Below are 115,343 nucleotides of genomic sequence, written 5' to 3' on the forward strand. Positions count from 1 at the left end.
GGCCCAGCCAGCGCTGCAGACGTACCATCCGGTTGATGCGGTCCATGCGGGCATCAGAGAGGTTCTGTACTCCATGATCGAGGGACGAGGTCCAGATACAGGCCGCTGAGAAACCGGAAAGGTCCGTTTCGGCAACGGGTTTGCCGGAGGTGGCTATAATATTAATTTCCTCAGTCGTCAGCGCGCGGTTAAATACGACTATATCGTCATAGATAAAATTAGAAATATTATCTTCAGCATACATACCGCGCTTTAGATCACCACAGGTATTAAATGCCCAAGTAAAACCGTCTGCTGTCGTAATATCACCAAGACTGAAAGCATCAAGGGTGACAGTTGGAACAGAGACAGAATTGCCATTTTCTATAGTATACCAATAAGCCTGACGAGCTCCAGCATCCCAAGAAAGTGCAACATAGTACCAGCTTTTTATTGGTAAATGTTTATACCACCAATTTCCCGTATTTTTTCCATTACTATCGTCTATGGTATAAGCTAATACTTCTTGCATGCCACTGTCATTACCATGCGTGCATAAATAAAACCCAGAGGAATGAGATGTATTGTTCGCATCACCAGCGTTACTAAAAATTGCTATGCGGTTTTTAGTGTAGGTGTTCCTATAAAACCAAAACCCGAGAGTAAAAGATTTATCTCCTTTCATCGCCTGAGCAATTCTTCCTTCTGGCTGGAAATAGAAATAGCTGTCGCTAGAACCGGTTGTCTGAATCCCCTGACCAAACTTACCATTAACATAGGTGGTATTTGAGAATATCAGCTCTGATGGTTCAGGCACAGCCAGCTTAACAGCAGGCGCTTTACCAGCATTAATAAAAGCCGCGCCGTATTGGCAACTACTCTCACTTTCATCAATAGGATAGTAATATGCATACGGTATACTCAATCCTGAATTTATATCTGACAAAGGAGATCCAGCATTAAATACCATACTAAAATCATCTTTACTCAGCACGCCAGAGAAAATGCCAATATCATCATATTTACAATTAACAAGTGTGGCTGGCGCTGGATGACTTTTATAATAGCTTGCATCGCCCGAGTCATTCAAAACCCATGTAAAATCTTTCGCTGTTATCATATCACCCGTCAGAGAAGAGGCATCGACTGTAATAGTGCTTACGGTATCGCTTCCGAGCTTCTGATAATATACACCTGCACTCTTGTTAACGCTGTCCCATGTGAGGCAGATTAAATACCACACATTAAAAGAGACTTCAGCAGTGGCCCCATCGCTATTTTTTTTGTCATTATCGACTCCAGCCCTGGTAGCATCAGTAATACCAAGCAAAAAATCACCGCTGTTTACACAAAAGCGTATCCCCGGGACATCACTATTCATAAGACAATTACAGATGATGGGCATCTGATTATCAGTAGGTTTAGTTGAAACATTAACCCACATAGTGATGGAAAATGATTGATCTCCTTTCATCGCGGCGGCTGGCCCAGCATCAGACAGAAAGCGGCCATAGCTGTCTTGCCGATTATAGAGAGACAATGAGGAACCAAAGCGGCCGGAAGCAAACTCCGCCCCGATAACCTCCAGGCCATTGCCACTCAGGCTGGATACTTCTGATGAAATAACAACGCTGCTTCCCCCCGCATTCCCCGCCACCAGCTCCTCTACCTGCGGCACGGTGAGCCCTAGCTGGTGTGTGAAGGTATCGAGATCTGCAAACGGGATATAGTCCGCCGTTTCCACGCCGAGGTTCGTTTTATAAAATGCCGTCAGGTCAGAGCCAGTGCTGTTATCTGCTTCGGTCACCAGCGTCTGCTGCTCCGGGGCCAGCCTGCTGGCCAGTTCGGCGCTGCTTGCGCTGCGTGCGCCTTGCCATGAATCATTCAGGAACCACGGCCAGTCGGTAGCGGTCTCGCTGATAATCTCCTCCAGCGGCACGCTGGCATTTTGTAGAGCCAGCTCCACCTGGTCGTGCGGGAAGTGGTACGGCAGCAGCGTCGGGTAGCGAGTCTCTGCCAACGTTTCATCCACGCTTTGATTGGCAGGGAGAACGGTGGCGATGCTCTCCTCAAGAATTTCGTTCACCAGCTGCAGCGCTGGGATCTGCTGATTGATAGCATCGTTGTCTATCGTCAGGGTGGCCAGGTCCGGTCGGCGCTCGGTGAGCGTAAGCACCTGATCCGCTGTGCTGCTGGCGCTGATTTCCTGCTCATAGGTCAATGCCTGCTTATAGAGCCAGGTCAGGTAGCTCACCGGGGAATCGACCGCCTCAGGCGCGCCGGACTGACAGTAGGCCTGCCAGTTTTCGGCAAACTGGTTCCGCCAGGTCGGGCCATCCTGCACCAGGCCCTGAATATTATTTGGAGAAGTGCTGTTTACCACCTGCTGACCGCTGAGCGTCTGCGGCAAACCTTGGCGAACCTGCCGGGTAAGCTGGTTTTCACGAAACAGGCGGCGGATATGCTGGGCCTGCCCCACGGCAAGGTCCCATGCCCTGCCACCGCGCAGCCCCAGCCACGAAATGTTGTCGGCGATAAACTGTTTGCGGGACATGCGGGCAACGTCAAAGACAGAGCGGTAGTTATTTTTAGCAAAGCTGCCGGGAGAGACCTTTAAAGCGGTCTCTACCTGCACAAGCGCAGGGCTAACAGAGAGAGTCATAATATAGCTCCAGTGAGTTTACTATATAGATGAGGAGGAGATGATTTTCTTGATAAGAATCACCTCATACTAATACACCGTGTTTTTTAGATATCCATCGCCTTAAACTAACGAGTTACGATCAGTTTTAACAAAATATAAAAATATGCAACTCGCGATAAGAATCGTCAAAAAAAATTCAATATAAACAATAGGGTAAGCAACAATCATTTTTTATACATTGAAATCTAAAAATAGGTTTACCGGGAAAGGAGACTAACTGGAAGGGTTAAAAATAATGAGCGCTATATAAATTAAAGATTACATGCATCCGACTCTAAAATGCACATCGTCGTATTTATTTTCATGCACTATACTCTTATTGATTTAATTATCTGAATATATAACTTTTGTTTGATAAAGAAATTTAACGTTTAGAATGAGAAGATTTTTTTAAGAAAAGGCAGGGATGCAGGATTAAACTCCGCCCAGATAGGCTTTACGAACATCGGGATCAGCCAGCAGCTGCGCGCCGCTACCGCTGAGACGGATCTCACCGTTGACCATTACATAAGCGCGGTCGGAGAGCTTCAGAGCATGATTGGCATTCTGCTCCACCAGAAACAGCGTCATTCCCCCTTGAGTCAGCTCGCGTAGGATATGGAAAATCTGCTTCACCACCAGCGGGGCGAGTCCGAGGCTGGGTTCATCCAGCAGCAGCAGTCGGGGGCGGCTCATTAGCGCCCGGGCGATGGCGAGCATCTGCTGCTCACCGCCGGAGAGAGTCATTGCTCGCTGGCTGCGCCGCTCTTTCAGTAGCGGAAAGATGTCATACATCCGGGCCTTATCCTCTTTCAGGTAGCGATCGCCGATGGGGATGGTACCCATCAGTAAGTTCTCCTCCACCGTCATGTCTGGAAAAATGCGCCGCCCTTCCGGAGCCTGAGCAATACCGTTGCTGGCAATAAAGTGGGTGGATTTACGGCTGATATCCTCTCCGCGATAGCGTATCTCTCCGCTGACGATGCGCGGCTGGCCAAAGACCGACATCAGCAGGGTCGACTTGCCCGCCCCGTTCGCACCAATCAACGAGACGGTCTCGCCCTCGTTTACCGTCAGTGACACGTTCTTCAGGGCCTGGATTGGGCCATAAAAAACGTCGACCCGGCGAAACTCAAGCAGCGGCTGGCTCATCGATCTATCGCCTCCTCGTCGGTACCGAGATAGGCAGCAATGACGTTAGCGTTGGCCTGGATTGCCTTTGGCGTGCCGCGCGCAATAACGTTGCCGTGATCGAGGACAATGACCCAGTCGGCAATCGCCATGACCATGCCCATGTCATGCTCGATCAGCAGCACCGTTACCCCATGCTGCTCGCGCAAGGTACGAACGATCCGGCTCAGGTCATGTGTCTCAACGGGGTTGAGTCCGGCAGCGGGTTCATCAAGGCAGATCATCTCCGGCCCGGTGCACATGGCGCGGGCGATCTCCAGCCGTCGCTGCTGTCCGTAGGAGAGCGTTCCGGCCAGTCGGTTGGCACACTCCACCATCTCAACCACCTCCAGCCAGTAGAAGGCCCGGTCCAGGGCCTGGCTCTCCGCCCGACGGTAGTCCGGCGTATTAAAGATCCCGGCGATAAGGTTGCGGTTGGCCTGCATGTGCTGAGCCACCAGCAGGTTCTCCACCACCGACATCTCGCGAAACAGGCGGATGTTCTGAAAGGTGCGCGCCAGCCCGGCGCGGTTAACCAGATGGGTACCGCCAAACATCTTGTACCACAGCCGGGAGCTTAAACGCCGTGGATGGAGGAAATCATCCACTCGCAGCGTCTGGCCCAGTACCTGTACGATGTCAGTGGTACGCGTTCTCGTCTCCAACAGGATCGAGCCGCCAGAGGCCTGGTAAAAGCCGGTCAGACAGTTGAACACCGTGGTTTTCCCCGCGCCGTTGGGGCCGATAAGCGCGGTGATCGACCCGCGCTCCACCTCCAGGCTGACATCGTTGAGGGCTTTGATACCGCCGAAGTGCATCATCAGATTTTCCACGCGTAGGATGGCGTCGCTCATGGCGCAACGCCCTTACGTACGACAAACCCGGCCCGGCTGGTGCGGACCAGGCCGCGCGGCCGCCAGATCATCATCAGCACCATCAGCATGCCAAATAGCAACACCCGGTACTCGGCAAAGTCCCGCAGCAGCTCCGGGGCGACGGTAAGAATAAACGCGGCCAGCACCACCCCCAGCGTCGATCCCATCCCACCCAGTACGACGATGGCGAGAATGAGCGCTGATTCAAAAAAGGTAAACGAGGTGGGATTCACAAATCCTTGATAGGTAGCGAAGAAGACGCCTGCAATCCCAGCGGTAGAGGCACCGAGCATAAACGCCGACAGCTTGACCAGGACATGATTTAAGCCGAGCGAGCGGCAGGCTACCTCATCCTCTCGCAGCGCCTCCCAGGCTCGGCCAATAGGCATAGTGGTGAGCCGGTGCTTGATAAACAGCACGAATACCACCACCAGAACCAGAACCGCGTAGATAAAGATAAACTTAAGGTTAGGGTTATAAGTAATGCCAAAAAATTCATGAAAGGGAACGCCGCCGTCTCTTGCCCGACGGCCAAACTCCAGGCCTAAAAAGGTCGGCGCAGGCACCGAGATGCCGTTTGGCCCACCGGTAAAGCTCAGCCAGTTATTGAGTACAAGACGGATAATCTCTCCGAAGCCGAGGGTGACAATCGCCAGATAGTCGCCGTGCATCCGCAGCACCGGGAAGCCCAGCAGCGCCCCGGCCAGTGCGGCAATAATCGCGCCCAGGGGAAGCATTACCCAGAAGCCCAGGCCGAGGTACTGATACCCCAGCGCCAGTCCGTAGGCACCAATGGCGTAAAACGCAACGTAGCCGAGGTCCAACAGGCCAGCCAGCCCCACCACGATGTTGAGTCCCAACCCGAGCAGGACGTAGATTAGCCCGAGGATCGCTACGGTCAGAAGGTATTTACTGGCGACGAAGGGAAAGAGCATCGCCAGCACCAGCAGCAGGGGACCAATCCAGCGCAGATGGGAGGTATGATCCGGCGAGCGGACAAACACCCCATCGTTGGCGCTCTCAAAGCGGCGGGTGAATTGTCGCCCGCGCGCCGTTTGCAGCGCCAGGCTCAGCAGAAAGCGACCGGCCATAACGATAGCGACCAGCAGCGCAACACGTCCCGGGGCCAGGTTAAAGCTGTAGCCCCTAAGCACCACCCCGATGATAGGCCCGAACACCACCAGCGCGCACAGCCCCGCAAGGAGGGTATCCCGTAGGCACTGCTTAAGAGCCAGCCGGGGCTTTAGTGTCTCATCCGTCATGCTCGCGCTCCTCATACCTTCGCCACCACCGGGCGGCCCAGCAGCCCCTGCGGACGGAAAATCAGGATGGCGACCAGCAGCGCAAAGGAGAAGACGTCCTTATAGTCAGAGTTGACCAGCCCGGCAAACTGCGCTTCGGCTACCCCCAGCAGCAGACCTCCCAGCATCGCGCCGGGCAGCGAACCGATGCCACCCAACACGGCGGCGGTAAAGGCCTTAATACCGATGATAAAACCGATATAGAAATCAAAGGTGCCATAGTTCATGGTCACCAGCACCCCGGCCAGTCCCGCCATCGCCGCGCCCATCACAAACACCAGCGAGATAACCCGATCGGTATTGATGCCGAGGATCGAGGCCATCCGCCGATCCTGCTGCGTGGCGCGGCAGATGCGTCCCAGCCGGGTAAACTGAATTATCCATGTCAGTAGCAGCATCCCTGCGAACGCCGCCAGCAGAATAAAAATTTTGGTCCAGGTGATCTGGACGATACCGTCGCCAACATCCACGCGCAGCACGCCGCTCAGCAGGGTTGGGATCCCCTGCTGGTTCGGCCCCTGGGCGATCTGGACATAGTTTTGCAGGATCAGCGACATGCCAATCGCCGAGATCAGCGGGGCGAGGCGCGTGGAGTTGCGCAGAGGCCGGTAGGCGATGCGCTCAATCGTCCAGCCGTACACGCCGGTGACCACCACGGTAAAAATCAGCGTGCCAAAGATCAGCAGCGGGAAGGAGTGCAGACCAAACCACGAGAGCAGCCCGAGACCGATGGCGCAGAGATAGGCCGAGATCATGTAAACCTCGCCGTGAGCAAAGTTAATCATCCCGATGATGCCGTACACCATCGTGTAGCCGATGGCGATCAGGCCATACACCGCTCCCAGCGTCAGGCCGTTGATAAGCTGCTGCAAGAAGAATGCATCCATAGTGAACGCCCTCGCCCCGGTAAGTGGGATTACAGCTGGTGATATTTGCCTTTGTCATCCCACTGATAGACGACGTAGTCTGAGACCTTGAGATCGCCCTTCCCATCCCAGGCTTTCGGTCCCATCACCGTGTCCACGCTGTTTGACTTCAGCCAGGCACTGGCTTTCTCATTGTCTTTGCCGACGGCGTTATAGGCGGCAGCGAGGGCCTGAATTGAGGCATAGGCGTAGAGGGTATAGCCTTCCGGCTCAAAGCCGCCGGCGCGGAATTTCTCAATTACCGCCTTCCCGGCCGGGATAGTGCGCGGATCCTTGCCAAAGGTCATCAGCACACCGTTGGTGAACTGCGGCCCGCCTGCTGCCGTCACCAACTCCTCGGTCACCACGCAGTCGCCGGAGAAGAATTTGGCCTCTACCCCCTGCTCGCGCATCTGGCGTACCAGCGGCCCGGCCTCGGGATGGCAGCCGCCGAAGTAGACCACGTCAGGCTTCAGCGCCCCGATTTTAGTGACCAGCGCGTTGAAATCTTTTTCGCCCCGGGACAGCCCCTCATAGAGCACCTCTTTAGTACCGCGCTTCTCCAGCGCCGCGCGCATCGCATCCGCCAGCCCCTGGCCGTAGGTATCTTTATCGTGGATCACGGCAACCTTTTTCGCCTTCAGCACGTCGAGAATATAGTTTGCCGCCACCACGCCCTGTTGGTCGTCGCGGCCGCACATGCGAAACATACTCTGCATGCCCCGCTCGGTAATTTGCGGATTAGTGGAGCCAGGTGTGATGGTCAGCACGCCCGCTTCGTCATAGACCTCGGACGAGGGCATGGTTGAGGAGGAGCAGAAGTGGCCCACTACGGCGGAGACCTTCTCTTCGTCTACCAGCCGGTTGGCCACCGCCACCGCTTGCTTGGGTTCACAGGCGTCGTCACCCTGCACCAGCACGATCTTCTCGCCCTTGATGCCGCCAGCAGCGTTGATATCCGCCGCCGCCTGGGTTGCCCCTTTCCAGTATTGCGCCCCATAGGTCGCGTTGGGTCCGGTGAACGGCCCGGCCACGCCGATGGTGATATCCGCCTGCGCATAAAACGCAGCACCTAAACAGCTCAGCAGAGCAAGCGGTAACGTAAGCGTTTTGATAGACATGTGTTAATCCTCAGCACGGTTCAGAACCCGACGCCAGCGGCGGCGTGGAAGAGGTCGCCATCACATGGCTGGCTGGGCTACGCGGTTTCCGGACCGTCCAGAATCTTAAACATAGCTGTGGGAAAGTGAGACTGCGCACCCCGCTTGTACAAATTTGCAGCGGAGATCACTGAGTGAAGAGATTTTGCCGCTGCGCGGAAAAAAATGAGCGCCCCGGCAGGGTTAGCCATGCCGGGGCGGGTTTAGCGGGTGTTGTTTAGCCGGTTATGACGTTTTGGCCCGGCTGGCGATAATGCTGTCCGCCACGTTACGCGGCGCTTCCGCGTAGTGGTGAAACTCCATGCTATAGGTGGCGCGCCCCTGGGACATCGAGCGCAGCGTGGTGGAGTAGCCAAACATCTCCGCCAGCGGCACGTCGGCACGGATGATCTGGCTCCCCAGCCGCTCGTCCATCCCCTGCACCATGCCGCGACGGGAGGAGAGATCCCCCATCACGTTGCCGGCATACTCTTCCGGTGTCTCTACCTCAACGTGCATGACTGGCTCGAGGATCGCCGGATCGGCGCGTCTGGCTCCCTCTTTAAAACCAAAAATCGCCGCCATGCGGAAAGCCAGCTCCGAGGAGTCGACATCGTGATAGGAGCCGAAGGTCAGCGTTGCCTTGATATCGACCACCGGATAGCCCGCCAGCACGCCGTTATTGATCGCCTCCCGCAGGCCTTTCTCCACCGACGGGATAAACTCCCGGGGTACCACCCCACCCTTGGTAGCATCCTCGAAGATAAAGCCTTTGCCCCCCTCAAGCGGCTCCAGGGTCAGCACCACGTGACCGTACTGCCCTTTACCGCCGGACTGGCGAACAAATTTGCCTTCAATATCCTTCACCGTTTTGCGTATCGTCTCCCGGTAGGTTACCTGCGGACGACCAATGTTGGCCTCCACGCCGAACTCCCGCCGCATGCGGTCGACGATGATCTCCAGATGCAGCTCGCCCATGCCGGAGATGATGGTCTGGCCCGACTCTTCATCGGTATGCAGATGGAACGAGGGATCCTCCGCCGCCAGCCTCTGCAACGCGATACCCATCTTCTCCTGATCCGCCTTGGTCTTCGGTTCAATCGCCAGGGAGATCACCGGATCGGGAAACTCCATGCGTTCAAGGGTGATCACCGCATCCGGAGCACACAGAGTGTCGCCAGTAGTGACATCTTTCAACCCGACGCAGGCGGCGATATCCCCCGCCCGCAGTTCGTCTACCTCGTGGCGATCGTTGGCGTGCATCAGCACGATACGCCCAATGCGCTCCTTCTTGCCTTTCACCGGGTTCCAGACCGCGTCGCCTTTTTTCAACACGCCGGAGTAGACACGGATAAAGGTGAGCTGGCCCACATAGGGGTCAGTCATCAGCTTAAAGGCCAGGGCGGAGAACGGCTCGCGATCGTCCGGATGGCGTTCGGCGGTCGCCCCCTTCTCATCCACGCCCTTAATAGCCGGAATATCAAGCGGGGATGGCATCAGCTCGACCACCGCGTCGAGCACGCGCTGTACCCCTTTATTTTTAAAGGCGCTACCGCAGAGCACGGGCTGGATCTCACCGGCCACGGTGCGGGCGCGCAGGCCGCTGATGATCTCCGCCTCCTCCAGATCGCCGTTTTCCAGATACTTATCCATTAGCTCTTCGCTGGCTTCCGCCGCCGCCGAGACCATCTTTTCACGCCACTCTTTCGCCGTCGCCAGCAACTCGTCCGGCACCGGCGCGTAATTGAAGGCCATCCCCTGGGTGGTGTCGTCCCAGATGATTTCACGCATCTTGATCAGATCCACCACGCCGGTGAAGTGCTCTTCCGCCCCAATAGGGATCACAATCGGCACCGGGTGCGCCTTCAGGCGGTCGATCATCATCTGCACCACGCGGAAGAAGTCCGCGCCGGGGCGGTCCATCTTGTTAACGAAAGCCAGCCGGGGAACGTGGTACTTGTTGGCCTGCCGCCAGACGGTCTCCGACTGGGGCTGTACGCCGCCTACGGAGTCATAGACCATTACCGCGCCGTCCAGCACGCGCATCGAGCGCTCCACCTCGATGGTGAAGTCAACGTGGCCGGGGGTGTCGATGATATTGATACGGTGCGGCTCATAGCCCCGGTCCATGCCGGGCCAGAAGCAGCTTACGGCGGCTGAGGTAATGGTAATTCCGCGCTCCTGCTCCTGCGCCATCCAGTCTGTCGTCGCTGCGCCATCGTGAACCTCACCCAGCTTATGGCTCATGCCGGTGTAAAACAGGATCCGTTCAGTGGTGGTGGTTTTGCCGGCATCAATGTGGGCAGAGATACCAATGTTGCGATAGCGCTTGAGGGGGATGGGTCGGGGCATGATGCGTCCTTAGTCAGTTTGACAGTTAGCGGCCAGAGCGGCCATTTGGGTTTAACGTCATCATCATAGTCCAACTGTACGAGTATATTCGAACTATTTTAGCTATAGTTGTGGATGATAATCTCGCTGCTGCTGCCGCATGGTACTCGCCGCTGGGTTTAGGTATAGTATGAGTTAGCCAGCTAGCTGGTCACTATTTGTGCTTATTGACACAGGAACACTATGATTGCCAGCCATCCCGAACGGGCAAAAATCCGCCTTGAAAATGTACTTTTTGCGCTGGGAAATCCGCTGCGCCTGGAGATAGTCAGAACCCTGGCGGATGAAGGAGAGCAGGCCTGCGGGTCGTTGCGAAAGGATGTGGCAAAATCGACCATGACCCACCATTGGCGCGTGCTGCGCGACAGCGGCGTGATCTGGCAGCGTCCGCAGGGCCGCGAAAACCTTATCTCGCTGCGCCGGGACGACCTCGATGCCCGTTTTCCTGGGCTAATGGATATCCTGCTCAACGCCATTCATGCCGAGCAGTAGTTTGACGCGACCTGATGGGGGGTCGCAAAGGGTGAGAGGCCGGCTCTCACCCGGGGGGATTACTCGTCTTTTGCTTCAACGACGGCGTGCTTCAGCTCGCCCATCGTTTTCAGCTTTTTAGAGATTTCACGACGCTCTTTTGAGATCTCGGCGTTTTTGATGATGTAGTCATCTACGCGGTCCTCGTAGTCGCTTTTCATGCTGGCGATGATGCCCTGGATCGCTTCAACGCTCATTCCCGGCTTGATGTAGTCGCTCAGGTTGTCCAGCAGCAGAACGCGTTTCTGGTTATCACGGATCTTTTTCTCAACGTCCTGAATTTCACGCTGTAATTTGTTCTTACGGCGGAACAGACGTACGAACTCCAGAACGTCCTGGAATGAAGGCTTAGTAGTTTCCATTTTTACACCCCTGCTAGTATCAGATTCGGATTCGTTAAAGCAACCGCTGTAGGGTAAACATTACTTTTAGCCGTTGCTGATGACAATGGTTTTATCCTTTCAAATATCATAACCCTAAATCAGGCTGAATCGAAACAACCTGCCAGCAATCAACAGACGGATGCGGCTTATTTGCGCAGCGCCCGACAGATAAGATGCGAGAGCAGCTCTAACTGGCGCGCCAGCTCCATGCTTAACCAAACGTAACCGTGCATCGGCGTTTCTGCCAGGGTCTCATCTTTACGCTGCTGGATCAGCTGGCGCAGCTCCGCCACAATTTCGTTAAGCCGCTCGCTGTTCGCGAGGATAGGCTGCGGATTGCCCTCGTAGAGCGCATGGGCGATGGTCAGCAGCGTCTGCTGGGTCATGGTCTGCGTCTCACGGATAGTGCGGGCGTTAAGCATCACGAAGTGGCTGGCCCGTGACGCCCAGTGAGCGTTGATCTGTAGCTCAAGCATGCACACCATATTGCGGCTCACGGTCTGAATGGCTTCGAAGATCGCTTTCTGAATGTGCGTCTCCTTGCTGGCAGGAACAATCAGGCCGCGCATCTTCACCACGTCGTTGAGGATCTTTTGCAGATGCTTCTCCAGCCTCGGTCGCTCCACCAGGTTAGGCGAAAAGCCCGCCTGGTAGACCCGGTTAAAGCTGGTGACGTAGCTCGCCATCTGGATACGCCAGTGCAGAAAAGCCCGCTGCGGCCAGATGCCGGTAAAGAGCATCGCCAGCAGCGAGCCTAAGATCACATCGCCACCGCGCCACAGTGCGGTGTGCATATCCCCCGCCGGAGCACCTACCACCACTGCAAGCGTAATACCAATCAGCAGCGCCTGGTAAGGCTTCTTGCCCAGCGCCAGCCAGCCGCAGAGGAACATGGCGACGGCGCACCAGAGCAGCATCAGCGGCAGGGAGATCAGCTCCAGCTTCAGGGCGATCAGCCCCAGCGCCGAGCCGAGGATCGTCCCACCAATGCGCTCGTAAGCGCGCGGTACCACATTCCCCCAGAAAGAGATCGGCCCCATCACCACCACCAGGGTGATCAGCGGCCAGGTCCCCTCCGGGATGTTTAGCAGGCGCACCAGCAGAAAGGTAAGGATAAACGCCAGCGCTATCCTGGCCCCGTGCACGAGGCGATAGTGACGGTACAGGCGTATTTCAAAGGGGCTAAGTGATTTGTCGGTGCGCACCACGCTCTCCGGCTAAAACGACAAAGGCGCAATTGTAGCGAATTTTCGCGCCGGGGCCTCAGCATTGTTGCTGAAAGCCCCGAGAAACTGCTTAAACATCAACCAAACCCGTTAAACAGGCCGACAGGATCAACAGTAAGCGGGTGCTTACAGCGACTTAGGCTCAACGGGAATGTGCATCTCAACGTCCCAGTAGCCGCTGCTGCTGTCCGCATTCAGATAGCGCTCAAAGCAGGGACGGGCGGCTATCTGGTAGTAGGCATCCGGGAGCAGGCTGTCGAAAAAGAGATCCCACGTCTTCTCAAACTCTTCGTTATAGACCCTGGCCCGGGCGACGGCATACTGGCCGCCGGGCAGCTCGCTCAGGATCACCCCTTCGCTGTTTTCCGGTATCGTAAAGCCTGCAGGCACCGAAATTACCGTGTCGGCGCGTAGCTTCTCCGGCGGAACCTCGTCGGGGTTATCGTAGTAGACGGCGATCCACTCCTGCGGCTGGAGATTCTTACTTTGCACCCACATGCTGAGCTGTTCAAACCCTTGCTTAACGGTCTTTTCCCACGGCCCCACCAGATGAAACCCGGCGATGGTGCGCTTATCAAGCTGTCTGATACTGTAGTCCATGCTGCCTCCGCGATTGATTGCTGTATGGAAATACACTCTCTCTTTTTAAGGGCTTACTGTCACCCCTTGACTGCTTAGTATGCGAGCAGACTCGCAGAGTTGCCAGCCTGCCCACTTCTCTTACAGCGCGTGGTGCAGGTAGTCACTCATTCGGGAAAATACGCCGCCTTTTTCCACCGCTTCCAGAGTCACCAGCGGTGAGCGGGCAATCAGCTTGTCTTTATCGTACAGCTCCACTTCGCCAACCTGCTGATTCGCGGGCAGCGGCGCTTCCAGCTCTTTACTGGTCAGCACGTACTTAGCTTTGATATGGTCCAGATCTGCTTTAGGCAGCGCCAGCCAGAAGTCACGATCCGTGCCCAGCGACACCTTCTCTTTATCGCCGTACCAGATGCGCTCGTTACCCACCTGCTTACCCTTATGCAGGATCTGCACGGTATCGAAGTTATCATCACCCCAGTGCAGCAGCTTACGCGCCTGCTCCTCACGCCCTTTGGGGCTTTCCCCACCCATGATGACGGCAATCAGCCGCCGCTGGCCGTTAACGCTGGAGGCGATAAGGTTAAAGCCCGCTCCGGAGGTGTGGCCAGTTTTCAGGCCATCAACGTTGAGCGACTTATCCCACAGCAGGCCGTTACGGTTCTGCTGAGTGATACCGTTCCAGGTAAGGCTCTTCTCGCTGTACATATGGTAGAACTCAGGTTCACCGTGGATGATGGCCCGAGAGAGCACGGCCAGATCGTAGGCCGAGCTGTGCTGGCCCGGCGCATCCAGACCGTGGACGGTCTCAAAGTGGGTATCGCGCAGGTTGAGCTTCTGCGCATAGCTGTTCATCATCTTCACAAACTGCGGCTGGCCCCCCGCGACATAGTCCGCCAGCGCCACGCAGGCGTCGTTGCCGGAGTCAACGATGAGACCCCGGCTCAAATCACGCACCGAGATGCGATCCCCAGGCTTGATAAACATCAGCGAGGAGCCATCAAATACCGGATTTCCCTTCGCCCAGGCGTCTTTACCAACGGTAACAATATCGTCCGGCGTAATGCGTTTGCTATCAATAGCGCGGTCAACCACGTAGCCGGTCATTAGCTTGGTCAGGCTGGCCGGGTTACGCTGCTGATGTTCATTGCCTGCGGTCAATATCTGCCCCGTGGTGTAGTCCATTAATACCCAGGCTCCGGCCTGGATCTGCGGAGGCTGTACCGCGAAAGAGAGATCGGCAGCCAGCGCAGAATTCACGCAAACAGCAAGGAGGGAAGCGGCAATAAACAAACGGCGTTTCAAGAGGATATCCTTAAGGTCGTACAAAAGAGCTGACCTTTTTACGGAAAATCCTGTGTCGAATCCTGGAACAATTGCAAACAAATGTGACAACAGAAGGATGCGAAGCGGAAGCAGGCGCGCAGTTCTGGTAAAAACAGCGCTTTTATTTCTGCTTAGCGGGCGGCATGGTTTACCATAAAGAGGTCACATAACAACAGGACGATTTCAGGTGTCAGATTCCGCTGCGCAGCCAACCTTTTTATTCCACGATTACGAAACCTTCGGTACCAGCCCGTCGCTGGACCGGCCGGCGCAGTTTGCCGCCATCCGCACCGACGAGGAATTTACGCCCATCGGCGAGCCAGAGGTGTTCTACTGCCAGCCTGCCGATGACTATCTGCCGCAGCCGGGAGCCGTGATGATCACCGGTATTACGCCGCAGATCGCCCGGGAGAAAGGTGACAACGAAGCCGCTTTCGCAAAGCGTATCCATGACATCTTTACCGTGCCGGAAACCTGCGTAGTGGGCTATAACAACGTCCGCTTCGATGATGAAGTCACCCGTAACGTTTTCTACCGCAACTTCTACGATCCCTACGCATGGAGCTGGCAGCATGGTAACTCCCGCTGGGATCTGCTGGATGTGATGCGCGCCTGCTACGCCCTGCGCCCGGAGGGCATCAACTGGCCAGAGAACGATGACGGCCTGCCGAGTTTCCGTCTGGAGCACCTGACCAAAGCCAACGGCATCGAGCACAGCAACGCCCACGACGCGATGGCAGACGTCTACGCCACCATTGCTATGGCGCAGCTGGTAAAAGCTCGCCAGCCGAAACTGTTTAACTATCTCTATACCTACCGCAGCAAGCAGAAGCTAACCTCGCTCATCGATGTGCCACAGATGAAGCCGCTGGTACACGTCTCTGGCATGTTCGGTGCCGATCGCGGCAATACCAGCTGGGTAGCGCCCCTTGCCTGGCACCCTGAGAACCGTAACGCGGTGATTATGGTCGATTTGGCTGGGGATATGTCCCCGCTGCTGGCGCTGGATGCCGATGCGCTACGCGAGCGTCTCTACACGGCGAAGGCGGATCTGGGCGATGCCTCCGCCGTACCGGTAAAGCTGGTGCATCTCAACAAGTGCCCGGTGCTAGCGCAGGCGAATACGCTACGCCCGGAGGATGCCGATCGGCTGGGCATCAACCGCCAGGCCTGCCTGGCAAACCTGCAGATTCTGCGCGATAACCCACAGGTCCGTGAGAAGGTGCTGGCTATCTTCGCCGAGGCCGAGCCGTTTGTGCCGTCTGATAACGTTGACGCCCAGCTCTATAACGGCTTCTTCAGCGATGCCGATCGCGCGGCGATGAAAATCGTGCTGGCGACCGATCCGCAAAACCTGCCGGCGCTGGATATCACCTTCGCCGACAAGCGCATTGAGCAGCTGCTGTTTAACTACCGGGCGCGTAACTTCCCCGGCACGCTGGATGAGAACGAGCAGCAGCGCTGGCTCCAGCATCGCCGTAACGTCTTTACGCCGGAGTTCTTGCAGGCCTGGGCGGAGGAGCTGGAGGCGCTTTACCAGCAGCACGCTGGCGATAGCGAAAAGCTGGCCCTGATTAAAGCCCTGTATCAGTACGCGCAAGAGATAGTGTAAATAAAAAAAGCCAGCTTCTCAGCTGGCTTTTCTGTTTACGGCTTAACGCTATTACGCCACGTCTTCGTACTGTGGAACCGGGTTACGGAAGCTTTTGGTCACGCAGGCCAGGTAGACCAGACCAATACCGCCCCAGATCAGGCCCAGAATCATTGAGCTCTCTTCCAGGTTCAGCCACAGCGCGCCCACGGTCAGAGCACCGCACAGCGGCAGGATCAGGAACTGGAAGTGATCCTTCAGGGTCTTGTTACGCTTCTCACGGATCCAGAACTGCGAGATCACCGACAGGTTAACAAAGGTAAAGGCTACCAGCGCACCGAAGTTAATCAGCGCCGTCGCGGTCACCAGGTCAAAGTTAATCGCCAGCAGAGCAATTGCGCCAACCAGCAGCACGTTCCACGCCGGAGTGCGCCATTTCGGGTGCACATAGCCAAAGAAGCGGCTCGGGAATACGCCGTCACGGCCCATCACGTACATCAGGCGAGAGACGCCCGCGTGCGCCGCCATACCGGAGGCCAGTACGGTGATGGTCGAGAAGATCAGCACGCCAAACTGGAAGGTTTTACCCGCCACGTAGAGCATAATTTCCGGCTGAGACGCATCAGGATCTTTGAAGCGGCTGATGTCCGGGAAATAGAGCTGCAGGAAGTAGGAGGCAAAGATAAATACCAGCCCACCAATCAGCGCCGTCAGGAAGATCGCTTTCGGGATCACGCGCTCGGCGTCCTTGGTCTCTTCAGACAGCGAAGAGATGCCGTCGAAGCCGAGGAACGAGAAGCACAGAATGGTCGCCCCGGTGATCATCGGTACCACGTGTGCACCTTCAGACCAGAACGGACGGGTGCTGGTCAGCGTACCCGCGCCTTCACCGTGCGCCACACCGTAGATAATCAGACCGACGATAGCCGCCACAATACCCATCTGCAAAATAACGATCAGGGTGTTGAAGTTGGCAACGGATTTAATGCTGCGCAGGTTCGAGATGGTCATAAAGGCCACCAGCGCCACCACAAAAATCCACGACGGCACGCTGGGCACCAGCGCTTCGAAGTAGATTTTAGCCAGCAGAATGTTGATCATCGGCATGAACAGGTAGTCCAGCAGCGACGACCAGCCCACCATAAAGCCAACGGCCGGGCTAATGGATTTCTGGGCATAGGTATAGGCTGAGCCAGCGGACGGGAAACGACGCACCAGTTTACCGTAGCTCAGCGCAGTAAAGAGAATAGCCACCAGCGCAAACGCATACGCGGTCGCGACATGACCATCGGTCAGACCAGAGACAATGCCGAACGTATCGAACAGCGTCATCGGCTGCATATAGGCAAGACCCATCATAACAACCGGAATCAACGTAAGCGATTTACGCAGTTCCACGCGAGAGGTTTTTGGAGTAACGTTATGCGACATGGTCAGCCCCCATTACGGCGAATGCCGTCGCAATAGCAAAAAATTGCCCCATTTTGTTTCTTTCCTCAGCGACAACGACTGTCGGTTTTTAAATGTGTATCTATCCGGTACGAAGCCCGGCCTCTTGGATTTAAATGACGTTTTGATGCAAAAAAATAACCGACGCGTTTAACGTCGGTTAGTGTCATTTTTTGCAGGCGACATATTTTGCCCCAAACTGAGGCGCGATGACAAGATGGCATACCACCATCAGGCAACTCTTTTTTAACGAATGCCTGATTCACGGCCACTCACCGGATTATAAACGCCAGCGATCGCACTATTTGCTAAAATTTCCGTGCACCACCAGCCGCTTGCCAACCCTGCCGTCTGTTCATTCCAGCCTATCCACACCGGTTCGGCAGACATTTGCGCGACCACTCGCTTCTCTATCAGCGCACCGCTATTTAAAAATAGCTGTGCCAGATAGCGTGGCAGATAGCCACAGCCCAGGCCACCAATGAGCAAATCCAGTTTAGCCTTAAAATCAAAAACGGTGATCGCCTCCTGATCCTCCAGCAGCAGCTGGGAGCGCGAGCAGCCTGGCCTGGACTCACCTACAACGATAGCGCGGTGACGTTTGATCTCCCGTCGGGGCAGCGGCTCCACCGCCTGAGCGAGCGGATGGTGCGGGGCAACGGCAAAGACCTGTTCCAGGCTACCCAGCCTGGCAAAGCCAAATCCACTCAGTGATGGGGGGTCATGCAACGCCCCAACGATAATATCAGCCCGCCCCTGAATTAGCGCCTCCCACGATCCCGACAGCACGCCATTGATAAACGCCAGCCGGGTTACGCTGTGCTGCTGGTAAAACGCGTCGATAAGCGGTAGCAGCAGTGAGAAGGGAAAGGTGTCATCCACACCAATAGTCAGATGGTTCTCCCAGCCCTCATTGAGCTTAATAGCCTGCTTCTCCAGCTCGCGCACCGTATGTAATACCTCCCTCCCCTTATCCAGCAGCATCTGGCCGGTGCGGGTAAACCTGGCCCGATGGCCGCTGCGGTCGAGGAGCTGGATATTAAGATCGCTCTCGAGCTTATGCACGGTGTAGCTGAGCGCGGAGGGGGTTTTATAGAGCTTCGCCGAGGCCGCAGCAAAGCTGCCCTCTTTCTCGAGGGCATCAAGGATAACGAGAACATCCAGCAATGGTTTCATGTTCGCCCCAAAGGGTATGCGACCAGTCCCCAGGCTGCTGCCCCTACTCCATCGGCATGATCAGCGGATCGGGATACTGATATTCGAACCCTAGTTCATTAGTGATGCGGCTCCCGTCAACGCGCTTGCCTTTGCTGCCGGCACCGCTATCGGTAAACTGCGGCGGCTCCAGCCCCAGCTGGCGTGCCATCACCGGATAAAATTCGGATCGCGCAGGGTGCCCCGGCGCGCAGAGATTGTAGGTGTGCCCCCCCTTCGGGGCCTGTAATAACAGCGTAATCGCGGCGATAACGTCTTCCAGATGCACCAGGTTGACGCCGTGGCTGCCATCGGGCGCGGTTTTCCCGGCAAAGAAGCGGCCCGGATGACGGCCCGGCCCTACCAGCCCGGCAAGGCGCAGAATATCTACCGAGGTGCCCGGCAGGTTATGCAGCCACTCCTCCAGCTCCTTTAAGGTCCGCCCGCTCTGAGTGACCGGCTGAAGCGGCGTGCTCTCTTTTACGGTGCCCTCCGCATTGCCGTATACCGAGGTCGAGCTGGTAAAGATAATCCGCGGAATAGGTCTGGCTAGCGCGCTGTCGACAATCTCCTGCACCGCCTGCAGATAGAAGGTGTCCCCGCTACCGCTACGCCGGGCGGGCAGCGTGACTACTAGCGCATCCACGTTCATCAAGGCCTCCAGATCGTCAGCGTCACACATCAGCTCCGGTTCGAGCTTCAATGGGTAGCTCTCAATGCCGCACATGCGCGCCGCCTCGACGCCGTCCTGGGTGGTTTTGCTGCCGGTCACCTGCCAACCCTTTGACTGCAACGAGAGAGCCAGCGGCATCCCCAGCCAGCCTAAACCGACAATCGCGACTTTTTTCATCCTTAATTCTCCCGTCTTTCATACGTTAGGATTAAGGCTACGCCAGGCAAGCGAAACTGACAATTATGGAAGCAAGATGAAATGATTTAATGATGAAAAAAAGCCCTTGCTTTCAGCGGGCAAAGTGGTTTAGGTTAATTGACAAGACATGAATAAGCATTCATCGAGAATTTTATGACACGCGTTCAATTTAAACACCACCATCATCACCATCATCCTGACTAGTCTTTCAGGCGATGTGTGCTGGAAGACGTTTGGATCTTCCAGTGGTGCATGAACGCATGAAAAAGCCCCCGGAAGATCCACTTCCGGGGGCTTTTTTTTGAACCTAATTCAGGCAGGATAAGAGGATAAGCAGAATGTTAGATAACTCCCGTTTACGCATAGCTATGCAGAAATCTGGCCGTTTAAGCGATGATTCACGCGAACTGCTGGCCCGCTGCGGCATTAAAATCAATCTGCACACGCAGCGCCTGATTGCGCTGGCAGAGAATATGCCCATCGATATTCTGCGCGTGCGTGACGACGACATTCCAGGGCTGGTCATGGACGGCGTGGTGGATCTTGGCATTATCGGCGAGAACGTGCTGGAAGAGGAGCTGCTGACCCGCCGCGCCCAGGGCGAAGATCCGCGCTACTTTACCCTGCGCCGTCTCGATTTCGGCGGCTGCCGCCTGTCGTTGGCCACTGCCGTTGACGAGCCGTGGGATGGCCCGGCGGCGCTGGACGGTAAACGCATCGCCACCTCCTATCCGCACCTGCTGAAGCGCTACCTCGATCAGAAAGGGGTCTCGTTTAAATCCTGCCTGCTGAACGGCTCTGTCGAGGTCGCCCCGCGTGCCGGTCTGGCCGACGCCATCTGTGATCTGGTCTCTACCGGAGCGACCCTTGAAGCCAACGGCCTGCGTGAGGTAGAGGTCATCTACCGCTCTAAAGCCTGCCTGATCCAGCGCGATGGCGAGATGCCTGCGGCCAAGCAGCAGCTGATCGACAAGCTTCTGACGCGTATCCAGGGCGTCATTCAGGCCCGTGAATCGAAATACATCATGATGCATGCCCCGACCGAGCGTCTGGAAGAGGTTATTGCTCTGCTGCCGGGCGCCGAGCGTCCGACCATCCTGCCGCTGGCGGGGGATCAGCAGCGCGTGGCGATGCACATGGTAAGCAGCGAGACGCTCTTCTGGGAGACCATGGAGAAGCTGAAGGCGCTGGGGGCCAGCTCCATTCTGGTGCTGCCGATTGAGAAGATGATGGAGTAATGACCATGAGCTTCAATACCGTTATCGACTGGAACGGCTGTACCCCGGAGCAACAGCGCGATCTGCTGATGCGCCCGGCTATCTCCGCTTCGGAAAGCATCACCCGCACGGTGGTGGAGATCCTCGACAACGTTAAGGCACGCGGCGATGATGCGCTGCGTGACTACAGCGCCAAATTTGATAAAACCGAAGTCGGCGCGATCAAAGTGACTGCCCAGGAGATCGCCGACGCCAGCGCGCGTTTGGGAGACGATATTAAGCAGGCAATGGCCGTGGCGGTGAAGAATATCGATACCTTCCACCAGGCGCAAAAGCTGCAAACCGTGGATGTGGAAACCCTGCCCGGCGTGCGTTGCCAGCAGGTGACGCGCCCGATTGCCTCCGTGGGACTCTATATTCCCGGCGGCTCCGCGCCGCTCTTTTCGACGGTGCTGATGCTGGCTACCCCGGCGCGCATCGCGGGTTGCCAGCGGGTGGTGCTCTGCTCGCCGCCGCCGATTGCCGATGAGATCCTCTATGCTGCCAGCCTCTGCGGCGTGCAGGAGGTCTTCAAGGTTGGCGGGGCGCAGGCTATCGCCGCCCTGGCCTTTGGCACCGACTCGATCCCGGCGGTGGATAAGATCTTTGGCCCGGGCAACGCCTTCGTGACCGAAGCCAAGCGCCAGGTGAGCCAGCGGCTGGATGGGGCGGCAATCGACATGCCTGCCGGTCCTTCCGAGGTGCTGGTGATTGCTGACAGCGGTGCAACGCCGGATTTCGTTGCCTCGGACCTGCTCTCCCAGGCCGAACACGGCCCGGACTCGCAGGTGATCCTGCTGACGCCGGACACGCAGATGGCTGAAGCGGTCGCCGAGGCCGTCGAACGCCAGCTGGCCGAGCTGCCTCGTGCCGAGACCGCACGCCAGGCGCTGGCCGCCAGTCGACTGATCGTGGCGCAGGATCTGGCCCAGTGCATTGCTATCTCTAACGCCTACGGCCCGGAGCACCTGATTATTCAGACCCGCGACGCCCGTTCCCTGGTAGACGACATCACCAGCGCAGGGTCGGTGTTCCTTGGCGACTGGTCGCCGGAGTCGGCGGGTGATTACGCGTCGGGTACTAACCACGTGCTGCCGACCTACGGCTATACTGCCACCAGCTCAAGCCTCGGGCTGGCGGATTTCCAGAAGCGCATGACGGTGCAGGAGCTGTCCCGGGAGGGATTCTCTGCGCTGGCGGCGACCATTGAGACCCTGGCGGCGGCCGAGCGCCTGCACGCCCACAAGAATGCAGTTACCCTGCGCGTTAACGCCCTCAAGGAGCAAGCATGAGCATTGAAAACCTGGCGCGCGAGAACGTGCGAAACCTGACGCCGTACCAGTCCGCTCGTCGCCTGGGGGGCAAAGGCGACGTCTGGCTGAACGCCAACGAGTTCCCTACCCCGGTGGCCTTTGAGCTGACCCAGTCGTCGCTCAACCGCTACCCGGAGTGCCAGCCGAAAGCGGTGATTGAAGGCTATGCCCGCTATGCCGACGTTCAGCCAGAGCAGGTATTGGTCAGCCGTGGTGCAGACGAAGGCATCGAGCTGCTGATCCGCGCCTTCTGCGAGCCGGGCAAGGACGCTATTCTCTACTGTCCGCCGACCTACGGCATGTACAGCGTCAGCGCCGAGACCTTCGGCGTCGAGGCGCGCACCGTTCCGGCGCTGGAAGGCTGGCAGCTCAACCTGGAGGGGATTGCTGACGCCCTTGATGGGGTGAAGCTTCTCTATGTATGCAGCCCGAACAACCCAACCGGACAGATTATCGATCCGCAGGATATGCGCGCCCTACTGGAGATGACCCGCGGTAAAGCGCTGGTGATCGCCGACGAGGCCTATATTGAGTTCTGTCCGCAGGCAACGCTCAGCGGCTGGCTGGCGGAGTATCCGCACCTGGTGATCCTGCGCACCCTGTCGAAAGCCTTTGCGCTGGCTGGCCTGCGCTGTGGCTTTACCCTCGCAAGCAAGGAGATTATCGCCCTGCTGCTGAAGGTGATTGCCCCCTACCCGCTCTCAACGCCGGTTGCCGAGATCGCCGCCCAGGCACTCTCCCCAGCGGGCATTGAGGCCATGCGCGGACGCGTGGCGCAGATCCTTAATGAACGTCACTACCTGGTCGAGCAGCTGCGCACCATTCCCTGCGTGGAAACAGTATTTGATTCAGAAACTAACTATATTCTGGCGCGCATCACCGCCTCCAGCGCGGTATTTAAATCCCTTTGGGACCAGGGCATTATTCTACGCGATCAGAACAAACAACCCTCTTTAAGCGGCTGCCTGCGGATCACCATCGGCACCCGGGAAGAGAGCCAGCGCGTCATTGACGCCCTACGTGCGGAGCAAGTATGAGCCAGAAGTATCTTTTTATTGACCGTGACGGCACCCTGATTAGCGAGCCGCCGAGCGACTTCCAGGTCGATAGCTTTGAAAAGCTGGCTTTTGAGCCAGACGCCATCCCGGTGCTGCTGAAGCTGCAGGCCGCTGGCTTTAAGCTGGTGATGATCACCAACCAGGACGGGCTGGGTACGGCAAGCTTCCCACAGGAGCACTTTACCGGCCCGCACAACCTGATGATGCAGATCTTCACCTCCCAGGGCGTAGTTTTTGATGAAGTGCTGATCTGTCCGCACCTGCCCGCCGACGAGTGCGACTGCCGCAAGCCAAAGGTGAAGCTGGTTGAGGGTTACCTCGCTGATGAGGCGCTGGATAAGGCCAACAGCTACGTGATTGGCGACCGGATGACGGACGTGACCCTTGCTGAAAACATGGGCATCACCGGCCTGCGCTACGATCGGGAGACCCTTAACTGGCGCGCCATTGGCGATCAGCTGACCAAACGCGACCGCTATGCCCACGTCGAGCGCAAGACTAAAGAGACGCAGATTGACGTCAAGGTGTGGCTGGATCGTGAAGGTGGCAGCAAGATTAACACCGGGGTTGGCTTCTTTGACCATATGCTCGACCAGATCGCCACCCACGGCGGCTTCCGCATGGAGATTCAGGTTAAGGGCGATCTCTATATTGACGATCACCACACCGTGGAAGATACCGGCCTTGCGCTCGGCGAGGCGCTCAAGCTAGCCCTCGGCGACAAGCGCGGCATCAACCGCTTTGGTTTTGTTCTGCCAATGGACGAGTGCCTGGCTCGCTGCGCGCTGGATATCTCCGGGCGTCCGCACCTGGAGTATAAAGCCGAGTTTACCTACCAGCGCGTAGGTGATCTCACTACCGAGATGGTTGAGCACTTCTTCCGCTCGCTCTCCTACACCATGGCCGTGACTCTGCACCTGAAAACCAAGGGCAAGAACGATCACCACCGCGTGGAGAGCCTGTTTAAAGCCTTTGGCCGTACGCTGCGCCAGGCGATCCGGGTGGAAGGTGATACTCTTCCCTCCTCGAAAGGAGTTCTGTAATGAACGTGGTGATCCTTGATACCGGCTGCGCCAACCTGCACTCGGTGACATCCGCCATTGCCCGCCACGGCTACGCGCCGGTGGTAAGCCGTGATCCGGACGTGGTCCTGCGCGCGGATAAACTCTTTTTACCGGGCGTGGGTACGGCGCAGGCCGCCATGGATCAGATCCATCAGCGCGAGCTGGTCAATCTGATCCGGGCCTGCACCCAGCCGGTGCTCGGGATCTGCCTAGGCATGCAACTGCTGGGCAGCCGCAGCGAAGAGACCCATGGCGTGGAGCTGCTGGGGATTATTGATGAGCCGGTGGTTAAGATGGAGGACGTCGGGTTACCGCTGCCCCATATGGGCTGGAACCGCGTCTACCCGAAAGCGGGCGATCGCCTGTTTCGCGGCATTGAGGACGGGGCGTACTTCTACTTCGTGCACAGCTATGCCATGCCGGTGAATGCCCAGACCATCGCCCAGTGTCACTACGGCGCGCCCTTTACCGCCGCCGTGCAGAAAGATAATTTCTACGGCGTCCAGTTTCACCCGGAGCGCTCGGGCGCGGCGGGCGCGCAGCTGCTGAAAAATTTCCTGGAGATGTAATGATTATTCCGGCTTTAGATTTAATTGATGGCACGGTAGTTCGCCTCCATCAGGGAGACTATGCCCAACAGCGCGACTATGGCAACGATCCGCTTACCCGCCTGCAGGGCTATGCTGCGGAAGGCGCAGAAGTGCTGCACCTGGTCGATCTCACCGGGGCGAAAAATCCGGCTAAGCGGCAGATCCCACTGATTAAAACGTTGGTTGCCGGGGTGAACGTGCCGGTGCAGGTCGGCGGCGGGATCCGTACGGAAGAGGACGTTGCTGCTCTGCTGGCAGCCGGTGTCGCTCGCGTGGTAGTCGGCTCGACAGCGGTAAAATCTCCCGAGATGGTTAAGGGCTGGTTTACACGCTTTGGCGCAGAGGCGCTGGTGCTGGCGCTCGACGTACGCATTGACGCCGAGGGCGTTAAGCAGGTCGCGGTCAGCGGCTGGCAGGAGAACTCTGGCGTCTCGCTGGAGGAGCTCATTGAAACTTATCAGCCTGTTGGCCTGAAGCACGTCCTGTGCACGGATATCTCCCGCGACGGTACCCTCGCCGGGTCCAACGTCTCGCTATATGAAGAGGTGTGCGCACGTTATCCGCAGATCGCTTTCCAGTCCTCGGGCGGCATCGGTGGGCTACAGGACATCGCCGCCCTGCGCGGTACCGGCGTCCGCGGCGTGATCGTTGGACGCGCGCTTCTGGAAGGCAAATTTAACGTAACGGAGGCGATCCAATGCTGGCAAAACGGATAATCCCCTGCCTGGACGTGCGTAACGGCCAGGTAGTAAAAGGCGTGCAGTTCCGCAACCATGAGATCATTGGCGAAATCGTCCCGCTGGCAAAGCGCTACGCTGAAGAAGGTGCTGACGAGCTGGTGTTTTACGATATCACCGCTTCCAGCGACGGGCGCGTCGTAGATAAGAGCTGGGTCTCGCGGGTAGCGGAAGCGATCGATATCCCCTTCTGCGTGGCGGGCGGGATTAAATCCGTTGACGATGCGGCACAGATCCTCTCCTTCGGCGCGGACAAGATCTCCATCAACTCCCCCGCGCTAGCCGATCCTGAGCTGATCACCCGCCTTGCCGACCGCTTTGGCGTGCAGTGTATTGTGATTGGCATCGACACCTGGTTTGATGAAGCCACCGGCAAGTATCACGTTAATCAGTATACCGGCGACGAAACCCGTACCCGCGTCACCACCTGGGAGACACTGGACTGGGTGCAGGAGGTACAGAAACGCGGTGCAGGCGAAATCGTACTTAACATGATGAACCAGGACGGGGTGCGCAACGGTTATGACCTGACGCAGCTGAAAAAGGTGCGCGAAGTATGTCATGTTCCGCTGATCGCCTCCGGCGGTGCAGGAACCATGGAGCACTTCCTGGAAGCCTTCCGGGATGTTGACGTAGACGGCGCGCTGGCCGCTTCCGTCTTCCACAAGCAAATTATTAATATTGGTGAACTGAAAGCGTACCTGGCACTGCAGGGCGTGGAGATAAGGATATGTTAACAGAGCAACAACGCAGCCTGCTGGACTGGACCAAAACCGATGGGCTGCTGCCCGCCGTGATTCAGCACGCGGTGTCCGGGGAAGTATTAATGCTGGGCTATATGGATCAGCAGGCGCTGGCGAAGACCGAAGAGAGCGGGCTGGTCACCTTCTACTCCCGCACTAAACAGCGCCTGTGGACCAAGGGTGAAACCTCCGGCAACGTGCTTAACGTGGTCAGTATCACCCCGGACTGCGATAACGACACGCTGCTGGTGCTGGTCAACCCTGTCGGCCCGACCTGTCATACCGGCACCACCAGCTGCTTTGGTGAAGAGAAGAACCATCAGTGGCTGTTCCTCTATCAGCTGGAGCAGCTGCTGGCGGCGCGTAAAAGCGCCGATCCCGCCAGCTCTTACACGGCGAAGCTCTATGCCAGCGGCACCAAGCGTATTGCGCAGAAAGTAGGTGAAGAAGGTGTAGAAACCGCACTGGCAGCGACCGTTCACGATCGCGAGGAGCTGACGAACGAAGCCTCGGATCTGATCTACCACCTGCTGGTGCTGTTGCAGGATCAGGACCTGGATATGACGGCGATTATTGAGAACCTGAGAGCGCGGCACAAGTAGTGCCTCAGAGATAAAAAAACCGGGCAAGCCCGGTTTTTTATTATGCTTATTTACGCTCTTCGCTGGTAGTTACGCAGCGCGTTACGGGTAAGGACGAAGCCTGAGCCGAGGAGTAGCCCCAGGAGTACGGCCAGAACCACCGTTAATCCACGTTTCGGGCTGTCGCGCCAGACCGGCAGGGTTGGCTTCATCACGTAGCGGTAGCTGTGCATATTAGTCGGATCGGGTTTCAGGCGGGCAATATCCAGCAGGCTCTTACGCATCTGATAATAGTTATCAGCAAAAACAAGCGGGCGTGACGACTCATTTTTTATCATTGACTCAAGAGCTTCCCCGCCAAGCAGGAATAACGTATCCTGAGTCACTTCCTGCGTCTGCTGCACTTGAGGCGTTTTAATCTCTGCTTCCTGAGCCACCTTTAACGCTGCTGAGATCTGTTTTAGACGCAGATCTTTCTGCTCCTGGGCCACCTTTTCCTGAGTCGCCAGAAGTGCACCTAGCTCGGTTGTTCTTGACTTAATATTAACAGAAAGGTCAAGGTTTAGCTCGTCAGCAATCTGTTCATCAATCTGTTGAATATATTGCGCCAGCGTTTTCTGAGCATTTTCAGCAGATTCGCCCTGATAGGTCACCTTTAACGGCAACGGCTGGCCTTTTATTGCCGTATCAATAGTAAGCTTTTCAGGTTCCTGTTGGTTTTCTAAAGTTTCAGAAAGAGCAGAAAAAGCAGCATTAAAGCGATTAATGACGCGATGCTGGATTTCATCAATATCAGCAGGAGTGCCGCCGTTTAAGACGCTAGCAGCATTGGTATATCCTGTAATTTGACCTGCATCAGGCATTGTCAACACAGCAGTAGATGTCCACTTTTGTGGGGCAACAAAAACATAAATTAAAGCAGCGATCACAGTAATAGCAACAAAAATCGCAACTGTTACCTTCTCACGCCATAGCTGCAATAAAAGATCAATAAAATCAATCTGTTCTGAGTTATTGCTTCCCTTAAACCTTTGATTATCGTCGTTGTGCGTCATAGCAACCTTTATGATCCAAGCGCAAATAATTGATACATCAGCTGTAGTGTACCGTTAGCGTAATTTTTTTCTATAGGATTCAGTGTAATTCAACTTCACTATGTTGCATTAATGTCACTACATTTTTCAAAGCTCAAAAAATGAGCTCATGTCAACCACTTACACACTTTTAAACAAAAAGCCTGATTAAGAAATCAGGCTTAGACGCGTAAAACGGGTTGAAGCTTAAAATGCTAATCGTTACCAAACAGATCGCGGGTATAGACTTTTTCCGCAACGTCGCGTAACTCCTCTGCCATCCGGTTAGAAATAATGACGTCAGCTTCCTGTTTAAAGGCGGCTAAATCAGCTACGACACGTGAATTAAAGAAACGTTCCTCTTTCATCACCGGTTCATAAATAATGACTTCTACGCCTTTCGCTTTGATACGCTTCATAATGCCCTGGATTGAAGAGGCGCGGAAGTTATCAGAACCACTTTTCATTATCAGACGATAGACGCCCACAACCTTTGGCTGCCGCGCCAGAATAGCATCGGCAATAAAATCTTTCCGGGTGCGGTTAGCATCAACAATCGCTGAAACAATATTGTTAGGTACCGATTTATAGTTAGCCACCAGCTGCTTGGTATCTTTTGGCAAACAGTAACCGCCGTAGCCAAAGGAAGGGTTGTTATAATGATTACCAATACGCGGATCCAGGCATACCCCTTCAATAATCTGTCGGGTATTTAAGCCGAGGCTTTCCGCATAGCTGTCCAGTTCGTTGAAGTAAGCAACACGCATCGCCAGATAGGTGTTAGCAAATAGCTTAATAGCTTCGGCTTCGGTAGAGTCGGTAAAGAGAACCGGGATATCAGTTTTGATCGCCCCTTCCACCAGCAGTGCGGCAAAACGCTCCGCACGATGCGAACGTTCGCCGATGACGATCCGCGACGGATGGAGGTTATCATACAACGCCCGCCCCTCACGCAGAAACTCCGGGGAGAAGATGACGTTATCAATGCCCAGCGACTCTTTGATTTTTTGTGTGAAACCAACGGGAACCGTTGATTTGATTACCATAACCGCCTTTGGGTTTATTTCATTAACATCTTTAATAACGGCTTCAACGCTGGTGGTACAAAAGTAGTTGGTTTTTGGATCGTAATCCGTTGGCGTAGCGATGATGACATAATCTGCATCGCGATAGGCATCGTATTTATCAGTAGTGGCTCTGAAATTGAGTGGCTTAGTTTTAAGATATTCCTCAATTTCCCTGTCGGCAATGGGCGACTTCTCCTGGTTCAGCAGATCCACTTTTTCCTGCACAATGTCCAGCGCAACAACTTCATGATTCTGGGCAATTAAAATACCATTGGAGAGGCCTACATAACCCGTACCGGAGATTGTAATTTTCATACGTTTGACTTTTTCTCGTTAAAGAACGTAGTGCCTGAAAGCAGCACGGCCAATGAGTGGAGCGGCTTTAACGATAACGACAGTATGATTAAGGTGTCAATACGACTGAGGGATATTCAGATAAGCTTTATAATTTGTTGCAGATAAATACCCTTTTTAACAAATTACAATCAGATAAAATAAAAAAAGCCCGGTTAAACCGGGCTTAATAATTTATTAATAATCAGATTATTCCAGCCACTCGGTATGGAATACACCCTCTTTATCGGTGCGTTTGTAGGTATGCGCACCAAAGTAGTCACGCTGGGCCTGGATCAGGTTAGCGGGCAGCACGGCAGAGCGGTAGCTGTCGTAGTAGGCTACAGCTGCGCCGAAGGTCGGTACCGGAATACCATTCTGTACGGCATAGGCAACCACGTCACGCAGAGCCTGCTGATAATCGTCGGCGATCTGCTTGAAGTAAGGTGCCAGCAGCAGGTTGGCGATAGCCGGTGTCTCTGCATAGGCATCGGTAATTTTCTGCAGGAACTGGGCGCGGATAATGCAGCCAGCACGGAAAATTTTCGCGATCTCGCCGTAGTTCAGATCCCAATTGTATTCTACAGATGCAGCACGCAGCTGAGAGAAACCTTGTGCATAGGAGACAATTTTGCCCAGATAGAGCGCACGACGAACTTTCTCAACGAACTCAGCTTTATCACCGGCAGGCTGAGCCTGCGGACCGCTCAGCACTTTAGAGGCAGCAACGCGCTGCTCTTTCAGGGAAGAGATATAACGCGCAAACACGGACTCGGTGATCAGCGACAGCGGCTCGCCAAGATCCAGGGAGCTCTGGCTGGTCCACTTACCGGTGCCTTTGTTTGCTGCTTCATCAAGGATCACATCAACCAGGTATTTACCCTCTTCATCTTTCTTAGTGAAGATATCTTTTGTGATGTCGATCAGATAGCTGCTCAGCTCGCCTTCATTCCACTCGGTAAAAGTCTGAGCCAGCTCTTCATTAGAGAGGTTCAAGCCGCCTTTCAGCAACGAGTAGGCTTCAGCGATCAGCTGCATGTCACCGTATTCAATACCGTTATGTACCATCTTAACATAGTGACCGGCACCGTCAGCGCCGATGTAAGTCACGCACGGTTCGCCGTCTTCCGCTACTGCAGCAATTTTGGTCAGGATCGGAGCAACCAGCTCGTATGCTTCTTTCTGACCGCCAGGCATGATGGATGGACCTTTCAGAGCCCCCTCTTCACCGCCGGAAACACCGGTTCCGATAAAATTAAAGCCTTCAGCAGAAAGTTCGCGGTTACGGCGAATGGTGTCGTGGAAGAAGGTGTTACCACCATCAATGATAATGTCGCCTTTATCCAGATAAGGTTTAAGGGAGTTGATGGCAGCATCCGTGCCTGCGCCCGCTTGCACCATTAGCAGGATACGACGAGGCGTTTCAAGAGATTCAACGAACTCCTGCACGGTGTAATAAGGCACCAGCTTTTTGCCAGGATTTTCGGCAACCACTTCTTCGGTCTTCTCACGAGAGCGGTTGAACACGGAAACGGTGTAGCCACGGCTTTCAATATTAAGAGCCAGATTACGGCCCATTACGGCCATACCTACAACGCCGATCTGCTGTTTAGACATTACATACTCCTGTCAGTTACGATAACTACTGGCTAAATATTCGGCTGTTAATAAATATCTATAAATATATTAGATATTGCTAACATTTTACAATGACAATATTAACCTCTATAAATTTTACTTACAGCTTTGTTGCGCGCTTCGAGCGTATAATGCTTTTGGACATAGCTCCTGGCATTTTCAGCATGTTGCAACAAGACATCAGGATTTTGGCAATACTTTTTAATCAGTAAGGATAATTTCTCATGATCTGCGACTTCAAATAGAAATCCGTTATACCCATCTTTAACAAGGTCATTATTCCCAGGTATATTTGTTACCAGACATGGCAGGCCACAACTCATAGCCTCTAATATCGCTAGCGGCATACCTTCCCAAAGCGAAGGCAGAACAAATAAATTATGCTGAGGTAGAATCTCTGCAATATTATCTTTCCATCCCAAAAAGATAATTTTGCCAGAATAGTTTGCGGCTAACGTATTCAACTCTTCCATAAGTTCACCATCGCCTACATAAGTAACGGTGATGTTTATATTCTCATCAAGGAGTTTTTTTACGGCTAAAAAAAGCGTCTTAGGATCTTTCTGCGGCCACAGTCTACCAACCATAATGATATTGATCTGCTCAGCAGCTCGGATGCTCAAGGCTGGAACAAATTTATCGGTATCGACTCCATTTGGTATAATATGAACTCGTTTTGGTGTATACCCTAATTTCTCTATTGCAATGGCCCTATCTTTTTCGTTTAGAACGATAAGTTCATCTGTGAAGTACTTTGCAAGCCACTCCATAAAGAAATATAGATAATATGACTTTTTCGACGTTGCCGCAGGGAAAGCATAACCGTGTACGGTATGAATAACTTTCGGAACGCCAGCAAATTTCGCTGCAATACGCCCAAGCACTCCGGTTTTAGATGAATGGGTATGGACCACATCAAAATTCTTTGCCCGAATTAACTTAAATAAGTTAATGAGTGATTTTAAATCCTTTGAAGCTGATAGCTCTCTACAAAATTGAGGAATGCTATAACAAGGAATGCCTTTTGCTGATAAAACTTCAGTCAAAGGCCCCTCATTAGAACAGACTAAAGAATAATCAAATTCATTTTCCAGGTGCGTTATTTCATTAAGGCTGACCCGTTGCACACCACTCAATAATGGAAGCAATTGCACATGCAATATTTTGATTTTCTGCTGCATAAGTAATAAAACACTCAATAAATATTTGTGAATAACTAGCTTAGATCTGCATAATAAATAGCGCGCTGCACAATACTATAATTTCTGCCAGCTTGAAATAGTGCTTAGGGTAAAGCGAAGCATAAGGAAATTACCGCTTTGAAGCATACTCTCCATACTGATTCTTTAAGCCATCACGTAACCCAGCCAGAATCATTTTGCATATATGCTTTTTATTCTTATTAGTGCAAATAGAGATGATTGCCCGTAAAACATTCAAGAACATTTCGCGGATTTTGTAACCCGCCGGAACATAAGGCAGTCGAATCATAAAAAAACTATTTCTTACAAGATAGTAACGACGCAATGCGCTATGTACAGAGATCGTCCTACCTAGAATTTTTAGTCTTGCATCGCCAATGGTATGTGCCATTTTCGCCTTGTTTGTCATGGCAACTGCAAATCCCATGCTTTTAGCCCGTAACGACCATTCGACGTCGATGTAATCAACAAATAACTGCTCCTCCATTCCACCCACTTTTTTGAAAACATCGCTTGAAAAGAAGGAGCCAGAGGCGATGACAAAGGTAACTTCAGAGAACTCTTGTACGGGTACCCGGCTAATAAATGGCCCGTTATAAGAAGTACCTGGATAGATTTCACCGCTATTAGGGTCGTAGAATGAAGCTCCCAATATACCGACATTATTTTGTTGGTATACTGATAACAAATTACTAATAAACTTAGGTTCTAGAATACTATCCTGATCCAGCAGCAATAGATAATCAGCACCTTTAGTTTCAATTGCATGATTAATGCCAACGTTTTGCGCATAAGCCAGACCAAAGTTTTTTTCTAACTTAATCAGATCAAAACTAAATTCTTTATGTAACCCTTCTATTTCTACAATATTCAAAGAACCATTGTCTACAATAATACAACAATCGACTTGTCCAACCAGAGACTGGAGTTGATTCCTCAAGCATGCTATATCAGGATTGTAGGTTACCGTTACAGAACTAATCACTGGAGCCTCATTAATACATGTCTGGATTACTTAATTTGCGATTGAGTAACCACATCGCGAATGGCTTCCAGGTAACCGAAACCATACTTTTCGTCGGGCTCTAAATATGTCCCTTCCGCCCACTCATTCCATGCATTTATGAATAGGAAAGGAGAAGAGACGTCCAGGCCCATCGAATAAATTTTTGCAAAATTATTTTTGAAGCGTTGTGGTGTACTGCCTTTCATAACCAGTGACTTGGTTTTCTTACGCGGTGTGTTATCCCAATCCACAAACGCACCTGGATAGGAGTCCGCAGAATAGCTTTTAGCCAGAATTCTGTTCCAAATTTGCTGATATGATAGCGTCTGCTCAACAAAATTAGTATTCAGTTTTTGATTAGCAATTCGTCGCAGTCGACCAACGATTTTACGCTTCAACGGATGAATGTTACCCATCGAGTGTTCAAAGGTGCACATTGGTTCAAAGTGCAGTTCAGCGTTGAAATCAAGCTTACGGGGATCCTGACGGAAAGAAGTCAGCGTTGTAATAAAGTGAATATCTTTAAAAGATGTTTCTTTAGCAAGGCTGCGCCAGTAGCTAATCCATTCATTACATTTTTCAAAGCTTTCCGAGCGATAGAGAACAAATACCGGTTTATTATTAAAGCGAATATAACGTGGATCTTCGAAAAATGGCTTAAGGTAGTTAAAATGCTGTAGCCACTCTTCCGGACCGCCATATTCCTGTGGCATCAGAACGTCTCGATGACTGCCGTCCCAGCTGCGGGTCCAGGGTTCATTAGCCCATGAAAACATAAACGGCATATCGATGCTTTGATCGGCTAAAAGCAGCTCTGCAGGCTTATCAAGCAAGCGTTTACCGTTGAACCAGTAGTGATAGAAACAGAAACCATCCACTTTATGCTGTTTAGCGAGTTCAGCCTGCCACCTTAATACATCGGTGTCGAGTAAATTATAATAATTGCTTTTGTAAGGCACTCGCGGCTGATAGTGCTGTTTAAAAAGAGGCTTAGCTTTTTTTACGTTTGTCCACTCAGTAAATCCCTTCCCCCACCATTTATTATTCTCTTCCACTTCATGATATTGAGGAAGATAAAAAGCGATAACTTTCAAAAACGCCTCCATTTTTTATTAACTAAGAAAACTAACATATGGACAGATATTGAAATTATAAAATAATCCCAAAAGAAGGATAACTGCACTGGCAAAAATTGATGTGAGAAGAATAGAATTATAAAAGCATATACCGTATTGAGGTTCAGGAAAGTAAAATTCAGGGATAGCTTACAGTGGCTATATGAAACAACAACCCCAAAGATAAAACTGAGCAGCGATAAACCTATAGCCCCAACATAAAGGAAGGGTACTAAAAATGAGGTATAGAACGCATTAAATGAGTTATCGCCTTTAAAGGTAATAAAATCTTGCACCTTATCAAAGAAGGGTGCTTGATTAAACATTTTACTGCCTATCGTTCCAAGAAACAAAAATGGACTCGAAAGATCATAAAACTCATTATATTCCGCTCTATTTTCTATTGCCCTACTAAACAAAGAATAACCTACCACCAGGTAATTTCGTGCATTATTTAAGTTGGCATTGATATCACCTTCACCGCGGAAGATAAAAGCGCTAATCATAAATAAGAAAAAGAGAGAAACCAGCAGTATGATTTTTTTGGTCGTTACTTTTTTGTCATAACAATAAAGCAAAATAAATATTGTCAAAATCACTGGGAAAATATAGTACCGCGAAATCAATAACGACTCTTTTGCCACTAATAAAAGTGCAGACAAATACAGGATTTTACTTTTCCCTGTGGTAATCCTTTTGTAAATGCCAAAGCTGACGCCAAACAACGGTATGATAGTCGCGTAGATAAATAAATACGCCGCAAAACTTCCATAATATTCTTTTAATGCGTCGCTTTTAAAGAGGCTAATACGATAATCAAGAATAGTATTAAAATCCTGGATAACAACCCAAAATTTTAATGAAAGTATAACAATGACAACAACATCTATTAGCAAGGCTATTTTTACAAATTTATTCAGCCAGGGATGAGGTTTTTCATTGCTAAAGTAAACATTCTCATTTTTTTTGAAAAGATGTAGGCCGAGAGCACCCCCTGCAAAGAAGTAGAGGTAAGCTATGGTGATAACAAAAAAGCCATAACCTATTTCAAAAGGAACCTGCTCCTGGGTTGTCCAAAGCAATACTGAAACAAAAATGTATAAAAATAGATACTTTAACGGATTCCTTATTTTCTTCATGCTTTGACTCTGCATCTGTAGCTCATAGCAATAAATATTGCGGTTATAAGGAATTCTGTAATTAAAACACTTATAATAACGCCAAATGTAGGTGCTATATAGGTCAGTGCTATCGCCATTACCACATGTAGAATACTAGCAAAAACATATACAGAACGTAGGACAGCCGTTTTATTGATGTTAACCAGCCACCATTGCCCATAAACAATACTGACGCCAACTAAAAAGGGTATGGGTGACATAATCAAAAGCATTTCTGATGACACACGGTAAGCAGGACCGTAATACCATAAAGATAATGGATAACCAATAATTGCCATTCCCAGCATTATACATGCGCTAAAAATAATAAATTTTAACCCATACATTTTTACAACATTCTTCAGCGTCAGACCACTATCGACAAGTGAACAGACCCGAGGGAAAACAGCCTGCTGAACGGGAGTTAAAATCCCCTGGGCTGCAGCTCTTATCTTATCCGCCGCTGAGAAATATCCTGCTAGCGTAGCACCACCAAAATAACCAATAATGATCACGTTAAGCGTTGTATAAAGGCTTATTGTTACGTTTGAAATAAACAGGTCAAATCCGTCTTTATAAGATAAAAAGATCTCTTTGAAACTTATTTTTGTAAAAGATACGATGTTTAATTTCTTGAGAATGCAAAATGAGATTAATGCAGTAAACACGTAGCCTAAGGACTGACTGAGTATCGCTTTATCTATATCCTCAGGCTCTTGGACAAGAATAAAAACCAATAGTAGCGAAAGAAATTTTGCAATAGTTGAACTTACTGCTATGCCCTGCATTTTCTCCAGCCCCTGATATAACCATATCGGGAAGAAGACGCTACCTATAACGGATAGACTCCCTAATAACAGGAAGTAGCTAATGTTATTGAACCCGTTAATAATTATATAAGCAGACAACACAATATAGACAGGCGTCAATAATAGCAGTTTTGCCATTGTCGTCACTGTATAAATATGGTTTATTTTTTTATTATCATTTTTATTTAATGCAATCTGCCTGGTTGCGCTAAAGTTAAACCCGTAGTCAACAATAATAATAGCATATTGCACGATTGCCATAATAATTGACATTACCCCAAAGTTTGCAACGCCCAATACTCTCATTAAATAGGGTAAAGTCAACAAGGGAAACAAATAGTTTGATGCCTGAACAATAAACAGCAGTATAATATTCTTTTTCACTACATTTAGCCATAGATAGTATAATGAGCTAAGCTGCGCAAAAATGCGCAGCTATTAAGTTACTTGAATATCTCTTCGAAAGCTAACCCGTTACGATCTTTTTCGGAAATTGATAATTGCTGAGAATCTATCAATGGCCAGGTAATATTCAGGGTCTTATCGCTCCACAGGATTGATTTTTCTGCATGAGGTGCGTAAAAATTGGTAGCTTTATAAACAAACTCAGCAGAATCGCTCAAGACATAAAAACCATGCGCAAAGCCTTCAGGGATCCATAATTGGCGCTTATTTTCTGCTGACAATATAACGCCGACCCATTTTCCATAGGTTGGAGAGCCCTCACGGATATCAACAGCAACATCAAAGACTTCACCCGCAACACAACGTACAAGCTTGCCCTGCTCGTGTGGTTTATTTTGGAAATGAAGCCCGCGCAATACACCTTTAGCAGATTTTGAGTGGTTATCCTGGACAAAATTGACTTTCCGGCCCACCGCATTTTCAAATACTTGCTGATTGAAACTTTCCATAAAGAACCCACGGTCATCGCCAAATACCTTAGGTTCAAAAATTAATACGTCAGGGATTTCTGTTTTAATAATATTCATCTTATTAATAACCTTTAATCATCTTCAGTAAGTACTGACCATAAGCATTTTTTGATAACGGTTTAGCCAGCTCTTTAACCTGCTCCGCGTTAATAAAACCTTTGCGATAAGCGATCTCTTCCGGGCAAGCTACCTTCAGGCCCTGACGCTCTTCAATTGTCGCAATGAAGTTACTCGCTTCAATCAGGCTCTGATGCGTTCCGGTATCCAGCCAGGCGAAACCACGGCCCATCATAGCTACCGACAATTTGCCCTTCTCCAGGTAGAGACGGTTAATATCGGTGATTTCCAGCTCGCCGCGCGGGGAGGGTTTCAGGCTCTTCGCCATTTCGACAACGCTGTTATCGTAGAAATAGAGGCCGGTTACCGCATAGTTGCTTTTCGGCTCCGTCGGTTTCTCTTCAAGCGAGATAGCCGTACCGTTGCTGTCAAACTCCACCACGCCGTAGCGCTCCGGATCGTTAACATGGTAGGCAAATACCGTCGCCCCACTCTCTTTGCTTACGGCTGCTTCCAGCTGTTTCGGCAGATCGTGGCCGTAGAAGATGTTATCTCCCAGCACCAACGCACAGTTATCGTCGCCGATAAACTCTTCACCAATAATAAAGGCCTGGGCCAGACCATCCGGGCTCGGCTGTACTTTGTACTGCAGGTTCAGCCCCCACTGGCTGCCATCACCCAGTAGCTGCTCGAAGCGCGGCGTATCCTGCGGAGTACTGATGATCAAAATGTCACGAATGCCCGCCAGCATCAACGTTGAGAGCGGGTAATAGATCATCGGCTTGTCATAGATTGGCAGCAGCTGCTTGCTGACGGCCATGGTGACAGGATAGAGACGCGTGCCGGAACCGCCGGCCAGAATAATACCTTTACGTGTTGTCATTTTTTTCTCTGTATACAGAAAATGCCCGCATCCGGGCATTAGAAATGTCAAATTAGAATGAGGTGGTACTAAACAGCTCAGCCAGCATGCGTTTAACACCCGCATCCCAGGCAGGCAGAACCAGATCAAAATTTTGCTGGAACTTATCCGTGTTTAAACGGGAGTTGGTCGGCCTACGGGCTGGCGTCGGGTAGGCAGAGGTCGGAACGGCGTTAAGCTTCTCAATCGCCAGCTCGATGCCCGCTGCTTTCGCTTCGGCGAATACCAGAGCGGCATAGTCATGCCACGTTGTGGTGCCGGACGCTACCAGATGGTATAGACCCGCCACCTCTGGTTTTTGTAGCGCGGTACGGATGGCGTGTGCCGTGCAGTCGGCCAGCAGCTCAGCGCCGGTTGGTGCACCAAACTGATCGTTAATCACCGACAGCTCCGGACGATCCTTGGCCAGACGCAGCATGGTCTTGGCAAAGTTATTGCCTTTACCTGCGTAGACCCAGCTGGTACGGAAGATCAGATGCTTCGTGCAGTTTTCCTGCACTGCCCTTTCGCCTGCCAGCTTGGTTTCACCGTAGACGTTCAACGGAGCAACGGCGTCGGTCTCCAGCCATGGTGTCTCTCCGTCACCCGGAAAAACGTAGTCGGTAGAGTAGTGGATAAGCCATGCGCCAAGCTTTTCAGCTTCGACGGCAATGGCTTCGACGCTGGTCGCGTTGAGTAGCTGGGCAAATTCGCGCTCGGACTCGGCTTTATCAACGGCAGTATGGGCCGCAGCGTTGACGATTACATCCGGACGTACGCGGCGAACGGTTTCCGCCACGCCTTCTGGATTACTGAAGTCGCCGCAGTAGGTTGTTGATCTGACATCAACCGCCGTCACCGTGCCAAGCGGTGCAAGGGCGCGCTGCAGCTCCCAGCCGACCTGACCCGTTTTACCAAACAGCAGAATATTCATTATGAACGTTCTCCGTAGTTCTGCTCGATCCAGGTTTTGTAGCTGCCGCTTTTCACGTTATCCACCCACTGCTGGTTGTCCAGGTACCAGCGGACGGTTTTACGGATACCGGATTCGAAGGTCTCTTCTGGCTTCCAGCCCAGCTCGCGGCTGATTTTGTCCGCGTCAATAGCGTAGCGGCGGTCGTGGCCTGGACGGTCTGTCACATACGTGATCTGATCGCGATAAGAGCCCTCTTTCGGCACGATCTCGTCCAGCAGATCACAGATGGTATGCACCACGTCCAGGTTCTGCTTCTCGTTATGGCCGCCAATGTTGTAGGTCTCGCCAGGCGCCCCCTGAGTGACCACGATATAGAGCGCCCGGGCATGATCTTCAACATAGAGCCAGTCGCGGATCTGATCGCCTTTGCCATAGATCGGCAGCGGTTTGCCTTCCAGCGCGTTGAGGATAACCAGCGGGATCAGCTTCTCAGGGAAGTGATACGGCCCGTAGTTATTGGAGCAGTTGGTGACCAGCGTTGGCAGGCCATAGGTACGACGCCATGCACGCACCAGGTGATCGCTGGAAGCTTTAGAAGAGGAGTAGGGGCTGCTGGGAGCATACGCGGTCTGCTCGGTAAAGAGCGGCAGTGCCTCGCCCTGCGGGTGCTCGTCCGGATGCGGCAGATCGCCATATACTTCATCGGTAGAGATATGGTGGAAGCGAAACGCTTTTTTCGCCTCGTCGCTTAACGTCATCCAGTAAGCGCGGGCACCTTCCAGCAGAACGTAGGTACCCACAATATTCGTTTCAATAAAGTCAGCGGGGCCGGTAATGGAGCGGTCAACGTGGCTCTCTGCTGCCAGGTGCATCACCGCGTCAGGCTTGTGCTCAGCGAATACGCGTGCAACCTCAGCGGCATCACAAATATCGACACGCTCAAAGGCATAACGATCGCTATCGGCAACGTCAACAAGCGATTCCAGATTACCGGCGTAAGTCAATTTATCAACATTCACAACGGAATCTTGGGTATTTTTAATAATATGTCGGACGACCGCAGAGCCGATGAAACCCGCTCCACCAGTAACAAGGATTTTCACGCTATCAATTCCGTCAATTCAATAAGGAAAGGGTGTATTGCGCAAGACTGTGTGCAACAGAACAGCCTCACTCCATTCGCAGGCACGCTACCGCCCCAGGCTCAACAGCTACCCGTGGACTGTACCGACCAATTTGTACAATAACTCATGCCCAATGATGATGTCCGGGCGATAAATCAGGTGCTAATTGTCATCCTAAACGCGTAGAGAAACAAGGAAAATTCTTAGCGTTTTGCTGTATGAATAATCAACACAACCCCTTGATCTACAAGAATTTGGGGGTTGTAAAACAAAAACGGCAAGAGATTGTTCAACGCGTTTTGTTACCGCATAATGAACGATCTCTTGCCGTTGAATTAAATTCGTCTTACTTAATTGTGACCTAAGCCTGGCTTTGACTCAGCAGCTTCTGAATACTGTCGCGGAACTTTTGCCCTTCTTTCAGGTTACGCAGACCGTACTTCACGAACGCCTGCATATACCCCATTTTCTTACCGCAGTCGAAGCTGTCGCCGGTCATCAGCATGGCGTCAACGGACTGTTTCTCTGCCAGTCGGGCGATGGCATCGGTAAGCTGAATACGGCCCCACGCGCCTGGCTCAGTTTTCTCCAGCTCCGCCCAGATATCTGCTGACAGGACATAGCGCCCTACCGCCATCAGGTCGGAATCCAGCGTCTGTGGCTGATCCGGTTTCTCGATAAAGTTGGTAATACGACTCACTTTACCTTCACTATCCAGCGGCTCTTTGGTCTGGATCACAGAGTACTCGGAGAGATCGCCCTTCATGCGTTTTGCCAGCACCTGGCTACGGCCGGTCTCGTTAAAGCGGGCCACCATCGCGGCCAGGTTATAACGCAGCGGATCGGCGGTTGACGTGTCCAGAATGATATCCGGCAGCACGACCACAAACGGGCTATCACCGACGATAGGACGTGCGCAGAGAATGGAGTGGCCCAGACCCAGCGGCTGCGCCTGACGCACGTTCATGATGGTCACGCCCGGCGGGCAGATAGACTGCACTTCCGCCAGCAGCTGGCGCTTAACGCGCTGCTCCAGCAGAGCCTCAAGCTCGTAGGAGGTGTCGAAGTGGTTCTCCACCGCGTTTTTAGAGGAGTGGGTAACCAGAACGATCTCTTTGATCCCTGCAGCAACCACTTCGTCGACGATATACTGAATCATTGGCTTATCGACGATCGGCAGCATCTCTTTAGGGATCGCCTTGGTGGCAGGCAGCATGTGCATCCCCAGACCCGCTACCGGAATAACCGCTTTCAAATTAATCATTATCACTTCCACCTATAAAATGGTTGCTGAATTATAGCCCTTTGATCTCGTTTAGCCAGTAGGATTTCGCTGGGTTGAGACTATCCATTAAAATAACTGCAATAGATGTAATACGAAGCCGCGGGTTGCGGCTCCAGGAATCCTCGCAAAATGGTAGCAGAACAATTATGAGCGCTTTGCCGGCAGGGAAAAGTTTAATTTTTCAGCATTAATTATCTGCTGATCGAGCCGGTCAATATCCACCGAGCTTTGCCCATTTTCATTCACAGCATGAATATTCGCCAGCGAAAGCAGCGTGTCCCGCTTCGCCATAAAGCGTCCGCGCACGTCCTTGCGCAGGTCGAAATGGAGCTTCAACGCCGGGCCTTTGGCCGCCTCCTGCATCACCTGAATATTACGCATAAACAGGTGCTGTGGCTTATTATGCATCTCCAGCGACGCACGCCGAATATTGAGATTGGTGAGGGAGACAAACGAGGCGGCATTTCCTGAGGAGATCTGGATCCCACGTAATTTCCGCGTCTCGCCAGCGTTGTCTAAATGGATCGCATTCAGTCTGAAATTTTGCGGTATCGAGAGATAATTACCTTTAATTACCCCGTAACCAATTAGCATTCCGGCGCTGTTGCGCATTTTTACATCATCGATAACGAAATTATCGCAGCCGTAAATAGCAACCGTGGCGTTATCAATTCCCGCTTTTTTGCTGTAGTCGGGGGTGATATCCGTAGCGGTGATGTGACGAATCACAAAGTGCTTGCCGTTTTCAACGTGCACCAGCTGACGGCAGTGGCTACCGGTGATGTTGGCGACGGTAAAATGTTTTACCGCCTGGTCTTCCGGGTAGTCGTTGTCATAGGTGCTGCCCGCCAGCCCAATGCCGATCCCCCAGTTAATTTTACCGTTGGTACAGTCGATATGGTCAATGACGTGGTCAGAGATCAGCAGGTTACGATCGTTAATCGCCACGTTCCACTCAATGGCGTCCCCCTGCAGATAGCTGAAGCGGCCATTGGTGATGCGCGCTCCGTCGATCTGATTGTGAAAGCCCTGGCGCAGAATGGCGTAGTTAGCTTTGGTCACCGTGATGTTATCGATGACGAGGTTGCGCATCACCCGCTTCTCTTTACCACCGATATAGATCTGGGTTACCGGACCGTAGCCGCTCATTGCCACGCCCTCGATAGTGCAGTCCGAGCCGCGCACGTCGAGAGTGATGTTATAGAGGCTACCGCCCTCTTCCCCGCGTACCCGACAGCCATCCTGCAACACGAAGCGCCCCCGGCCATTGCCCTTGAGCACCCCGCGGATCAGCAGCGTTTTACCCGCCGGAATAAAAATAGCCGTATTGATGTTTTCGCAGATCACGCCCGCCGGTACCAGCACCGTACTGGCCTCGGCAAAGGCCTGCTTAAAGGCGGCGATAACGTCATTTTTTAGGTAGCGGCGGATATCAACGCTGCTGGACTCCTGGGCCTGCAACAGCGGCGAGTGCAGCAGGGGCAGCGCCGCCAGGGCAGAGCCTGCGCCAATAAAGCGGCGGCGGGAGAGTAGGATATCTGGCATATAACCCTCTGGCTTAAAGCGCTTGCAACAGCGTGGCAAGCCGCTGGTTAATGATTCGCTGGTTGAACTCGGTCTCAACTTTCTCCCGCGCACGGGTCACGACCGGGGCCAGCGCCTCCTGCTGGATAGCGCTCAGCGCCGCCAGCCGATCCGCCAGCGCCTCAGGATCGTTCTCGGGTACCAGCCAGCCGGACCGATCGGCGTCGATCAGCTCAGGAATACCGCTGTGTACGGTGGAAACCACCGGCAGGCCCACCGCCATCGCCTCCATCAGCGCTACCGGGATCCCCTCCATATCGCCATCCGCACCGGTGACTGAAGGCAACAGGAAGATATCGGCCTCGTCCAGCATCGCCTTCACCTCGTGGCTCGGCTTGAAGCCCGGCATCTCAATCATCTCCTGCAGATCATATTTGGCGATTAGGTCGCGCAGGCGCTGCTCCCACGGCCCGATGCCGAGAATACGGTAGTGAAAATCAATACCCCGCTCCTTGAGCAGGCGACAGGCCTCAATGGCCACGTGCAGCCCCTTCTTCTCGGTCAGGCGGGCCACAGAGATGATATTTAGCCGGTTCGCTGGGGCCTGTACAGGCCGCCGGGAGAAGCGTGACATATCGACCCCCATGCGTGAGACGGCAATCTTATGCGCCGGGCAGCCCATATTCATTAGCCGCCCGGCCCACAGTTCGCTGATGGGCAGCATCAAGTCGCCCCGGCGAAAGAGCTGCTGATACTCCGGGGTATAGTGGCTGAGCACCGCCCGGCTGGAGACGTCGATGCCGTGGAAGACGGTAGCGATTTTTCCGTTAAGTACGCCCAGCTCGCGCAGCTTGGCCGCCGTAACGCCCGCCGGGCCAAAGTGGGCAATAAAGACGTCAGCGTGGAACGTGCGCGGCGCGAGGCCGCACATCGCCGCCAGAATCAGGTTGCGCGCTTCGGCCCCGTAGCGTCCGACGTTCAGCGCCCGCCAGGTTGCCCCCCGCCCTGCCCCGCGCAGCAGCGCCGCACCGCGATAGCGCAGCTTCGCCAGCTTGCCCTGCGGCTCGTCCAGCAGCCAGTGGGTCTTCTCTGCCAGCCGATAGTGCTGGAACGCCGCGTGGGTATTGCTCAGATCCCCTTTATGCATAGCCACAATCTCGACGTCGTAGCCCATCTCAATAAAGGCGACGATCTGATCCAGCACGAAGGTTTCAGATGAGAGGGGAAACTTGAGCAAAAAGAAGCTGACCTTCATTTTCCCTCCCGGACGCGTTTAAGCACCGACTCTACCATCGCCATGCCGTGCTGCCGCTCGTGGGCCACGGCCTGGTTAAGGCGCTGATCCAGCGCCGGGAGCTGGCCGAGGGTATCAGCTACCATCGCCTCCAGCGAGCCGTCCAGCAGATGACGAATATCGATCGCCATCTCGGGCATCCCCAGCTGCTGCATAATGCCTGCCGACTTGTGCTCATAGTTGATAGCAATCGCCGGGGTACCAAAGTTCATGGAGATAATCGCCGAATGCAGGCGGGTGCCCACGGTCAGATCGCAGGCGGCAAAGATTTTGCCCATCTCAAGGTCGTTCAGCTCGTCCATCACTACGTGATAGCGCGAGGGATCGCTGACGTGCTCCCGCAGGTTGAGCGCCACCATGCGATCGTCTTTGTTGTAGCTATCGATGCCGGTGCAGGTAGAGAGCGCCAGCACCTGATAGCCCGCATCAATAATGCGATTGACCACCCCGGCAAAGGCTTTCTCATAGGCTTTTTGGGTGGTGCCAAGCCGCTTATCGAACGGAGCCAGCTCGCGCAAAGTAATGGCTACCGTCTTCTCTTTTTCCGCCACGTCGAGCCAGTGGGCGACCGCATAGCTCGGTACGAACGCCTCGTCGTGATCCACCAGCCAGGCGGTATCTACCCCCTGTTCGACTTTCGCGGTGGTGATCTGGCTGTGCTGCATCAGTTCAAGGCTGACGCGCTCACGGAGGATCAGCGCGTCGCAGTGGCCGAACACGTAGTTTGCCAGCTGGTTGAACTGGGCGTCCTGGAACGGGCCGACGCTGTGACCGATCATATAGAGCGGCTTTTTCGCCATAAAGGTGCAGAGAGCATGCTCAAACTGCGGCACACCGTAGAGATCGACAAAGAACGAGCCGCCGACCTGGATAATGGCGTCGTAGCCCGCCAGCAGCCGGACAAAATCGGTGAAGCCCTGGGCGATGGCGATGTTGCGCAGCTTGCCGCTGTCGGTGACCCGGGAGAGCAGCACCTGATGCTGGTAGCGGCGGCGCAGGACCTTTTTGACCCGCCCCATCAGCCCGGCGGCGTTGTTGTGCTGTTTCATCTGGCTATAGAGCGGATCGCCCATCACAGGGCGGTTCAGCAGCCAGGAGGAGCTGACCGGGTAGCGGCTCATTACGTCCACTTCGGCATCTGGCTCCAGCACGGAAATTGCGTCCAGCAGCCCGCGCAGGATGGCGCTGTCGCCACGGTTCCCGCAGGTATGGTTGCCCAGAATCAATAGTTTCATTGTGACCTCATTAAACGAAATAGGATTAACCTGCCCGCAGGAGCGTTCTTAATTTTTCATTGCGGCAAAGCTGGCGTTTGATCTCCACCACCAGCGCATTACGCGACAGCGCGAGGGTGACCGCGAAGGTCAGCGCCCCTGCGGCAATCTGGACGATCAGCAGGGTCACCAGCGACAGATGGCCGCTCAGCGCCAACCCCAGCCCGTAGCTCACCGCCAGCATTGGCAGCGACAGGTAGAACGGTAGCCAGAGGCTAAGCACGTACTGGCGGTAGCTCGGGCCGAGCACCGGTCTGATCATCACGAAATAGCTGAGAACGGTATTGATAATCTGCACCAGCAGGAAGCCCAGAGTGACCCCCAGCGCCCCCGCCATCTGACCGCCGACGATAATGGCAGGCACAAAGAGGGCGGTTTTGAACAGGTTAAACTTAAAGCTGATATCGACCCGCGCCCTGGCCATCAGCAGGGAGCCAATCGGGTTCCCCACGGCGCGCAGCAGGCCGACGATGCACAGTAGTTGCAGGATGGGGATAATGCCGCGCCACTTTTCGCCAAACACCAACGGGACCATATTATTGGCGACCACCATCAGGCCCAGCAGCACCGGGAAGTTGATGATCCCCACCGCCGACAGCAGCTTGTAAAAGTTCAGCCGCAGCTTGGCCGTATCGTCCTGAATTTTGGCGAAAGCCGGAAACAGAACGCGGGTGATGATGGGGTTAAGCTTCATCGGCGGCACCACCGCCACGTTGTAGGCGAGGTTATAGCCCCCGGCAACGCTGGCTCCGAGAATACGCGCCAGCACCAGCGTGGAGAGGTTGGTGTTGATGTAGTTGATGACGCTATCCGCCGTCAGCCACGCCCCGAAGCGCAGGTTAGCGCTGACCGAGGCAAGGGAGAAGTGCAGGCCCGGACGATAGATTTTACGGCCAAAGAAGCCAAACAGCAGGGTGCGCACGGCGGTGTTAATCAGGTAGCCGACGATGGCGGTCATCGCCAGCGGCCAGAACCACGCCCCGATCACCGTCACGCTGAAACCCGCTACCACGGAGAGCGTTTCGATTGCGCCAATTTTGCCGAACTCTAACTCTTTTTGCATCAGAGCACGGAACTGCTGACCGTGGGGGATCACCACAAAGGCCAGCGACAACATTTTGATCAGCGGGGCGATGTCCGGGTTGTGCAGCACTCGGGCCAGGGTATCGCTCAGCAGGAACATCGCCACGCAGACCAGCAGCCCCAGCCCGACGTTGAGCCAGTAGAGGGTGGTTAGCTCTAGCTGGCTGATCTCTTTGCGCTGGATAATCGAGTTGGCGATACCGAAATCGGACAGCGTATCGGCGAGGGCGATAATCGTCAGCGCCACGGTCAGCAGACCAAACTGATGGCTGTCGATAATGCGCGCCAGCCAGGTCATCTGCACCAGCCCGAGGCCAATGATCGTGACGGTGGCCATCGCCGACCATTTAGCCCCGCTCAGGGTTTTTTCTCTCAGGCTCACAGTGTGCTCACTCAGTAGGCCGCTTTGTTAACAAAGCCTTTGAAAATGGTCAGGAAAACGATCTTGATATCGAACCAGAGGCTCCATTCGCGAATGTACTCGAGGTCGAACTCGATCCGTTTTTCCATCTTCTCCAGGGTGTCAGTCTCCCCGCGCCAGCCGTTGATCTGCGCCCAGCCGGTAATGCCCGGCTTGACCTTATGGCGCAGCATGTAACCCTGGATCAACGTCCGGTACTGCTCGTTATGGGCGACGGCGTGCGGGCGCGGGCCAACAATCGACATGCCACCGGTCAGGACGTTAATAAACTGCGGCAGCTCATCGAGCGAGGTACGGCGCAGGAAGTTGCCGACGCGGGTAACGCGCGGATCGTTTTGCGTCGCCTGGGTGACTACGCTGTCGTTCTCCATCACCTTCATGGAGCGGAACTTCCACACCATGATCGGCTTGCCGTCCATGCCGTAGCGGGTCTGACGGAAGATCACCGGACCCGGCGAGGTGAGCTTCACGGCAGCGGCAATGCTGAGCAGCACCGGGGAGATCATCAGCAGGATCAGCGACGACAGCACGATGTCCTCAACGCGCTTCAGCACCCGGTTCAGGCCAGAGAGCGGCGTGTCGTACAGCGGCACTACCGGAATGCCGTTCATCTCCTCAATACGCGAGTGCAGGATGTTGAAGGTAAAGACGTCCGGGATCAGGATCACCGAGCAAGTGGTATCCGCCAGCTCGTTCACCAGCCTTTTAATGCTGGCAGCGTCGTTCATCGACATGGCGATATAGACATTATGAATTTTGGCTGCCTTGGCATCCTCAATCAGCTGCTCGATGGTGCCCGCCCAGTCCGCCGAGACGCCCTCAGGGCTAACGTCGTGATAGACACCCACTACCTCGAAGCCCAGCCACGGCTCATTGCGGAAGCTATCCAGCAGCATCTGGCCCACCGGCAGATCGCCCGCGATGGCGACCCGACGGGTGTTATACCCGCGGTTGCGCAGCCAGCCTGCACCGAAGCGGATCAGCGAGCGGCAGACCACCAGGCCAATGCTGCTCAGCACGTACCAGGCGAAAAACAGCGAGAAGTCGTCATTAAAATCAGAATTGAAAGCCATCAGACCGGCGCTGAAGATCAGGCTCAGGGTCCAGTTTTGCAGCAGCAGCACCAGCTCGGTGGAGATTTTCACCCCGCGCCACGAGCGGTAGAAGTCGGTCATGCCGCCAATCATCTGGAAAACTACCAGCGCCATCAGCGCCATCAGCAGATGCAGATAGAAAAAGGGTAAAGCGTATGCCTTACAGATCACCCAAAGCCCGCCAAACAGGATGGTGATGTCCGAAAATCGCTGCACCATAGAGATTAACGATGCATTCGTTTTGGCTCGCTCGCGCTTTTTTAAGTTTGTCATCGTTGTTCCTGTTCATTAATGCCCTCTCCGAAGAGAGGGCTCGCAACTGGCTACCTGTCGAGCAGCGCCAGAATTTCCTGCGTCTTCGCCTCCATCAGCGAGACGTCGCCGGAGGACTCAACGTTCAGGCGCACCACCGGCTCGGTGTTGGAGGAGCGCAGGTTAAAGCGCCACGTCGGGAAGGCGACGCTGAGGCCGTCGGTACGGTCAACCTCCTGCGCTCCGCTGGCAAAATGCTGCTCCACGCGGGCGATCGCCTGCGCCGGTTCGCTGAGGGTACGGTTGATCTCCCCGCTGGCCGGAAACGCCGCCATGCGGTCGCGCACCAGCGCCGACAGCGGCTGGCCGGAGAGGCACAGCAGCTCGGTGACCAGCAGCCAGGGGATCATTCCACTGTCGCAGTAGGCAAAGTCACGGAAGTAGTGGTGGGCGCTCATCTCGCCGCCGTAGATCGCATCCTCGGCGCGCATCCGCTCTTTGATAAAGGCGTGGCCGGTTTTCGACATCACCGGCGTGCCGCCGGCCTGGGTCACCACGTCTACCGTGTTCCAGGAGAGACGCGGGTCGTGGATGATTTTCGCCCCAGGGTGCTTCTCCAGAAACGCCTGCGCCAGCAGGCCAACAATGTAGTAGCCCTCGATAAACTGGCCGTCACCGTCAAACAGGAAGCAGCGGTCAAAGTCGCCGTCAAAGGCGATGCCCATATCGGCACCGTGCTCAATCACCGCGTTGCGGGTGCTGTCCCGGCACTCCGGCAGCAGCGGGTTGGGAATACCGTTCGGGAAGTTGCCGTCTGGCGTGTTATGCACTTTGATAAAGGTCACCGGCACCTTCAGCGCCTGGAAACGCGCCTCAATGGCGTCAATCACCGGACCGGCCGCGCCGTTGCCGGAGTTGATCACCAGCGTCAACGGTTTGAGATTCGCGATATCGATATAGCCCAGCAGGTGGTCGATATAGACGTCGCGCAGATCAATCTGCTTATAGCTGCCGCGCTTTGCCGGATTTACCGGCGGGAAGTCGTTGGCCTCCGCCAGACGCTGCACGTCGCGCAGGCCAGTGTCCCCGCTGATGGGGCGTGCGCCCTTGCGCACCAGCTTCATGCCGTTGTAGTCCATCGGGTTGTGGCTGGCGGTCACTTCGATACCGCCATCAATACCGAGATGGAAGGTGGCGAAGTAGATCTCCTCCGTGCCGCACAGGCCGAGGTCGAGCACGTCCACCCCGGCGTCCTGCAGCCCCTTCGCCAGCGCCAGCTTCAGCGCCTCGCTGGTCAGGCGCACGTCGCCTCCCAGCACAATGGTCTGCGGCTTCAGGTATTCGCCATAGGCGCGGCCAATGCGCCAGGCGATCTCTTCATTCAGCTCCGTGCCCAGCCTGCCGCGAATATCATAGGCTTTAAAACAGGTTAATTTTTCCATAATGGCCTCCATAGGCCCGGCTGGCGCAGCGCCGCCGGGCAGAGTTAATGCGTATTAAACTCGCCCGTAGCGGTCTTCAAAGCGCACCACGTCGTCCTCTTCGAGATAGCCGCCGGAGCGCACCTCAATCAAATCCAGCGGGATCTTGCCGGGGTTCTCCAGGCAGTGGGTTGCGCCGAGGGGGATGTAGACCGACTCGTTCTCGCCGATCAGGCGGATCTCATCGTTGATGGTCACCTTTGCCGTGCCCGCCACCACGATCCAGTGCTCGGCCCGGTGGTGATGCATCTGTAGTGACAGACCCTCCCCCGGCTTGACGGTAATGCGTTTCACCTGGTAGCGATCGCCGGAGTCAATGGAGTCATATTTGCCCCACGGACGGTAAACCTCGCGGTGTATATGGTGCTCATGGCGGCCGTCGGCCTTGATCTGCTCAACCACCTTTTTGACGTCCTGCACCGCGTTGCGGTCGGCGATCAGCACAGCGTCTTTGGTCTGCACGACCACCAGGTCCTTGACCCCGACGGTGGTCACCAGCCCCGACTCGGCGTAGACGTAGCTATTTTCGGTTTTGTGGCTGATGACGTCGCCGTGATGGACGTTTCCCTCCGGCGTATGGGGGCTGATCTCCCACAAGGAAGACCAGGAGCCTACGTCGCTCCAGCCTGCATCCATCGGGACCACCACCGCATCGGCAGTCTTCTCCATCACAGCGTAGTCCACCGACTCCTCGGGACAGGCCAAAAACGCCTCTTCATCGACGCGGATAAAATCGAGATCCGGATCGAGGGTGCGCATGGCGTTTTCACAGGCTTCGAGAATGTCCGGACGGAAGCGCTTCAACTCGTCGAGATAGCGTCCAGCGCGGAACAGGAACATGCCGCTGTTCCAGTAGTATTCGCCGCTGGCTACATAGGCCTGCGCCGTTTCCAGATTGGGTTTTTCGACAAACTGCGCCACTTCGAAGGCCACGGCATCGATCCCGCCCTGGCTCACCTCGCCGCGGCGGATGTAGCCGTAGCCGGTCTCCGGCAGATCCGGTACGATGCCAAAGGTCACTAGCTTACCGCTTTCGGCATAGGGCATTGCCGCACGCACCGCATCGCGGAACGCCTCTTCCTGCTGGATCACATGGTCAGCAGCGAGCACCAGCAGAAGCGGATCCGCATCAGGGCTGTTGCGCTTTGCAGCCAGCGCGGCGAGCGCGATAGCGGGCGCAGTATTGCGTCCGGCTGGTTCGAGAATGATGTTTTCGGTCAGCTTGTTGAGCTGACGCAGCTGCTCGGCAACGATAAAGCGATGCTCTTCGTTGCAGATAACCACCGGGCTTTCACATTCAACGCCGTTCAGGCGATTAATCGTCGCCTGTAACATCGTCAGCTCGCCCTTCAGGCAGAGAAACTGTTTAGGGTAGAGCACGCGGGAGAGCGGCCACAGGCGGCTACCCGAGCCGCCAGCCATGACTACCGGAAAAAGGGTTGTTTGATTCATGATTATCCCTGGATATCGGCAATAAATTGGCTTAACACGCTCTCTTTTTCGAGCGTGCGTTCGGCATATTCACGTGCCACCGTGTTGTTTTTTGGCATGACCAGCGCCTGCTCGATTCCGCTCACCAGCGTGTCAACCGACTCTGGCTCTACGCAGACGGCAATGCCCGGAAATGCGGTGCAGAGCTGGCCCAGCTCGGTGTCCGCTTCGGCAGTAATCACCGCGTTGCCGCCCACCGCCAGAATGTTGGTTAGCTTGGAGGGCAGCACCGCGTCCGCCGCGCCGCGCTTCTGGATCACCAGATGGCAGTCGCCCATTTTCAAGAGCGCCGGCAGCGCCTCGTAGGGCTGCAGCGGGAAGAATTTGACGTTGTCCAGCCCGCGCTCGCGAACCTGTTTTTCCAGCCGCGCCTTGCCGCCGCCCTGGCCGACAATGACAAACAGCCACGGCTGGCCGCGCAGGCGCTCAGCGGCCTCAATCACGCTCTCCAGCCCCTGCTTCTCGCCAATGTTGCCGGAGTAGAGAATGATTTTTTTATCGTCCGGCAGGCCGAGAGAGGTACGCAGCTGGGCCACCTCGTTCTCGCTGACGTCGCGAAAACGTGCCACTTCCGACCAGTTGGGAAAGAAGATGACCCGCTCTTCCGCAACGCCCTTCTCCCGGGCTTTATTCATCATTGAGCGGGAGATAGTGGAGACGTTATCCACCCCCAGCAGGCCGCTGCGCTCAAAGGCGCTGGCCAGCTTCGCCACCTTACCGCCCTTGCCTTTGCCCGCCATCCCAAGGCCGAGCATGGCGTCCACTTCGTAGTCCTGGATATGCAGCAGCGTGCGGGCTCCGGAGAGCTTCGCCAGCAGGCGCATCCCCGGCGTGCAGAACAGCGTCGGCACTACGCCAATGATGCGATCCGGCTTCCAGCGGCGCTGGGCCAGCAGCGGAAAGAGACTGCTGAGGGCAAAGCTGCCGAGGTGCACCAGACGCTTGATGGTCGAGGGCTGCTTCGGGACATAGAGCGGACAGCGCCAGACGGTCGCCGCCCCCTCTTCCCGGCGATAGCGCCAGGCCGAGTAGCGCTCACCTACCTTCCACTCTGGATAGTAGGGCGGCGCAGTGATGACCCGCACGTCATGGCCCTGACGGGCCATCCACTCCACCATCTCGCCGGTGTACTTGCCGATGCCGGTAAGCTCCGGCGAGTAGTTGATGCCGTAAACTAATATTTTCATACGCCAACCGCCTGACGGTCGGCGAGAAAGTACGCCCGGCTGTTATCGTGCACGTTTTCATCCGCGATCAGCGCCTCTGGCGTCAGCCAGCGGTAGTCCTCGTGCTGCGCATCCGGCAGGGCCAGATCCGCCTGGTTGACCTTCAGGCGGAAGCCGAGCACGATGTAGTGGGTGCTGAAGTCAGTCCCGGAGAAGTTGTCGTCATAGAAGTGCTGCCAGACGCCGTAAAACTCCCCCGCCGCCAGCGGCAGGCGGAGGCCAAGCTCAGCCAGCGTCAGGCGCTCAAACGCCTGGGCCAGCGGCTCATCTTTCTGCACGCGCCCGCCGGGTACAAACCAGAAGCCCTGCGCCGGGCGGTTGGTCCGCTTGCCCAGTAGAAACTCACCATCCGCATTCTCAACGATCAGATCGATAGAGATCAGCGGCGTGGAGCGCACTACGGTGGCAAAATCTTCCTGACTTAAAAACATGCCTACCCCCGGAACCGATGCTGGTTTTCAAGGAACCACTGGTAGGTGCTGGCCAGCCCCTGCTCGAGCGAGATCTCATGACGCCAGCCCAACGCGTGCAGACGCGACACGTCCAGCAGCTTGCGCGGCGTGCCATCAGGTTTCGAGGCGTCAAAGACCACCCGGCCCTTAAAGCCCGTCACCTGAGCCAGCGTCTGCGCGAGCTCGCGGATGGTGCAGTCAACCCCGGTCCCGACGTTGATGTGCGACAGCATCGGCTCGGTGTTCTCCAGCCACACCTCACGATCCAGCTCCATCACGTGGATGCTGGCCGCAGCCATATCATCGACGTGAAGAAACTCACGCATTGGCGTGCCGCTGCCCCACACCACCACATCGGTAGCGTTCTGCTCGGCCGCCTCGTGAAAGCGCCGAAGCAGCGCCGGGATCACGTGGGAGTTGCTCGGGTGGAAGTTGTCGTGCGGGCCATACAGATTGGTCGGCATCACCGAGCGATAGTCGCGGCCATGCTGACGGTTGTAGGATTCGCACAGCTTAATCCCGGCAATTTTGGCAATGGCGTACGGCTCGTTAGTGGCCTCCAGGGTCCCCTGCAACAGCTCGCTCTCGGCGATCGGCTGGGTCGCCAGCTTCGGATAGATACATGAGGAGCCGAGGAACAGCAGCTTGTTCACGCCGTGCGTATGCGCAGCGTGAATGATGTTGCTCTCGATCATCATGTTTTCGTAGATGAAGTCAGCCGGATACGTATTGTTCGCCACAATACCGCCCACCTTCGCCGCCGCCAGGTAGACCTGATCGATCCGCTGGTCGGCGAAGAAGTCATTAACAGCGGCCGCATCCAGCAGGTTCAGCTCATCACGGGTGCGCAGGATCAGCTCGACGTTACCGCGCTGCTCCAACTGGCGCACGATAGCTGACCCCACCATGCCGCGATGGCCAGCCACAAAGATACGTTGTTTACTCATGCTCAGGACTCCAGCGCGATGGCAACCTCGTAGCCGTGGGACTTCAGCAGCGAGTGTTTCTTAGCTGCTTCCAGATCCTTGGCTACCATCTCAGAGACCATCTCCTGCAGGGTGGTTTCCGGCTTCCAGCCCAGCTTCTCGTGCGCCTTGGTTGGATCGCCGAGCAGGGTCTCTACCTCTGCCGGACGGAAGTAGCGCGGATCGACGGCAACAATCACATCGCCCGCCTTCACGCCCGGTGCGTCGTGACCGGTAACGGAGACCACGATGCCCTTCTCGTCAACGCCGGTGCCTTCAAAGCGCAGCTTGATGCCCAGCTGAGCGGCAGCCATCTCAACGAACTGGCGAACCGAGTACTGCACGCCGGTCGCGATGACGAAATCTTCCGGGTGATCCTGCTGCAGCATCATCCACTGCATCTTCACGTAGTCTTTGGCATGGCCCCAGTCGCGCAGGGAGTCCATGTTGCCGAGATAGAGGCATGACTCGAGGCCCTGGGCAATGTTGGCAATACCACGGGTAATTTTACGGGTTACGAAGGTCTCGCCGCGGCGCGGGGATTCGTGGTTGAACAGGATGCCGTTGCAGGCGTACATGCCGTAGGACTCACGGTAGTTAACGGTGATCCAGTAGGCGTAGAGCTTAGCCACCGCATACGGCGAACGCGGGTAGAACGGCGTGGTCTCTTTCTGCGGGATCTCCTGCACCAGGCCATACAGCTCAGAGGTGGAAGCCTGGTAGAAACGGGTTTTCTTCTCGAGGCCGAGGAAGCGGATCGCCTCCAGCAGGCGCAGGGTGCCCATGCCGTCAACGTCGGCGGTATACTCCGGGGATTCAAAGGAGACCGCTACGTGGCTCATCGCCCCCAGGTTGTACACCTCATCCGGCTGCACTTCCTGCAGGATACGCGTCAGGTTGGAGCTGTCGGTCAGATCGCCATAGTGCAGATGGAATTTCGGGTTGCTGGCGTGCGGATCCTGATAGATATGGTCCACGCGCTCGGTGTTAAACGAAGAGGCGCGACGTTTGATGCCGTGAACCTCATAGCCTTTCTCCAGCAGCAGCTCCGCCAGATAAGAGCCATCCTGCCCGGTCACGCCGGTGATGAGAGCGACTTTAGACATAGTTATTTTCTCCAGACTTATCAGAAATTATTCAGTTTCTACGCGTTCGCGTATCACCACTGCGGGATTGCCACGGCAGACGGCGTTGGCCGGTAGCGATTTAAAAACGCTGCTCCGCGCCCCTACCACCGTGCCGTTGCCAATCGTGACCCCTGGGGCAACAAACACATCCGTTGCCAGCCAGCACTTCTCGCCAATCACGATAGGCGTCGCGTTAATAGCAAAATGCGCGCTTAAATAGTCGTGACTGCCGGTACACAAATAACACTTTTGTGACACTACCGAATTAGCACCGAGGGTAATCTCGCCCAGCGTATATAAAACGGCTTCATCTCCTACCCAGCTATAGTCTCCGAGGGTTAATTTCCACGGATAGGTAATCTTTACCGACGGACGGATTACTACGTTTTTTCCGATTTTTGCGCCAAACAGCCGCAATAAAAAAGCTCGCCAGCGATACATTATCTGCGGCGACCAGGCAAATAACGTCGCCTGAACCGCCCACCACAGCTGGACCTTAATAGCTCCCGCCCCCCGGAACCCTTTCGGCACCGAGAATCCTTTTAAATCCTGCATGGTTATCCCTTATATTTAGGCTTTGTGATATAAGGCTTTTGTCTTTCCGGTAGTACGTACGCGTAAGAAATAAGAGAGCTGCGCCCAAAAGCCGGGCACGCGCAATATCTTACGCTGGACCTTTCGCGCGTCCTGGCATAGCTCAAGATTATTAGACGTTGAGACGCCGCCCATTGAAAATTCAGACACCAACCCCTTTACACGTTTAAAGGGATAGCCCGCTTTAAACATTCTGGCAGCCAGCGCATAATCCGATGAAACTTTATATTGCAGATCGTAAGGATACGTTTTTAAGCCGCTCACCGGGAAAAAGATCGCCTGGTGGCTGGCAGGCAGGCTGTGATAAATATACCAGCCGTGCTTGGCGCTGCGGCGTATTTTTGTCCCATCGCCAAAATCCAGCAGCGCGTCGCCAATATACATCGCCTTTTCACGTTCGTCCGCCAGCTGGCGAACCACGTCGGCCACATCCTCATGGAAGATATCGCCCGAGTTGAGGAACAGGGCAAAGCGCCCTTCGGCCAGCGCAACACCCTTGTTCATGGCGTCATAGATGCCGTTATCCCGCTCGCTTACAAAACGTAAGTTATACTCGCCGTTGAGATTTTCTAAAAATTCACGGGTGCCGTCGTTAGAGCCGCCGTCCACCACAATCCACTCGAAGGTGATCTCTTTTGCCCGTGCCAGGTGGGCCAGTGAGGCATGCGTTTTCACCACGCCCGCATAGTTACGGAAGGCAACGGTAATGACACTGAGCAGCATGTTTTTACCTCGTCAGGATTGAGTAATATTTAGCGCCTTGCGCAAAATAAACGGGCAAACGATCAAGAACGCGTATTCCGGGCTAAAAATCGAACCGGTAAAAAAGAGCGACACCGGCATAAAAAGATAAAGCTGAACACGATAATTCTGATTATTACCAAATGCGTTGATCATCATTTTTAAGACTTTACTCATGTACCATACGGTTAGTACTACAGCGCACCATGAAAAATAAATAATCAGCAGATACAAGCCATTGTCTATTGTTTTTCCGACGTCCGCACCGTTAAAGATTCCGAATGATGCAACATATTCATAAAGCGAACCAAAACGTACTGCGCCATCGATATTGGTTAATGCGCTGCCAACCATCGCCAGCGGACCGATGATTCGATAATAGGAAGAGGAGCCTTCCGTACCGAGATCGCCGAGTCGTTCGGAAATATACGGAAATGCAAAAACGATACCGACCATAAAAACGGCCAACGATATTATTGCCAGCGGCAGCTTTTTCTTAATCGCCTCTTTATTCAGATACTGAAACGCCCACTCCAGCAAATAAAACAGAATAAAGGTCATTACGCCGGAGAAAGAACCTGAAAGAACTATCCCTGCCAGAATCATACCATCAGTTTTAGGGGTCTTGATACCAAACTGTTTGATACTGAGCCAAATTGAGATTAATGCCAGAGCGAAGAAAGCGGGTTCAAAATAGAGCGCCGTGGTTCGCTTCCCGCCGAACTTGATGAAATTCAGCACGTAACTGTTGGAGTAGATCAGATATTTCGAAATGGTCTCCATCAGGCTGCTGCCGCCGGAGAGAATAATCTGTGCCATCTCCATCGCCGCCAGGGTCACTATCAGCCCCACCACCATGTAGAAGAAGCGCAGGATCTTACGGTGGTTATGGGGCGAGACGACTTTGAAGCGGATGCTCCACACCATGCCGATAATGATCACGATGTTGATAAACAGCAGCGTGGAGGTGGCATACTTGCTGGCGTTAAACGACCGTCCGAACAGGTAGTTAAACACGGTCAGCCCGGCCCCAATCCCCAGCGCAATCAGCAACTTCTTCACGCTGATCTTATCGACGAAGAGCAGCAGCAGCACCGGTAAAAAGGTGACGATGGTGATGGGGAAGCTCTCCCCCAGCTGGGCGATTTTGACGTTGACCAGCAGATAGGTCAGCGGCAGCAGCAGATAGCTACAGACTCTGATAGAACGCGACATACTCCTCCAGCATCTGCTCTCCGCTATAGGCCTGACGGCTGCGCTCCCTGAACGCTTCCAGCGAGGTGCCAAACACCGCCTCGGCAATCTCCGCTTTTGGCCGCTGAACCAGCTCCAGCACTGCCTTCTCGTCGAAGGTCATGCCGCCGGATTTGCGCAGCACCTCGTGCGCCGCATCGCTGTGGGTAGCAATCACCGGCACACCAATCGACAGCGCCTCGCACAGGATCAGCGGATAGTTATCGACCCGGGAGCTAAACACCAGGGCATCCATCTGGTTCAGCTCGCTCATCAGCTGGCGCTTGTCGGTCAAAAAGCCGTGGTTAATGACGTTCTCTCCAGCAAAAGGTGAGAACTTGCCAAAGGTGTGCAGCTCAATGCCCTTGCCAGGGGCCATCATCTTCTGCACCAGCGCCTGATTGGTTTTGCCGTCGTAGCGCAGGTCGTGAGCGACAATGGCAATTTTCGGTGCCCCCTGGGCGCGCTCTACCGGTGTCAGCTCGGCGAGGATCGCTTCGGTGGCGACATCGATGCCGTTATTAATGATCTTGCAGCGACCTTTGCCATAGATACTGTTAAAGGCGTCGGCTACATGCTGGCTGGGGGAGATGAAGTGACACCCGAGAGCGATCATCTCGCTGAACAGGCGACGCTTGCCCGCTACCAGACTGTGGGCGCGATCCACCTTCACAGGGGGATAGTTATCCAGCGTCGGGCAGGCCTGGCAGTGGCTCTTCCACCCCTCACAGCCATCGGTAAAGGCGCAGCGCCCGGTGACGCTCCAGTGATCGTGCAGGGTCCAGACCAGAGTTACGTCGCGACGGCTGGCGGTGACCCGCTGGCAAAACGCCACTATCTTTTCCAGCTTCAGCCAGTAGCTGTGCATCACGTGAAAGTGCAGTACCACCGGCCCCTGGGAGCGGATCACCTCGAGGTAAAGGTCGTTGAGATCGCCAAACATATCGCGATTGAAGAGGCGGAACAGCGCCAGGTTGGCAATCGACGTCAGGCGCGGCGTGTGCTTGATCACATCTGGATAGCTGTCGTGGCTAACGCTCTTCCTGCCGCCCTTGCCGTAGCCGTACACAAAGCGCGAGCGCATCCCCTGCTGTAACGCCCGCTGGTGCAGATCGAGCGCCACGCCAGCTGCGCCCCCTTCGGCCAGGCGGACGTTGAACTGTAAAATATTCATTTGCTCACCTTCACGCGCGCTTTCTCTCCTACCACCAGCGCGTTGTCCGGCACGCTATCCAGCACCACGCTGCCGGCACCGATAGTGACGCCGTTGCCAATGGTGATATCGCCAATGATGACCACGTTTGCTCCCAGCTCCACGCCGTTACCAATCACCGGACAGGCCAGGCTCTCCCCGCCCCGGTTGCCAATGGTGACGCCGTGGCGAATGGTGAAGTCATCCCCGGCCACGACGTTTTTGTTGATCACTACGGCATAGCCGTGATGGATGGTAAAACGCCGTCCGATGGTGGCCGCAGCCTGGATCTCATAGCCAAACAGGCACTCGGTAATAAAGCGGTAGAGCAGCAGCACTGGCGCGGCCCACAGATTGTTAATGACGCTTTTTTTGCGCCACACCGAGCAAAAATGAGCGATACGGTAGGCCATCACCATGCAGCAGGGGCGCAGGCTCCAGTGGTTAGCGCGAAAATCCTCCAGGCGCATTATTTACTCCGTAGCCCATAAGCCAGGCGCTTGCTGTTGCGCACAGAGAACAGGGTCAGCAGCGTACGCAGGGTCATCCGCTTGTTGCGGATCTGGTAGAGCGTAAAGAGCTGGTACTTCTTGCTGCCCCGATCGAACTTATCTTTATGCTTGCGATAGAAGTGGAAGTAGCCGGAGAACTTCTTCGGTGAAGTGGTGATCTGCATCTCCCCGTGGTTGACATGCAGGATCTGTGTCGCCTCCTCGACCTTCCACGGCTCGCCATACTCCACCACCATCCGCAGGAAGATGTCGTAGTCCTGGGCCGCCTTCAGCTCGACGTCAAACAGGCAGGCCTTAAAGCGCGAGGCCAGCGTAAAGACCTGGTTACCAATAATGTTGCGCTTGTAGAACAGCGTCCGCGAATAGGGAGATTTCGGATAGAGCGGCAGGCTGGCTGGCTGGGCATAAACTTCGCCTTCGCAAACGTAGTCGTTGGCGTAGAGAAAAGCGTGGGTCACCAGCTGGTGCTTATGCTCAAGAAACACCGACAGACGGTTCGGCGTCCACTCATCGTCGTCATCGATACCGGTGATGTAGTGGCCTCGCGCCTGCAAAATAGCCTGGTTACGCACCGCGCAGGCCCCGGAGTTGAACGCGTTGCGGACATAGGTCACGCGCGGATCGTTAAGGTCCGCAACGTACTGCTCAAGCTGTTCATAATTCGCCGAGCAGTCGTCGACGACGATCATCTCCCAGTGCGGATAGTCCTGGCGTAAAACCGACTTGATAGCGCGGATAGCCAGCTGCTGACGGTTCCATGTCGGCATATAAATAGAGATCAATGGGTGATTAGCTATTGTCATTTCTTGTCCCCGAGGTTGCCTGTAAGTCTTACTTAGAGTCCGACTTGTATTCGTACTCGTAATAGCCGTAGTCCTGATATCCCGTCGCCCGACGGAAGATAGAGTTCAGGATCACACCTTTTACCTGAATGCCGTTCTGCGCAAAGCGGCTCAGGCTGGTCTCCACCTCTTTCAGGGTGTTAACCGCATAGCGCGCCACCATCAGGGTGGTACCGGCATGACGCCCTACTACTGCCGCATCGGTCACCGCGAGGATCGGCGGCGTATCGATCAGCACCAGGTCGTAGCGGCTGCTGGCCCACGCGAGCAGCTGCGAGAAACGCTCGCTCATCAGCAGCTCAGAAGGGTTAGGCGGCACCTGGCCACGCGGCACCAGATCGAAATGGGTAATGGCGGTGGGCTTCACGCAGCTGGAGAAATCCCCCTGCCCTGCCAGGATGTCGGAGAGGCCATTGACGTTATCGGTGCCGAGCAGCTCGTGGGTATAGCCTTTGCGCATATCACAGTCGATCATCAGCACGCGCTTGTTAGTCTGGCTGATCACTGCCGCCAGGTTGGCACAGACAAAGGTTTTTCCGATCGACGGGCTAACCCCGGTCATCATCAGCACGTTATTGCTGGCCTGCATCATGGCGAAGTGCAGGCTGGTACGCAGGCTGCGGATCGCTTCGATAGCAAGATCGGTCGGATTACCCACCGCCAGCAGCTGGCTCTGCTTGAATCGCTTGGTGCCTTTATTGGTATTGACGCTGTCGCGCGCTTTTTGCCACTCGGAGAGCGGAATGCTGGCGTAAACGCTGATGCCGTTCTCCTCCAGCACCTGCGGGCTTTCGATACCGCGGTTAAACAGCGAGCGCAGCAGCACGCCAACGATAGAGAGCATCAGGCCGAGAATAATGCTGCCGAGAATAATCAGCGCCTTCTTCGGCTTCAACACGCCGGGCTGATCGATAGCCGGATCGACAATACGGACATCCCCTACCGTACTGGCCTCGGTGATCTTCAGCTCCTGCTGTTTATTCAGCAGCTGCATATAGACCTGCTGGCCGGACTCCACGTCCCGGGTCAGGCGCACAATCTCCTGCTGGGTTTTAGGCATCGCGGACACGCGCCCGCTGAGACGGCCCTTCTCCTCCTCCAGCGCGCGGCGTTTCTCCAGCAGCGTGCGGTAGGCCGGGTGCGCTTTGGTATAGAGTTTGGAGATCTCCGCCTCTTTAAAGGTCAGCTCGTTAAGCTGGGCGTCAATATTAACCATTGAATCCAGCACCGCCTTCGCCTCCAGCGGCAGGTCTACCGAATCCTTATCCTGACGGAAGGCGTTAAGCTTGTTCTCCGCCTCATCGAGATTCGCCCGCACCTCCGGAAGCTGTTTCGCAAGGAAGGCCAGGCTTTTCGCCGCCTCTTCCGACTTACGTTCAACGTTCTGTGCCAGATAGTTACGGGTGATGCTGTTGAGAATGGCACGGATCTGGTTGCGATCCTCACCGGTAAAGCTCAGGCTCAGCACGCCGGTATCTTTACCGTTCTCGGTGACCGAGAGATTGTTTTGCAGATTGTTAATCACGCCCAGCGTGGAGAATTTCGTTACCGTAAACTCGCTGCCCTCTGTCGCCTGGATAGCGCTGACTTCGAAGGTCACGCCCTCCTTTTGCAGCAGCTTGCCGACTTCGCCACGGGCGCTAAACCCGGCGTCGCTGGTCAGCTGATACTGTTTCGGCCCCAACACGCTGAGGGTAAAGATCTCTCCGCTCGCGCCTTTGGGTAACGTAAAGGTGGTCACCTTAACGGTCTCATTCTGCCGACCCTGAAGGCGATCCCAGCCCGCGCCGAAGATCGGGAAGGTGTTTTTCGTCACGCCGATGTCGAGATCCAGATCGTCAACCGTCTTGCCAAGCACCATTCGCGACTTAATCAGCTGGATCTCCGCGTCTGAAGCGGGGGGCTTATTGGAGAGCGCGCTATTGAGGTTCTGCACCAGCGAGCCACCGGCATCTTGCTCAATCTGCACCAGCGCGTCGGCGCTATAGATTGGGGTGGCGAACAGGGTATAGATCGCCGCCGCCAGCGCGAACAGGGCCGTAATACCCAGCACCCACCAGCGCGCCTCAATAATGGTTCCCACAAGGCGGCCGATATCGATCTCATCACCGCCCGTCTGTGGGGCAGCAGCATGGTGTAATTTTTCTGTCATGGTTATCCCTGCTGAACGTGCAACGCCTGCGCCCACTGGCGGGCCGAGCGATCGAGTAAGGTATAGACGGCCTCAAAGGCCTCGCGGCTTTTGCGGTAGGGATCGGGGATCTCGCGCTCGCCGTCCCAGTGACCGAACAGCATCACCTTGCCGCGCATCTCCGGTGCGATTTCGCACAGCGCGGCAATATGGCGCTTCTCCATCACCAGGATCAGGTCATACTCCCGGCACATCCGCCCGGTGATCTGCCGTGCGCTGTGCCCGGCCAGCGACAGCTGGTGATCTTCTGCCACGCTGGTCGCCGTGGCGTCCGCGCCTTTACCTACCAGCGCGCCCAGCCCGGCAGACTCCACCGTCAGAGCCGGCTGATAGTGCTTTAGCAGACGCTCCCCCGTTGGAGAGCGACAGATGTTGCCCACGCATACCACCAGAATTTTGTTAAACATGAGCGTTACCAGTTGTGAACGTCGCTGGCGGTGTCGGTCATGTAGCGAACGCCACTGATCGTCGGCAGCAACTGATTGATAAGACGGTTCCAGCGAGTAACCGGCGCGGTAGTGACGTAGACCACGTCGTAAGGCTGAAGTCGGAACTCCGTCGCCATCACCAGCGAGGTGGCATCGGACATATCGAGCTGGTAAATATTAGCCATCTTGCCGCTGCGGCCGCCCTCGCCTTTCAGCGGACGGATCACAAAGATGCCGCTGGCGTCGGAAGCGGTGAGATCCAGACCTTCCGCCTGGCCCAGCGCTTCGGTCAGGGTCATGCCGCTGAAGTCCATCTTAAGGGTGCTCTGTTTTTTCACTTCGCCCATCACGAACACTTTCAGATCGTCATTGCGCGGCACAAACAGAATGTCTCCCGGATAGAGCAGGCGGTTCTGGCTGAGGTCGCCGTTCTGCATCAGCGCCTGGAGAGAGATACGCTGCTCGCGGCCCTCATGGGTAAGTACCACGTTGCGCCAGTCGGCGGTGTCGGTCAGGCCGCCGGCGGCGTTAATCGCATCCAGTACGGTAAGCGGCACGTTGGTAATGGCCTGCTGGCCCGATTTATTAACCTGCCCGGAGATATAGGCTTTCTGCGAGCGGAAAGCGGCGATATTAACGTCCACCTGCGGGTCGGCGATGTACTGCGCTAAACGGCCGGTAATATCACTGCGGATTTCAGCAAGGGTTTTGCCCACGACGTGGACTTTGCCAATGTAGGGGTAGAACATGGAGCCATCGGGCTGGACCCAGTTACCGGCGTCGCTGGAGCTGCGGTACTGTCCGGCGGGGGTAGTCAGCTCCGGGTGATCCCAGACGGTAACGTTAAGAACGTCACCCGGTCCAACGCGGTACTGGTAGCTGGAGATCTCCTGATCCAGCGACATGTTGGGTTGGGCGACATTGGGTCGGGGTCGAAGCTGTTCTACCAGTCGGGGAGTCAAAGGATAAACATTCACCATGCGGTCGAGATCGAAATCAGCATCTTGCTGTTTAATCACATCCTTACCCATTGTGGTCATATTGCTTCCGGGGAAAACCGTGCAACCACTCATCAAGGCCACAGATACCAATAATGGCATCAATTTCATTTTGGATTTCATCATTGATTATTTATCACTTTGGCAGAGTAATTATCCTGTGCAATTTAAATAGCGCCGCTTTCGCCGCACATTTAACAGAATGCATTTAATGTCTGTTAAATATAACTGGCATCAGTCCTAAAAAGCGCCTGGTCAAATGCAGCCGACTGATAGTATTAGCGAAGGTGATTAATACCCCTTATGATCCAGAGACATAACGTTAAACCACGGGCGGACAACGCCGGGCAGGACAACGGGAAAATAGTTTAGTAAAGTAGCGCGTTAACGCTGGAAGAATTGTTGCAGCTAAAGGAATTACAGGCAAGGCTCCACTTTGCCTGATGCCAGTTTTTAAGAATAAGATTAAGTCGCTATTTTTATGGTTTTAGGAATTACTTCATATTGACAAAAAAAATAGACACTTTTACATCTGCGATATATCCTAATTTACATTCCCGCAGAGACGGGTAATTATTTTTCTGGAGGGTACAAAACGTATTATGGAATGGATTGCCGATCCATCAATCTGGGCCGGGCTGCTGACGCTGGTAGTGCTTGAGCTGGTGTTAGGTATTGATAACCTGGTCTTTATCGCCATCCTTGCCGAGAAGCTGCCGCCTGCCCAACGCGACCGGGCGCGGGTCACCGGCCTGGTGCTGGCGATGCTGATGCGCCTGCTGCTGCTGGCCTCTATCTCCTGGCTGGTAACCCTCACTACGCCTCTCTTCTCGGTGCGTGGCTTTAGCTTCAGCGCCCGGGATCTGATCATGCTGTTTGGCGGTCTCTTCCTGCTCTTTAAGGCCACTGTTGAACTCAACGAGCGGCTGGAGGGCAAGGACAGCGATAACCCCACCCAGCGGCGCGGGGCCAGATTCTGGCCGGTAGTGGCGCAGATCGTGGTGCTGGACGCGATCTTCTCGCTGGACTCGGTGATCACCGCCGTGGGGATGGTCGATCATCTGGCGGTGATGATGGCGGCGGTGGTGATTGCCATCGCGCTGATGCTACTGGCCAGCAAGGCCCTGACGCGCTTTGTTAACAGTCACCCGACCATTGTTATTCTCTGCCTTAGCTTCCTGCTGATGATCGGCTTCAGCCTGATCGCCGACGGCTTCGGTTTCCACATTCCGAAAGGCTATCTCTACGCCGCCATTGGCTTCTCGGTGATGATCGAGGCGCTCAACCAGCTGGCTATCTTCAACCGCCGTCGCTTTCTCTCCGCTAACCAGACGCTGCGCCAGCGGACTACCGATGCGGTGATGCGCCTGCTGAGCAACCGAAAAGAGGATGCCGAGCTGGACGTGGAGACCTCCTCCCTGCTGGCAGATCATGATAATCACCAGATCTTCAATACCCAGGAGCGGCTGATGATTGAGCGGGTATTAAACCTTAACCAGCGCACCGTCAGCAGCATCATGACCTCCCGCCATGACATTGAGTATATCGATCTCAGCGCACCGGAGGAGGAAATCCGCGCCCTGCTGGATAAAAACCAGCATACCCGCATGGTAGTGACCGGCGGCGATGAGCATGAGGATCTGCTCGGCGTGGTGCACATTCTCGACCTGCTCCAGCAGTCGCTGCGCGGCGAGCCGCTCAACATCAACGTGCTGATCCGCCAGCCGCTGGTCTTTCCCGAGGGGCTGCCGCTGTTGCAGGCCCTGGAGCAGTTCCGCAATGCGCGGACGCACTTTGCCTTTGTGGTGGATGAGTTTGGCTCTATCGAAGGGATCGTGACTCTCAGCGACGTGATGGAGACCATCGCGGGTAACCTGCCGAACGAGGTAGAGGAGATTGATGCCCGTCACGACATTCAGAAAAACGCCGACGGCAGCTGGACAGCAAACGGCCACATGCCGCTGGAGGATCTGGTGCAGTATGTGCCACTGCCGCTGGACGACAAGCGGGAGTATCACACTATTGCCGGACTGCTGATGGAGTATCTGCAGCGCATTCCCAAAGTGGGGGAAGAGGTGCAGGTGGGTGACTACCTGCTGAAGACGCTGCAGGTCGAGAGCCACCGCGTACAGAAGGTGCAGATTGTGCCGCTGGATACAGCGGACGAGGAGTACGAAGTTTAACGCCGGGTACGGTGCCGTTTGTTATTTGTAGGCCCGGCAAGCGAAAGCGCCGCCGGGCGTTGTTACTACAACATCAGACATCAAAGCTTATCGATCAGCTTTTTAATATCTTTACTGCGCTGGCTATCTTTATTGCGATCCGCCCAGTCGTTAAGACGGCGTTTCGCCTCATCCTGCAAATGCTTACGCAGAACCTGATCCACCTGCAGATTGTAATTGAGCGCCTGCCATTTGCCGTAAACGCGCAGCGGGATCGGCGTGTTTTTCAGGAATTCAATAAGCTTCCCGTCACCCTTCCAACCCTCGGTAACCTGAACATTAAAGCGGGTATCGCAGAGCTGTTTCACCAGATCGAGCGTGCCCTGACCAGAGAGATTCAGCAGCGCGGACTGCCCCTGCATATCGTCGAGGGCCATCTGGCCGCCATCGAGGGTTAAATCGGTGCTGAAGCTATCAAGCCGGGTGGCGCTATCATAATTCTGCTGGGCCTGAACATCGCTGCTGCGGGCTACCGCCTGCTGGATAAGCTGCTGGAAGTTCAGACCCTCCATGCGCGTGTTGGCCATCTCAACGTGGGCGCTGCCCTGCCAGCTGCGGCGGAATGCCTCGGCGTCTACCCTGTCGCCGTTGAAATCTCCCGCCAGCGACAGTTTACCGGTCAGCGCCAGCGGATAGTCAAAGGCTTTCAGCACCGTGCCAATCTCAACGTTATCAAGCTGCGGCTGGAAGGTGCTTTTCGGCGTTTTGCCCCGGACATCCAGGCTGCCCGGCAGCGAGAGCGTACCCTCCCCCAGCTTTCCGGTCAGGGTCGAGAGGCTTAACAGGCCCGCTTTATTGGTGATATGACTGCTGACGTCGGTAAAGTCCATCCCCCGCCAGCGGGCCTTTTTTGCGGTCAGCGACAGATTTGCCGTAAAGCCGCGCAGGCTGCTGTAGTCATCGCCATCAACGTCACGGGCGATAACCGGGCGAGGCAGCGTCATCAGGCTCTGCCCCTGCTGCGCAGCGGTGGCGTTGGTCGTCGGGTTGGTTACTGCACCCAGCAGATTCTCCAGGTTGAGATTATCAAACGCCAGATCCAGCGCCCACTCGGGCTTATCTCCCAACGTCACGCTGCCGCTGCCGGTCACCGCGCTGTCGTTGGCGGTCATGTTCAGCTGGCTAAAGGTAAGCTGCTTTTGTGCTTCGCGCCACTGGGCCTGGAAGCCGCCCTGCCCGGTGATACCCTGGGCAGGCACATCGCCCCCCTGAAGTTGCCAGTTAAGCTGCTCCACGGCGGCGGTAAGATTATAGGGGTAGTCGGCGGCGTTAACGTTCGCCTTGAGTGCCAGGGTCAGGTCGCGCTGGTTGCGGTTAATCCGCCCCGAGAAGTCCACGCTGGCATGGTAATTTTCGTCCTGATCCATCTTGAGATGGATATTACGTACCGTCACCTGCTCATCGTCTTTGTGCTGGAAAACCAGCACGCTGTCGGCGATTTGCAGATGGGAGACCGCCCAGGACCAGCCGCGATCGGTCTCTACCTGCGGCAGCGAGTTCTCCTGCGGCGCAACCGGCGCGCCTTCCGGCTCCGACGCCTCGGTTTGCGGCGTGAGCTGGACCACCGCCCCCTTCAGCATCACCTGCTTAACGTGTAGCTGATGGGAGAGCAGCGGCAGCAGCTCAACGTCCAGACGCATATTGTCTGCTGTCACCAGCGGCTGTGACGCACCGGGGGCAGTCAGCGACATGCGCCCCGAGAGAATGCTCAGCCGGGGCCAGACGTGCCAGCGCAGCGGCTCGTCAAGCTTCAGCTGATAGCCACTGCGCGACTCAACGTGTCGCACCATGTAATCCCGGAAGTCGTTCGGGTTCACCAGCAGCACCAACGCAGAGAGGCCGGCGACCAACACGACCAGTACAATCATCAGCGTGGTTAACACTCTTCTCATGGCATCCTCAACGAGCAGCTATTACAAGGCGCAACAGGCGCTCAGTCTTTATCAATTCGGCTGGCCACCGCGCCCTGCTGGTCACGGTATTTTGCATCCTGGCGACGGTTATAGGGGCGTGCGGCCGGGCCGGAGAGCGGCTCAAAGCTGAGCGCGCCAATCAGCATTCCCGGACGCAGCGCCAGCGGCAGCTTTCCGGAGTTATAAAATTCCAGCACGATGCAGCCAGACCAGCCTGGATCGATACGGTGAGCTGTCACGTGCACCATCAGGCCCAGCCGCGCCAGCGAGGAGCGACCGTCCAGCCAGCCCACCAGATCCGCTGGCAGGGTCACGGACTCAAAGGTCACCGCCAGCGCCAGTTCGCCCGGGTGCAGGAAGAAGGCGTCGCCTTCTGCGAGCACGATCTCATCGCTCATCACCCGATCCAGCGCAGCGCTCACCTCATCCTTGGGACCACTCAGATCGATAAAGGCAGCGGTGTGGCCACGGAAGGTGCGAAATTTGTTGCCCAGACGCACGTCTACTGTCGCACCGTTAATGCGCTCCACCGGGGGGCGCGGGGTAATCGACAGGCGACCATCGTCCAGCCAGGCTTCAATATCGCGGTCACACAAACGCATAGCACTTTCTCCTTAGGTGTTGCCTGCCCGGTTAAGTTCGCCCAGGGCAGACAAGTTATCTCTGAACGGTACACAATTTGCGCCGTTTATTCAAAACCAGACGGTTTAAAAAACCCGGTTATTCAAAAAACTGGCTGATTTTGGCCTTCAGGATATCGATAGCAATGCGGTTTTTACCCCCGCGCGGCACGATAATATCGGCGTACTGTTTAGATGGCTCAATAAACTGCAGGAACATCGGACGCACCGTCTTCTGATATTGTGCCATCACCGAGTCCATAGAGCGGCCGCGTTCGTTGACGTCACGCTTGATACGGCGCATCAGGCAGATATCCAGCGGCGTGTCGACAAAGATCGAGAAGTTCATCGCCTCGCGCAGGCGCGCGTCGGTCAGCAGCAGTATCCCCTCAAGAATAATGACTTTCTTGGGTTCAATGTGGATAGTCTCATTGGTACGGGTGTGCTCAACGTAGCTGTACACCGGCAGTTCGATGGGGTTGCCGCCTTTCAGGATCTGCAAATGTTCAAACAGCAGATTGTGATCCATGGCGCTGGGATGGTCGTAGTTCGTTTTAACACGCTCTTCCATCAACAGGTGACTTTGATCCTTGTAGTAGCTATCTTCTGGGATAACGCCAATATGTTCATCACCAACCTGTTCGCGCAACTCGCGGTAAAGCGTACTGGCAATGAGACTTTTACCTGAAGCGGATGCGCCGGCGATGCCGATAATGACGCACTGATGGGACTTATCAGTCATAAATTTTTGCGACCTGATTAACCTGGAAGTAAAGAAGGGCGACGCTATAGCGTCAAACGCGGCAATTATAGGGATTTCGCTCTCGTGATACCAGTCGAATGCGCAAACGTCTGCCACAACGGCCCCAATCCGGCATATTACCCTTTTCGCAAATTAAAACGTTTAATTTTACAGCGTTCAGCCGCTATTTTTGGCAGACTAAGTGATTAATAACACTATGATGTCAAATTATGAGCGGTCACCATAGGAATTGTAAATTGTTTGTACTAGCATAATCCAAATTTCAATTTTACCCGTCCGGGCTTGATGCTCCTGGCGGCACAGGGACTGCGGATAAAGCGGTAATGAATAAACAATACCAGCGCGTTTTGGTTACTACCCCAAATCCCCTACTGAGGCTGCTCAGTTTAGGACTGGTGACCTTTATCTTCACCCTGTTTTCCCTTGAGCTGACCCGTTTCGGCACTCCCCTTGCGCCGCTGTGGTTCCCCACCTCTATTATGATGGTCGCCTTCTACCGCCACGCCGGGCGGATGTGGCCGGGCATCGCCATCGCCTGCTCGCTGGGCAGCCTGGCAGCCTCGTTTCTGCTCTTTCCCACCAGTGAAATGAACTTCTGGTATCCGGCGATCAATATCGTTGAGGCGCTGGCCGGGGCGGTGCTGCTACGCAAGATGCTGCCGTGGTATAACCCGCTGCAGAACCTGGGGGACTGGATCCGCCTGACCATCGGCAGCGCCGTGGTCCCTCCCCTGCTCGGCGGGCTGCTGGTATGCATGGTGTCCGGCAGCGAAAACCTGCTGCGTACTTTTATGATCTGGGTCCTTTCGGAGTCTATTGGTGCGCTGGCGCTGGTTCCTCTTGGGCTAATGTTCAAGCTGCACTACCTGCTGCGCCACCGCAAGCCGCAGCTGCTGTTGGAGACCCTGGTGACGCTGGCGATCACCCTCTTTCTCAGCTGGCTCTCCATGCTCTATCTGCCGTGGCCCTTTACCGCCGTTATCGTCCTGCTAATGTGGACCGCGGTTCGCCTGCCTCGCCTGGAGGCCTTTCTCATCTTCCTCGTCACCATCATGGTGGTGTCGCTGATGATGACCCACGGCCCGATGGAGCTAAACAACTTTAACAGCAGCGCCATGCTGAACGCGCCCTGGCTACCGTTTATGATGATCCTGCTGCCGGCCAACGTCATGACCATGGTGATGTACTCCTTTCGCGCCGAGCGCAAGCACATTACCGAAAGCGAAGCCCGTTTTCGCAATGCGATGGAGTACTCCGCCATCGGCATGGCGCTGGTGGGCACGGACGGTCAGTGGTTGCAAGTTAATAAAGCGCTGTGCAGCTTTCTCGGCTACTCTCAGGATGAGCTGCGCCTGCTGACCTTCCAGCAGCTCACCTGGCCGGAAGATCTCAACAGCGACCTTGAGCAGCTTGAGATGCTGGTGCGCGGTGAGATCGACAGCTACTCCATGGAGAAGCGCTACTACACCCGCACGGGGGATATCGTCTGGGCGCTGCTGGCGGTGTCGCTGGTGCGCCACCCGGACGGCACGCCGCTCTACTTCATCTCCCAGGTCGAAGATATCAACGATCTGAAGCACACCGAGTGGGTCAACAAGCGGCTGATGGAGCGCATAACCCTGGCCAACGAGGCCGGGGGAATTGGCATCTGGGAGTGGGAGCTGGAGCCGGACATCATCAGCTGGGATAAGCGCATGTTTGAGCTTTATGAGCTGCCGCCACACGTGAAGCCCACCTGGAAGCTCTGGTATGAGTGCGTGGTTCCGGAAGACAGAGCCGAAACCGAGCGCATCGTTCGCGACTCGCTGGTGGCAAGAGTGGCCTTTAAGCTGGAGTTTCGCATCCACGTTAAAGATGGCATTCGTCATATCCGTACCCTGGCAAATCGGGTGCTGAATAAAAACGGCGAGGTTGAACGGCTGCTTGGCGTCAATATGGATATGACCGAGGTGAAACAGCTGAACGAGGCGCTGTTCCAGGAGAAAGAGCGCCTGCATATTACGCTCGACTCCATCGGTGAAGCGGTGCTCTGTACCGACGTAGATATGAACGTCACCTTTATGAACCCGGTGGCGGAAAAAATGAGCGGCTGGCAGCAGGAGCACGCTATCGGCCAGGCGTTGCTGAACGTGCTGCGCATTACCTTTGGCGATAACGGCCCGGCGCTGGAAAACATTCACAGCGGTGATATGTCGCGCTCAGCCATTGAGCAGGACGTAGTGCTGCACTGCCGCAACGGCGGCACCTATGACATCCACTACAGCGTGACGCCGCTCAGCACCCTTGATGGGCAGAACATCGGCTTCGTGCTGGTGATCCAGGACGTGACCGAGTCCCGGAAGATGCTGCGCCAGCTGAGCTATAGCGCCTCTCACGATGCGCTGACCCACCTGGCGAACCGCGTTAGCTTCGAGAACCATCTTAAGCGGCTTTTGCAGACGGTGCAGGAGACGCATCAGCGCCACGCGCTGGTCTATATCGATCTCGACCGCTTTAAGGCGGTTAACGATACCGCAGGCCATGCGGCGGGCGATGCCCTGCTGCGGGAGCTCTCCTCCCTGATGCTCAGCATGCTGCGCTCTACCGATATTCTTGCCCGCCTCGGCGGGGATGAGTTCGGCCTGCTGCTGCCGGACTGCAATATCGAGAGCGCTCGCTACATCTCCGGGCGAATTATTCACGCAATCAATGATTATCGCTTTATGTGGGAGGGTCGCCTGCATCGCATTGGTGCGAGCGCCGGGATCACCCTGATTGATGAGAGCAACTGTCAGGCCTCCGAGGTGATGTCTCAGGCAGATATCGCCTGCTACGCGTCGAAAAACAACGGGCGTGGCGTGGTCACGGTGTATGAGCCGCAGCAGGATCATATGCACCACAACCGCAGTCTGATCTCCCTTGAGGAGCAGACGCGGATGATCCGCGATAACCATCTGCTGCTGGTGGCGCGCGGCGTCGCCTCCCCGCGTGTACCGGAGTCCTGCAACTTCTGGCTACTCTCGCTGCGTCTGTGGACCAGCGAAGGGGAAGCCATGGAGGAGCGCGCCTTCCGCTCGGGCCTGGCCGAGCCGGAGCTGATCCGCGCTCTCGACCGCCGGGTGGTCCACGAGTTCTTCACCAACAGCGCCGCCGGAGTAGTACGTAAAGGGGTCAGCGTCGCCCTGCCGCTCTCCAGCGCCGGCCTGGCCAGCCGGACGGTGGTCAACGAGATCGTCGAGAAGCTGGAGCAGAGCGGGATGCCAGGTCGTCTGCTGCACTTTGTGATCCATGCTGATGCCCTGATGCGCGAAGAGAGCAGCATCGGTGACGGCCTCGCCAAACTTCGCCAGGCGGGCTGCCGACTGATTATCAGCCATATTGGGCGCGATCTGGAGATTTTCAACCATCTTATGCCGCAGATGGCGGACTACGTTCTGCTGGAGCCGGAGCTGGTAACCAACGTGCACGGTAACCTGATGGACGAGATGATGGTCACCATCGTGCAGGGCCATGCCCAACGCCTGGGAATGAAGAGCATCGCCGGGCCAACCAACCAGCCGATGATGATGGATACCCTCTCCGGCATTGGGATTGACTATATCTATGGGGATACAATCTCCCAGGCCCAGCCGCTGGATCTCATGCTCAATACCAGCTACTTTGCCATTAACTGACCATCATTAACTGACGGCTGCCAGTCTGGGGTGTACCAGATGTGCAGCAGCGCATAGGAGCGCCAGGGCTGCCAGCGTTGGGCATAGCGGCGGATCTGCGCCGGGGTCATGCCCGCGAAGCGCTGCTTGATGGCGTAATCATCGGCTAAAAAGACATCCTTCGCCTGCCAGCCACGCATTGCCAGATAGTTTGCCGTCCAGCGTCCGATACCGGGAAAGCCCTGCAATAGCTTCACGCCCTGCTCAATGTCCGCCGGGGCCTGCACCGGAAACTCACCGTCAAGGGTGGCGCGAGCCAGATTAATCAGCGCCTCAGCGCGCTTGAGCGGCATACCCAGCGTTTTTAACGCCGCAGGATCGGCCTGAACCAGCGCCTCTGCCGTCGGGAAGCAGATAAAGCCCGGCGCGTCTGCCAGCGGCTCACCCAGGTGTTCCACCACCTTGCCGGTCAGCTTTGCCGCCATCGCCACGCTCACCAGTTGCCCAAGGATCGCCCGCACGCCCTGCTCAAAGGTATCCATCGAGCCAGGCAGCCGCAGGCCTGGTCTTTGCTCCCCCAGCGAACCGAGGGCCTGAACAATCTCCTGCGGATCGCAGGCGAGATCGAACAGACGCCCCAGCCTGGCCAGGCACTCCCCGGCAACCGGCATCAGCCCGTCGCTGAGGGTGACTCTCAGCGTATGGTTAGCCTCGTCCGGCTCGGCAGTAACGATCCCCCGGCGCTCCGCCAGCGCAAGACTGCGCACGTAGCGGCCTTTGCTGACCACCTCTACGCCAGTCACCGCACGCGCCTGTAAAAAACCTAACATCCACGCCCAGTCGTAGGGCGGCTTCCAGCTCAGTGTATACATGGTTACTCCTCTCACTCTCTTTTCAGCTTAAGCGCCCCACCACTTTTTTGCTTTGCTTTCATAATCCTTTCGGCTAAAGTCGCCCCCCTTCTTCACCGGCATGGGGAACTTTCATGTTTATTGGTTTTGACTACGGCACGGCAAACTGCTCCGTTGCGGTGATGCGCGACGGCATCCCGCAGCTATTAAAAATGGAAAACGGCAGCACGTTACTGCCGTCAATGCTCTGCGCTCCGACGCGGGAAGCGGTCAGCGAGTGGCTCTACCGCCACCATGACGTTCCCGCCACCGGCGGCGAAACCCAGGCGCTGCTGCGCCGGGCGGTGAGCTTCAACCGCGAAGAGGATATCGAGGTGCTGCCGGGCAGCGTCCAGTTTGGTCTTCAGTCGTTGCAGCAGTACGTTCAGGATCCGGAAGAGGTCTACTTCGTAAAATCGCCGAAATCTTTCCTCGGGGCCAGCGGCCTGAAGCCGCAGCAGATCGCCCTGTTTGAGGATCTGGTCTGCGCCATGATGCTGCACATTCGCCAGCAGGCGGAGAGCCAGCTGCCGGAGGCCATCGATCGGGCAGTGATTGGCCGACCGATCAACTTCCAGGGGCTGGGCGGCGATGACGCTAACGCCCAGGCGCAGGGGATCCTCGAGCGTGCCGCAAAGCGTGCAGGCTTTAATGAGGTGGTGTTCCAGTACGAGCCGGTCGCCGCCGGGCTGGATTTTGAAGCCACATTGCAGGCGGAGAAGCGCGTGCTGGTGGTGGATATCGGCGGCGGGACCACCGACTGCTCGCTGCTGCTGATGGGTCCACAGTGGCACCAGCGCCAGGATCGCGATACCAGCCTGCTGGGCCACAGCGGCTGCCGCGTCGGCGGTAACGATCTCGATATTGCGCTGGCCTTTAAGCACCTGATGCCGCTGCTGGGCATGGGCGGCCAGACCGAAAAGGGCATCGCCCTGCCGATCCTGCCGTGGTGGAACGCGGTGGCGATCAACGACGTTCCGGCCCAGAGCGATTTCTACAGCAGCGCCAACGGCCGTCTGCTTAACGACCTGGTGCGCGACGCCCGTGAAGGGGATAAGGTAGCGCGGCTGGTGAAGGTGTGGCGTCAGCGCCTCAGCTACCGTCTGGTGCGCAGCGCGGAAGAGAGCAAGATTGCCCTCTCCGATAACGCGCAAACCGAGGCCCGGCTGCCGTTTATTAGCGACGAGCTGGCGACGGCGATCACTCAGGAGGGGCTGGAGACTGCCCTCAACCAGCCGCTGACGCGCATTCTTGAACAGGTGCAGCTGGCACTGGCGAGCAGCAACGAGACGCCGGATATTATCTACCTGACCGGCGGCAGCGCCCGCTCGCCGCTGATCAAAAAGGCGCTGGCTGACGCCCTGCCCGGCATTCCGATTGCTGGCGGCGATGATTTTGGCTCGGTCACCGCAGGCCTCGCCCGCTGGGCACAGGTGGTGTTTTAAACAACATGCCCGGCGGCGCTACGCTTGCCGGGCCTACGGATCCCACAACCACCTCCGTGCCCGTAGGCCGGGTAAGGCGCAGCCGCCACCCGGCGCATTCAGACGATTCCATACGGTCTTTCATATTTCCTCCATTTTTCTGCGGCGTTGCATTACTAAACTAGTATCATTCTGTGAAATGTTTCAGGAAGAGATACGGATAACAATGAAAGGTCGTGTTAATACCCGCTGGGCGATGGTCATCGGCGTAGCAATTATTGCTATTGCTGCATTCTGGTACTGGCACAGCCACAACGGCACCCAGACCGCTGCAGGCGCACACGCCCCGCAGACTGGACGTGGCGCTGCCGGTGGCCGTCGCGGTATGCCGCTGGCACCGGTACAGGCTGCCACCGCCGTAGAGGGCGAAGTCCCCCGCTATTTGGCTGGCCTCGGCACTATCACCGCGGCCAATACCGTCACCGTGCGTAGCCGCGTTGACGGCCAGCTGATGGCCCTGCACTTCCAGGAGGGTCAGCAGGTCAAGGCGGGAGACCTTTTAGCGGAGATCGACCCCAGCCAGTTTAAGGTAGCGCTTGCCCAGGCCCAGGGCCAGCTGGCGAAGGACAGAGCCACGCTGGCTAACGCCCAGCGCGATCTGGCCCGCTATCAGCAGCTGGTCAAAACCAATCTTGTTTCCCGCCAGGAGCTGGATGCTCAGCAGGCGCTGGTGAGCGAATCTCAGGGCACCATCAAAGCGGATGAAGCCTCGGTTGCCAGCGCCCAGTTGCAGCTGGACTGGAGCCGCATTACCGCCCCAATTGATGGTCGCGTGGGCCTGAAGCAGGTCGACATCGGCAACCAGATCTCCAGCGGCGACACCACCGGGATCGTAGTGATCACCCAGACTCACCCTATCGATCTGGTCTTTACCCTGCCGGAGAGCGATATCGCCACGGTTGTGCAGGCGCAGAAGGCCGGGCAGACCCTCAGCGTGGAGGCCTGGGACCGCACCAACAAGCAGAAGCTGAGCGACGGTACGCTGCTGAGTCTCGACAACCAGATCGACACCACCACCGGCACCATCAAGCTGAAAGCTCGCTTTACCAACCAGGATGACGCCCTCTTCCCCAACCAGTTCGTTAACGCCAGGATGCTGGTCTCTACCGAGCAGAACGCGGTGCTGATCCCGACCGCCGCGCTGCAGATGGGCAACGACGGCCACTTCGTCTGGGTGCTGAACGAGCAGAACAAAGTGAGTAAGCACACCGTCACGCCGGGCATTCAGAACAGCCAGCAGGTGGCGATTAACGCCGGGCTGTCGGCAGGTGACAGAGTGGTCACCGACGGCATCGACCGCTTAACCGAAGGTGCGCAGGTAGAGGTTGTCACGGCCCAGAGCGCCGACGCGGCCCCTACAGCACAGGCTAAAACTCATGGCACACGCGCCGCACAGGGAGCGGGTTCCTGATGCAGGTGTTACCTCCCCGCGCCACCGGCGGCCCATCCCGCCTGTTTATTCTCCGTCCGGTCGCCACCACCCTGTTCATGGTGGCGATCCTGCTGGCCGGGATCATCGGCTACCGTTTTCTGCCGGTCTCCGCCCTGCCCGAGGTGGACTACCCTACTATCCAGGTGGTGACCCTCTATCCTGGTGCCAGTCCGGACGTAATGACCTCCGCCGTCACCGCGCCTCTTGAGCGTCAGTTCGGCCAGATGTCCGGCTTAAAGCAGATGTCCTCCCAAAGCTCCGGCGGTGCGTCGGTGGTGACGTTACAGTTTCAGCTGACGCTGGGCCTTGATGTTGCCGAGCAGGAGGTGCAGGCCGCGATTAACGCCGCCACTAACCTGCTCCCCTCCGATCTGCCTAACCCGCCGGTCTACAGCAAGGTCAACCCGGCGGATCCGCCGATCATGTCGCTGGCGGTGACCTCAACCGCAATGCCGATGACCCAGGTCGAGGATATGGTCGAGACCCGGGTGGCGCAGAAGATCTCCCAGGTCTCCGGCGTCGGGCTGGTGACCCTCTCCGGCGGCCAGCGTCCGGCGGTGCGGGTGAAGCTTAACGCCCAGGCCATTGCCGCGCTCGGGCTGACCAGCGAAACCGTGCGTACTGCCATCAATAACAACAACGTTAACTCGGCGAAGGGTAGCCTCGACGGCCCGACGCGGGCGGTGACCCTCTCCGCGAACGATCAGATGCAGTCCGCCGAAGATTATCGTCGCCTGATTATTGCTTACCAGAACGGAGCACCGATCCGCCTCGGCGACGTGGCAACCATCGAGCAGGGCGCGGAGAACAGCTGGCTGGGAGCGTGGGCCAACAAGCAGCAGGCGATTGTGATGAACGTCCAGCGCCAGCCGGGAGCCAACATTCTTTCCACCGCGGATAGCATTCGCACGCTGCTGCCCCAGCTCACCGAGAGCCTGCCGAAGTCGGTCACGGTTAAGGTTCTGTCGGATCGCACTACCAACATTCGCGCCTCGGTAAGCGACACCCAGTTTGAGCTGATGCTGGCCATCGCCCTGGTCGTGATGATCATCTACCTGTTCCTGCGCAACGTCCCGGCTACCATCATTCCTGCCGTAGCGGTACCGCTGTCGCTGGTGGGCACCTTTGCGGTGATGGTATTCCTCGACTTCTCGATCAACAACCTGACGCTGATGGCCCTGACCATCGCCACCGGCTTCGTGGTGGATGACGCCATCGTGGTGATTGAGAACATCTCCCGCTATATCGAAAAAGGCGAGAAGCCGCTGGCGGCGGCGCTTAAGGGCGCGGGGGAGATTGGCTTTACCATTATCTCCCTCACCTTCTCGCTGATCGCGGTACTGATCCCGCTGCTGTTTATGGGCGATATCGTGGGACGCCTGTTCCGCGAGTTTGCCGTTACCCTGGCGGTGGCGATTTTGATCTCTGCCGTGGTCTCCCTGACCCTGACGCCGATGATGTGCGCCCGGATGCTCAGCCATGAATCCCTGCGCAAGCAGAACCGCTTCTCCCGCGCCTCGGAGCGCTTTTTCGACCGCGTGATCGCCGCCTATGGTCGTGGGCTGACGAAGGTACTGAACCATCCGTGGCTGACCTTCAGCGTGGCGGTGGGTGCGCTGCTGCTGTCGGTGCTGCTATGGGTGACCATTCCGAAAGGCTTCTTCCCGATCCAGGATAACGGCATTATTCAGGGCACGTTGCAGGCCCCGCAGTCGGCCTCGTTTGCCAGCATGGCGGAGCGCCAGCGACAGGTGAGCGATATCGTGCTGAAGGATCCGGCGGTTGAGAGCCTGACGGCCTTTGTCGGCGTCGACGGCACCAATCCGTCGCTAAACAGCGCCCGGCTGCAAATCAACCTTAAGCCGCTGGATGACCGGGACGATCGTGTCCAGGCGGTGATCGCCCGGCTTCAGCAGGCGGTAGCAAAAGTGCCGGGTGTGGATCTCTATCTCCAGCCGACCCAGGATCTGACCATCGATACCACCGTCAGCCGCACCCAGTATCAGTTCACTCTCCAGGCGACAACCCTGGAGGCGCTGAGCACCTGGGTGCCGCAGCTGATGAGTGAGCTACAGACCCTGCCGCAGCTGGCCGACGTCAGCAGCGACTGGCAGGACAAAGGGCTGGCTGCCTACGTTAACGTGGATCGGGACAGCGCCAGCCGCCTCGGTATCACAATGGCCGACGTGGATAATGCCCTCTACAACGCCTTCGGCCAGCGGCTGATCTCTACCATCTATACCCAGGCCAACCAGTACCGGGTGGTGCTGGAACATAATACGACAGCAACGCCGGGCCTGGCGGCGCTGGACTCCATTCGCCTGACCAGCAGCGACGGCGGCGTGGTGCCGCTCAGCGCCATTGCGAAGGTGGAAGAGCGCTATACCCCGCTGGCGATCAATCACCTTGACCAGTTCCCGTCCACCACCATCTCGTTTAACGTCCAGGACGGTTACGCGCTGGGAGATGCGGTACAGGCGATTCTGGATAGCGAGCAGAACCTCAGCCTGCCGGGGGATATCACTACCCAGTTCCAGGGCAGCTCGCTGGCGTTCCAGGACGCGCTGGGCAGCACCGTGTGGCTGATCGTCGCGGCGGTGGTGGCGATGTATATCGTGCTCGGCGTGCTCTATGAGAGCTTCATCCACCCGATCACCATCCTCTCTACCCTGCCCACCGCCGGGGTCGGCGCGTTGCTGGCGCTGATGCTGGCGGGCAGCGAGCTGGATGTCATCGCCATTATCGGCATCATTCTGCTGATTGGTATCGTCAAGAAGAACGCCATCATGATGATCGACTTTGCCCTCGCCGCCGAGCGGGAACAGGGCATGTCGCCGCGGGAGGCGATCTTCCAGGCCTGCCTGCTGCGTTTCCGTCCGATCTTAATGACCACTCTCGCGGCGCTGCTGGGTGCGCTGCCGCTGATGCTAAGCACCGGCGTGGGGGCCGAGCTGCGCCGTCCGCTGGGGATCGGCATGGTTGGCGGCCTGCTGGTGAGCCAGGTGCTGACCCTCTTTACCACGCCAGTGATCTACCTGCTGTTTGACCGTCTGGCCCTGCGGGTTCGCCACCGCTTCCCCCGCCGCGAAGAGCGTGAAGGGGAGGAGGCGTAAGTGCAGTTTTTTGCCCTGTTCATTCACCGCCCGGTCGCCACCATCCTGATTTCGCTGGCGATCACCCTGTGCGGTATTCTCGGCTTCCGCCTGCTGCCGGTAGCCCCGCTGCCGCAGGTGGATTACCCGGTGATCATGGTTAGCGCCTCTCTGCCGGGGGCCTCGCCGGAGACCATGGCCTCCTCGGTGGCGACGCCGCTGGAGCGCTCCCTCGGACGTATCGCCGGGGTCAATGAGATGACCTCCTCCAGCTCGCTGGGCAGCACGCGCATCATTCTGGAGTTCAAGTTCGATCGCGACATCAACGGCGCGGCGCGGGATGTGCAGGCGGCGATCAACGCCGCGCAAAGCCTGCTGCCGAGCGGAATGCCGAGCCGTCCGACCTATCGGAAAGCGAACCCGTCCGATGCGCCAATCATGATCCTGACGTTAACCTCGGATACCTACTCCCAGGGGCAGCTGTATGACTTCGCCTCGACGCAGCTGGCGCAGACCATCTCGCAAATAGACGGCGTCGGCGATGTCGACGTCGGCGGTAGCTCCCTGCCCGCCGTGCGTGTGTCGCTTAACCCGCAGGCGCTGTTCAACCAGGGCGTGTCGCTGGACGCCGTGCGCAGCGCGATTAATAACGCCAACGTGCGCAGGCCGCAGGGCGCTATCGAGGACGGCACCCACCGCTGGCAGCTGCAAACCAACGACGAGATCAAAACCGCCGAGGCCTACCAGCCGCTGATTGTCCACTATAGCAACGGGGCGGCGGTACGCCTCGGCGACGTCGCCAACGTCACCGATTCGGTGCAGGACGTGCGCAACGCCGGGATGACTAACGCCAAGCCAGCGATCCTGCTGATGATCCGTAAGCTGCCGGAAGCCAATATCATCCAGACGGTGGACAGCATCCGCGCCCGGCTGCCGGAGCTACAGGAGACGATCCCGGCGGCCATCGACCTACAGATCGCCCAGGACCGCTCCCCCACCATCCGCGCCTCGCTGGATGAGGTCGAGCACAGCCTGATCATCTCCGTGGCGCTGGTGATCCTGGTAGTCTTTCTCTTCCTGCGCTCGGGTCGGGCGACGTTGATCCCCGCAGTGGCGGTGCCCGTGTCGCTGATCGGCACCTTTGCCGCCATGTACCTGTGCGGCTTTAGCCTCAACAACCTCTCTCTGATGGCCCTGACCATCGCCACCGGCTTCGTGGTGGATGACGCCATCGTGGTGCTGGAGAATATCGCCCGTCATCTGGAGGCTGGAATGAAACCCCTCCAGGCGGCCTTACAGGGCACGCGGGAGGTGGGCTTTACCGTGCTCTCCATGAGCCTGTCGCTGGTGGCGGTCTTCCTGCCGCTGTTGCTGATGGACGGCCTGCCGGGCCGCCTGCTGCGGGAGTTTGCCGTCACGCTGTCGGTGGCGATCGGCATCTCGCTGGTGGTCTCCCTGACCCTGACACCGATGATGTGCGGCTGGCTGCTGAAGAGCGGCAAACCGAAAGCGCAAACCAGGGTGCGGGGCTTTGGCCGCCTGCTGCTGGGCCTCCAGCAGGGCTACGCTAAATCGCTGAAGTGGGTGCTGAACCATACCCGGATGGTGGGCGTGGTGCTGCTCGGCACCATCGCGCTCAACGTCTGGCTCTATATCGCCATCCCGAAAACCTTCTTCCCGGAGCAGGACACCGGCGTGCTGATGGGCGGCATCCAGGCCGATCAGAGCATCTCCTTCCAGGCGATGCGCGGCAAGCTGGCGGACTTTATGAAGATTATCCGTGACGATCCGGCGGTAGATAACGTCACTGGCTTTACCGGCGGCTCGCGGGTTAACAGCGGGATGATGTTTATCACCCTCAAGTCCCGCGACCAGCGCAGCGATAGCGCCCAGCAAGTCATCGACCGTCTGCGGGTTAAGCTGGCGAAAGAGCCGGGGGCTAATTTGTTCCTGATGGCGGTGCAGGATATCCGCGTCGGCGGTCGCCAGTCGAACGCCAGCTATCAGTACGCCCTGCTGTCGGACGATCTCAGCGACCTGCGCGAGTGGGAACCGAAGATCCGCAAGGCGTTCTCGGCCCTGCCCCAGCTGGCGGACGTTAACTCCGACCAGCAGGATAACGGTGCGGAGATGAACCTGATCTACGACCGGGAGACCATGTCCCGGCTGGGCATCAGCGTGCAGGACGCCAACGGTCTGCTGAATAACGCCTTCGGCCAGCGGCAGATCTCGACCATCTACGAGGCGCTCAACCAGTACAAGGTGGTGATGGAGGTCGATCCGCGTTACACCCAGGACATCAGCGCCCTGGACAAAATGTTTGTGATCAACAGCGAAGGCAAGCCGATCCCCCTCTCCTACTTCGCGAAGTGGCAGCCAGCTAACGCGCCGCTGTCGGTCAACCATCAGGGGCTTTCCGCCGCCTCGACCATCGCCTTTAACCTGCCGACCGGCGTCTCGCTGTCCGAAGCCAGCGAAGCGATTGACCGGACGATGACCCAGCTGGGGGTGCCCTCCAGCGTGCGCGGCAGCTTTGCCGGGACCGCACAGGTCTTCCAGGATACCATGCGCTCCCAGCTGATCCTGATCCTCGCGGCCATCGCTACGGTCTACATCGTGCTGGGCATTCTCTATGAGAGCTACGTGCATCCGCTGACCATTCTCTCTACGCTGCCCTCGGCGGGCGTGGGGGCGCTGCTGGCGCTGGAGCTGTTCGATGCCCCATTTAGCCTCATCGCCCTGATCGGAATTATGTTATTGATAGGTATCGTCAAGAAGAACGCCATCATGATGGTCGACTTCGCCCTTGAGGCGCAGCGCACCGGCAACCTGACGCCGCAGGAGGCCATCTTCCAGGCCTGCCTGCTGCGCTTCAGGCCGATCATGATGACCACCCTGGCGGCGCTGTTTGGCGCGCTGCCGCTGGTGCTGACCTCCGGCGACGGTTCCGAGCTGCGCCAGCCGCTCGGGATCACCATCGTTGGCGGCCTGGTGATGAGCCAGCTGCTGACGCTCTACACCACGCCGGTGGTCTATCTCTTCTTTGACCGGCTACGGCTGCGTTTCACCCGCAAGCGCCAGCCGCTATTGAGTGAGTAAAGGGTAAAGAGGCAGGTGAGATGACCGATCTTCCGAACCAGGTCCGCTGGCAGCTATGGATAGTGGCCTTCGGCTTTTTCATGCAGGCGCTGGATACCACCATCGTCAACACCGCCCTGCCCTCGATGGCGCAGAGCCTCGGCGAAAGCCCGCTGCATATGCACATGGTCGTCGTGGCCTACGTGCTGACGGTAGCGGTGATGCTCCCCGCCAGCGGCTGGCTGGCGGATAAGGTCGGGGTGCGCAACGTCTTCTTCACGGCAATTGTGCTCTTTACGCTGGGGTCGCTGTTCTGCGCTCAGGCCAGCACGCTGGACGGGCTGATCATGGCCCGTGTGTTGCAGGGCATCGGCGGCGCGATGATGGTGCCGGTGGGCAGGCTAACGGTGATGAAGATTGTTCCCCGGTCGCAGTATATGGCGGCGATGACCTTCGTCACCCTGCCGGGGCAGATCGGCCCGCTGCTCGGCCCGGCGCTGGGTGGGATTCTGGTGGAGTACGCCTCCTGGCACTGGATCTTCCTGATTAACCTGCCGGTGGGCATTGTGGGGGCGATTGCCACCCTCTGGCTGATGCCCAACTACACCCTGCAAACCCGCCGCTTCGATATGCCCGGCTTTCTGCTGCTGGCCTTCGGCATGGCGGCGCTGACTCTCGCCCTCGACGGCCAGAAGGGGTTAGGCATCTCAACGCTTACTCTTATCGCGCTGGTCATCGCGGGCGTCATCGCGCTGGGTGTCTACCTGTGGCACGCCAGACGCAACGACGCGGCCCTCTTCCCCCTCGGCCTGTTCGGCACCCGCTCCTTCTCCCTGGGCCTGGCCGGCAGCTTTGCCGGGCGCATCGGCAGCGGCATGCTGCCCTTTATCACCCCGGTGTTTTTACAGATCGGCCTCGGCTTCTCGCCGTTCCACGCCGGGCTGATGATGATCCCGATGGTGCTGGGCAGCATGGGCATGAAGCGGATTGTGGTGCAGATCGTCAACCGCTTCGGCTACCGCCGGGTGCTGGTGGCCAGCACGCTAGGGCTGGCGCTGGTGAGCCTGCTGTTTATGGCAACGGCGCTGGCGGGCCTCTACTATCTGCTGCCGGTGGTGCTTTTTGTGCAGGGGATGATCAACTCGATGCGCTTCTCGACCATGAACACCCTGACGCTAAAGGATCTGCCGGATGCGCAGGCCAGCAGCGGCAACAGCCTGCTGTCGATGGTCATGCAGCTCTCAATGAGCGTCGGCGTTACCGTCGCCGGGCTGCTGCTCGGCCTGTTTGGTCAGCAGCATCTGGCGACCGACAGCACGCTGGTGCATCACGTTTTCTTTTCCACCTATCTGTGCATGGCGGTGATTATCGCCCTGCCCGCGCTGGTCTTTGCCCGCGTGCCGAATGACGCCAGCACCAATGCCGTGATTGCCCGGCGCAAAAGGAGTTCACGATGAAATTCTGGCGACCCGGTATTACCGGCAAGCTCTTTCTGGCGATCCTCGCCACCTGCATTGCGCTGCTAATCACCATGCACTGGGCGGTGCGGATCAGCTTTGAGCGCGGCTTTATCGACTACATCAAGCACGGCAACGAGCAGCGATTACAGATGCTTGGCGACGCGCTGGGGGAGCAGTATGCGCTGCACGGCAACTGGCGTTTTCTGCGCAATAACGACCGCTTCGTCTTCCAGATCCTGCGCTCCTTTGAGCATGAAAGCGACGACGACCGGCCAGGTCCCGGCATGCCGCCTCACGGCTGGCGGACGCAGTTCTGGGTGACCGATCAGAGCGGCGACGTGCTGGTTGGCCCGCGCTCCCCGGTGCCCAAAGAGGGTACCCGGCGGGCGATAACGGTTAACGGTGCGGTGGTTGGCTCGGTCATCGCCTCCCCGGTGGAGCGGCTGACGCGCAACACCGATATCAACTTTGATCGTCAGCAGCGGCGCACTAGCTGGCTGATCGTCGGCCTTGCTACGCTGCTGGCGGCGCTGGCGACCTTCCCGCTGGCGCGCGGGCTGCTTGCGCCAGTGAAACGACTGGTAGAGGGAACCCACCGGCTGGCGGCTGGGGACTTCACCACCCGCGTGGCGACGTCCAGCCCGGATGAGCTGGGCAAGCTGGCCCAGGATTTTAACCAGCTCGCCAGTACGCTGGAGAAGAACCAGCAGATGCGCCGCGACTTTATGGCCGACATCTCCCACGAGCTGCGTACCCCGCTGGCGGTGCTGCGCGGCGAGCTGGAGGCGATTCAGGACGGGGTGCGCCAGTTCACCCCCGAGTCGGTGGCATCACTGCAGGCCGAGGTGGGCACGTTGACCAAGCTGGTTGACGATCTGCATCAGCTCTCGATGTCCGACGAGGGGGCGCTGGCCTACCAGAAAGCCCCGATGGATGTGATAACCCTGCTGGAGATTGCTGCCGGGGCGTTCCGGGAACGCTTCGTCAGTCGGGGACTAAGCCTTAACGTCTCGCTGCCGGAGAGCGCCATCGTGTTCGGCGACCGCGACCGCCTGATGCAGCTCTTTAATAATCTGCTGGAGAACAGCCTGCGCTATACCGATGCCGGGGGCCAGCTGATGATTAGTGCGACCGTGAAGCCTGATGCCATGGCGATGACCTTTGCCGATAGTGGTCCCGGCGTCAGCGACGAGCAGCTCAGCCGCCTGTTTGAGCGCTTCTACCGCACCGAAAGCTCGCGCAACCGCGCCAGCGGCGGCTCCGGGCTGGGGCTGCCTATCTGCGTAAACATTGTTGAAGCCCACGGCGGAACCATCTACGCGGCCCATTCGCCTTTTGGCGGGGTTAGCATTACAGTTGAACTACCGCTGGAACGCGATTTACCGAGAGATGTATGACTGAGTTACCGATTGACGAAAACACCCCGCGCATTTTAATCGTGGAAGATGAGCCGAAGCTGGGACAGCTGCTGGTGGACTATCTGCGGGCGGCGGGCTATGCCCCGACGCTGATTAACCACGGTGATAAGGTGCTGCCCTACGTGCGCCAGACGCCGCCGGACTTGATGCTGCTGGATCTGATGCTCCCCGGCACTGACGGCCTGACCCTGTGCCGGGAGATCCGCCGCTTCTCCGATCTGCCGATTGTGATGGTGACCGCCAGAATTGAGGAGATCGATCGCCTGCTGGGGCTGGAGATTGGCGCTGATGACTACATCTGCAAGCCCTACAGCCCTCGGGAGGTGGTCGCGCGGGTGAAAACCATTCTGCGCCGCTGCAAGCCCCAGCGCGAGCTGAAAGAGCTGGATGCGGTCAGCCCGCTGATGATCGACGAGAGCCGCTTCCAGGCCAGCTGGCGCAGCAAGGCGCTGGATTTGACGCCCGCCGAGTTTCGCCTGCTGAAGACCCTCTCCGGCGAGCCGGGAAAGGTCTTCTCCCGCGAGCAGCTGCTGAACCATCTCTATGACGACTACCGGGTAGTGACCGACCGCACCATCGACAGCCACATCAAAAACCTGCGCCGCAAGCTGGAGGCGCTGGACGAGGAGCAGTCGTTTATCCGCGCGGTATACGGCGTTGGCTACCGCTGGGAGGCGGACGCCGGCCGAATGGCATAGGTCGCACATTTATGTAGGCCGGGTAAGGCGCAGCCGCCACCCGGCGCTTTACCTGCCTCCCCCGCAGCGCTATAATTCCCGCCCTTAAAACAGGGGATTACCCCCTGCCCGCCCACTGAACTGCGGCGGATCTGACCTGTCATCAGAACGAGAACATCATGTTTAAACCGGAACTCCTCTCCCCGGCGGGAACGCTGAAAAATATGCGTTACGCCTTCGCCTATGGCGCGGATGCCGTCTACGCGGGCCAGCCCCGTTACTCCCTGCGGGTGCGCAATAACGAATTCAACCACGAGAATCTCCAGCTGGGGATCAACGAAGCCCATCAGCTTGGGAAAAAGTTCTACGTGGTGGTGAATATTGCGCCGCACAACGCCAAGCTGAAGACCTTTATCCGTGACTTAGCGCCGGTAGTGGCGATGGGACCTGATGCGCTGATCATGTCCGATCCTGGTTTAATCATGCTGGTGCGCGAGCACTTCCCGGAGATGGACATTCACCTCTCGGTACAGGCTAACGCCGTCAACTGGGCGACGGTGAAGTTCTGGCAGCAGATGGGCCTGACCCGGGTGATCCTCTCCCGCGAGCTCTCCCTGGATGAGATTGCCGAGATCCGCCAGCAGGTACCGGAGATGGAGCTTGAGATTTTCGTTCACGGCGCGCTGTGCATGGCCTACTCCGGCCGCTGCCTGCTCTCGGGCTACATCAACAAGCGCGATCCTAACCAGGGCACCTGCACCAACGCCTGCCGCTGGGAGTACAACGTGCAGGAGGGTAAAGAGGACGCCGTGGGTAATATTGTCCACGTCCACGAGCCGATCCCGGTGAAAAACGTCGAGCCAACGCTGGGTATTGGCGCGCCGACCGACAAAGTCTTTATGATTGAAGAGGCCCAGCGTCCTGGCGAGTACATGACCGCGTTTGAAGATGAGCACGGCACCTACATCATGAACTCGAAGGATCTGCGCGCTATCGCCCACGTCGAACGCCTGACCCAGATGGGCGTGCACTCGCTGAAGATCGAGGGCCGCACCAAGTCGTTCTACTACTGCGCCCGTACCGCCCAGGTCTACCGCAAGGCGATTGACGACGCCGCCGCCGGTAAACCGTTCGATACCAGCCTGCTGGAGACCTTAGAGGGGCTGGCACACCGGGGCTACACCGAAGGCTTCCTGCGCCGCCATACCCATGACGACTACCAGAACTACGAGCAGGGCTACTCGATCTCCGAGCGTCAGCAGTTTGTTGGCGAGTTCACCGGCGAGCGCAACGGCGCGCTGGCGGCGGTGAAGGTGAAGAACAAGTTCACCCTCGGCGACAGCATGGAGCTGATGACCCCGCACGGCAACGTTAACTTTACGCTGGAGCATATGGAGAACGCCAAAGGCGAAGCGATGCCGGTTGCGCCGGGTGACGGCTACACCGTCTGGCTGCCGGTTCCGACTGATATGCAGCTGGAGTATGGCCTGCTGATGCGCAATTTCAACGGCCAGACGACGCGCAATCCGCACGCTGCTTAGCGCTCCAGTAGTTCAATTGGGTTATTTTTTCAACTGATATGAATCTTAGAATCGGATCACATACCGTTTCGCTTGATAAGGGTATTATCTCCAGGCTGAAAAACATAACCCATAAATGCTAGCTCTACCAGGAACCACCTCCTTGGCCTGTGTAATCTCCCTTACGCAGGCCTATTTTTTTTCATACCTTTCGGCCTCTTCTTACACGCTCCAGTTCCGGCTAAGATACACTCTCTTCATTCTCTCTTTTTCAGGGTTTTAGGATGACTAGCGATCCGTCGAGTTTACTTATTCTGAATGGCAAAAGTGCAGGCGATGACACCCTGCGCGAGGCGGTTACTCTGCTGCGTAACGAAGGCATCGAGCTACACGTCAGAGTGACGTGGGAAAAAGGTGACGCGGCCCGCTACGTCGCGGAAGCCGTAGAGCTTGGGGTGGCCACGGTGATCGCTGGCGGCGGCGATGGCACCATCAATGAGGTAGCCACGGCGCTGGTCAACGCGGCGGGAGATAACGCGCCGGCGCTCGGTATTTTACCGCTTGGTACCGCCAACGACTTCGCCACCAGCGTAGGCATACCCGAAACGCTCGATAAAGCCCTGCAATTGGCAATCGTCGGCAAGGCCGTGCCAATAGATGTTGCCAGGGTTAATGGCGAAACCGGGTTTATCAATATGGCTACCGGTGGGTTCGGCACGCGCATCACCACCGAAACGCCAGAACGGCTGAAGGCTGCGCTGGGTGGCGTGTCGTATGTCATTCACGGCCTGATGCGTATGGATACCCTGAAAGCCGACAGCGTAGAGATCCGCGGTGAGAACTTCCAATGGCAGGGCGACGCGCTGGTGATCGGCATCGGCAATGGTCGCCAGGCGGGGGGCGGACAGCAGCTCTGCCCGAGCGCGCTGATCAACGACGGCCTGCTACAGATTCGCATTTTTACCGGGGATGAGATCCTGCCCGCGCTCTTCACCACCCTCACCCGCCCGGAGGATAGCCCGAACATCGTGGATGGCGAATCGGCCTGGTTTGAGGTGACCTCCCCTCATGAGATCACCTTTAACCTCGACGGCGAGCCGCTGAGCGGGCAACATTTCCGGATGGAGATCCTGCCCGGCGCGTTACAGTGCCGCCTGCCACCGGACTGTCCGTTGTTGCGTTAGTTTTTCGTAGGCCGGGTAAGCGCAGCGCCACCCGGCGTAAAAACCCAGCGGCTAATAGGCAGCCACCTCCCGCGCCATCTCCCGGCTGTACTGCTGGCTGGCATTGACCAGCATCCGCGTATAGTCGGTTTTTGCCTGACCGCTCACCAGGTCATCCACCGCCAGGGTCTCAAGGATTTTGCCGTACTGCATCACGGCAATCTTCTGGCACAGGTGGGCGATCACCCCGAGGTCGTGGGTCACCATCAGATAGGTCAGCTTCGACTCCTGATGCAGCTCCGCCAGCAGGTTGAGGATCTCCGCCTGCACCGACACGTCCAGCGCCGAGGTCGGTTCATCCAGCAGCAGCACCTGTGGCTCGAGGATCAGCGCCCGGGCAATCGCTACGCGCTGGCGCTGGCCGCCAGAGAGCTGGTGCGGAAAGCGATCGCGAAAAGCGCGGTTCAGTCCCACCCGGTCCAGCAGACGGTTCACCCGCCGATCCCGGTCACCGATGCCGTGAATATGCAGCGGCTCCTCGAGAATATCGCCGATGGTGTGGCGCGGATGCAGCGAGCCGTAGGGATCCTGAAATACCATCTGCACGAGTCGGCAGCGCTGCGGGTTGAGCCGATGCTCCAGCGGCTGACCGTTGATCGCCAGCTCGCCGTCCCAGTGGGTAAACAGCCCCGCCAGGCACTTCAGCACCGTAGTTTTACCCGAGCCGGACTCTCCCACCAGGCCATAAATCTCCCCCGACTGCACGTTAAAGCTCACGTCATACAGCACCTGATTACGCTTCTCCCCTTCGCCAAAGGCCAGGTTCAGGTTTTTCACATCGATCATCATGCGCTCCTCACTCGCTAAGCCAGCTGGCCTGACGCTGCAATACCGGCAGCACAGGACGACGGTGGTGGATCTCCGGCAGGGCGCTGATCAGCCCCTGGGTGTAGGGGTGCCGGGCATTGTGCAGATCGCAGGCGGCGATCGACTCCACCACCCGTCCGGCGTACATCACCAGCACCCGGTCGCAGAAGCTGCGCACCAGGTTGATATCGTGGCTGATGAAAATCAGCCCCAGCCCACGGGACTGGACCAGATCGTCCAGCAGCCCCAGCACCTGTAAACGCACCGAGACGTCGAGCGCCGAGGTCGGCTCGTCGGCGATCACCAGCTCGGGATCGGTGATCAGCATCATGGCGATCATAATGCGCTGCCCCTGCCCGCCGGAGATCTCATGCGGATAGAGGTTATAGACGCGCTCCGGCTGGCGGATACGCACCACGTCGAGCATCTCCAGCACTTTGGCCTTCGCCTCGGCCTTGCGCCCCGGATGGTGGGTCAGCCAGGCCTCGGCGATCTGATCCCCGACGCACACTACCGGGTTGAGGGAGTATTTCGGGTCCTGCATGATCATGGAGATCCGCTTTCCGCGCACGGTGCGCATCTGCGCCTCGCTGGCGCTGCGCAGATCGATATCGCCGAAGTGCATCCGTTCGGCGGTAATGCGGGCTTTGGCAGGATGCAGGCGCATCAGCGCCCGGCCAACCGTGGATTTACCGGAGCCGGATTCGCCGACGATGGCCAGCTTCTCCCGCCCCAGTTGGAAGGAGACGCCGCGCACTGCATTGGTAACCGCGCGTCCGTTGATAAAGTCGACGTGAAGATCGCGCACGTCGAGCAGAGGCGCGTTATTCGCTGCGAGGATCGAGGATGTCACGTAGGCCATCTCCTAAGAAGTTGAACGCCAGGCTGTTGAACAGGATCGCCAGCCCCGGAATAGTCACTACCCACCAGCACTCCATCATGTAGGTGCGCCCGCTGGAGATCATCGCCCCCCACTCCGGCTCAGGCGGCTGTGCGCCGAGGCCAAGGAAGCCCAGCCCGGCGGCGGTCAGGATAATCCCCGCCATGTTCATGGTGATGCGGATGATCACCGACGGCAGGCAGAGCGGCACGATGTGGCGCCACAGCACGCGCACCGGTGACGCCCCCTGCAAGCGCACCGCCGAGATAAAGTCGGCCTGGCGCAGGGAGAGGGTTTCGGCCCGTGCCAGACGGGCAATCGGCGGCCACGCGGTCAGGGTAATGGCGATCACCACGTGTTCAAGGCCAGGGCCGAGGGCGGCAACGAATGCCAGGGCCAGCACCAGGCTTGGGAAGGAGATAAAGATATCGGTAACGCGCATCAGCACCGTATCGACCTTGCCACCGAAGTAGCCCGCGCTCACCCCCAGCAGCAGGCCCAGCGGCCCGACGGTAACCGACACCAGCAGCACGATGTAGAGCGTAATCCGCGCCCCGTAGACCAGTCGGCTGAAGATGTCCCGGCCAAACTCGTCGGTACCAAACCAGTGCTGGGCGTTTGGTGCCTGTAATGCGCTGTTGAGATCCTGTACCAGCGGGTTGTAGGGGGCGATCCATGGCGCAAAGGCGGCCACCACCAGCAGCAGAAAGATGATCCCTCCCCCGATGGCAGTCAGCGGATTGCGGGCCATTTTGCCAATGAAACCACCGGTGCGGGCCAGGGCGCGCTTCAGACGCAGGCGGCTTTCATTTCCTCCGCCGGTTACGGGCGTATCCATAGAGACCGTCATGATTTCGTCCTCGGGTCAAAGAGTTGGTAGAGCATGTCGGAGAGCAGGTTGAGCATCACGAAGATCACCCCCACCAGCAGCACACAGCCCATCACCGCATTCATATCCCCCAGCAGCAGGCTGCCGGTGAGGTAGGAGCCAAAGCCCGGCCAGGAGAAGACGGTTTCAATCAGTACCGCGCCCTCCAGCAGCGAGCCATAGGCCAGCGCCACTACCGTCAGAAGCTGCACGAGAATGTTGCGAAACGCGTGGTTCCAGATCACCTGCCGCTCGGTTAAGCCTTTAACCCGGGCGGTGATGATGAACTCCTGGGAGAGCTGGGCCAGCATAAAGCTGCGGGTCATCCGGCTGATGTAGGCCAGGGAGTGGAAGCCGAGCAGCGACGCGGGCAGCACCAGGTGATTAATGGCGTTCCAGAACACCTGCCCGTTACCTGCCAGTAGGGCATCGATGGTAAACAGCCCGGTGCGGCGCGGCACCAGCCCTTCAAGGCCCATATCCAGCCGTCCCGCACCGCCAACCCAGCCGAGCCAGGCGTAGAACAGCAGCAGGCCCATCATCCCTACCCAGAAGATCGGCGTCGAGTAGCCCGCCAGGCTGATAATGCGCACCACGTAGTCGGAGACCGAGTTGCGACGCGCCGCGGCCAGCACCCCCAGCGGAATGCCGAGGCCGGCACCGACGATAATCGCCATCGTTGCCAGCTCAAGCGTCGCCGGGAAGACGCGCAGGATATCGTCCGTTACCGGCTTGCCGGTCAGTAGCGCGTTACCGAGATCGCCGTGCAGCAGGTTGTTAAAGTAGATACCAAACTGGGTCAGGAGAGATTTATCAAACCCCAGCTGCTGGTAAACCTGCTGATAGGTGCTCTGGTCGGCGTCCGGGCCGACAATCGCCAGCACCGGATCCACCGGCATCACCCGGCCAATAAAGAAGGTCAGCAGCAGCAGGCCGAACAGGGTGACCAGCACCTGGCCGAGCCGGTTTGAGAACCGCCTGGCGCGGGAGCCGGGCGCTAAGATTGCGACACTCATCCTTTGGTTCCTCCGGTATGAATCGGCTCTTTATAGACCTCGCGCAGGAAAGTGGTGGCGGAGGGGTGAGACTGGAAGTTCTTCACCTCGTTACGCACTACCACCGAGTCCACCATCTGAGAGAGCGGCACCAGGGCGGGGATCAGCTGGTCGTAGCGGGTCTGGATCTGCTGATAGTCGGCAATTTGCTTCTGCGGATCGCGCTCCAGCAGCGCTTTATCGATCATCTCGTTGAGCGGCTTATCGTAAAAACCGGTGCGCCAGCCCTGGAAGTTGGTCAGTCGCGCCTCGTCGCTGTTGTCCGGGTTGTAGACAAGCGCACGCAGGCTGGAGTGTGGATGCGGCTCCACGCCGCTGCCGCCGCGTCCAACCAGGATGTCAAACTTACGCTCGCGCATCGCGCCGTAGATCTGGTTCCCGGTGCCAGTGATGATTTTGGCGTTAATGCCCGCCTGCATCAGGGTGGACTGCACGGCGATAGCGATATTGAGAAACGGCTGATCCGCCAGCACCCGCAAGGTGGTATCAAAGCCGTTCGGGTAGCCCGCCTCCGCCAGCAGCTTTTTCGCTTTGGCAATATCCAGCCGGTAGCCCGGGTCCGGCAGGGTCGAAGGCATCCCGGCTTTGATCGGCCGCTGGTGCAGCACGCCGTAGCCCGGCATCAGCGCCTTGTTGATCCCCTGATAGTCAATCAGGTAGCGCACCGCCTCGCGCACCTTCGGATTAGCAAAGTGCGGCTCCTTCATGCTCATCGCCACGTAGTAGACCGTCCCGCGCTGCACCGCCTCAACGGTTACGTCGGGATCCTTACGCAGAGCGTTGATGTCCGATACCGCCATGCTGTTAGCGATATCGAGATCGCCCTTGGTAATCATCAGGCGCAGGGTCTGCGACTCCTGGAAATGGCGCAGCACGATGCGGCTCATCTTCGGCTCTTCTCGCCAGTAGGTCGGGTTACGCTTCATGCGCAGCACATCTTTTGCCTGCCAGGTCTCCAGCATAAAGGGGCCAGATCCGGCTTCATTGGTGGTCAGCCAGCGGTTACCCCAGTCGTTGTTAACCACGTGGCTCTGCACCGTTTTGCTGTCGAGCACGCCAAGGTTGCCCAGCGCGCCGAGGGAGTAGATCACCAACTGCGGATCGTTGGCCTTCGGCAGGACAATCTGCACGGTATAGTCATCCGGGGCGCTCACCTGCTCGTCAATATTCTTTTTGCTGAAGCCGTAGGATTTCCACACCGAAGCCTGGGCGAGATTGAGATGCAGCAGGCGGCGCATCGACCACACCACGTCCTGGGCGGTCAGCGGATTGCCGGAGTGAAATTTGACGTCCTTGCGCAGGTGAAAGGTTAGCGTTTTGCCATCCGGGCTGATGGCCCAGGATTCGGCCAGCGCCGGGCGAACGTTGGTGAGCTGGTTGGGATCCAGCTCCACCAGCGAGTCGTAGAGATTGACGACGATGCCCACCACTTCGTTACCGGTCATCGCCGCCGGATCGAGGCTCAGCAGGTTGTTCATGTTCATGCCGATGATGAGCTGATCCGGCGGCGTGGCCGCCAGGGTCGCCCCACTCCCCATCATCAGCGAGAGCGCCAGCAGGCTAGCCCTCAACGCGTTTTTTTTCATCTCTGTATACCGTTTGTAGGATAAGACGTAGGCCCGGTTAGCGCAGCGCCACCGGGCGTTGGCTTTTTTTATTAGTCGTGGCTGACGGTATTGGCTTCGATATACGCAAAATTAATGTCTTCGCCGAGGCCGGGGCGCTGCGGCAGGTGGACAAAGCCCTCATCATCCATCGGATCGACAATGCTGTTGAGGTAGGCGGCAGGTTCGTCGTAGTCGAGGAACGGGTGCAGCAGGCCGCGCTCGTACCAGCGACAGTTGCGGATCGCCCCCACTACTGCCAGGCTGGCCGCCCCGTTGCCATGCACTTCGCAGTCCATGCCGAAGGCTTCGGCAAGGCTGGCGACTTTCAGCGTCGGTGAAATCCCGCCAACGCCGTTGGATCCGGCACGCAGAATGTCGCAGGCTCCGGCTTTGACCCAGTCGGCGCGGCTGTGGTGCTTACCGCCCAGGCTCTCAGGCCCGATAATCGGAATAGAGAGGTTCTCAGCCAGCCAGGCATAGGAGGACATGCTCTCCTCCTCCATCGGCTCTTCAAACCAGGCAAAGTTGAGCTTCTCAAGCTCCTTGCCGATATAGAGCGCCTCGGTACGGCTGTACCAGTGGTAGCCGTCGATCATCAGGTCGATATCCGGCCCGACGGCTTCGCGCACGGCGGCGCAGGCCTTAACGTCCATCTTAGGATTAGGGGCAAACGACACCGGCGGCATCCACGTGTGCAGCTTGATCGCCTTATAGCCACGGGCGACGAGGGTTTCGGCAAAGGCGGCGTACTCCTCTGGCGTAGATAGCCCACCCGGCAGATCGTCCCCGCACATGGTGCTGCCGTAGGCCGGAACCTTGTCACGGAAGCCGCCGAGCAGCTTATAGACTGGAACGTTGAGCTTGCGGCCCATCAGATCCCACAGCGCCTGCTCCACAAAGGAGAGCGCCCGCTCGGTGAGCTGATGGGCGCTGCCGCGCTGCCAGTGGACCAGATCCTGCCAGATACGCTCCCGGTTGAACGGATCCTGGCCCACCATCACCTTGCGGAAGAAGGTGTTCACGACAAAGGGACGTACCACTTCCGGCGGCGCAAAAGAGAACCCCTGGCTGCCATCATCAGCGGTGATGGTCAGCATCGCCATCTTAGCCATGCTCTCCGGGCCAGGATGGGAGTGGCCTGCGCTATCGGAAACACGACGGGTGGGATACTGAAAAACGGTGACGTTTACAGATTCAATTTTCATTACGGATCCTTGTTTCAGGTAGCCTGCTTCATTTTGAAAAGCTGTTTCAGATGTAAATGTATGCAGATTTTTTAGCCGATGCCTCAGACAATTTCCGCTAAGCAGCGGGTGATTTTTGGGCAATAGCACAGGGCTGAGTGACACTTTTCACAAAAGAGAGGGGAAATGTGATGCAGATCGGGAGGAAGTTAGCTGCGAAATGAAATAGTGTTTCGTTCTGTAGGCCGGGCCAGCGTCAGCGCCGCCCGGCATTGCAGCTTTTGAACAGTAATGCCCGGTGGCACTGCGCTTACCGGGCCTACAAACCTATTATTAGTATGTTGTAACTAACTACGCGATGGTCACCTTATTATCCAGGTAGACATCCTGCACGGCATTAATCAGCTTCACGCCGTCGGCCATCGATTTCTTAAACGCTTTACGGCCAAGAATCAGCCCCATTCCGCCCGCGCGCTTGTTGATTACTGCGGTACGAACCGCTTCGGTCAGGTCGGCTTCACCCCCCGATGCACCGCCGGAGTTGATCAGCCCTGCACGTCCCATATAGCAGTTTGCCAGCTGGTAGCGCACCAGGTCGATGGGGTTATCGGTGGTGAGTTTGCTGTAGACGCGCTCGTCGGTATAACCATACTTGACTGCGTTATAGCCGCCGTTATTTTCCGCCATCTTCTGCTTAACGATATCCGCCCCGATAGTTGCCGCCAGGTGGTTGGCCTGCCCGGTCAGGTCAGCAGAGACGTGATAGTCCACGCCATCCTTTTTAAAATCGGCGTTGCGAAGGTAGGCCCACAGCACGGTTACCATCCCCAGCTCATGAGCGCGCTCAAAGGCGCTGGAGATCTCTTCGATCTGGCGGCGCGACTGCTCAGAGCCAAAATAGATGGTCGCGCCCACTGCCACCGCCCCCATATTGAACGCCTGCTCTACGCTGGCGTAGAGCGTCTGGTCAAAGGTGTTGGGGTAGCTCAAGGTCTCGTTATGGTTAAGCTTCACGAGGAACGGAATGCGGTGCGCGTAGCGACGCGATACCGAAGCCAGTACGCCGTAGGTCGAGGCGACGCAGTTACAGCCCGCTTCGATAGCCAGCTCAATGATGTTTTTCGGATCGAAATATTGTGGGTTAGCGGCGAACGACGCGCCCGCCGAGTGCTCTACGCCCTGGTCAACCGGCAAAATCGACAGGTAGCCGGTTCCCGCCAGACGGCCAGTATTATAGAGGGTTTGCATGTTACGGAGGACGGCGGGGGGACGGTTATTATCGACCATCACGCGATCGACATAGTCGTGTCCTGGCAGGTAGAGCTGGTCGGCTGGAATGGTCATACAACGATGCTGCAACAGGCTGTCGGCATCTTTGCCAAGCAGCTGCGTAATATCAGTCATGATGAGGCTCCCGTAGGGTTCGCCCGCAGGCGAACGTGGTTAGTCCTGCCCTGAGTTTGCAGGCAGAGTAAGCCTGGTACCGGGCGGCGGATTTTTCCAGCGCGGAGGGAATTTTGGTACTTTCGAATTAATGAAAATTTATCTCTAAGCTAGCACTGAGTTATTACGGCTGCGTTAAGACGCTTTTAAAACGGTTATCCTGCCATTTTGATCGCTAAAGAAGCGAAAGTGATACCAGTCGCCCTCTACTTGATAATTAAATGAGTAGATATAGCCCTTATCAAAGCGCGCTAAAAAGCAGACGCCAGGAGCCTGGATACGAATAGGTTCCTCTCCTACAGGGGAATAGGTGGACTTGAAGTTATCTTTAGATGAGGTGAGGTTGTAGGCCTCTATCTCTCCATCCTCAGCCGCCGTTAAACAGATATAGTTTTCATAATGCTTAGTGCCAATGTGGCCCGTATAGGGGGATGGCCCCTCGCTCGCGCAGGCGCTCAGTAAGAGAGAGACCAACGGTAATAGCAAAGCGTGCAGTTTCATATCTTCAGCTCCATTATCATGCGTTGATGCTTCCAGGAACCTGCGACAATATTTGAGAGACAATATCTGAGAATAGTTAATTACAGTAAATATTAAATCCCCTTCCGTAAGCCGGAAGGGTTATTTATGTGCCCGCTTTTACCACCAGCCGTGGAAATGATGCACCGGCCCGATGCCCTGCCCCACCTCCAGCGAGTCCGCCTGCGCCAAAGCTTTGGTCAGCCAGGCTTTGGCGCAGGCCAGGGTATCGGCCCAGTTAGCGTGACGCGGGCGCAGTGCCGCCAGCGCCGCCGAGAGCGTGCAGCCGGTACCGTGGGTATTCTTAGTGGCGATGCGCGGCGCGGTGAAGCGCGTTGCCCCCTCGCGGGTAAAGAGCCAGTCCGGGCTTTCACCGTCGTTAAGATGACCGCCCTTCATCAGCACCGCTTCACAGCCGAGCGCCAGCAGCGCCCGCCCCTGCTCATGCATATCCTGCTCGTTGCGGGCATGGTCAGCATCAAGCAGCGCCGCCGCCTCCGGCAGGTTAGGCGTGATCAGCGAAACCTGCGGCAGCAGGCGAGCGCGCAGGGTAGCGACCGCCGAGGGCGTCAGGAGCGGATCGCCGCTCTTGGCCAACATCACCGTATCCAGCACAATATTCTCTACCCGATAGTGCGCCAGCCGCTCGGCCACCGCCTCGATAATATCAGTGTCCGCCAGCATGCCGATCTTGCTGGTATCGATACGTACATCGCTGAGTACCGAATCCAGCTGTGCGGCGACAAATTCCGGTGTAATGCGATAGACCGACTGCACGCCGAGGGTGTTCTGCGCCACCAGCGCGGTAATGACCGAGCAGCCATAGGCCCCGAGAGCGGAGAAGGTTTTCAGATCCGCCTGGATGCCCGCCCCGCCGCTTGGGTCAGTGCCCGCGATGGTCAATGCATTTATTCGTTTCATGCTGATGCGCCTCCTTTAAGGTTATAGAGGGCATCAAGAAACGCAGCAGCAAAGGAGCCGGGGCCATGGCTGGCTGCTGCCGCCTCGCCTCCCGCCTGGGCGAACAGGCCGCAGGCCGCGGCGACGTTGATCATCCGTTCACCAGACAATACGCAGCTTGCCGCCACGACCGCCGACAGCGCACAGCCGGTGCCCACGACGCGGGTCATGATCGGCGCACCGCCAACTACGCTAAGCGTGCGGCTGCCGTCGGTGATGTAGTCCACCTCTCCCGTTACCGCGACCACGGCTCCGGTTTCCCGTGCCAGCTGCCCAGCTGCCGGAAGCGCGGCGCTGGCTGAGTCGGTAGTATCCACCCCGCGCCCACCTGCGCTCACGCCCGCAAGGGCCATGATCTCCGAGGCGTTTCCGCGGATCGCCGCCGGGCGTAGAGAGAGGATCTCCCGGCAGAAGCGGGTGCGAAAATCGAGCGCGCCAACGGCTACCGGATCGAGAGTCCAGGGCTTGCCCGCTTCATTAGCGCTATGGATCGCTGCGCGCATGGCATCGGCGCGATCGGCGGTGAGCGTACCGACGTTAATCAGCAGCGCGTCGGCGATAGCGCTGAACTGAGCGGCCTCTTCGCGCTCAATCACCATAGCCGGGGAAGCGCCGAGGGCCAATAGAACGTTAGCGGTAAAGGTCTGCACGACGTCGTTAGTCATGCAGTGAACAAGTGGGGAACGAGTATGGAAGTGCTGTAAAACAGACGCGATATGCGCGTGGCTCAGCAGGTCAGGTTGCATAGTCAGCTCCTGCCCGGCGCGAAGAAGGGACGCCGACAGGCATCTGACTTCCCTACGCTGGCATTATCCAGATCAGGTGGTACGGGTATTTCTCAGCCTTCACAAGGAAGGGCACCCCGAGTCAAATTACTTATAAAACAATATATTACCCGACAATAATCGGTATGTATTTAGTTTACCCGGGCCCGAGGTCGTCGTGCAAGAGGTTTAGTTTTATTACGCCTGATTCAGACATGACGCCAGTTAATAAATGGTCAATATTAAATGTATCTTACTGAAAATCTTAATAAATTTACTTACATCTCTCAACACAACTCTTTAGCAATTAATGCTTTGTGTGATCTAAATCAAACTTTTAATCGTCACTGTATGGGATAGTTATTTCGCGTTACTAAAAAAGAAAATGAATTAATTTACCTCTGTAGATGCACATTTAAATTTATTTTTATTACATATGTGAGTCTTGAAATGAAATCTGTAAATAAATCAGCAATTGCTTATGCTATTGCTGTTTCTGGTGCTTTTTTTGCAACTACTGCTCATGCTGCTGAATTATTGATTCAGACTACAGACGGTAGCAATGCCTTCCTCTCTATCAAAGGCAGTGACGAATCTATTACGTCTTACGATCTTGATGATATGGCAAGTGCTAAGACACTTAACGGACTGCAATCTCGCGTTAGCGATATTGATAACGATCTGAATAATACTAAAGATGCTGTAATCATCGTAAATGACGATCTGCAAGGTGCTAAACAGTTACTTTCTAATAAAGCCCAAATTGCACAAGATACAGCTAACGTAGCCGACAGCAAAGCGGATAGCGCGTTGAGTGAAGCCAGTGCGGCTCTTAACATGGCGGGCAGCGCTAAGACTGATGCACAAGCAGCGCTTAACGGCTTGCAAAATAAGCTTGATGGTTCCACCTATGCGAATGATCAAATACGTCAACTCACAGTAGATACGGATCAGGATAACCGTATTACCACCCTGGAGAATACGCCTAAGCCAACTAACGGTGTAGACGGTAAAGACGGTGCTAAGGGCGATAAGGGTGACACTGGTGCTGCTGGTGCACAAGGCGTGCAGGGTATAGCAGGTGTTAACGGTGCTGATGGTAAAAATGGCGCTGACGGCAAAGATGGGATTAACGGTAAAGATGGTAAAAATGGCGCTGATGGCGTTACTACCTCCGTTACGCAAGTACAAGTCGATACAGCCACACAAGCTAAAGTAGCAAGCAATAGTCAGGCAATCGCCGAAACGGCTAACCAGTCAGCTGGCGTGGCTCAAGACCTGCAAGATGCTAAAAGCTTCTTTAATACACAAGTTAAGAAAAACAGTGAGCGAATGAGCTCGCTTGAGGAGCAGCAAGACAACGATCGTAAAGAATACCGTGCGGGTATCGCGGGTGCAGCTTCTATTGCGGGGCTTCACTTCGTCGATACGAATAACGCTGTTGCTATCGGTGCGGCGAACTTCAAAGATCAGCAAGGTTACGCATTAGGGTACCGTCATAAGTTTGCTGAAAATGTAGCTGCTACTCTCTCCACTTCCGGTACTTCTGTCGGTGATGATATCGTTGCTGCATCTGCAAGTATTGGCTGGTAAGTATCTCTGAAGGTGTTCCCTTATTCATGGAGGGGATGATAACCACATGAAGGGACGAGTTTTTTTCGAATAAAACTAATAAGCCACTACGTCGATTAACTCGTCTCCTCTTGGTGGATTACAGAGAAATATCAATTATGGCCAGATACATTATTACTATTACTCTTCTTTGTCTGATGCTTGTCCTTGTAGGATTCTGGATGGGTGCTATGTACAAAGATTACTTTATTACCTCACCTGATGATTGTTATAAAATTATTTGCGAAAATACATTTAATATAAACTGAAAAAAACGCGCTAATTAATGGTTGATTTAATAGACCTGATGCTCTCTGGCTCCTGTTTACTTTAAATTTATTAAATTACCCCTTATACCTCAGCGCCTCGATAAGCCGGGCAAAGGCCTGAGTGTGCTGCTTGCGGCTAGGATAATAAAGGTAGTATCCCTGAAACGGCTCGCACCATGGCTCCAGCACCGCCTCCAGCTTCCCTTCGGCCAGCGCGCCTGCGACCGTATCCTCTGGCACAAACGCCAGTCCCATGCCGGAAATTGCCGCATCAATACGGGCGGGAAGATGATTAAAGGTCAGTTGCCCCTCGACCCGCACTCGTAGATCCTGTCCGTCGCGGGAGAACTCCCAAGCATAAAGCCCGCCCAGGGTCGGCAGACGGATATTGATGCAGCGGTGGTGCTGAAGATCGTGCGGCGTGTCTGGTCTGCCGTGGCGGGCAAAGTAGTCCGGAGAGCCGACCACCAGCATCCGCCAGTCCGGCCCAATCCTCACCGCAACCATATCTTTGGCAACCTGCTCCCCCAGCCGCACGCCTGCATCAAAGCGGCCGCTGACAATATCCGTCAGGCTATTATCGGTGGTCAGCTCAACGTTGATGTCAGGGTAAGCACTGAGAAAAGGCTTCAGCGCTGGCCAGACCGTCGACTGCAGGGCGTGCTCGCCAAGATTGATACGGATATTGCCAGCGACGCGATCGCGCATCTCGGTCAGCGAGGTGAGTTCGCTCTCGATCTCGCTAAAACGGGGTGCAATGGTGTTGATAAGCCTCTCCCCCGCCTCGGTTGGGGCTACGCTGCGGGTAGTGCGCGTTAACAGGCGGATCTCAAGGCGCTCCTCCAGGCCCTTAATAGCATGACTCAGGGCAGACTGAGATACGCCAAGCTTTGCCGCCGCCCGGGTAAAGCTCCGCTCCTGCGCCACCACGGTCAGATAGTAGAGATCGTTAAAATTATCTTTTAGCATCAACACCGGCTTACTATTTATGAGTAAGACTCAACAATAGCGCAATCGCACGCTATTTTCACTCCTGGAGGATAGGTGCTGCTGTTATCAGGCTCTGTTTCCCGCGCCTCGTGCTGGTTACCCTAAACTCATCTATCTGAAGCCACCCATGCTATGGAGTATTTATGAAAGCTATTGCTATTACCGCTGCGGCGCAGGCCAACGGCAACGTTGATGCCCTGCAGGAGATTGAGATTGAAAAACCGGTTGCGCACGGCCACGACCTGCTGGTGCAGGTGAAAGCGATCTCCGTTAACCCGGTCGATACCAAAGTTCGTGCAGGCTTTAACGCCGACCAGCCGCGTATTCTCGGTTGGGATGCAGTAGGCGTTGTCGCCGAAGTGGGTGACGCGGTCACGCTGTTTAAGCCGGGCGACACCGTGTGGTACGCCGGGGCGCTGACCCGTCCGGGCAGCAATAGCGAATATCAGCTGGTGGATGAGCGCATCGTAGCCCTGAAGCCCACTTCCCTGGATAACGCCTCTGCCGCCGCGCTGCCGTTAACGGCTATCACCGCCTGGGAGATGTTATTCGATCGCCTGGGCATCAACGAAAACGGTAACGAAGGCGACGTGTTGCTGATCGTCGGTGCGGCAGGCGGCGTCGGTTCAATCATGACCCAGCTCGCCCGTAAGCTCACCAAAATGACGGTGATCGGTACGGCTTCACGCCCGGCAAGCCAGAAGTGGGTGACCGATCTCGGGGCGCACCACGTTATCGATCACAGCAAACCGCTCAGTGAAGAGCTGGCCCGAATCGGTATTCAGCATGTTACCCACGTTGCCAGCCTGAACAGTACCGATGAGCACTACCAGCAGCTGATTGAGGTGCTGATCCCGCAGGGCAAGCTGGCGCTGATTGACGATCCGGAGACGCTGGACGCGCGTCCGCTGAAGGCAAAGAGCATCTCTCTGCACTGGGAGTTTATGTTCACCCGCTCGATGTTTGAAACCAGGGACATTATTGAGCAGCACCGTCTGCTGACCCGCGTGGCCTCGCTTATCGACAGCGGCGTGATCCAGACCACCTTGGGCGAACACTTTGGTGCAATTAACGCCGAGAATCTGCGTAAGGCTCATCGTCTGCTGGAGTCCCGACGGGCGGTTGGCAAGATTGTGCTGGAGGGTTTTTAATGTCCGGGAGCACATCCATGTCAGCGGGAGATAATTTGACCGTCCTTGCGGTGCTTACCGCAAAACCGGATCAAACCGAAGCGTTAAAAGCGGCCCTCGTTGCGCTTATCGCGCCAACCCGTCAGGAGCCGGGCAACATAAGTTATGAACTTTTTCAGCTAACGGAGACGCCAGAAATATTTCATATGCGAGAGTGCTGGCAGAGCCAGGCTGCGCTAGATGACCATGTCGCAACGCCGCACTTCCAGTCGTTTGTTAGCCAGATGGACTTGCTACTTAACGAACCGCTGGCAATCGTTCCGCTAAAGCAAGTTAGCGTATAGCCAAGAATCCTCTCAAAAAGTATTTACTCTGCAAGCGGATGGCTGTTTTAGCGATCCGCTGCTTCTGCTTTCTCCCGCATTTGCTTACACTTCTCCCCATAGCACGCGCGAGGAAGATAGTTTTTGCTATTGCTTTCAGAGAGAAATCACAGCGATGATAGCGCGCACGTAATACAAAAGGGCCAGACGAAAACAGCCCGCCCGGCAAAATATGGAGAGACCATGGGTAAGACTAAACTGATGCTTCTTGGTGCGCTGCTGGTCTCAGCAAGCACCGCTTTTGCAGCGCCACAGCTCGCTGCTGCCACGGGCGTATCGAAGTATGAACTGCAGGAGTTTGTGGCCGATTTTACCAAATTCAAAATTGGCGACACCGTTCCGCCGATGTACCTCACCGATGAATACAACATCAAAGCGTGGCAGCAGCGTAACCTGCCCGCGCCGGATGCCGGCAGCCGCTGGACCTACATGGGCGGCAACTACGTGCTGATCACCGAACCCGAAGGTAAGATCCTTAAAGTCTATGACGGCGAGATTTTCTACCACCGATGATTATTCGCCCCTGGCAGGAGAGCGATCGCCCCTTCCTACGCACGCTCTACCTGCACGCCCGTCGCACCTGCTGGACCTGGAAAGATGGGCGCGACTGGCAGCTGGAAGATTTTGATGCTGCCACCCTTGGGGAACGCATCTGGGTTGCCGAAGAGGATGGACACCGCCTGGGCTTTGCCTCGGTCACGCTGAACGATAACTTCGTTCATAACCTGTTTGTTGATCCGGCGTACCAGGGCCGGGGCGTGGGCAGCGCGCTGCTGCAAAAGGTGCAGTCGTACTTTACCAGCTCGGGATCGCTGAAGTGTCTTGCCGAGAATAAAGCCGCGCTGGCGTTTTATCGCCGTCACGGCTGGCATATCGAGGCGCGAGGCGAAGCGCCGGAAGGGGATTACTTTTTACTGCACTACCGATTGCTTTAAGTAACGCCGGGTGGCGGCTTCGCCTGACCCGGCCTACAAAATGCAAATTCGACTCTGCTTACACCGCGCGGAAGGCGATCTCGGACGGGATCACATCGCCCTGCCAGTAGAGCTGAGCGGCAACGCGACCGGCAAGTTTGCGGTAGAGTGCGGTAAATTCGCTATCCGGACGGTGGATCACCGTTGGCGTACCGTTATCGAGATCCTCACGCAGCGTAATGTGCAGCGGCATCTGTCCCAGCAGTTCAGTATGGTACTGCTGAGCCAGCTTCTCTGCGCCACCGGCGCCAAAGATGGCTTCATGATGGCCGCAGTTGCTGCAGATATGCATGCTCATGTTTTCAACGATGCCCAGCACCGGGACCTCCACCTTCTCAAACATCACGATGCCTTTTTTGGCGTCGATCAGGGCGATGTCCTGCGGGGTGGTCACCACCAGCGCCCCGGTCACCGGGATATTTTGCGCCAGCGTCAGCTGAATGTCCCCGGTACCCGGCGGCATATCCAGCACCAGGTAGTCCAGATCCGGCCACATTGACTCCTGCAGCAGCTGTAACAGCGCCTTGCTGGCCATCGGGCCACGCCACACCATAGCGTTGTCATCGGTCACCAGATAGCCGATCGAGTTGGTCGCCAGGCCGTGGACCATGATCGGCGCCATATGGGTACCGTCCGGAGAGGTCGGGCGATTACCTTCGGTGCCCAGCATCGCCGGGATTGACGGGCCGTAGATATCGGCATCAAGGATACCGACCTTCGCCCCTTCCGCGGCCAGCGCCAGCGCCAGGTTGACTGCGGTAGAGGACTTCCCTACCCCGCCCTTGCCGGAGCTGACGGCAATGATGTTCTTCACGCCGTTGATGCCCGGCTGATTTTTTACACGCTTCAGCGTGGCGATGGTGTGGGACAGCTTCCAGTCGATGGCTTTTGCGCCAGTAATGCGCAGCAGCTCGGCGCTGCACTGCTCCTTCAGCTCCTCAAACGCGCTGCGCCAGGCGAACGGCATCAGCAGTTCGATGTGCACGGTGTCATCCAGCCAGGCAACATGGTGCACGGCTTTTAGCGCGGTGAGATTATGCTTCAGGGTGGGGTGCTGAAAATTCGCCAGCGTTCCGGCAACCATTGCTCGCAGGGCTTCCGGTGATTTGGCCTGGGATTGAGAGTTCATCCCGACTCCTCTGTTCTTGTAGGTGAAAAGCTCGTGTAGCAAGTTTACCTGAAAGAAAAAGGTTTGTGCTTACTTAATAATGCCCCTTTTGGTAATATCAAAACCCCTTTTTTTACAGAAGACGTAATGCTCACTATGACTCAAGTCGCGAAAAAAATTCTGGTAACGTGCGCACTGCCGTACGCAAACGGCTCCATCCACCTCGGCCATATGCTGGAACACATCCAGGCTGATGTCTGGGTCCGTTACCAGCGAATGCGCGGCCATGAGGTCAACTTTATTTGCGCCGACGATGCCCACGGTACGCCAATCATGCTGAAAGCCCAGCAGCTTGGCATTACGCCGGAGCAGATGATCGGTGAGATGAGCCAGGAGCACCAGACCGATTTTGCTGGCTTTGATATCAGCTATGACAACTACCACTCCACGCACAGCGAGGAGAACCGCGAGCTGTCCGAGCTGATCTACGGCCGCCTGAAAGAGAACGGTTTTATCAAGAACCGCACCATCTCTCAGCTCTACGATCCGGAGAAAGGCATGTTCCTGCCGGACCGTTTTGTGAAAGGCACCTGCCCGAAATGTAAGTCACCGGATCAGTATGGCGATAACTGCGAAGTCTGCGGCGCAACCTACAGCCCGACCGAGCTGATCGAGCCGAAGTCCGTGGTTTCCGGCGCAACGCCGGTGATGCGTGACTCCGAGCACTTCTTCTTTGACCTGCCGTCGTTCAGCGAAATGCTGCAGGCGTGGACCCGCTCCGGCGCGCTGCAGGAGCAGGTTGCCAACAAAATGCAGGAGTGGTTTGAATCCGGCCTGCAGCAGTGGGATATCTCCCGCGATGCGCCCTACTTCGGCTTTGAAATCCCGAACGCGCCGGGCAAATACTTCTACGTCTGGCTGGATGCGCCGATCGGCTACATGGGCTCCTTCAAGAACCTGTGCGACAAGCGCGGCGACACCGTAAGCTTCGACGAATACTGGAAGAAAGACTCCACCGCCGAGCTGTATCACTTTATCGGCAAGGATATCGTCTACTTCCACAGCCTGTTCTGGCCGGCGATGTTGGAAGGCAGCAGCTTCCGCAAGCCGACCAACCTGTTCGTGCACGGCTACGTGACGGTGAACGGCGCGAAGATGTCCAAATCGCGTGGCACCTTCATCAAGGCCAGCACCTGGCTGAACCACTTCGATGCCGACAGCCTGCGCTACTACTACACCGCCAAGCTCTCTTCGCGCATCGACGATATTGACCTGAACCTGGAAGATTTCGTCCAGCGCGTGAATGCCGACATCGTCAACAAGGTGGTGAACCTCGCCTCCCGTAACGCGGGCTTTATCTCCAGGCGCTTTGACGGTGTGCTGGCGGCCGACCTGCCGGATCCGGCACTGTATAAAACCTTCACCGATGCGGCAGCCAGCATTGGCGAAGCCTGGGAGAGCCGCGAGTTTGGTAAAGCGGTGCGTGAGATCATGGCCCTGGCCGACGTGGCAAACCGCTACGTTGACGAGCAGGCACCGTGGGTGGTGGCCAAGCAGGAGGGGCGCGATGCCGACCTGCAGGCTATCTGCACCATGGGGCTTAACCTGTTCCGCGTGCTGATGACCTGGCTGAAACCGGTACTGCCGCAGCTGGCCGCGCGTGCCGAAGCGTTCCTGAACACCGAGCTGAGCTGGGATGCCATTCAGCAGCCGCTGCTGGGCCATAAGGTGAATACCTTTAAGGCGCTCTATAACCGCATCGAGATGAAGCAGGTTGAAGCCCTGGTCGAGGCCTCGAAAGAGGAGGTGAAAGCCGCCGCTGCCCCGGTTACCGGTCCGCTGGCGGACGATCCGATTCAGGAGACCATCAGCTTTGACGACTTCGCGAAAGTCGATATGCGCGTGGCGCTGATTGAGAACGCCGAGTTCGTTGACGGCTCCGACAAGCTGCTGCGCCTGACCCTCGATCTTGGCGGCGAGAAACGTAACGTCTTCTCCGGCATTCGCTCCGCCTACCCGGATCCGGCTGCGCTGGTGGGCCGCCTGACGGTGATGGTCGCCAACCTCGCGCCGCGTAAGATGCGCTTTGGTATCTCCGAAGGCATGGTGATGGCCGCCGGTCCTGGCGGGAAGAATATCTTCCTGCTTAGCCCGGACAGCGGTGCGCAGCCGGGACAACAGGTTAAATAATCCGCAAAGGGTGCTCTAAACAGAGCGCCCTTTTTTTATTGCGCTATGATTTTAGGGACAGGGTTATTTTAAATAAGGGAAAAGTATGAATATCGTAAAAAAAATCATTGCTACGGCGTTTACTGCACTGCTGGTAATTACCTTGAGCGGCTGCGGCGACAAAGAAGAGAGTAAAACCTTCACCTGGTCAGACGGTAAAACCAACGTTGAGCTGACCTATTACTATAAAAACGATGTGGTGTTGCGCCAGACGGCGAAAAATACCCTGCACTATGATGCGCTGGGGATCCCAAATAAAGAGGCGGCAATGCAGCGTCTGGGGCCAATCAGCGAGCAGTATAAAGAGATTAAAGGCGTGGATGAGAGCCTGGACTATCAGGATACCTATGCCACTGAGACCTTAACCGTTGATTACACGAAGGTCGATCGCGATGCGCTGCAGAAAGTGCAGGGTACGGCGTTTACCGGTGAAATCAAAGAGGGTATCAGCATGAAGAAATCCGAGGAGCTGCTGGAGTCCCGCGGTTTTAAAGAGGTGAAATAACCTGCTTTTCGCCCGGCAGCGCCTGCTGCCGGGCCAGTCACATCTTATTTAGCCGCGTGCAGACGAACAGCCAGGCCACGCAGGAAATAACGGAAAAACTGATCCCCGCACTCGCGATAATTCTTATGATCGGGCGCGCGCATCATCGCGGTAATTTCCGGCATCGACACGCGGAACTGCTGCTCGGTCAGAATAGCCAGAATATCGTCGGTTTTTAATGCAAAAGCGATCCGCAGCTTTTTCAGCACAATATTATTATTCAGCTTGCGCTCGGCTTTTAGCTCAGGAGCAGACTCGTCTTTGCCCCGGCGAGCATAGATCAGCCCGTTAAGGAAGGTCGACATCACGATGTCCGGGCAGGCCTGGAACCCAGCCTCCTCCTCTTTACGCAGCCAGGCGGCAATCTGCTGCTCGCTGGCCTCTGCGCCGCCAAGGGTAAAGATCCGTTGCAGCTCGGTGTTGTTGGCTTTCAGGGTGTAGCGCAGGCTACGTAAAATATCGTTGTTAAGCATAGTCTCGTCGGCGGTGATTTTCGCAAACGCACAGTGTACCACCGAACGTTACAACCCCAGCGCCTCTTTTAGATTTTTAAGGTAGCGGCGGCTGACCGGCACGGTGTGGCCGTCGCGCAGCAGCAGCTCGGCCTGGCCGTTATCCTCAAAGCGGATCTCCTGCAGATGGGCCATATTCACCAGATACTGACGATGGCAGCGCATCAGCGGCGTGCGCTGCTCGAGCGTGCGCAGCGTCAACTCGGTAAAGCCCTCTTTGCCCTCGTGGCTGGTGACGTAGACGCCACTCATCCGGCTGCTGACAAAAGCCACGTCGTCCATCTGCAGCAGCCAGATGCGGCTGTGGCCGGTGCAGGGAATGAACTTCAGCGCCTGCTGATTCTCCGGCAGCAGAGAGATATCCTGCACGCCCCTCTCCTGGCGCAGGCGCTGGAGCGTCTTCGCCAGCCGCGGTGCCTCAATCGGCTTGAGCAGATAGTCAAAGGCATGCTCTTCAAACGCCTTAACCGCATACTCGTCGAAGGCGGTGAGAAACACCACGTAAGGACGCTGGTCTGGATCGAGCATGCCGACCATCTCCAGACCGCTGATACGCGGCATCTGGATATCCAGAAACAGCACGTCCGGGCGCAGCTTGTGCACTGCTCCCAACGCCTCTATCGCGTTAGCGCACTCGCCAACAATCTCAATGTCGCTCTCGTCCTCAAGCAGAACGCGCAGGTTCTCCCGCGCCAGCGGCTCGTCATCGACAATCAACACTTTCAGCATGCGTTCTCCTCCAGGGGCAGTCGCAGGGTAATGCGGGTAAAACGATCTGGCTCGCACTGCACGGTAATGCCGCAGGTGTCACCAAACCGCGCCCGCAGGCGCTTGTCCACGAGGCTCATGCCCAGCCCGCTGGCGTCGGTTTTCGGCTGGTAAAGGCCCGCGTTATCTTCAATATCCAGCACCAGGTGATCCTGCTGCTGGCTAGCCTGAATCGTAATCTCCCCAACCCCCAGCAGCTGCGAGGTACCGTGCTTAATGGCATTTTCCACGATCGGTTGCAGGGTAAAGGCCGGAAGCTGCTGATGGGCCAGCGCATCGGGCACGTACAGCGTCACCTGCAAATTTTCCTGAAAACGCGCCTTCTCAATTTGCAGATAGGCGTTCACATGCTCAATCTCATCCGCCAAGGTAACCACCTCCGACGGGCGCTTGAGGTTTTTACGGAAAAAGGTCGAGAGATACTGCACCAGCTGGCCTGCCTGATCGCTGTCGCGGCGGATCACCGCCTTCAGGGTGTTGAGGGCGTTAAAGAGAAAGTGCGGGTTAACCTGGGCATGGAGCAGCTTGATCTCCGACTGGGTCAACAGCGCTTTCTGCCGCTCGTACTGTCCGGCAAGGATCTGCGCCGACAGCAGCTGAGCGATCCCCTCCCCCAGCGTGCGGTTGATGGAGCTAAACAGACGGTTCTTGGCCTCGTAGAGCTTGATGGTGCCCATCACCCGCTGATTTTCGCCGCGCAGCGGGATTACCAGCGTTGAGCCGAGCTTGCACTGAGGGTGCAATGAGCAGCGGTATGGCACTTCGTTGCCGTCGGCATAGACCACCTCGCCGGTCTCCAGCGTCTTTTTGGTCCAGGCCGAGGAGATGGGTCGGCCCGGCAGATGGTGATCGTCGCCAATACCTTTGAACGCCAGCAGCTTCTCCCGGTCGGTGATCGCTACCGCGCCGATATCCAGCTCCTGATAAAGCACCTGGGCCACCTTCATGCTGTTCTCTTCGTTAAACCCCTGACGCAAGATCCCCTCCGTGGAGGCCGCTACTTTCAAGGCGGTGGCGGAGAAGGCCGAGGTGTACTTTTCGAACATGGCACGCTTGTCCAGCAGGATACGCATAAACAGCGCTGCGCCCACGGTATTGGTGACCATCATCGGCGCAGCGATGCTGCTCACCAGATGCAGAGCATCGGCAAAGGGGCGAGCGATGAGCAGAATAATCAGCATCTGCACCAGCTCCGCTACCAGGGTGATCGCTCCCGCCGTCAGGGGATTAAAGACATAGTCGGTGCGGCCGCGTTTGATCAGTATGCTGTGCACCAGCCCACCGAGCAGTCCTTCGACCATGGTAGAGAGCATGCAGCTCAGGGCCGTCATGCCGCCCATCGAATAGCGATGCAGACCGCCGGTAAATCCCACCAGGCCGCCTACCAGCGGGCCACCGAGCAGCCCCCCCATCACCGCGCCTATTGCCCGCGTATTGGCAATAGAGTCTTCGATATGCAGGCCAAAATAGGTTCCCAGAATGCAAAAGATCGAGAAGGTCACGTAGCAGAGAAGCTTATGGGGTAGCCGGACGGTGACCTGCATCAGCGGGATAAAGAGTCGCGTTTTACTCATTAGCCAGGCGATAACCAGAAAAACGCACATCTGCTGTAGCAGCAGCAACACCAGGTTAAATTCATACATAGCTGTGCGTCCATCACGGTAAAAACGCGTAACATACAGTGAGTGAGTGTAACTTTCTTTTAAGCATTGCAATAAATCGGCAAATCGTGCTCACTGTCACACAATCGAACCGCTGATTTGACGAAATTGTTACAAAGAGATCGTTAAACGGTCAGTCCCTTCTGCTACGCTGGGTATTGACCCCTGGACAAATGGAATATCCTGGCAAAGGTGGAATCATGGCGCTTTACACGATCGGTGAAGTGGCTTTGCTGTGTGATATCAATCCCGTTACGCTGCGCGCCTGGCAGCGACGTTACGGACTGCTTAAACCGCAGCGCACAGATGGCGGGCATCGGCTATTTAACGATGCAGATATCGATCGCATTCGTGAGATAAAACGCTGGATCGACACCGGCGTGCCGGTGAGTAAAGTCCAGGCACTGCTGCTGAATGAGTCGCTGGATGGCTCGAACGGCTGGCGCGATCAGCAGGAGGTGCTGCTCCAGCTACTGCAAAACGGCAATATTCCCCGTCTGCGCCAGTGGCTAAAGGAGCGAACGCGTGACTACCCTGCCGAAACGCTCACGCTTCATCTGCTCATTCCCCTCCGCCGCCGCCTGCGCTGCCAGCAACCGACCCTATTAGCCATGCTCAGCCTGCTGGACGGCATCCTGATTAACCACATCTCTGCCGCCCTGGCCTCGTCTCGAAAGAAGCACAATAAAGATGCACTGGTGGTGGGCTGGAATATTCATGATACCACCCGGCTATGGCTGGAGGGGTGGCGAGTAAGCGAGCAGGGATGGCGTGTGGAGGTGCTGGCAAACTCGTTGAATCAGCTGCGGCCGGATCTGTTCGAGGGCCACACCCTGATGGTGTGGTGTGGTGACGCCCCCTCCCTGGCCCAGCGGCAGCAGCTGGCGACGTGGCAGGCCGCCGGGCATGCTATCTATCCGCTCGGCATTTAATGTTTTATTAACAGCTGCGCTTCACGTTATACTTATCCGCTTGAATAAGGAGTACACCATGAACGCAGCCAAAATTTCCATTATTACCCTTTTCTTCCTGATGGCCGTGGGCGGTATCGGCGGCGTAATGCTGGCGGGCTACACCGTTATTTTGCATGCTGGCTAAGACGGCGCGCCAGCCGTTCAAAGCAGCGATCGACAATAATCGCCGCCAGCGCCACCAGCAGCGCCCCCTGTAGAACGTAGGCGGTATTAAACCCGCTCAGGCCGATGATAATCGGCGTTCCCAGCGTATTTGCCCCTACCGTTGAAGCAATCGCCGCCGTGCCAATGTTAATGATGACCGACGTACGTACGCCGGCCAAAATCACCGGCGCGGCCAGCGGCAGCTCAACCTTAATCAGACGCTGCCATCCGCTCAGCCCCATCCCCTCCGCCACACTAACGACCCCACCGGGAAGCGCAGCGATGCCTGCCAGCGTCCCCTGCAATACCGGCAGCACGCCATAGAGGGTCAGCGCAATGATCGCAGGCTCTTTGCCGAAGCCCATGACCGGCACGGCGATCGCCAGCACCGCCACCGGAGGAAAGGTCTGCCCCACGGCGGCAATGGTCTCTACCATCGAGCGAAACTCCAGCCCGGCCGGACGGGTCACCGCAACGCCCGCTCCAACGCCCAGCACCACGGCTATTGCGCTGGAGACGCCTACCAGCCAGAAGTGGGCCAGCGTCAGGGAGATAAAGCTCTCCTGCTGATAGAGCGGCCGTGATAGCTCCGGAAAGAGCGCGCTAAACAGGCCGCCGCTGTAGGGCAGCGCCAGCAGCAGGGCGATAAACAGCGCGATAAGCCACAGGAGCGGATCACGAATGACTTTCACGGCTGGCCTCCGCACGAAGCAGATCCTGGAAGTGGATTGCGCCGCAGGATGCCCCCTCGGCGTTGGCTACCGGCAGCACCTCGCAGCGCCGGGCAACAAACGCCGAGAGCGCGTCGCGCAGGGTCATGGCGGCATCGAGCGGCTCTCCGGCGACCTGTTCACCGGGACGGACGTAGTCGCCCACGCTACGCAGGGAGAGCAGACGCACCCCCAGCTCGCTGCGGCCAAAGAAGGTGCGAACAAACTCATTCGCGGGCCGGGTGAGCATCTCCAGCGGCGTCCCCTGCTGCACCACTCTGCCCCCATCCATTAGCACCAGGTTATCCGCCAGCTGCAACGCCTCGTCGATATCGTGGGTCACCAGCACGATGGTGCGCCCCAGCAGACGGTGGATGCGCTTCATCTCCTGCTGGAGCGCGCCGCGGGTCACCGGATCCAGCGCACCGAAAGGCTCATCCATCAGCAGCACCTCCGGATCGGCCGCCAGCGCCCGCGCCACGCCGACGCGCTGCTGTTGACCGCCCGAGAGCTGGTGCGGATAGCGCCCGCGCAGCTGCGGATCCAGACCCAGCAGGGCCATCAGCTCATCAATGCGGGCATCGATTTTCGTCCGGGACCACTTCAGCAGCTGCGGCACGGTGGCGATATTCTGCGCTACCGTCCAGTGGGGGAAGAGGCCAATGGACTGAATGGCATATCCCATGCGCCGCCGCAACGCCAGCAGCGGCAGGCTGCGGATCTCCTCTCCGGCAAAGCGGATAGTGCCCGCGTCGTGCTCCACCAGGCGGTTGATCATCTTTAACGTGGTTGATTTCCCCGAGCCGGAGGTGCCGATCAGCACCGAAAAAGCCCCGGTTTTGAAGTGCAGATTGAGATCGCTGACCGCGCTCTGCCCGTTGAACGTTTTGCTAACCTGCGTGAATTCGATCATGGCTGTTTTACCTTCAGCAGTGCGATCCATAAGCCAAAAAGCGCGTCGACTACCACCGCCAGCGCGATGGTTGGGATCACCCCCAGCAGCACCAGATCCAGCGCGCTGCTGAGCAGCCCCTGGAAGACCAGCGCCCCAAAGCCGCCTGCCCCAATCAGGGCGGCGATCACCGCCATGCCCACCGTCTGCACCGTCACCACCCGCAGGCTGCGCAGCAGCACAGGCAGGGCCAGCGGCAGGCGCACCTGGAAGAAGCGCTGGCGGGCGCTCATCCCCATCCCGGCGGCGCTCTCCAGCACCTCACGGGGAACCTGGTTCAGGCCCGCCACCACCCCACGCACCAGCGGCAGCAGAGCATAGAGCACTAGGGCGATCAGCGCCGGCGTCAGGCCGGTTCCGGCTATCCCGATGCGGCCGAGCGCGGAAAAGTGCTCAACCAGCCCGGCCAGAGGGGCAATCAGCAGACCAAACAGCGCCACGGAGGGCACGGTCTGGATCACGTTGAGCACGGTAAACACCGGCGCCTGGCGTGCCGGATGGCGGTAGCACCACAGCCCCAACGCGCCGCCCAGCAGCAGCGCCGGGAGCAGCGTGCCAAACAGCAAAATCAGATGCTGGGCCAGGGCGTCGTTAAACACATCCTGGCGGTTGGCATACTCTTTCAGCAGGGAGAGGTTACTCAGCGCCCCGAAGTGCAGGAGCAGCAGCGGCACTAGCCAGATCTGAGCCTGCAACAGCCAGCGCCAGAGGGGATGGGCGGTAAGGCGGCGGATAGCATCGCTACCGGCGAGCAGCGCCAGCGCCATCCACAGCCAGAGGCCGCTGCCGATAGAGGTGCGCGCCAGCGTGCTGCCCGCCAGGGCCAGATCGGTGGCCGCTTTGCCCGCCCCCCACACCAGCGCAATGAAGATCAGCTCCGCCAGCGCCAGCGTCGCCACCAG

Annotated in this window: 101 protein-coding genes, 1 riboswitch and 1 other annotated feature (1 of these 103 running past the window's edge); of the genes, 31 read left to right on the plus strand and 70 right to left on the minus strand. The window is 56.5% G+C overall.

What is annotated here, in order from left to right:
* The 7 genes from RTM13_RS15790 to fusA form a co-directional block, all read right to left on the minus strand.
* Positions 1 to 2,641 (minus strand): Tc toxin subunit A (locus tag RTM13_RS15790; RefSeq protein WP_312213093.1); only part of this gene is annotated, 2,641 nt, incomplete at its 3' end.
* A gap of 456 nt (positions 2,642 to 3,097) precedes the next feature.
* Positions 3,098 to 3,814 carry an ABC transporter ATP-binding protein gene (locus RTM13_RS15795; protein WP_312213095.1) on the minus strand — a complete coding sequence of 239 codons (717 nt, stop codon included), beginning with the start codon at positions 3,812 to 3,814 and terminating at the stop codon, positions 3,098 to 3,100.
* The gene (locus tag RTM13_RS15800; protein ID WP_312213097.1) at positions 3,811 to 4,686 is read right to left on the minus strand and encodes an ABC transporter ATP-binding protein; all 876 of its coding nucleotides are present in this window, start codon (positions 4,684 to 4,686) and stop codon (positions 3,811 to 3,813) included. The genes RTM13_RS15795 and RTM13_RS15800 overlap by 4 nt, the downstream gene beginning before the upstream one ends.
* Entirely contained in the window at positions 4,683 to 5,969 is a 1,287-nt protein-coding gene (livM, locus tag RTM13_RS15805; RefSeq protein WP_312213099.1) for a high-affinity branched-chain amino acid ABC transporter permease LivM, read from the minus strand. The genes RTM13_RS15800 and livM overlap by 4 nt, the downstream gene beginning before the upstream one ends.
* Positions 5,970 to 5,980: 11 nt before the next feature.
* Positions 5,981 to 6,895, minus strand: a complete 915-nt coding sequence (locus RTM13_RS15810; protein ID WP_312213101.1) for an ABC transporter permease subunit — start codon at positions 6,893 to 6,895, stop codon at positions 5,981 to 5,983.
* 29 nt (positions 6,896 to 6,924) lie between these two features.
* Entirely contained in the window at positions 6,925 to 8,034 is a 1,110-nt protein-coding gene (locus RTM13_RS15815; RefSeq protein ID WP_312213103.1) for a branched-chain amino acid ABC transporter substrate-binding protein, read from the minus strand.
* A gap of 264 nt (positions 8,035 to 8,298) precedes the next feature.
* A complete protein-coding gene (gene fusA / locus RTM13_RS15820; protein WP_312213105.1) occupies positions 8,299 to 10,404 on the minus strand; it encodes an elongation factor G in 2,106 nt (701 codons plus the stop codon).
* A 222-nt stretch (positions 10,405 to 10,626) separates the two neighbouring features.
* Between fusA and RTM13_RS15825 the strand changes: the two genes are divergently transcribed.
* Entirely contained in the window at positions 10,627 to 10,935 is a 309-nt protein-coding gene (locus RTM13_RS15825; protein ID WP_312213107.1) for a helix-turn-helix domain-containing protein, read from the plus strand.
* Between the two features lie 59 nt (positions 10,936 to 10,994).
* On the opposite strand, the gene RTM13_RS15830 is transcribed toward RTM13_RS15825, so the two are convergent.
* The 4 genes from RTM13_RS15830 to dacD all read right to left on the minus strand — a co-directional run bounded on the left by RTM13_RS15830 (position 10,995) and on the right by dacD (position 14,473).
* Entirely contained in the window at positions 10,995 to 11,336 is a 342-nt protein-coding gene (locus RTM13_RS15830) for a DUF496 family protein (RefSeq protein ID WP_103819187.1), read from the minus strand.
* Between the two features lie 167 nt (positions 11,337 to 11,503).
* A complete protein-coding gene (locus RTM13_RS15835; protein ID WP_312213110.1) occupies positions 11,504 to 12,562 on the minus strand; it encodes an FUSC family protein in 1,059 nt (352 codons plus the stop codon).
* Positions 12,563 to 12,709: 147 nt separating this feature from the next.
* The gene (gene sbmC / locus RTM13_RS15840; protein ID WP_312213112.1) at positions 12,710 to 13,183 is read right to left on the minus strand and encodes a DNA gyrase inhibitor SbmC; all 474 of its coding nucleotides are present in this window, start codon (positions 13,181 to 13,183) and stop codon (positions 12,710 to 12,712) included.
* Between the two features lie 120 nt (positions 13,184 to 13,303).
* A complete protein-coding gene (dacD, locus tag RTM13_RS15845; protein ID WP_312213334.1) occupies positions 13,304 to 14,473 on the minus strand; it encodes a serine-type D-Ala-D-Ala carboxypeptidase DacD in 1,170 nt (389 codons plus the stop codon).
* 202 nt (positions 14,474 to 14,675) lie between these two features.
* On the opposite strand from dacD, the gene sbcB reads away from it, so the two are divergent.
* Entirely contained in the window at positions 14,676 to 16,100 is a 1,425-nt protein-coding gene (sbcB, locus tag RTM13_RS15850) for an exodeoxyribonuclease I (protein ID WP_312213113.1), read from the plus strand.
* Between the two features lie 51 nt (positions 16,101 to 16,151).
* Here sbcB and RTM13_RS15855 read toward each other — a convergent pair whose 3' ends face one another.
* The 4 genes from RTM13_RS15855 to RTM13_RS15865 all read right to left on the minus strand — a co-directional run bounded on the left by RTM13_RS15855 (position 16,152) and on the right by RTM13_RS15865 (position 19,572).
* On the minus strand, positions 16,152 to 17,510 hold the full coding sequence (locus RTM13_RS15855) for an APC family permease (protein ID WP_312213115.1): 1,359 nt from the start codon (positions 17,508 to 17,510) through the stop codon (positions 16,152 to 16,154).
* The gene (gene yoeI / locus RTM13_RS20240; protein ID WP_103819469.1) at positions 17,500 to 17,562 is read right to left on the minus strand and encodes a membrane protein YoeI; all 63 of its coding nucleotides are present in this window, start codon (positions 17,560 to 17,562) and stop codon (positions 17,500 to 17,502) included. The genes RTM13_RS15855 and yoeI overlap by 11 nt, the downstream gene beginning before the upstream one ends.
* Positions 17,563 to 17,774: 212 nt before the next feature.
* The gene (locus RTM13_RS15860; protein ID WP_312213117.1) at positions 17,775 to 18,704 is read right to left on the minus strand and encodes a LysR substrate-binding domain-containing protein; all 930 of its coding nucleotides are present in this window, start codon (positions 18,702 to 18,704) and stop codon (positions 17,775 to 17,777) included.
* A gap of 43 nt (positions 18,705 to 18,747) precedes the next feature.
* Positions 18,748 to 19,572 (minus strand): SDR family oxidoreductase, encoded by an 825-nt coding sequence (locus RTM13_RS15865; RefSeq protein WP_312213118.1) that lies wholly within the window; start codon positions 19,570 to 19,572, stop codon positions 18,748 to 18,750.
* A gap of 174 nt (positions 19,573 to 19,746) precedes the next feature.
* Here RTM13_RS15865 and hisL point away from each other — a divergent pair, with 174 nt between their 5' ends.
* The 9 genes from hisL (at position 19,747) to hisIE (ending at position 26,956) form a co-directional block, all read left to right on the plus strand.
* Positions 19,747 to 19,797, plus strand: a complete 51-nt coding sequence (gene hisL, locus RTM13_RS15870; protein ID WP_001364200.1) for a his operon leader peptide — start codon at positions 19,747 to 19,749, stop codon at positions 19,795 to 19,797.
* Positions 19,773 to 19,896, plus strand: a sequence feature (His leader region). It overlaps the preceding gene by 25 nt.
* 35 nt (positions 19,897 to 19,931) lie before the next feature.
* Entirely contained in the window at positions 19,932 to 20,831 is a 900-nt protein-coding gene (hisG, locus tag RTM13_RS15875; RefSeq protein ID WP_103819178.1) for an ATP phosphoribosyltransferase, read from the plus strand.
* A 5-nt stretch (positions 20,832 to 20,836) separates the two neighbouring features.
* Positions 20,837 to 22,141, plus strand: a complete 1,305-nt coding sequence (hisD, locus tag RTM13_RS15880) for a histidinol dehydrogenase (RefSeq protein ID WP_312213120.1) — start codon at positions 20,837 to 20,839, stop codon at positions 22,139 to 22,141.
* A complete protein-coding gene (hisC, locus tag RTM13_RS15885) occupies positions 22,138 to 23,199 on the plus strand; it encodes a histidinol-phosphate transaminase (RefSeq protein ID WP_312213122.1) in 1,062 nt (353 codons plus the stop codon). Before hisD ends, hisC begins: the two co-directional genes overlap by 4 nt.
* Positions 23,196 to 24,263, plus strand: coding sequence for a bifunctional histidinol-phosphatase/imidazoleglycerol-phosphate dehydratase HisB (hisB, locus tag RTM13_RS15890; RefSeq protein ID WP_312213124.1), 1,068 nt, complete (start codon positions 23,196 to 23,198; stop codon positions 24,261 to 24,263). The genes hisC and hisB overlap by 4 nt, the downstream gene beginning before the upstream one ends.
* The gene (gene hisH, locus RTM13_RS15895; protein WP_312213125.1) at positions 24,263 to 24,853 is read left to right on the plus strand and encodes an imidazole glycerol phosphate synthase subunit HisH; all 591 of its coding nucleotides are present in this window, start codon (positions 24,263 to 24,265) and stop codon (positions 24,851 to 24,853) included. The genes hisB and hisH overlap by 1 nt, the downstream gene beginning before the upstream one ends.
* On the plus strand, positions 24,853 to 25,590 hold the full coding sequence (gene hisA, locus RTM13_RS15900) for a 1-(5-phosphoribosyl)-5-[(5-phosphoribosylamino)methylideneamino]imidazole-4-carboxamide isomerase (RefSeq protein WP_312213127.1): 738 nt from the start codon (positions 24,853 to 24,855) through the stop codon (positions 25,588 to 25,590). Before hisH ends, hisA begins: the two co-directional genes overlap by 1 nt.
* Positions 25,572 to 26,348, plus strand: a complete 777-nt coding sequence (gene hisF / locus RTM13_RS15905; protein WP_312213129.1) for an imidazole glycerol phosphate synthase subunit HisF — start codon at positions 25,572 to 25,574, stop codon at positions 26,346 to 26,348. The genes hisA and hisF overlap by 19 nt, the downstream gene beginning before the upstream one ends.
* Positions 26,342 to 26,956, plus strand: a complete 615-nt coding sequence (gene hisIE, locus RTM13_RS15910) for a bifunctional phosphoribosyl-AMP cyclohydrolase/phosphoribosyl-ATP diphosphatase HisIE (RefSeq protein WP_312213131.1) — start codon at positions 26,342 to 26,344, stop codon at positions 26,954 to 26,956. The genes hisF and hisIE overlap by 7 nt, the downstream gene beginning before the upstream one ends.
* A 50-nt stretch (positions 26,957 to 27,006) precedes the next feature.
* On the opposite strand, the gene wzzB is transcribed toward hisIE, so the two are convergent.
* The 33 genes from wzzB to RTM13_RS16075 form a co-directional block, all read right to left on the minus strand.
* Complete coding sequence (wzzB, locus tag RTM13_RS15915) at positions 27,007 to 27,990, minus strand: LPS O-antigen chain length determinant protein WzzB (RefSeq protein WP_312213133.1); 984 nt, start codon at positions 27,988 to 27,990, stop codon at positions 27,007 to 27,009.
* A gap of 233 nt (positions 27,991 to 28,223) precedes the next feature.
* A complete protein-coding gene (gene ugd / locus RTM13_RS15920; RefSeq protein ID WP_312213135.1) occupies positions 28,224 to 29,390 on the minus strand; it encodes a UDP-glucose 6-dehydrogenase in 1,167 nt (388 codons plus the stop codon).
* A gap of 228 nt (positions 29,391 to 29,618) precedes the next feature.
* Positions 29,619 to 31,025, minus strand: a complete 1,407-nt coding sequence (gene gndA / locus RTM13_RS15925) for an NADP-dependent phosphogluconate dehydrogenase (RefSeq protein ID WP_312213137.1) — start codon at positions 31,023 to 31,025, stop codon at positions 29,619 to 29,621.
* A gap of 101 nt (positions 31,026 to 31,126) precedes the next feature.
* On the minus strand, positions 31,127 to 32,227 hold the full coding sequence (locus tag RTM13_RS15930) for a glycosyltransferase family 4 protein (protein WP_312213139.1): 1,101 nt from the start codon (positions 32,225 to 32,227) through the stop codon (positions 31,127 to 31,129).
* Positions 32,228 to 32,357: 130 nt separating this feature from the next.
* Entirely contained in the window at positions 32,358 to 33,233 is an 876-nt protein-coding gene (locus RTM13_RS15935) for a glycosyltransferase family 2 protein (protein ID WP_312213141.1), read from the minus strand.
* Between the two features lie 26 nt (positions 33,234 to 33,259).
* Positions 33,260 to 34,348, minus strand: coding sequence for a glycoside hydrolase family 99-like domain-containing protein (locus RTM13_RS15940; protein ID WP_312213142.1), 1,089 nt, complete (start codon positions 34,346 to 34,348; stop codon positions 33,260 to 33,262).
* Entirely contained in the window at positions 34,345 to 35,508 is a 1,164-nt protein-coding gene (locus RTM13_RS15945; RefSeq protein WP_312213144.1) for an O-antigen polymerase, read from the minus strand. Before RTM13_RS15945 ends, RTM13_RS15940 begins: the two co-directional genes overlap by 4 nt.
* Entirely contained in the window at positions 35,505 to 36,722 is a 1,218-nt protein-coding gene (locus RTM13_RS15950; protein WP_312213146.1) for an oligosaccharide flippase family protein, read from the minus strand. Before RTM13_RS15950 ends, RTM13_RS15945 begins: the two co-directional genes overlap by 4 nt.
* A 59-nt stretch (positions 36,723 to 36,781) precedes the next feature.
* Positions 36,782 to 37,330, minus strand: coding sequence for a dTDP-4-dehydrorhamnose 3,5-epimerase (gene rfbC, locus RTM13_RS15955; RefSeq protein WP_312213148.1), 549 nt, complete (start codon positions 37,328 to 37,330; stop codon positions 36,782 to 36,784).
* Between the two features lie 4 nt (positions 37,331 to 37,334).
* The gene (gene rfbA / locus RTM13_RS15960; RefSeq protein WP_312213150.1) at positions 37,335 to 38,213 is read right to left on the minus strand and encodes a glucose-1-phosphate thymidylyltransferase RfbA; all 879 of its coding nucleotides are present in this window, start codon (positions 38,211 to 38,213) and stop codon (positions 37,335 to 37,337) included.
* Between the two features lie 52 nt (positions 38,214 to 38,265).
* Positions 38,266 to 39,165 (minus strand): dTDP-4-dehydrorhamnose reductase, encoded by a 900-nt coding sequence (gene rfbD, locus RTM13_RS15965; protein WP_312213152.1) that lies wholly within the window; start codon positions 39,163 to 39,165, stop codon positions 38,266 to 38,268.
* Positions 39,165 to 40,250 (minus strand): dTDP-glucose 4,6-dehydratase, encoded by a 1,086-nt coding sequence (gene rfbB / locus RTM13_RS15970; RefSeq protein WP_312213154.1) that lies wholly within the window; start codon positions 40,248 to 40,250, stop codon positions 39,165 to 39,167. The genes rfbD and rfbB overlap by 1 nt, the downstream gene beginning before the upstream one ends.
* A 382-nt stretch (positions 40,251 to 40,632) precedes the next feature.
* A complete protein-coding gene (gene galF / locus RTM13_RS15975) occupies positions 40,633 to 41,535 on the minus strand; it encodes a UTP--glucose-1-phosphate uridylyltransferase GalF (RefSeq protein WP_312213156.1) in 903 nt (300 codons plus the stop codon).
* Positions 41,536 to 41,700: 165 nt separating this feature from the next.
* Positions 41,701 to 43,101 carry a colanic acid biosynthesis protein WcaM gene (wcaM, locus tag RTM13_RS15980; RefSeq protein ID WP_409456056.1) on the minus strand — a complete coding sequence of 467 codons (1,401 nt, stop codon included), beginning with the start codon at positions 43,099 to 43,101 and terminating at the stop codon, positions 41,701 to 41,703.
* Positions 43,102 to 43,114: 13 nt separating this feature from the next.
* The gene (gene wcaL, locus RTM13_RS15985; protein ID WP_312213158.1) at positions 43,115 to 44,335 is read right to left on the minus strand and encodes a colanic acid biosynthesis glycosyltransferase WcaL; all 1,221 of its coding nucleotides are present in this window, start codon (positions 44,333 to 44,335) and stop codon (positions 43,115 to 43,117) included.
* Entirely contained in the window at positions 44,332 to 45,609 is a 1,278-nt protein-coding gene (gene wcaK / locus RTM13_RS15990; protein ID WP_312213160.1) for a colanic acid biosynthesis pyruvyl transferase WcaK, read from the minus strand. Before wcaK ends, wcaL begins: the two co-directional genes overlap by 4 nt.
* A 25-nt stretch (positions 45,610 to 45,634) precedes the next feature.
* A complete protein-coding gene (locus RTM13_RS15995) occupies positions 45,635 to 47,113 on the minus strand; it encodes an MOP flippase family protein (protein ID WP_312213162.1) in 1,479 nt (492 codons plus the stop codon).
* 11 nt (positions 47,114 to 47,124) lie between these two features.
* Positions 47,125 to 48,519: an undecaprenyl-phosphate glucose phosphotransferase gene (wcaJ, locus tag RTM13_RS16000; protein ID WP_312213164.1), complete on the minus strand. Its 1,395-nt coding sequence runs from the start codon at positions 48,517 to 48,519 to the stop codon at positions 47,125 to 47,127.
* A gap of 50 nt (positions 48,520 to 48,569) precedes the next feature.
* Entirely contained in the window at positions 48,570 to 49,940 is a 1,371-nt protein-coding gene (gene cpsG / locus RTM13_RS16005) for a colanic acid biosynthesis phosphomannomutase CpsG (protein WP_312213166.1), read from the minus strand.
* Positions 49,941 to 49,994: 54 nt separating this feature from the next.
* A complete protein-coding gene (gene cpsB / locus RTM13_RS16010) occupies positions 49,995 to 51,437 on the minus strand; it encodes a mannose-1-phosphate guanyltransferase (protein WP_312213337.1) in 1,443 nt (480 codons plus the stop codon).
* Positions 51,434 to 52,657: a colanic acid biosynthesis fucosyltransferase WcaI gene (gene wcaI / locus RTM13_RS16015; RefSeq protein WP_312213168.1), complete on the minus strand. Its 1,224-nt coding sequence runs from the start codon at positions 52,655 to 52,657 to the stop codon at positions 51,434 to 51,436. Before wcaI ends, cpsB begins: the two co-directional genes overlap by 4 nt.
* A complete protein-coding gene (locus RTM13_RS16020) occupies positions 52,654 to 53,127 on the minus strand; it encodes a GDP-mannose mannosyl hydrolase (RefSeq protein WP_312213170.1) in 474 nt (157 codons plus the stop codon). The genes wcaI and RTM13_RS16020 overlap by 4 nt, the downstream gene beginning before the upstream one ends.
* A gap of 2 nt (positions 53,128 to 53,129) precedes the next feature.
* A complete protein-coding gene (locus RTM13_RS16025; RefSeq protein ID WP_312213172.1) occupies positions 53,130 to 54,095 on the minus strand; it encodes a GDP-L-fucose synthase in 966 nt (321 codons plus the stop codon).
* A gap of 2 nt (positions 54,096 to 54,097) precedes the next feature.
* Complete coding sequence (gmd, locus tag RTM13_RS16030; protein WP_312213173.1) at positions 54,098 to 55,219, minus strand: GDP-mannose 4,6-dehydratase; 1,122 nt, start codon at positions 55,217 to 55,219, stop codon at positions 54,098 to 54,100.
* Between the two features lie 27 nt (positions 55,220 to 55,246).
* The gene (gene wcaF / locus RTM13_RS16035; protein ID WP_312213175.1) at positions 55,247 to 55,795 is read right to left on the minus strand and encodes a colanic acid biosynthesis acetyltransferase WcaF; all 549 of its coding nucleotides are present in this window, start codon (positions 55,793 to 55,795) and stop codon (positions 55,247 to 55,249) included.
* Positions 55,796 to 55,810: 15 nt separating this feature from the next.
* Positions 55,811 to 56,557: a colanic acid biosynthesis glycosyltransferase WcaE gene (gene wcaE, locus RTM13_RS16040; RefSeq protein ID WP_312213177.1), complete on the minus strand. Its 747-nt coding sequence runs from the start codon at positions 56,555 to 56,557 to the stop codon at positions 55,811 to 55,813.
* A gap of 12 nt (positions 56,558 to 56,569) precedes the next feature.
* Positions 56,570 to 57,790 carry a colanic acid polymerase WcaD gene (gene wcaD / locus RTM13_RS16045; RefSeq protein WP_312213179.1) on the minus strand — a complete coding sequence of 407 codons (1,221 nt, stop codon included), beginning with the start codon at positions 57,788 to 57,790 and terminating at the stop codon, positions 56,570 to 56,572.
* Positions 57,765 to 58,982 (minus strand): colanic acid biosynthesis glycosyltransferase WcaC, encoded by a 1,218-nt coding sequence (gene wcaC / locus RTM13_RS16050; RefSeq protein WP_312213181.1) that lies wholly within the window; start codon positions 58,980 to 58,982, stop codon positions 57,765 to 57,767. Before wcaC ends, wcaD begins: the two co-directional genes overlap by 26 nt.
* Positions 58,979 to 59,470, minus strand: coding sequence for a colanic acid biosynthesis acetyltransferase WcaB (gene wcaB, locus RTM13_RS16055; protein WP_312213183.1), 492 nt, complete (start codon positions 59,468 to 59,470; stop codon positions 58,979 to 58,981). Before wcaB ends, wcaC begins: the two co-directional genes overlap by 4 nt.
* Positions 59,470 to 60,309, minus strand: a complete 840-nt coding sequence (gene wcaA, locus RTM13_RS16060) for a colanic acid biosynthesis glycosyltransferase WcaA (RefSeq protein WP_409456058.1) — start codon at positions 60,307 to 60,309, stop codon at positions 59,470 to 59,472. Before wcaA ends, wcaB begins: the two co-directional genes overlap by 1 nt.
* Positions 60,310 to 60,343: 34 nt before the next feature.
* The gene (wzc, locus tag RTM13_RS16065) at positions 60,344 to 62,506 is read right to left on the minus strand and encodes a tyrosine-protein kinase Wzc (protein ID WP_312213187.1); all 2,163 of its coding nucleotides are present in this window, start codon (positions 62,504 to 62,506) and stop codon (positions 60,344 to 60,346) included.
* A gap of 2 nt (positions 62,507 to 62,508) precedes the next feature.
* Positions 62,509 to 62,952, minus strand: coding sequence for a low molecular weight protein-tyrosine-phosphatase Wzb (wzb, locus tag RTM13_RS16070; protein ID WP_312213189.1), 444 nt, complete (start codon positions 62,950 to 62,952; stop codon positions 62,509 to 62,511).
* A gap of 5 nt (positions 62,953 to 62,957) precedes the next feature.
* Positions 62,958 to 64,097: a polysaccharide export protein gene (locus RTM13_RS16075; RefSeq protein ID WP_312213191.1), complete on the minus strand. Its 1,140-nt coding sequence runs from the start codon at positions 64,095 to 64,097 to the stop codon at positions 62,958 to 62,960.
* 476 nt (positions 64,098 to 64,573) lie between these two features.
* Here RTM13_RS16075 and RTM13_RS16080 point away from each other — a divergent pair, with 476 nt between their 5' ends.
* Complete coding sequence (locus tag RTM13_RS16080) at positions 64,574 to 66,154, plus strand: TerC family protein (protein WP_312213193.1); 1,581 nt, start codon at positions 64,574 to 64,576, stop codon at positions 66,152 to 66,154.
* A gap of 80 nt (positions 66,155 to 66,234) precedes the next feature.
* Here the strand turns inward: RTM13_RS16080 and asmA are convergent, their stop codons facing one another.
* The 3 genes from asmA to udk all read right to left on the minus strand — a co-directional run bounded on the left by asmA (position 66,235) and on the right by udk (position 69,468).
* Positions 66,235 to 68,085, minus strand: a complete 1,851-nt coding sequence (asmA, locus tag RTM13_RS16085) for an outer membrane assembly protein AsmA (RefSeq protein WP_312213195.1) — start codon at positions 68,083 to 68,085, stop codon at positions 66,235 to 66,237.
* A gap of 41 nt (positions 68,086 to 68,126) precedes the next feature.
* Positions 68,127 to 68,708, minus strand: a complete 582-nt coding sequence (dcd, locus tag RTM13_RS16090; protein WP_042389830.1) for a dCTP deaminase — start codon at positions 68,706 to 68,708, stop codon at positions 68,127 to 68,129.
* A 118-nt stretch (positions 68,709 to 68,826) separates the two neighbouring features.
* Positions 68,827 to 69,468, minus strand: a complete 642-nt coding sequence (gene udk / locus RTM13_RS16095) for a uridine kinase (RefSeq protein ID WP_312213197.1) — start codon at positions 69,466 to 69,468, stop codon at positions 68,827 to 68,829.
* A gap of 344 nt (positions 69,469 to 69,812) precedes the next feature.
* Here udk and RTM13_RS16100 point away from each other — a divergent pair, with 344 nt between their 5' ends.
* On the plus strand, positions 69,813 to 73,142 hold the full coding sequence (locus tag RTM13_RS16100) for a diguanylate cyclase (RefSeq protein WP_312213199.1): 3,330 nt from the start codon (positions 69,813 to 69,815) through the stop codon (positions 73,140 to 73,142).
* Here RTM13_RS16100 and alkA read toward each other — a convergent pair.
* Positions 73,124 to 73,993 (minus strand): DNA-3-methyladenine glycosylase 2, encoded by an 870-nt coding sequence (alkA, locus tag RTM13_RS16105; protein WP_312213201.1) that lies wholly within the window; start codon positions 73,991 to 73,993, stop codon positions 73,124 to 73,126. The two genes, RTM13_RS16100 and alkA, sit on opposite strands and share 19 nt — an antisense overlap.
* Positions 73,994 to 74,106: 113 nt before the next feature.
* On the opposite strand from alkA, the gene yegD reads away from it, so the two are divergent.
* The 9 genes from yegD to yegS all read left to right on the plus strand — a co-directional run bounded on the left by yegD (position 74,107) and on the right by yegS (position 89,356).
* Positions 74,107 to 75,456: a molecular chaperone gene (gene yegD / locus RTM13_RS16110; RefSeq protein ID WP_312213203.1), complete on the plus strand. Its 1,350-nt coding sequence runs from the start codon at positions 74,107 to 74,109 to the stop codon at positions 75,454 to 75,456.
* Between the two features lie 205 nt (positions 75,457 to 75,661).
* Complete coding sequence (locus tag RTM13_RS16115; protein WP_312213205.1) at positions 75,662 to 76,906, plus strand: MdtA/MuxA family multidrug efflux RND transporter periplasmic adaptor subunit; 1,245 nt, start codon at positions 75,662 to 75,664, stop codon at positions 76,904 to 76,906.
* On the plus strand, positions 76,906 to 80,040 hold the full coding sequence (locus tag RTM13_RS16120; protein ID WP_312213207.1) for an MdtB/MuxB family multidrug efflux RND transporter permease subunit: 3,135 nt from the start codon (positions 76,906 to 76,908) through the stop codon (positions 80,038 to 80,040). The genes RTM13_RS16115 and RTM13_RS16120 overlap by 1 nt, the downstream gene beginning before the upstream one ends.
* Positions 80,041 to 83,118, plus strand: a complete 3,078-nt coding sequence (gene mdtC / locus RTM13_RS16125; RefSeq protein WP_312213209.1) for a multidrug efflux RND transporter permease subunit MdtC — start codon at positions 80,041 to 80,043, stop codon at positions 83,116 to 83,118.
* 20 nt (positions 83,119 to 83,138) lie between these two features.
* Positions 83,139 to 84,554, plus strand: coding sequence for an MFS transporter (locus RTM13_RS16130; RefSeq protein ID WP_312213211.1), 1,416 nt, complete (start codon positions 83,139 to 83,141; stop codon positions 84,552 to 84,554).
* A complete protein-coding gene (baeS, locus tag RTM13_RS16135; RefSeq protein WP_312213213.1) occupies positions 84,551 to 85,954 on the plus strand; it encodes a two-component system sensor histidine kinase BaeS in 1,404 nt (467 codons plus the stop codon). The genes RTM13_RS16130 and baeS overlap by 4 nt, the downstream gene beginning before the upstream one ends.
* Positions 85,951 to 86,673: a two-component system response regulator BaeR gene (gene baeR, locus RTM13_RS16140; RefSeq protein WP_312213215.1), complete on the plus strand. Its 723-nt coding sequence runs from the start codon at positions 85,951 to 85,953 to the stop codon at positions 86,671 to 86,673. The genes baeS and baeR overlap by 4 nt, the downstream gene beginning before the upstream one ends.
* Before the next feature lie 158 nt (positions 86,674 to 86,831).
* Complete coding sequence (gene yegQ, locus RTM13_RS16145; RefSeq protein ID WP_312213217.1) at positions 86,832 to 88,193, plus strand: tRNA 5-hydroxyuridine modification protein YegQ; 1,362 nt, start codon at positions 86,832 to 86,834, stop codon at positions 88,191 to 88,193.
* 263 nt (positions 88,194 to 88,456) lie between these two features.
* Positions 88,457 to 89,356: a lipid kinase YegS gene (gene yegS / locus RTM13_RS16150; RefSeq protein ID WP_312213219.1), complete on the plus strand. Its 900-nt coding sequence runs from the start codon at positions 88,457 to 88,459 to the stop codon at positions 89,354 to 89,356.
* Between the two features lie 51 nt (positions 89,357 to 89,407).
* Here the strand turns inward: yegS and RTM13_RS16155 are convergent, their stop codons facing one another.
* The 10 genes from RTM13_RS16155 to thiM form a co-directional block, all read right to left on the minus strand.
* Complete coding sequence (locus RTM13_RS16155; protein ID WP_312213221.1) at positions 89,408 to 90,181, minus strand: ABC transporter ATP-binding protein; 774 nt, start codon at positions 90,179 to 90,181, stop codon at positions 89,408 to 89,410.
* A gap of 10 nt (positions 90,182 to 90,191) precedes the next feature.
* Positions 90,192 to 91,055, minus strand: a complete 864-nt coding sequence (locus RTM13_RS16160) for an ABC transporter ATP-binding protein (RefSeq protein ID WP_312213339.1) — start codon at positions 91,053 to 91,055, stop codon at positions 90,192 to 90,194.
* Positions 91,027 to 91,932, minus strand: a complete 906-nt coding sequence (locus tag RTM13_RS16165) for an ABC transporter permease (protein ID WP_312213223.1) — start codon at positions 91,930 to 91,932, stop codon at positions 91,027 to 91,029. The genes RTM13_RS16160 and RTM13_RS16165 overlap by 29 nt, the downstream gene beginning before the upstream one ends.
* Complete coding sequence (locus RTM13_RS16170) at positions 91,929 to 92,966, minus strand: ABC transporter permease (protein WP_312213225.1); 1,038 nt, start codon at positions 92,964 to 92,966, stop codon at positions 91,929 to 91,931. Before RTM13_RS16170 ends, RTM13_RS16165 begins: the two co-directional genes overlap by 4 nt.
* Positions 92,963 to 94,591: an ABC transporter substrate-binding protein gene (locus RTM13_RS16175; RefSeq protein ID WP_312213227.1), complete on the minus strand. Its 1,629-nt coding sequence runs from the start codon at positions 94,589 to 94,591 to the stop codon at positions 92,963 to 92,965. Before RTM13_RS16175 ends, RTM13_RS16170 begins: the two co-directional genes overlap by 4 nt.
* A gap of 71 nt (positions 94,592 to 94,662) precedes the next feature.
* Complete coding sequence (locus tag RTM13_RS16180; RefSeq protein ID WP_312213229.1) at positions 94,663 to 95,817, minus strand: mandelate racemase family protein; 1,155 nt, start codon at positions 95,815 to 95,817, stop codon at positions 94,663 to 94,665.
* Between the two features lie 330 nt (positions 95,818 to 96,147).
* Positions 96,148 to 97,200, minus strand: coding sequence for a class I fructose-bisphosphate aldolase (gene fbaB / locus RTM13_RS16185; RefSeq protein ID WP_312213231.1), 1,053 nt, complete (start codon positions 97,198 to 97,200; stop codon positions 96,148 to 96,150).
* A gap of 174 nt (positions 97,201 to 97,374) precedes the next feature.
* Positions 97,375 to 97,740, minus strand: coding sequence for a hypothetical protein (locus RTM13_RS16190; RefSeq protein ID WP_312213233.1), 366 nt, complete (start codon positions 97,738 to 97,740; stop codon positions 97,375 to 97,377).
* A 138-nt stretch (positions 97,741 to 97,878) separates the two neighbouring features.
* Positions 97,879 to 98,679, minus strand: a complete 801-nt coding sequence (gene thiD, locus RTM13_RS16195) for a bifunctional hydroxymethylpyrimidine kinase/phosphomethylpyrimidine kinase (protein ID WP_312213235.1) — start codon at positions 98,677 to 98,679, stop codon at positions 97,879 to 97,881.
* Positions 98,676 to 99,464, minus strand: coding sequence for a hydroxyethylthiazole kinase (gene thiM, locus RTM13_RS16200; protein ID WP_312213237.1), 789 nt, complete (start codon positions 99,462 to 99,464; stop codon positions 98,676 to 98,678). The genes thiD and thiM overlap by 4 nt, the downstream gene beginning before the upstream one ends.
* A gap of 32 nt (positions 99,465 to 99,496) precedes the next feature.
* A riboswitch (TPP riboswitch) is annotated at positions 99,497 to 99,593 on the minus strand.
* Positions 99,594 to 99,932: 339 nt separating this feature from the next.
* Here thiM and RTM13_RS16205 point away from each other — a divergent pair.
* Complete coding sequence (locus tag RTM13_RS16205; protein ID WP_312213239.1) at positions 99,933 to 101,075, plus strand: YadA-like family protein; 1,143 nt, start codon at positions 99,933 to 99,935, stop codon at positions 101,073 to 101,075.
* A 362-nt stretch (positions 101,076 to 101,437) separates the two neighbouring features.
* On the opposite strand, the gene RTM13_RS16210 is transcribed toward RTM13_RS16205, so the two are convergent.
* Positions 101,438 to 102,331 carry a LysR family transcriptional regulator gene (locus tag RTM13_RS16210; RefSeq protein ID WP_312213241.1) on the minus strand — a complete coding sequence of 298 codons (894 nt, stop codon included), beginning with the start codon at positions 102,329 to 102,331 and terminating at the stop codon, positions 101,438 to 101,440.
* Between the two features lie 164 nt (positions 102,332 to 102,495).
* Here RTM13_RS16210 and RTM13_RS16215 point away from each other — a divergent pair, with 164 nt between their 5' ends.
* From RTM13_RS16215 to RTM13_RS16230, 4 genes are all read left to right on the plus strand, one after another.
* Positions 102,496 to 103,503 carry a zinc-binding alcohol dehydrogenase family protein gene (locus tag RTM13_RS16215; protein WP_312213243.1) on the plus strand — a complete coding sequence of 336 codons (1,008 nt, stop codon included), beginning with the start codon at positions 102,496 to 102,498 and terminating at the stop codon, positions 103,501 to 103,503.
* Positions 103,503 to 103,826, plus strand: coding sequence for a putative quinol monooxygenase (locus RTM13_RS16220; protein WP_409456057.1), 324 nt, complete (start codon positions 103,503 to 103,505; stop codon positions 103,824 to 103,826). The genes RTM13_RS16215 and RTM13_RS16220 overlap by 1 nt, the downstream gene beginning before the upstream one ends.
* A gap of 222 nt (positions 103,827 to 104,048) precedes the next feature.
* Positions 104,049 to 104,378, plus strand: coding sequence for an RcnB family protein (locus RTM13_RS16225; RefSeq protein WP_312213245.1), 330 nt, complete (start codon positions 104,049 to 104,051; stop codon positions 104,376 to 104,378).
* On the plus strand, positions 104,375 to 104,800 hold the full coding sequence (locus RTM13_RS16230) for a GNAT family N-acetyltransferase (protein ID WP_312213247.1): 426 nt from the start codon (positions 104,375 to 104,377) through the stop codon (positions 104,798 to 104,800). The genes RTM13_RS16225 and RTM13_RS16230 overlap by 4 nt, the downstream gene beginning before the upstream one ends.
* Before the next feature lie 58 nt (positions 104,801 to 104,858).
* Here the strand turns inward: RTM13_RS16230 and apbC are convergent, their stop codons facing one another.
* Positions 104,859 to 105,968 carry an iron-sulfur cluster carrier protein ApbC gene (apbC, locus tag RTM13_RS16235; protein ID WP_312213249.1) on the minus strand — a complete coding sequence of 370 codons (1,110 nt, stop codon included), beginning with the start codon at positions 105,966 to 105,968 and terminating at the stop codon, positions 104,859 to 104,861.
* 135 nt (positions 105,969 to 106,103) lie between these two features.
* On the opposite strand from apbC, the gene metG reads away from it, so the two are divergent.
* Complete coding sequence (gene metG, locus RTM13_RS16240) at positions 106,104 to 108,137, plus strand: methionine--tRNA ligase (protein ID WP_312213342.1); 2,034 nt, start codon at positions 106,104 to 106,106, stop codon at positions 108,135 to 108,137.
* Positions 108,138 to 108,222: 85 nt separating this feature from the next.
* A complete protein-coding gene (locus tag RTM13_RS16245; protein WP_312213251.1) occupies positions 108,223 to 108,681 on the plus strand; it encodes a YehR family lipoprotein in 459 nt (152 codons plus the stop codon).
* 44 nt (positions 108,682 to 108,725) lie between these two features.
* Here RTM13_RS16245 and RTM13_RS16250 read toward each other — a convergent pair whose 3' ends face one another.
* Genes RTM13_RS16250 through RTM13_RS16260 form a run of 3 tightly spaced genes read right to left on the minus strand, consistent with a single transcriptional unit; the run spans position 108,726 to position 111,643 of the window.
* Positions 108,726 to 109,193 (minus strand): DUF1456 family protein, encoded by a 468-nt coding sequence (locus tag RTM13_RS16250; protein WP_103819105.1) that lies wholly within the window; start codon positions 109,191 to 109,193, stop codon positions 108,726 to 108,728.
* Between the two features lie 48 nt (positions 109,194 to 109,241).
* Positions 109,242 to 109,961 (minus strand): two-component system response regulator BtsR, encoded by a 720-nt coding sequence (gene btsR, locus RTM13_RS16255; protein WP_312213253.1) that lies wholly within the window; start codon positions 109,959 to 109,961, stop codon positions 109,242 to 109,244.
* Positions 109,955 to 111,643, minus strand: coding sequence for a sensor histidine kinase (locus tag RTM13_RS16260; protein WP_312213255.1), 1,689 nt, complete (start codon positions 111,641 to 111,643; stop codon positions 109,955 to 109,957). Before RTM13_RS16260 ends, btsR begins: the two co-directional genes overlap by 7 nt.
* A gap of 218 nt (positions 111,644 to 111,861) precedes the next feature.
* Between RTM13_RS16260 and mlrA the strand changes: the two genes are divergently transcribed.
* On the plus strand, positions 111,862 to 112,593 hold the full coding sequence (gene mlrA, locus RTM13_RS16265; RefSeq protein ID WP_312213257.1) for an HTH-type transcriptional regulator MlrA: 732 nt from the start codon (positions 111,862 to 111,864) through the stop codon (positions 112,591 to 112,593).
* Positions 112,594 to 112,651: 58 nt separating this feature from the next.
* The gene (locus RTM13_RS16270; protein ID WP_312213259.1) at positions 112,652 to 112,759 is read left to right on the plus strand and encodes a protein YohO; all 108 of its coding nucleotides are present in this window, start codon (positions 112,652 to 112,654) and stop codon (positions 112,757 to 112,759) included.
* Here RTM13_RS16270 and RTM13_RS16275 read toward each other — a convergent pair.
* The 3 genes in view from RTM13_RS16275 to RTM13_RS16285 are tightly spaced (each overlapping or abutting the next) and all read right to left on the minus strand, a layout consistent with a single transcriptional unit that may run on beyond the window.
* The gene (locus RTM13_RS16275; RefSeq protein ID WP_312213261.1) at positions 112,740 to 113,471 is read right to left on the minus strand and encodes an ABC transporter permease; all 732 of its coding nucleotides are present in this window, start codon (positions 113,469 to 113,471) and stop codon (positions 112,740 to 112,742) included. The genes RTM13_RS16270 and RTM13_RS16275 overlap by 20 nt on opposite strands.
* On the minus strand, positions 113,455 to 114,402 hold the full coding sequence (locus tag RTM13_RS16280; protein WP_312213263.1) for an ABC transporter ATP-binding protein: 948 nt from the start codon (positions 114,400 to 114,402) through the stop codon (positions 113,455 to 113,457). Before RTM13_RS16280 ends, RTM13_RS16275 begins: the two co-directional genes overlap by 17 nt.
* Positions 114,399 to 115,343, minus strand: the 3' portion of a protein-coding gene (locus RTM13_RS16285; RefSeq protein ID WP_312213265.1) for an ABC transporter permease. 210 nt of this gene lie beyond the right edge of the window; the window shows 945 of its 1,155 coding nt (coding positions 211-1,155); its start codon lies off the right edge, out of view; its stop codon occupies positions 114,399 to 114,401. The genes RTM13_RS16280 and RTM13_RS16285 overlap by 4 nt, the downstream gene beginning before the upstream one ends.

The sequence above is a fragment of the Pseudescherichia sp. genome, assembly GCF_031979925.1.
In the GTDB taxonomy this organism is placed as follows: Bacteria; Pseudomonadota; Gammaproteobacteria; order Enterobacterales; family Enterobacteriaceae; genus Pseudescherichia.

Bases quoted from the DNA above. Each gene is read 5' to 3' on its own strand.
- RTM13_RS16080 (WP_312213193.1), top strand. From the start codon at position 64,574: ATGGAATGGATTGCCGATCCATCAATCTGGGCCGGGCTGCTGACGCTG.
- udk (WP_312213197.1), bottom strand. From the start codon at position 69,468: ATGACTGATAAGTCCCATCAGTGCGTCATTATCGGCATCGCCGGCGCA.
- alkA (WP_312213201.1), bottom strand. From the start codon at position 73,993: ATGTATACACTGAGCTGGAAGCCGCCCTACGACTGGGCGTGGATGTTA.
- RTM13_RS15855 (WP_312213115.1), bottom strand. From the start codon at position 17,510: ATGTCGCATAACGTTACTCCAAAAACCTCTCGCGTGGAACTGCGTAAA.
- fbaB (WP_312213231.1), bottom strand. From the start codon at position 97,200: ATGACTGATATTACGCAGCTGCTTGGCAAAGATGCCGACAGCCTGTTG.
- gmd (WP_312213173.1), bottom strand. From the start codon at position 55,219: ATGTCTAAAGTCGCTCTCATCACCGGCGTGACCGGGCAGGATGGCTCT.
- RTM13_RS15930 (WP_312213139.1), bottom strand. From the start codon at position 32,227: ATGCAGCAGAAAATCAAAATATTGCATGTGCAATTGCTTCCATTATTG.
- cpsG (WP_312213166.1), bottom strand. From the start codon at position 49,940: ATGGAAAAATTAACCTGTTTTAAAGCCTATGATATTCGCGGCAGGCTG.
- asmA (WP_312213195.1), bottom strand. From the start codon at position 68,085: ATGAGAAGAGTGTTAACCACGCTGATGATTGTACTGGTCGTGTTGGTC.
- RTM13_RS16130 (WP_312213211.1), top strand. From the start codon at position 83,139: ATGACCGATCTTCCGAACCAGGTCCGCTGGCAGCTATGGATAGTGGCC.
- rfbA (WP_312213150.1), bottom strand. From the start codon at position 38,213: ATGACAACACGTAAAGGTATTATTCTGGCCGGCGGTTCCGGCACGCGT.
- hisC (WP_312213122.1), top strand. From the start codon at position 22,138: ATGAGCATTGAAAACCTGGCGCGCGAGAACGTGCGAAACCTGACGCCG.
- RTM13_RS15815 (WP_312213103.1), bottom strand. From the start codon at position 8,034: ATGTCTATCAAAACGCTTACGTTACCGCTTGCTCTGCTGAGCTGTTTA.
- wzzB (WP_312213133.1), bottom strand. From the start codon at position 27,990: ATGACGCACAACGACGATAATCAAAGGTTTAAGGGAAGCAATAACTCA.
- wcaI (WP_312213168.1), bottom strand. From the start codon at position 52,657: ATGAAAATATTAGTTTACGGCATCAACTACTCGCCGGAGCTTACCGGC.
- sbmC (WP_312213112.1), bottom strand. From the start codon at position 13,183: ATGGACTACAGTATCAGACAGCTTGATAAGCGCACCATCGCCGGGTTT.
- RTM13_RS16120 (WP_312213207.1), top strand. From the start codon at position 76,906: ATGCAGGTGTTACCTCCCCGCGCCACCGGCGGCCCATCCCGCCTGTTT.
- rfbC (WP_312213148.1), bottom strand. From the start codon at position 37,330: ATGAATATTATTAAAACAGAAATCCCTGACGTATTAATTTTTGAACCT.
- wcaC (WP_312213181.1), bottom strand. From the start codon at position 58,982: ATGAATATTTTACAGTTCAACGTCCGCCTGGCCGAAGGGGGCGCAGCT.
- RTM13_RS16250 (WP_103819105.1), bottom strand. From the start codon at position 109,193: ATGCTTAACAACGATATTTTACGTAGCCTGCGCTACACCCTGAAAGCC.
- hisG (WP_103819178.1), top strand. From the start codon at position 19,932: ATGTTAGATAACTCCCGTTTACGCATAGCTATGCAGAAATCTGGCCGT.
- RTM13_RS16215 (WP_312213243.1), top strand. From the start codon at position 102,496: ATGAAAGCTATTGCTATTACCGCTGCGGCGCAGGCCAACGGCAACGTT.
- RTM13_RS16225 (WP_312213245.1), top strand. From the start codon at position 104,049: ATGGGTAAGACTAAACTGATGCTTCTTGGTGCGCTGCTGGTCTCAGCA.
- RTM13_RS16100 (WP_312213199.1), top strand. From the start codon at position 69,813: ATGAATAAACAATACCAGCGCGTTTTGGTTACTACCCCAAATCCCCTA.
- thiD (WP_312213235.1), bottom strand. From the start codon at position 98,679: ATGAAACGAATAAATGCATTGACCATCGCGGGCACTGACCCAAGCGGC.
- RTM13_RS16230 (WP_312213247.1), top strand. From the start codon at position 104,375: ATGATTATTCGCCCCTGGCAGGAGAGCGATCGCCCCTTCCTACGCACG.
- galF (WP_312213156.1), bottom strand. From the start codon at position 41,535: ATGATTAATTTGAAAGCGGTTATTCCGGTAGCGGGTCTGGGGATGCAC.
- RTM13_RS16115 (WP_312213205.1), top strand. From the start codon at position 75,662: ATGAAAGGTCGTGTTAATACCCGCTGGGCGATGGTCATCGGCGTAGCA.
- wcaD (WP_312213179.1), bottom strand. From the start codon at position 57,790: ATGTCGCGTTCTATCAGAGTCTGTAGCTATCTGCTGCTGCCGCTGACC.
- RTM13_RS16180 (WP_312213229.1), bottom strand. From the start codon at position 95,817: ATGAAAATTGAATCTGTAAACGTCACCGTTTTTCAGTATCCCACCCGT.
- baeR (WP_312213215.1), top strand. From the start codon at position 85,951: ATGACTGAGTTACCGATTGACGAAAACACCCCGCGCATTTTAATCGTG.
- RTM13_RS16210 (WP_312213241.1), bottom strand. From the start codon at position 102,331: ATGCTAAAAGATAATTTTAACGATCTCTACTATCTGACCGTGGTGGCG.
- rfbD (WP_312213152.1), bottom strand. From the start codon at position 39,165: ATGAATATTCTGCTGTTTGGTAAAACGGGTCAGGTCGGCTGGGAGCTG.
- wcaE (WP_312213177.1), bottom strand. From the start codon at position 56,557: ATGCTGCTCAGTGTCATTACCGTTGCCTTCCGTAACTATGCGGGCGTG.
- yegS (WP_312213219.1), top strand. From the start codon at position 88,457: ATGACTAGCGATCCGTCGAGTTTACTTATTCTGAATGGCAAAAGTGCA.
- hisH (WP_312213125.1), top strand. From the start codon at position 24,263: ATGAACGTGGTGATCCTTGATACCGGCTGCGCCAACCTGCACTCGGTG.
- RTM13_RS15810 (WP_312213101.1), bottom strand. From the start codon at position 6,895: ATGGATGCATTCTTCTTGCAGCAGCTTATCAACGGCCTGACGCTGGGA.
- btsR (WP_312213253.1), bottom strand. From the start codon at position 109,961: ATGCTGAAAGTGTTGATTGTCGATGACGAGCCGCTGGCGCGGGAGAAC.
- wcaF (WP_312213175.1), bottom strand. From the start codon at position 55,795: ATGCAGGATTTAAAAGGATTCTCGGTGCCGAAAGGGTTCCGGGGGGCG.
- RTM13_RS16245 (WP_312213251.1), top strand. From the start codon at position 108,223: ATGAATATCGTAAAAAAAATCATTGCTACGGCGTTTACTGCACTGCTG.
- RTM13_RS15800 (WP_312213097.1), bottom strand. From the start codon at position 4,686: ATGAGCGACGCCATCCTACGCGTGGAAAATCTGATGATGCACTTCGGC.
- RTM13_RS15825 (WP_312213107.1), top strand. From the start codon at position 10,627: ATGATTGCCAGCCATCCCGAACGGGCAAAAATCCGCCTTGAAAATGTA.
- fusA (WP_312213105.1), bottom strand. From the start codon at position 10,404: ATGCCCCGACCCATCCCCCTCAAGCGCTATCGCAACATTGGTATCTCT.
- thiM (WP_312213237.1), bottom strand. From the start codon at position 99,464: ATGCAACCTGACCTGCTGAGCCACGCGCATATCGCGTCTGTTTTACAG.
- RTM13_RS15795 (WP_312213095.1), bottom strand. From the start codon at position 3,814: ATGAGCCAGCCGCTGCTTGAGTTTCGCCGGGTCGACGTTTTTTATGGC.
- RTM13_RS16020 (WP_312213170.1), bottom strand. From the start codon at position 53,127: ATGTTTTTAAGTCAGGAAGATTTTGCCACCGTAGTGCGCTCCACGCCG.
- RTM13_RS16075 (WP_312213191.1), bottom strand. From the start codon at position 64,097: ATGATGAAATCCAAAATGAAATTGATGCCATTATTGGTATCTGTGGCC.
- RTM13_RS16220 (WP_409456057.1), top strand. From the start codon at position 103,503: ATGTCCGGGAGCACATCCATGTCAGCGGGAGATAATTTGACCGTCCTT.
- hisD (WP_312213120.1), top strand. From the start codon at position 20,837: ATGAGCTTCAATACCGTTATCGACTGGAACGGCTGTACCCCGGAGCAA.
- gndA (WP_312213137.1), bottom strand. From the start codon at position 31,025: ATGTCTAAACAGCAGATCGGCGTTGTAGGTATGGCCGTAATGGGCCGT.
- RTM13_RS15865 (WP_312213118.1), bottom strand. From the start codon at position 19,572: ATGAAAAAAGTCGCGATTGTCGGTTTAGGCTGGCTGGGGATGCCGCTG.
- hisF (WP_312213129.1), top strand. From the start codon at position 25,572: ATGCTGGCAAAACGGATAATCCCCTGCCTGGACGTGCGTAACGGCCAG.
- RTM13_RS16155 (WP_312213221.1), bottom strand. From the start codon at position 90,181: ATGATCGATGTGAAAAACCTGAACCTGGCCTTTGGCGAAGGGGAGAAG.
- wcaJ (WP_312213164.1), bottom strand. From the start codon at position 48,519: ATGACAAACTTAAAAAAGCGCGAGCGAGCCAAAACGAATGCATCGTTA.
- RTM13_RS16280 (WP_312213263.1), bottom strand. From the start codon at position 114,402: ATGATCGAATTCACGCAGGTTAGCAAAACGTTCAACGGGCAGAGCGCG.
- RTM13_RS16025 (WP_312213172.1), bottom strand. From the start codon at position 54,095: ATGAGTAAACAACGTATCTTTGTGGCTGGCCATCGCGGCATGGTGGGG.
- RTM13_RS15860 (WP_312213117.1), bottom strand. From the start codon at position 18,704: ATGAAACCATTGCTGGATGTTCTCGTTATCCTTGATGCCCTCGAGAAA.
- wzc (WP_312213187.1), bottom strand. From the start codon at position 62,506: ATGACAGAAAAATTACACCATGCTGCTGCCCCACAGACGGGCGGTGAT.
- wcaL (WP_312213158.1), bottom strand. From the start codon at position 44,335: ATGAAGGTCAGCTTCTTTTTGCTCAAGTTTCCCCTCTCATCTGAAACC.
- hisA (WP_312213127.1), top strand. From the start codon at position 24,853: ATGATTATTCCGGCTTTAGATTTAATTGATGGCACGGTAGTTCGCCTC.
- ugd (WP_312213135.1), bottom strand. From the start codon at position 29,390: ATGAAAATTACAATCTCCGGTACGGGTTATGTAGGCCTCTCCAATGGT.
- RTM13_RS15945 (WP_312213144.1), bottom strand. From the start codon at position 35,508: ATGAAGAAAATAAGGAATCCGTTAAAGTATCTATTTTTATACATTTTT.
- wcaK (WP_312213160.1), bottom strand. From the start codon at position 45,609: ATGAAACTATTGATTCTGGGCAACCATACCTGCGGGAACCGTGGCGAC.
- livM (WP_312213099.1), bottom strand. From the start codon at position 5,969: ATGACGGATGAGACACTAAAGCCCCGGCTGGCTCTTAAGCAGTGCCTA.
- RTM13_RS16170 (WP_312213225.1), bottom strand. From the start codon at position 92,966: ATGAGTGTCGCAATCTTAGCGCCCGGCTCCCGCGCCAGGCGGTTCTCA.
- apbC (WP_312213249.1), bottom strand. From the start codon at position 105,968: ATGAACTCTCAATCCCAGGCCAAATCACCGGAAGCCCTGCGAGCAATG.
- wzb (WP_312213189.1), bottom strand. From the start codon at position 62,952: ATGTTTAACAAAATTCTGGTGGTATGCGTGGGCAACATCTGTCGCTCT.
- RTM13_RS15830 (WP_103819187.1), bottom strand. From the start codon at position 11,336: ATGGAAACTACTAAGCCTTCATTCCAGGACGTTCTGGAGTTCGTACGT.
- RTM13_RS16205 (WP_312213239.1), top strand. From the start codon at position 99,933: ATGAAATCTGTAAATAAATCAGCAATTGCTTATGCTATTGCTGTTTCT.
- dcd (WP_042389830.1), bottom strand. From the start codon at position 68,708: ATGCGTTTGTGTGACCGCGATATTGAAGCCTGGCTGGACGATGGTCGC.
- RTM13_RS16190 (WP_312213233.1), bottom strand. From the start codon at position 97,740: ATGAAACTGCACGCTTTGCTATTACCGTTGGTCTCTCTCTTACTGAGC.
- hisIE (WP_312213131.1), top strand. From the start codon at position 26,342: ATGTTAACAGAGCAACAACGCAGCCTGCTGGACTGGACCAAAACCGAT.
- mlrA (WP_312213257.1), top strand. From the start codon at position 111,862: ATGGCGCTTTACACGATCGGTGAAGTGGCTTTGCTGTGTGATATCAAT.
- RTM13_RS16260 (WP_312213255.1), bottom strand. From the start codon at position 111,643: ATGTATGAATTTAACCTGGTGTTGCTGCTGCTACAGCAGATGTGCGTT.
- wcaB (WP_312213183.1), bottom strand. From the start codon at position 59,470: ATGCGCCTGGAGGATTTTCGCGCTAACCACTGGAGCCTGCGCCCCTGC.
- metG (WP_312213342.1), top strand. From the start codon at position 106,104: ATGACTCAAGTCGCGAAAAAAATTCTGGTAACGTGCGCACTGCCGTAC.
- RTM13_RS16270 (WP_312213259.1), top strand. From the start codon at position 112,652: ATGAACGCAGCCAAAATTTCCATTATTACCCTTTTCTTCCTGATGGCC.
- RTM13_RS16165 (WP_312213223.1), bottom strand. From the start codon at position 91,932: ATGACGGTCTCTATGGATACGCCCGTAACCGGCGGAGGAAATGAAAGC.
- RTM13_RS16175 (WP_312213227.1), bottom strand. From the start codon at position 94,591: ATGAAAAAAAACGCGTTGAGGGCTAGCCTGCTGGCGCTCTCGCTGATG.
- yegD (WP_312213203.1), top strand. From the start codon at position 74,107: ATGTTTATTGGTTTTGACTACGGCACGGCAAACTGCTCCGTTGCGGTG.
- hisB (WP_312213124.1), top strand. From the start codon at position 23,196: ATGAGCCAGAAGTATCTTTTTATTGACCGTGACGGCACCCTGATTAGC.
- yegQ (WP_312213217.1), top strand. From the start codon at position 86,832: ATGTTTAAACCGGAACTCCTCTCCCCGGCGGGAACGCTGAAAAATATG.
- baeS (WP_312213213.1), top strand. From the start codon at position 84,551: ATGAAATTCTGGCGACCCGGTATTACCGGCAAGCTCTTTCTGGCGATC.
- wcaM (WP_409456056.1), bottom strand. From the start codon at position 43,101: ATGCCAGATATCCTACTCTCCCGCCGCCGCTTTATTGGCGCAGGCTCT.